The sequence below is a fragment of the Rhodococcus sp. SORGH_AS_0301 genome (genome assembly GCF_030818285.1).
In the GTDB taxonomy this organism is placed as follows: domain Bacteria; phylum Actinomycetota; class Actinomycetes; order Mycobacteriales; family Mycobacteriaceae; genus Rhodococcoides.
In genome coordinates this window covers 685043-792500 of the sequence record NZ_JAUTAC010000002.1, presented here as the reverse complement: position 1 = coordinate 792500, position 107458 = coordinate 685043, and the positions used below count along the sequence as shown (strand labels likewise).

Sequence of the window (107458 nt, the reverse complement as noted above, 5' to 3'; positions counted from 1 at the left end):
AGGCCATTACCCCACCAACAAGCTGATAGGCCGCGGGCCCATCCTGCACCGATAAATCTTTCCACCACACGGCATGCACCGCGCAGTACTATCCGGTATTAGACCCAGTTTCCCGGGCTTATCCCGAAGTGCAGGGCAGATCACCCACGTGTTACTCACCCGTTCGCCACTCGTGTACCCCGAAGGGCCTTACCGTTCGACTTGCATGTGTTAAGCACGCCGCCAGCGTTCGTCCTGAGCCAGGATCAAACTCTCCGTTGAAGACTCTTATCAACCCCCGGCTAGAAACCAGGAAGCCAATGAAAACTAGAGAGCCAAATCCAGCAATAAAACTCACGCCAGCAATAACTCCATTGCTGACAAAAAAGAACCGGTCCCTCCCCGACGGGAAGAAGGAGAAGAACCAGCAAACCACAACAAAATATTGGCACTGACATTCATCGACACACTGTTGAGTTCTCAAAGAACACGCACACACCATCACCACCCACACGAAGCAGGAGGATCCGGGGCAACCGTTCCAGCCTAACCACACCGCAACACCCGAGTCAAACTCCAGGCACCACGTGGATCAGGAAGTTGGACTGTACGCTCAGCCTACACGACGTGCAGACGAACCTTTTCTGTCCGATCGGCCATGCGACTCCGTCCCACCTCGTTCGCCCAGCCCCGTAAGGCCTTCGGTCGGTGTCCGTGTCGCTCTGACTCGAAGAAAGTTACGCCTGTGGACCGCTCCATGCAAATCGGCAGGTGTTCCGCGGTCCACGCGGCGTCGGCCCAGGTCAACGCGTATGTCGGGGCCCGCGCCCGCTCACCCTGGAGCGACAGTCCGACTATGACGCCGCTCACATCGGTGGGGATGCCGCGCCGATCTCGTCCAGATCGGGCGCCGGGACGGGTTCGCCGACCTGCGTCCTCAACGGGAGGACGCCGGCCCACACTCCCCCTGCGACGATGTCCCCCTCGTCGTCGTTCGGTCCGCCCGACCGTGCCTTCACCGACGCCTCGTACAGCGGCAGTGCCACCACGCGAGTCGCGGCCAGCTCCTTGCGAGTGTTGGCCCTGACCACATCGGTCCGGCCGGGGACCAGCTTGTTCACGATGAGATCGAGTGCGACGGCGCGCTCGCCCTCGTCGTCCACGACACGGGGTGTCCCCCGCACCACGGCACTCCGGTAGTTCATCGAGTGATGGAACGCGGAGCGCGCCAGCACCAGACCGTCCAGCACCGTGATGCTCACGCAGACGTCACCGGGAGCGCCCAGGGTCGTCGCGGCCACCGAGCCGTGGAGGTACAACGTCCCTTCGGCATCGGGACCGTCCAAGTCGTAGGCGAACGCAGTCGGAACGACGAGGGGACTTCCCTGCACCACCACTCCGAGGTGACAGAGCTGTGCGGCGTCGAGCACGTCCGTCAGAGCAGCGCGATCCGCCTGGGCGCGAGCTCGGTTGCGTCGCAACGTCGTTCGGGGTGTCGGGGAGAGAGCTGTCGCCGTCGACGAGGTGTCGGGCCGCCGGCCATGGGCATCGTGCATCGTCATGCGAATCAGTGTGCTGAACGAAGTGGTCCGCCGTCACGGTCCACTTCGATACTGTTCGGCTGGACCACTTCGACCAGCGGGAAGGCATCGACGTCATGGCCTCACACGCGTTACCACTCTCCGTGGACCGATCCTCGACGCGTCCACTCCCGTTGCAGATCGCCGACGCACTACGCACCGCCATCGTCGACGGACTTCTGGTCGCCGGCGATCGTCTCCCGTCGACCCGATCGCTGGCCGCAGAGCTGTCGGTCTCCCGCGGCGTCGCCGATCAGGCCTTCGACCAGCTCGCCGCAGAGGGGTGGATCGAGGGCCGCGCCGGATCCGGCACGTTCGTCTCCCCCGACCTGCGGTCCGTCACACCGACCACCGCCGCCGTATCCGACGCGCGTCCACGCGCAGAGGCGGACAGCGCTCCCCCCACGCTCGCGCTTCGACCGGGCATCCCCTGGACACCGCCCTCGGCGACCGCGGCATGGCGGCGGGCGTGGCGCATCGCCGGCACGGAGCCCGCTCCCCCCGGTTACCCCGATCCGGCGGGGCCCGTCCATCTCCGCCGCAGCGTGTGTTCGCTGCTCGGCCGCGCGCGCGGAATGAGCGTCGATTCCGATCGCGTGGTCGTGACGACGGGTGCCACCCATGGGCTGACTCTGGCACTCGCGGCGATGCGCGCGGACCGTCCGGAACCGAGACCTGTTCTGGCGATGGAGGATCCGGGATATCGGACTGCGGCGTCGGCGGCGATGGCGATGGGCTGGGACCTGTACGACGTCCCCGTGGACGCCGGCGGCATGAGGGTCGACACGCTCGCGTCCACGCCCGAGACCACACGCGCCGTGTACGTGACACCGTCTCACCAGTACCCCACCGGCGGAACCCTCGACGTGGGACGTCGTGCCGCTCTCATCGCCCATGCGCAGATCACCGACACCGTCGTCGTGGAGGACGACTACGACTCCGAGTACCGCTACGACGTCGCGCCGCTCCCCGCCTTGGCGCACCTTGATCCGGATCGCGTCGTCTACCTCGGCACCATCGCCAAGACCCTGGGCGCAGGCGTGCGACTCGGGTGGATGGTGCTGCCGTCGTACCTCGTCCGGCCGGTGCTCGACCACCGCCTGGCCACGGGCGACTTCCCGTCGACACCCCTGTGCTCGGCGATGACGTCACTGCTCGACGACGGCGAGTGGGATCGCACGGTGCGAGCGGCGCGGCGGCGCTACCGCGATCGCGATGCGGCAGTACGGGATTCGCTGTCGCCGTTCGGTGAACTCCGTGGCCTGGGCGCGGGTATGCACACGACACTCGTCCTGTCGCCGAGACGAGCGGAGGCGGTCGCCCGCGGCGCAGCACACCGCGGAATCGAGGTACCGACCGTCGCGCTGTCCACTCGATCGCACATCGACGTGGGCGGGTTGGTGATCGGCTACGGCCGACTGACCGACACGGAGCTCCGAACGGCACTCACCGTTCTGGTCGACGAACTCCGACGCCACGGCGACTGACGTGCAGCGACGCGAGCGTCACTGCACGCGTTCGATGTCTCCGCCGAGATCCTGCAGCTGCTCGACGAACCGCGGGTAACCGCGGTCGATGTGATAGACGTCGTGCACCTCGGTGGTGCCGTCGGCCACGAGGCCGGCAAGCACGAGACCAGCGCCGGCGCGGATGTCCGAGGACCAGACCGGTGCACTCGACAGCCGCGACACTCCGCGGACCACCGCGTGGTGGCCGTCCGTTCGCGCGTCGGCACCGAGCCGGATCATCTCCTCGACGAAGCGGAAGCGGGCCTCGAAGACGTTCTCGGTGATCATCGACGTGCCGTTGGCCACCGAGGCGAGGCCGATCGCCATGGGCTGCAGGTCCGTCGGGAACCCGGGGAACGGGAGCGTGGCGAAGTTGACGGCCACCGGTCGTTCCTCCTGCACGACGCGGAATCCGTCCGGGCGCAGGGTGACGGTGCTGCCGGCCGCCTTCAGCTTGTTGAGCACGAGGGTGAGGTGTTTGGGATTGACCCCCGACACCGTGACATCGCCACAGGTCATCGCCGCGGCGATGCCCCACGTCGCGGCCACGATGCGATCACCGATGACGCGGTGTTCGGTGGGCTTCAGGCTGGGGACACCGATGATGGTCAGCGTCGGAGTTCCGGCACCCTCGACGCGAGCACCCATCTTGTTCAGCATCGCGCACAGATCGGCGATGTCCGGCTCGCGGGCAGCGTTGTCGATCACGGTCTCGCCGTCGGCCAGCACCGCCGCCATCAGGATGTTCTCGGTCGCGCCCACGGACGGGAAGGCCAGCCGGATCGTCGCGCCGTGCAGCTTCTCCGCTGTCGCGACCACACACCCGTGCTCGATCTCGCTGTGCGCGCCGAGCAGGCGGAGACCCGACTGGTGCATGTCGAGCGGACGCGAGCCGATGGCGTCGCCGCCGGGCAGTGCCACCACGGCCTTGCGACACCGCGCGACCAGCGGTCCCAGGACGCACACCGACGCACGGAACTGGCGTACCGCCGCGAAGTCGGCGTGATACTTCGGCTCTGCGGGGGTGGTGATGCGCACGGCATCCCCCTCGAGTTCGACGTCGCACCCCAGCCCACGGAGAACGTCGGCCATGAGGGGGACATCGAGAATGTCGGGGCAGTTGGTGAGGGTTGTCGTGCCCTCGGCGAGCAGCGCCGCGGCCATCAACTTCAGCACGCTGTTCTTCGCCCCACCGACCGACACGTCGCCGGAGAGACGACTACCGCCGGTGACCAGGAAACGTTCACTCACGCCGTCAACAGTAGAGGCATCGGTCGTCGATCAGAGCATCGGCCGACTGCCAGTAGGGTTGATCCATGGCGGTTCACCTGACCTCGATCTACACCCGTACCGGCGACGACGGGACGACGGGTCTCAGCGACTTCTCCCGCGTCTCGAAGAACGACCCGAGGGTCGTGGCCTACGCGGAGTGCGACGAACTGAACGCTGCTCTCGGACTGGTGTTGGCGGTCGGATCACCGCCCGAGGGCGTGGCGACGGTGTTGCGCCGGATCCAGAACGATCTGTTCGATGCCGGAGCCGACCTGTCGACTCCGATCCAGGAGAACCCGAAGTACCCACCGCTGCGCGTCACGCCGGAGTACGTCACGCGGCTCGAGACGTGGTGCGACGAGTTCAACGACACTCTCGCGCCGCTGACCTCCTTCGTCCTTCCGGGCGGGACGGCTGCTTCCGCGTTTCTGCACCAGGCGCGCACCGTCGCGCGACGGGCGGAGCGGGCAGCGTGGGCCGCTGTCGAGGCACATCCCGAGACGACGGGGCCGCTGCCGGCGACCTATCTCAACCGACTGTCGGATCTGCTGTTCATTCTCGGGCGGGTCACCAACCCGGACGGCGACGTCCTGTGGAAGCCGGGCGGCGAGCGTTCGCGCGACTGACCACGGGCCCGAGCGAGCGACGTGTCAGGCCGGGCCGCTGCCCGGCATGTTGCGCTGCGACCGGTCGGACGGCCTCGACTCGAGCCACGATGTGAATGCAGTGAACGGGCCACGCTCCATGGCGATCTCGTAGCGGCGGTCCCCCGCGTCGAGTTCGACGATCGCGGTCTCGTCACTCATGATGTCGAACTCGGAGCTCTGCGGACTGCGCCGCTCGCCCTGGATCAGAGTCTGGCGGATCATGCGGCGGTCCGGACCCGGACGCAGACTCGACAGCTTGTAAAACACGAGCACGTTCTCGCCGTAACGGACGATGCCGTGACGCCACCCACTTCCCGCTGCGGCGGGAAGACTGCGCAGGATCACGGCAGTGCCCCCGCGGCGGAGAAGCACCAACCGATACAGAAAAGCCGCGGCGAGCCCTCCGAGCAGCACGACCAGAACGACAAGCACTGTCATCCAGGACGTCATCTCTTCGGAACCCGCCGCGGCTTCTTCTCGTGTACCTAGGCCCGCTCGACCGCGCGGACACGCCCGCGTGCGATCGCGAGCGCCTCCTCGTCGTCGGAGCCCTCGGACAGCACGGACCGCGCAGCCTCGACGTCGATGTCCTCCGCGAACTCGGCGGACTCGGCGAGGATGGTGACGGTCCGGCCGGTGACCGACAGGAAACCACCGTGCACGGCGGCGACGCGCCGTTCACCGTCGCCCGTCGTGATGGCTACGGTGCCGCCCTCGATCAACTGACCGAGAACCGGCTCGTGTCCGGCCATGATGCCGATCTCGCCCTCGGTGGTCTGAGCGCTGACCAGCGTGGCAGTTCCCGACCACAGGCGTTCCTCGACTGCGACCAGTTCGACGTCCATCTCAGCCATCTCGGACTACTTTCCGGAGATCTTCTTGGCTGCGGCCTCGACGTCGTCGAGTCCACCGCAGCTGTTGAAGGCCTGCTCGGGAAGGTGGTCGTACTCGCCCTTGGTGACCTTGTCGAACGCCTCGATGGTGTCGGCCAGCGACACGACCGAACCCTCTTCACCGGTGAACTTCTCGGCGACGATGAAGTTCTGGCCGAGGAACTTCTCCAGACGACGGGCACGGGAGACCGTGACCTTGTCCTCCTCGGACAGCTCGTCCATACCGAGGATGGCGATGATGTCCTGCAACTCCTTGTACTTCTGCAGGATGCGCTTGACCTCGTTGGCGACGCGGAAGTGCTCGTCTCCGACGATCGACGCCTCCAGGATGCGCGAGGTGGACGTCAGCGGATCGACAGCGGGGTAGATGCCCTTCTGCGAGATCGGACGCGACAGCTCGGTGGTGGCATCGAGGTGGGCGAAGGTCGTCGCCGGTGCGGGGTCGGTGTAGTCGTCGGCGGGCACGTAGATCGCCTGCAGAGACGTGATGGAACGACCACGCGTCGAGGTGATGCGCTCCTGGAGCTCACCCATCTCGTCGGCGAGGGTGGGCTGGTAGCCCACGGCGGACGGCATGCGGCCGAGGAGAGTGGAGACCTCGGAGCCTGCCTGCGTGAACCGGAAGATGTTGTCGATGAAGAGCAACACGTCCTGGTTCTGCACGTCGCGGAAGTACTCGGCCATGGTGAGAGCCGAGAGGGCGACGCGCATACGCGTGCCCGGCGGCTCGTCCATCTGACCGAACACCAGGGCGGTGTCCTGCAGAACGCCCATCTCCTCCATCTCGAGGTGGAGGTCGGTGCCCTCACGCGTGCGCTCACCGACGCCGGCGAACACCGACGTGCCGGAGAACTCACGTGCGATACGGGTGATCATCTCCTGGATGAGCACGGTCTTGCCGACGCCTGCGCCGCCGAACAGACCGATCTTTCCGCCCTTGACGTACGGGGTCAGGAGGTCGATGACCTTGATGCCGGTCTCGAGGATCTCGGTCTTGCCCTCGAGCTGATCGAAGGCCGGGGGCTTGCGGTGGATGCCCCACTGCTCGCCGTCACGGCCGAGTCCGGGGCTGTCCAGGCAGTCGCCGAGGGCGTTGAACACGTGGCCCTTGACGACGTCACCGACGGGAACCGAGATCGGCTTGCCGGAGTCGACGACGGGGGTGCCGCGGACGAGGCCGTCGGTGGGCTGCATCGACACGGTGCGCACGAGGTTGTCGCCGAGGTGCTGTGCGACCTCGAGCGTCAGCGTCTTGGCGACGGCCTTCAGCTCGATCTCTGCGTTCAGCGCGTTGAACAGCGCGGGGATGGATCCACGGGGGAACTCGATGTCGACGACGGGACCGATGACGCGCACGACGCGCCCGTTCTCGGACGACTTGGCGCCGGAACCCGTGCTATCGGTTACTGCTGCGGTCATGTTCAGTCTCTTCCTGAGCTCGCGGCAAGCGCGTCGACGCCGCCGACGATCTCGCTGATTTCCTGGGTGATCTGAGCCTGGCGTGCCTGGTTGGCCTGGCGTGACAGGGCATTGACCAGATCGTTGGCATTGTCCGTGGCGGCCTTCATCGCGGTGCGACGAGCGGCCGACTCGGATGCCGCCGCGTCGAGCAGTGCGGCGTAGATGCGGGTGCTCACGTACTTCGGGAGCAGCGCGGACAACAGCGTGTCCGCCTCCGGCTCGAAGTCGTACTGCGCGGTGACCTCCTTCGACGACGGCGAGTCGCTGAGCATGTCTGCACCCAGCTCGATCTCCTCGTCGTCGTAGTCGATCTCCAGAGGAGCCATGCGGCGCACCGTCGGCTTGAGCGACAGCATCGACACGAAGGTGGTGTAGACGATGTGGAGTTCGTCCACACCCTCGACCGTGCCCTCGCCGTTCGGTGCCTCGATCTCCTCGCCGGACCCCGCCATGAACAGCTGGACGAGGTGCTTGGCGGCCTTCGCGGCATCGGTGTACGCCGGCTGCTGCGAGAAGCCCGTCCACGCGCCCTTGACGTCGCGATCACGGAACGTGTAGTACGTCAGGCCCTTTCGGCCCAGAACGTAGATGACCGGCTCCTTGCCCTCGGACTTGAGGAGCTGCTGGAGCTCCTCGGCCTCACGAAGGATGTTGGAGTTGTAGCCACCACACTGACCCGAGTCGCTGGTCACGACGAGCACGGCGGCCCGCTTGGGCTCCGCACGCTCGGTGAGCAGCGGATGGTCCAGCGAACCCGAGGCACTGGCCAACGCCGAGAGCACCTTGGTGATCTCGGTGGCGTACGGCTTCGACGCCTCGACGCGGGCCTGCGCCTTGGTGATGCGCGAGGTCGCGATCAGTTCTTGCGCCTTGGTGATCTTCTTGATCGAGTTGGTCGACCTGATCCGGGAGCGCAGCTCACGAATGCTGGGCATCTGTCACCTCACTCCCTGTTCGACGTGCCACGGGTCCGCTCATCACTTGCTGACAGTCTTGCGAGTGACGGTGACCTTCTCCTGGTCGACGTCGCCCTTGTCGAGCGCGTCGGCCTCTGCCTCGTTGACGATCCGCTCGCCCGAGGACGTCAGGAAGCCCTGCTTGAACTCGTCGGTCGCCTTCGTGATCGCGTCGGCGGCCTCGTCCTTGAGAACCTTGCCGCCGGCGATCGCCTCGTAGGCGCTCGACGCGTTGCGGTGCAGATCCTCGAGGAGCTCGCGGTTGAAGCGACGAACGTCCTCGACCGGGACCGTGTCGTAGTAGCCGGCGTCGACGAGGTAGATCGAGACGATCTGGTCCTCGACGGACACCGGGGTGTACTGGTCCTGCTTGAGCAGCTCGACCCAGCGGGCACCGCGCTCGAGCTGCGCCTTGGACGCGGCGTCGAGGTCGGACGCGAAGGCGGAGAACGCCTCCAGCTCGCGGAACTGAGCCATCTCCAGACGGAGCGAACCGGCAACCTTCTTCAGACCCTTGGTCTGCGCCGCGCCACCGACTCGGGACACCGAGGTACCGACGTTGATGGCGGGACGGACACCCTTGTTGAAGAGGTCCGACTCGAGGAAGACCTGGCCGTCGGTGATGGAGATGACGTTGGTCGGGATGAAGGCCGAGATGTCGTTGGCCTTGGTCTCGATCAGCGGCAGACCCGTCATCGAACCGCCACCGAGCTCGTCGGACAGCTTCGCGCACCGCTCGAGCAGACGGGAGTGCAGGTAGAAGACGTCACCGGGGTACGCCTCGCGGCCCGGCGGGCGACGCAGCAGCAGCGAGATGGTGCGGTATGCCTCGGCCTGCTTGGTCAGGTCGTCGAACACGATGAGGACGTGCTTGCCCTGGTACATCCAGTGCTGGCCGAGGGCCGAACCGGTGTACGGGGCGAGCCACTTGAAGCCGGCCGAGTCGGACGCGGGAGCGGCGACGATGGTCGTGTACTCCATGGCGCCGTGCTCGTCCAGAGCGGACTTGACGCCCGCGATGGTCGAACCCTTCTGGCCGATGGCGACGTAGATGCAGCGCACCTGCTTGTCGGCGTCGCCGGTCTCCCAGTTGGCCTTCTGGTTGATGATGGCGTCGACGCAGACGGCGGTCTTGCCCGTCTTGCGGTCGCCGATGATCAGCTGACGCTGGCCGCGGCCGATGGCCGTCAGGGCATCGATGGCGGTGATGCCGGTCGCGAGGGGCTCCTCGACGGGCTGGCGCTCGAGCACCGATGCCGCCTGGAGCTCCAGGACACGCTGTTCGTTCGACTCGATGTCACCGAGACCGTCGATGGGCTTGCCCAGCGGGTCGATGACGCGTCCGAGGAAGTTGTCGCCGACGGGGACCGAGAGGACCTCGCCGGTGCGCTTGACTTCCTGGCCTTCCTCGATGTGCTCGTAGTCACCGAGGATGACGGCACCGATCTCACGGTCGTCGAGGTTCAGTGCCACGCCGAGGATGCCGCCGGGGAACTCCAGCAGCTCGTTCGACATCGCGGACGGGAGGCCCGTCACGTGAGCGATTCCATCGCTCGTGTCGGACACCAGACCGACCTCTTCACGAGAGGACTCCGGTGCGTAGTTCGCTGTGTAGCTCTCGATCGCGCTACGGATCTCGTCGGAGGAGATCGTCAACTCCGCCATGTTTTCCTGCTCTCACTGTCTGGTGTTTCGTGGCCGGACCGGCTGTGCGGTCGACGTCCGAAACGCGGGGTGGGGCTTGTTACCGAACTGGGCTTGCTACAGAACTCGGGTGCTGCGATGCGTACCGCTCACCGGAGCGACTTCCTCAGGGAGGCGAGACGACCCGCACCACTGCCGTCGATGACCTCGTCGCCGACACGGACCACCAGTCCGCTCAGCAGTTCCCGGTCCACCTCCACGTGGACGGTCACGGACTTGCCGTAGATACCTTCCAGCCTGGACGTGAGCCGAGAGATCTGATCGTCGCTCAGCTCGGTGCTGCTGCGGACGTGAGCGACCTCCTTGTCACGACGAGTGGCCGCGAGTGCGGACAGTTCGCCGAACACGGATGCCGGTGCAGCACCCTTCAGTCGGCCGACGGCCTGGATCGCCAGGGCCTCGGTGATCGCGGTGACCTTGCCGTAGAGCAACGTCGACAGGAGCGATCCCGACGCCTCGGCGGGCTTGCTTCGATCGGACAGCGCCTGCTCGAGGGCAGGATCGCCGGCGATGATGCGGCCGAGACGGAACAGCTCGTCCTCCACGGTGCCCAACTGATCCTGGTCCTGCGCCGCGCGCAGAAGTGCCTCACGGCCCAGGAGTACGAGCGAGTCGGTGAGGTCACGGGCCGACGACCAGTTCTGTGCGACGGCGGCCTGCAGTGCGGCGGTGGCCGCTGCACCGATCTTGCCGTCGAACAGGCGGCCCGCGAGCGCGCGTCGCGCGTCCGGAGCAGCCGACGCGTCCGCGAGTGCGGCGCGCAGTGGACGCTGTCCGTCGAGCACCGACACGACCCCGAAGAGGTCGGATCCGGCGCCGGCGGCAGCCGACGTCGCATCCGACGCCGCATCGAGCTCGGCCGTCAGGACGGTGCGGGCCTCGGCGAGGGCTTCACGACTCGCTGCGTACATGGTGCTCACTTCCCGCTAGCGGAATCTGCGCCGACAGAATCGAGTTCGTCGAGGAAACGATCGATCGTGCCGGCACGCTTGACGTCGTCGGACAGCTGCTCGCCGATGACCTTCTCGGCCAGCTCGACAGCCGTACGGCCCAGATCGGCACGCAGTTCAGTGACGATCTGCTGACGCTGAGCCGCGAGCTGCTGGTGACCGGAGGCCACGATGCGGTCGCTCTCCGCCTGTGCACTGGTCTTCATCTCCGCGAGGATCTGCTGACCCTGGGTGCGTGCGTCTTCACGGATCTTGGCGGCTTCCTGGCGTGCGTCGGCCAACTGGGCGCGGTACTGCTCGAGCGCCTCCTTGGCTTCGGCCTGTGCCTCTTCGGCGCGCTTGATCCCGCCTTCGATCTTCTCGGACCGCTCGGAGAGCACCGTCTGGAATCGCGGGAGCACGAACTTCCAGAAGAAGAACCCGATGACGGCGATGCAGACCGCAGACCAGACGATGTCGTAGGTCGCGGGGAGGAGAGGATTGATGTCCTCTTCCCCCTCCGCTGCTGCGAGGACTGCGAATGTCGACATGGCGATCAGAAAATGAAGCCGGCGACGAGGCCGATCAGCGCGAGGGCCTCGGTGAATGCGATACCGAGGAACATGTTGGTGCGGATCTGGCCGGCGAGCTCGGGCTGACGCGCGATGCCCTCGATGGCCTTACCGACCACGATGCCCACGCCGATGCCGGGGCCGATGGCCGCGAGGCCGTAGCCGATGGCTCCGTAGCCTGCGCCGGTGACTTCCTGTGCTTCCTGCGCGAGGTAGGTGAGGCTCATTGTGATGTGTTCCCTTTCTGTTGCCCACGACCGGTCGGCAGCGGGTCAGGTCTGTCTGGTGGCTGGAGAGTCGGTGGGTGGGTCAGTGCGAGTCGGCGTGCAGGGCGAGGTCGATGTAGACCGCCGTCAGCAGCGCGAACACGTAGGCCTGCAGGAAGATGACCAGCAGCTCGAACAGCGTGAAGCCGAATCCCGCGACGAGCGAGAACAGGCCGAACACCTTCATGCCGGTCGCCGCCTCGAAGAAGAAGAACTGCGTCGCGCTGAAGAACAGCACCAGCATGATGTGGCCGGCGAGCATATTGGCCATGAGTCGCACGGTCAGCGTGAAGGGCCGCAGGATGAACGTCGAGATGAACTCGATGGGGATCAGCAGCAGGTGCAGCGCGATCGGCACGTTCGGAACGACGATGCTGCTCTTCACGTACTTGAAGAACCCGTACTTCTTGATACCGACGTAGTTGAAGACGACGTACGCGAGGGCTGCCAACACGATCGGCATGCCCACTCGGGCATTCGACGAGATGTTGATGAAGGGGATGACACCCGAGAAGTTGAGGAACAGCACCGCGAAGAAGATGGTCGCGATGACGGGCAGGAAGCGCTTGCCCTGCTCCTTGCCGAGAACCTCGTCTGCGATCTGATCCTTGACGAAGCCCAGTGCGAGCTCACCGACGTTCTGGATACCGCGGGGCACGATCTTCGGGCTGCGCATCGCGAGGCTGAAGAACGCGAGAAGAACGACCGTCATGATGATGCGGACCAGCATCAGCCGGTCGAGCTCGAACGGGGTGCCCTCGAACAGGATGGCCGGTGGGAAAAAGTCGGACAGTGACGGCGGATGGAACTCCGCGGCCAAGTTGGTGACGCTCAGCGGTCTCTCCCGTGTTCGGCCGCAGGCGAAGGACACCCGCGGTTCGATCGGACATATGGCATTCGGGCACGATCGAGCTAGGACGATCTACAAGTCGACTCGGGTCGGCTCGAGTAGTCGTCAGCCGCGTCGGACCGTGCTCACGGTCCCGCGTCTGTCGGGTGTCGGCGACTTCGTCGACTCGGTGACGCGACGTCTCGAAACGGACGCTTCGTCGCGGTACACACTCTCACATGGCGTGGACTACGAGAAACAGCTTCGGTGACGTCGATCACCTGCAAAGACGGTTCCGGGCGGCGCGATGTGTCCGTTACGCCCGGTAAGCCCTCGCTCGAAAGGAACTTTATCAACACAACACGCTGAGTTGTGTCGGGGGTCGCTCCGCGGACGACACTACTACAAAATGTCGTACTACTGAACGTCCGAGTCGGGGTCGCCCGCGGGAGAATCGACGTACGGAACACGCTGCCGGAAGATGCCGTACATCTCGGCGCCCAGGACGATGACCAGGGATGCGAGCACCACGATGCCCAGTGTCGGGCGGTTGTAGAAGTCCATCCCCCGCAGCAGTCCCAGCACGATCACCGCGATCAGCATCTTCACGATCCACCCGCCCAGCAGGACGGCCCCGACCGCGGTCGGCGGCAACTTGGCCGAGAACAGGACGGATGCGGCGGTGGCGAGGATGAACAGACCACCGACCGCGGACCCGAGCAGCGCGCCCCACAGACCCTCGAGGCCGGCGACGAGCACCGCGATGATCGCGGCGACCACGGCGAGGCCGAGCAGGGCGATGACGCCGTACCGGACGGCGGCGCGGAGCGGTGCGGTGGAGGACGGGATCGGTGCGGGCGAGAAGGTCACGACACGCAGGTTACCGGCGGCCCGGATCCCGGAACGACGGCACCGCGGTGACCACCAGGGCGAAGACGAGTCCGCCGGCGAGCAGCAGCACCACGAGGCGGCGATCGAACAGGGACGCGCCGACCGCCCCGAACGCGAGCACACCGACCCACAAGTAGATGAGCAGCACCACGCGGCGATGCGAGTGACCGATCTGGAGCAGACGGTGATGCAGGTGCATCTTGTCCGGGCTGAAGGGGCTGCGGCCTGCACGCGTGCGACGCACGATCGCGAGCAGCAGGTCGAGGATCGGGATGAACATGATCGCGCCCACCAGCAGCAACGGGGTCAGCAGACCCAGGAGGTCCCGCGTGCCGTAGGCACTGAGCCCGATACGTCCGGATGCACTGGTCGCGACGGTGGCGAGCATGAGGCCGATGACCATGGAACCCGAGTCGCCCATGAAGATGCGCGCCGGCTGGAAGTTGTGCGGCAGGAACCCCAGGCACGCACCGGCGAGGGCCGCGGCGATCATCGCGGGCGGGTAGGCGCTGACGTCACCGCCCTGCTCGTGGAGCAGTCCGACGGAGAACAGACAGATGGCCACCGCGGCGATCAGGCCGACGCCCGCGGCGAGGCCGTCGAGACCGTCGATGAAGTTCATCGCGTTGATCATGACCACGGCGATGAGCACGGTGACGAGACCCGCCTGCAGCTGGTCCAGGATCAGCGTCGACCCCTCGCCCCACGGCAGATACAGCAGGTACCAGCTGACGCCCATCAGCACCAGGACACCGGCCGCGGTGACCTGACCGGCGAACTTGGTCAGCGCGTCCAGGCCCCACCGGTCGTCGACCACACCCACGGCCATGATGATGAACCCGGAGACCAGGGCCGCCTGGACGTCCGTGGTGAATTCGAACCCTCGGGTGAGGGCCGGCAACTTCTGCGCGAAGAGCAGCGCGACGAGCAGCCCCAGGTAGATGCCGATACCCCCGAGCCGGGGCGTCGGGGTGACGTGGACGTCGCGCTCACGCGGTACGGCCACCGCGCCGAAACGCAGAGCGCCGAGCCGGACGGCTCCGGTGACCAGGAACGTCACCACCGCTGCCGTGAGCATGACGAGAAGAAGCTCGCGGATGGGGACACCGGCGCCTCCGTCCGACTGCGCCAGGAGCGCACTCGCGTGCGCGGGCACGGCCGTCACCACGGTGACTCCCGCGGCGGAGCCGAGTGCGGCATTCGTCAGGCGCTTCCGGCGACGAGCGACTCGGCGGTCACGCCGAGGACCTCGGCGATCTCGCTCGTCGAGACCGCGCCGACGCGGAGAATGCGCGGGGTGTCCCCCGTCAGGTCGACGATCGTCGACGCGAGCGCATGCTCGGCCGGACCGCCGTCGAGATACACGGCCGCGGACCCGCCGAGCTGTACGCGGGCGTCCTCCGCCGTGACGGCGGGCGGGCGGCCGGAGATGTTCGCACTCGAGACGGCCAGGGGGCCCACCTCGCGCAGCAGTTCGAGAGCCACCGGATGCAGCGGCATGCGGAGCATGACGGTGCCGCGGGCGTCGCCGAGGTCCCACGCGAGCGACGGCGCCTGGTGCACGACGAGACTCAGCGCTCCGGGCCAGAACGCGCGGATGAGATCGCGCGCCGCCTGCCGCACTCCCAGCACGAGGCCGTCGATCGTGTGCCAGGACCCGACGAGCACCGGCACCGGCATGTCGCGGCCGCGCCCCTTCGCGCGGAGCAGATCCGTGACGGCGCTGCTGTCGAAGGCGTCCGCGGCCAGCCCGTACACGGTGTCGGTGGGCATCACGACCAGTCGGCCGGACGACAGCGCACGCTTGGCGGCATCGAGACCTGCCGCGCGAGAGGCGGAATCGGAGCAGTCGTAGACGGTGGACACCCGGCCCATCTTGCCACTGCGTGCACGGCACGCCTGCGCAGCGGTGGCGCGATCTCGCGTCCTAGGTGATCCGGCGCTGCCGACGAGCGACGACGAAGCGTGGGCGGTCCGCGAGATCCCGATGCTGGGACACGTCTCCGAACACCGCTCGCCCCTCCAGGAGGGCGACCACCCGGTCTCCGTGGGAGTCGTCGTGCTCGATGCCCACTCCCCCGTCGATCCGCAACCACCGCGCGATGTTCGCGATCATCGGCTCGATGACGGACAGCCCGTCCGGGCCACCGAACAGCGCGACGTGCGGATCGTGGTCGATCACCTCGGGATCGAGCCGCGCACTCGTCGGCACGTAGGGCGGGTTCGCCACGACCAGGTCGACGGTGCCGTCGAGCTCCGTGAGCACCGTCCTCTCGGTCACGTCACCGTGATGCAGATGCACGGGAGTGTCGCCGTCCGACGCCCGCAGGTCGGCGTTGCGCCGCGCCCACGCCAACGCGTGCGGATCCTTCTCCACCGCGTGCACCACGGCGTCCGGGCGCGCGTGGGCGATCGCGAGGGCTAGTGCGCCGCTTCCGGTGCACAGGTCGAGGACGACGGGCGGATGCCGCCCGGCGGACTCGAGGAACGCGAGTGCCCAGGCGAGCAACAGTTCCGTCTCCGGGCGGGGGACGAACACCCCGGGGCCCACCTCGACGTCGATCTCCCCCAGTGACGACGTTCCGATGATGTGCTGCAACGGAATTCGCTTCGCACGCTGCGCGACGGTCGCACGGTAGGCCTCGGCTACCTCGGGCTCCACCAACGGGGTCAGGCCGAGCCGCCCGCGGGGAACCGACAGCAGATGCGCGGCGAGCAACTCGGCGTCGACCCGCGGGCTGGGGACGCCGGCCTCGGTCAGGACGCGGGTTGCCTCGACGATGGCCAGACGTAGCGGGACGCGACTCACCGACACAGCTTCGCACTGCCGGTCGGCCCGGCGATCACGCGGAGGTCATTCCGCCTGGAGCCGCGCCTGTCGGTCGGCCGCGGCGAGCGCGTCGAGGAGCGCGTCCATGTCACCGTCGAGAACGGCGTCCAGGTTGTGCGACTTGAAGCCGATGCGGTGGTCGGTGATGCGGTTCTCAGGGAAGTTGTACGTGCGGATGCGCTCGGACCGGTCGACGGTCCGCACCTGGCTCGCACGCCCGGCCGCCGCCTCCTTGTCGGCCGCTTCCTCGGCCGCCGCCTGCAGCCGCGAGGCGAGCACCTGCATCGCCCTCGCCTTGTTCTGCAGCTGGGAGCGTTCGTTCTGACAGGTGACGACGATGCCCGTGGGCAGATGCGTGATGCGCACCGCGGAGTCCGTGGTGTTGACGCCCTGGCCACCCTTGCCGGACGAGCGGTAGACGTCGATGCGCAGATCGGTCTCGTCGATCTGGACGGCTTCGACCTCGTCCTGCTCCGGGTAGATCAGGACGCCGGCCGCCGACGTGTGCACTCGTCCCTGCGATTCGGTGACGGGAACACGCTGCACCCGATGCACGCCGCCCTCGAACTTGAACCGCGACCACACACCGTCGGCGGTGTCGGTGCGCGCCTTGATGGACAGCGTCGCGTCCTTGTACCCACCCAGATCGGAGACGTTCGCGTCGAGGATCTCGACCCGCCAGCCGTGGCGCTCGGCGTACCGGACGTACATCCGAGCGAGATCGGACGCGAACAGGGCGGACTCCTCGCCGCCCTCACCCGACTTGACCTCCAGCACGACGTCGTCGGCGTCGTGAGGATCACGGGGCGCGAGCAGGTCGGTGAGGGTGGTGTCGAGCTCGGCCACGGTCGCCTCGAGCGCCGGGATCTCCGCGGCGAAGCCGGCGTCGTCGGCAGCGAGCTCGCGGGCCGCCTCGAGATCGTCGCGGGCGGCACTGAGCTTGGAGTACACACTCATGATCGGGGCCAGCTGCGCGAACCGCTTCCCGGCGCGGCGAGCCGCCGCCGGATCGTCGTGCAGCGAGGGATCGGACAGGTCGCGCTCGAGTCCGGCGTGCTCGGCGAGGATGTCGTCGATCGCGGACGGTGTCGCGGAGGCGGCCACGGTGTTCTCCCTGTCGAACCGAAGAATGTCAACGAACAATGGTGCAGAAACGACCGACGCCCGCCCCGAGACGAATCTCGGAACGGGCGTCGGCGGAAGAGCTAGCTGTCGGCGTCGGCCTTCTTGCCTGCGCGCTTGCCGTAGCGAGCCTCGAAGCGAGCCACGCGGCCGCCGGTGTCGAGGATCTTCTGCTTGCCCGTGTAGAACGGGTGGCACTGCGAGCAGACCTCGACGTTGATGCGCTCCGCCGAGTTGGTGCTGCGGGTCTCGAAAGTATGTCCGCAACCACACACGACTGTCGTCGCTGTGTAATCGGGGTGGATTCCTGCCTTCATGGTGTCCCTTTCATGGTCGCCGGGTCGCCTCGACTGTCGAGAGCGTGAACCGGAACCGGACTCGGCCGATCAGTATGCCAGAGCAGCTGTCCGCGCTGGTAATCGTCTCAACATCGGTGCCGGGACGTTTGTTCCGTCGATCCTCGGGGGTCAGTCCTCCGGCGAACCGGGCGCCGTCTTGGAGACCGACATGAGGAACTCGATGTTGTTCTTGCTCTTCTTCAGTCGGTCGATCAGCAGATCGATCGCCTGGTGCGAGTCGAGCCCGGAGAGCACCCGACGCAGCTTGTGCAGCACGGCCGCCTCGTCGGGACTGAGCAGGAGCTCGTCCTTGCGGGTGCCCGACGGATTGACGTCCACCGCCGGGAACACGCGCCGCTCCGCGATCTTGCGATCGAGCTTGAGCTCGGCGTTGCCCGTGCCCTTGAACTCCTCGAAGATCACCGTGTCACCTGTCGAGCCGGTCTCCACCATCGCCGTGGCGATGATGGTGAGCGATCCACCGTTCTCGATGTTGCGCGCGGCACCGAGGAAGCGCTTGGGCGGGTAGAGCGCCGTGGAGTCGACACCACCGGACAGGATGCGACCCGAGGCCGGCGAGCTGTTGTTGTACGCACGGCCCAGACGCGTGATCGAGTCGAGCAGCACCACCACGTCGCGGCCGTCCTCGACCAGACGCTTGGCGCGCTCGATCGCCAGCTCGGCGACCGAGGTGTGGTCGCCCGGCGGGCGATCGAAGGTGGAGGCGATGACCTCACCCTTCACGCTGCGCTGCATGTCGGTCACTTCTTCGGGACGCTCGTCCACGAGCACGACCATCAGGTAGCACTCGGGGTTGTTCGTCGCGATGGCGTTCGCGATCGCCTGCAACACGCTGGTCTTACCCGCCTTGGGCGGGCTCACGATGAGCGCACGCTGCCCCTTGCCGATCGGCATGACCAGATCGATCACGCGCGTCGTCAGGATGTTCTGCGTGGTCTCGAGGCGCAGCCGCTGATTCGGGTACAGCGGCGTGAGCTTGTTGAACTCCGGCCGCTTGCGGTTGCCGTCCGGCGGCGCACCGTTGACCGTGTCGAGACGGACCAGCGGGTTGAACTTCTGCCGGGAGTTGTTCTGCTCCCCCTCGCGGGCCACTCGCACGGCACCGGTCAGTGCGTCACCGCGACGGAGGCCGTTGCGGCGCACCATGTTCATGGAGACGTACACGTCGTTCGGTCCCGCGAGGTAACCCGAGGTCCGGACGAACGCGTAGTTGTCGAGCACGTCGAGGATGCCGGCGACGGGCTGCACGACGTCGTCGTCGCGCAGTTCGGGCTCGCGCTCACGATCACGCTGGTTGCCGCCGCCCTCGGGAGCACCGTCACGATCGCGCCCACGGCGACGCTCGCGGAAACGACGTCCCCGCCTGCCGCGGCCCTCGCCGTCCTCGTCGTCGCGGGGACCGTTGTCACGAGGCCCGTTGTTGCGGTCACCCTGGTTGCGGTCGCCCTGGTTGCGATCGTTTCGGTCGCCCTGGTTGCGATCGTTCCGGTCGCCCTGGTTGCGGTCGCCCTGGTTGCGATCGTTTCGGTCGCCCTGGTTGCGATCGTTCCGGTCGCCCTGGTTGCGATCGTTCCGGTCGCCCTGATTGCGATCGCCCTGGTTGCGATCGTTGCGGTCGCCCTGATTGCGATCGCCCTGGTTGCGGCCCTGGCGCTCGCGGCGCGGCCGGTCCCCGTTCTGACGATCACCCTCGCCCTGGTCGCGGTCGTCGCCACCGTCGGTGCGGGTGGTCTCGGCCGGAGCCGTCGTGGTGGACGCTGCCGCGTCGGTGGACTGGTGCGCGCGGCCGTCCTGCGTCGGCGCAGCGTCGTTCTGCGACTCGGCGGCGGTGTCGGTCGACTCCGCGGCGCCGGCACGGCGGGTCGCTCCGCGACGGTTCCGCGTGCGACGCGGGCCGTCGGGGTTCGCGCCGTCGGACGCTGCACCGTCGGAACCCGAGGTGTCGGCGCTGGGAGTACCGGCGTCGGAGCTGGAGGCGCCTGCGCTCGCACCGTCGGCTCCGGATTCCCGGGGGGCCACGGCGTCGGACACACCGGCGGACGGTGCGTCCGACGTGGCGGCGGGCGCGGACCGGCTCACGCGGGGTGCGCGCGACGGTGCCTCGGTGGCAGCCGCGGACGCGGGCACCTGCTTGGCCTCGATCGCGGACACGAGGTCGCCCTTACGCATCCCGGAGACACCCTTGATGCCGAGTTCGGACGCGAGTCCGCGCAGCTCGGTGAGCACCATCCCGGAGAGTCCGGCACCGCGGCGCGACGTGCGCGGGCGCGTGTCGGACTGGGTCGCCGGAGCAGCGATAGATTCCGTATCGGTCACGGAGGTCCTTTCCTTCCCTCGCGCGCCTGGTGCGCAGATCGAGGGTTCGTTCCGCCGTTCGACTCTCGTGTCGAACTCGGATGCCGCGTACGTTCGCGTCGTGCAGAAGAGCGAAGGCTGTTCCAGGATGCGACTTCCCTGGCGGCCGTGGCGCGCCGATCGACGACGGCGGCACCGCTGGAGCTCGAGGCCGGGAAGTAATGCCCTGGAGAAATCGGCGCGCTGACTGCGCACGATGTACGGACGCGTACCACAATAGCCGTGATGCGAGGTACGGGCAAGAATGTCCGCGTCAGCGCGTCGTGACGCCGTCCGCGATGTCCAGCTCCAGCACCGTCATCCCGTCGTCCCCGGCGCGGTCGGCCAACTCGCGCGCGATGCTCGCCGTTCCGAGCACGAGCACGGTGGGTCCGGCGCCCGAGACCGTCGCGGCGTGCCCGTGTGCGCGCAGGGTCTCGACCCATCGCGACGTCACCGGCAGGGCGGAGGCCCGGTAGGGCTGGTGCAGGCGATCCTCGGTGGACACCATCAACAGATCGGGTCGCGTCGTCAGGGCCACGACCGCGAGCGCGGATCGGCTCGCGTTGAACGCAGCGTCGCGGTGCGGAACGAGGTCGGGCAACAGTCCGCGCGTGTGCGCCGTGGACGACCGTTCGGTCGGGATGAGCACCGTCGCACCGATGTCCGGGTGCACGTCGAGACGGGCGGCCGCATAGGCCCGCGGCCCCTCCGGCGGGCCGGACTCGCGGCTCCAGGACACCACGGCGCCGCCGAGCACGCTGGCCGACGCGTTGTCCGGATGACCCTCGAACTCAGCGGCCAGCTGCACCATCTGCTCGGGCGACAGCGCGAGAGCCGGATCCAGCGACGCCGCGAGGCAGTTGGCCGCGGCGAGCCCACCGACCACTGCCGACGCCGACGAGCCGAGGCCGCGAGAATGAGGAATCCTGTTGTGACACCGTACTTTCAGACCGTCCGCCCATACGCCGACCGACTCGAGACCACGCTCGATCGCTCGCACGACGAGATGCGACGGACCCCACGGAACCTCGCGCGCACCCTCACCGTCGACCTCGATGTCGAGCCCGGACTCCGCCACGGTGACGACGACGTCGTCGAACAGACCCAGGGCGAGCCCCAGTGTGTCGAACCCGGGACCGAGGTTGGCACTGGAGGCAGGCACGCGGGCGTGCGCCACCGTCCCGGTGGTGAGTGTCCTCGTCACGTCGGCCGGCCCGGCCACTATGCCGACTCGGGAGAAGCCGGGTTCACCGACGACCCTGGCGCCACAGTCGATTCCGCCATCGAGATCCCGATCATTCGGACGTTCCCTCGAGTCGGAGAACGCTGGTGACGGCGGTGACGATGTCGAGTTCCTTCAGCGCGTCAACGGTGGCCGCCAGAGCCGAGTCCTTGGCGCGGTGCGTGACGACGACGAGACGGGCATGCTTGCTCGCGCCCTCCTGGCGCACCGTGGAGATGCTGACGTCGTTCTTGGCGAACTCGGCCGCGACGGCGGAGAGCACTCCGGCGCGATCCGCGACCTGCATGTTGACGTGGTACCGCGTGGGGGTGTCCCCCATGGGTGCGACGGGGAGCTTGGCGTACGTCGACTCCCCGGGTCCACGGCCGCCGTAGAACTTGTTGCGCGCCGCCATCACCAGGTCGCCCATGACGGCGGACGCGGTGGGAGCGCCGCCCGCACCCTGGCCGTAGAACATGAGCCGTCCCGCGGCCTCGGCTTCGACCACGACGGCGTTGAAGGCACCCGACACCGAGGCGAGCGGGTGCGACAGCGGTACGAGCGACGGGTAGACGCGGACGGAGATGCGGTCGTTGCCGTCGTCGTCACTCACACGCTCGCACAGCGCGAGAAGCTTGACGGTGCAGTCGAACGCACGCGCGGTGGCGATGTCCGCCGCGGTGATCGAGGAGATCCCTTCGCGGTGTACGTCGGCCGAGGTGACCCGCGTGTGGAACGCGAGCGAGGCCAGGATGGCGGCCTTCGCCGCAGCATCGAAGCCCTCGACGTCGGCCGTCGGATCCGCCTCCGCGTATCCCAGCCGTCCCGCCTCCGCGAGCGTGTCCGCGTAGTCCGCACCCGTCTCGTCCATGGCCGAGAGGATGAAGTTCGTCGTGCCGTTGACGATGCCGATGACACGGTTCACCCGGTCGCCGGCGAGAGACTGCATCAGCGGCCGGACCACCGGAATGGCCCCTGCCACAGCGGCTTCGAAGTACAGGTCGGCGCGGTGGCTCTCGGCGGCGTCGGCCAACTCACCGGTGTACTCGGCGAGGAGTGCCTTGTTGGCCGTGACGACCGACTTGCCGGCGTTGAGCGCGGCGAGGATCAGTTCGCGGGCCGGCTCGATGCCGCCGAGCACCTCGACCACCAGGTCGACATCGTCGCGCGCGACGAGTGCGCGCACGTCGGTGGTCAGCAGGTCGGGGTCGATGCCGCGGTCCTTGCCGATGTCGCGCACCGCGACTCCCCGCAGCACGAGCGGCGCACCGACGCGGGCGGTGAGATCGGTGGCGTGATCGAGCAGGATGCGCACGACCTCGCTGCCGACGTTCCCCATACCGAGGACGGCGACGCCGATCGGCTTGTCCACGGGACTGACGAAGGCCGCGGCCTCCGACGACACTGACGATTCTGGAGCGGTCACCGGTCTACCTCCAAGCTGAGCAGGTCGTCGAACGTTTCGCGGCGGAGTACCAGCCGCGCTTGCCCGTCCCGCACGGCGACGACGGCCGGACGGGGCAGAAGGTTGTACCGGGACGACATCGAGTAGCAGTACGCACCCGTCGCGCCCACGGTGAACAGGTCACCGGGACCGAGATCCTCGGGCTGCCACGTGTCGCGGATGACGATGTCGCCACTCTCGCAGTGCTTTCCGACGATCCGGGCCAGAACGGCCGGAGCCTCCGACGTACGCGACGCGAGGCGGCCGACGTACTCGGCCTGATAGAGCGAGGTCCGGATGTTGTCGCTCATGCCCCCGTCGACGCTGATGTAGCGGCGCGTGTGGGTGCTGTCGACGGTGACGTCCTTGACGGTGCCCACCTCGTACAGCGTCACGGTGCCCGGTCCCGCGATCGCGCGTCCGGGCTCCACTGCCAGTGTCGGAGTAGGGATCCCGGCGGCCGCCGACTCGGACTCGACGATGTGGGCGAGCTTGGCGGCCAGATCCTGCACGGGAGGCGGGTTGTCCCCCGGCACGTAGTGGATGCCCATGCCGCCGCCGAGATCGACCACGGTGATCTGCGAGGTCTTCTCGGTGCCGAACTCGGCCTTGATGTCGCGCAGCAACCCGATCACGCGGTGAGCCGCGAGCTCGAACCCGTCGACCTCGAAGATCTGGGATCCGATGTGCGAGTGCAGGCCGACGAGGCGCAGATTGTCGGTCTCGAACACCCGACTGACGGCCCGGAGCGCGCTGCCGTCGGACAGGCTGAAGCCGAACTTCTGGTCCTCGTGGGCGGTGGCGATGAACTCGTGCGTGTGTGCCTCGACCCCGACGGTGATGCGGATCAGGACGTCCTGCACCGTTCCCGCCGCGGCAGCGACCTCGTCGAGCCGGTCGATCTCGATCATCGAGTCCAGCACGACGTGCTCGACACCGGCGCGCACTCCCGCCTCCAGTTCGGCCCGTGACTTGTTGTTGCCGTGCATCGCGATCCGGTTCGCCGGGAAGCCCGCGTTCAGTGCGATCGCCAGCTCGCCGCCCGAGCACACGTCGAGGGACAGACCCTCGTCCGCGACCCAGCGAGCGATCTCCCCACACAGGAAGGCCTTGGACGCGTAGTGCACCCGCTCGGGGGCACCGAACGCCTCCGCCATCTCGCGGCAGCGCGACCGGAAATCGTCCTCGTCGATGACGAACAGCGGCGTGCCGTACGTGGCGGCGAGTTCCGTCACCGGAACACCGGCCAGCGTCACGACGCCGTCGTCACCACGAGCTGCGTTGCGGGGGAACACCTTCGGATGAAGGTCCGTGAGTGCCGCGCTGTCCGCCGGACGCTCCGGGGTGCCGGGGCCCGACTGCTCGGCGTGCCGCGGCCCGGCGGGATGCGCGCTCACATCTTCTCCGGTGCACTGACACCGAGCATGGCCAGGCCGTTGGCCAGGACCTGCCGGGTGGCGTCGCCCAGGGCGAGCCGCGCTGTGTGGACGGGCATCGGATCCTCGTCTCCTCGGGGAAGTACTCGACACGCTCCGTAGAACCGGTGATAGGCACCCGCCAACTCCTCGAGGTACCGGGCGATCCGGTGGGGTTCGCGCAGCCCCGCCGCACTGGCGACGACGCGGGGGAACTCCCCGACGGTACGGACGAGGTCACCTTCCGCGGCATGGGTCAGCAGCGCGAAGTCGGGATCCGCGGCGGAGACGCCCAGCTCCTCGGCACCGCGGGCGAGAGAACACAACCGGGCGTGGGCGTACTGCACGTAGTACACCGGGTTGTCGTTGCTCCGGCTCGCCCACAGCGCGAGATCGATGTCGATCGACGAGTCGACCGACGACCGCACCATCACGTACCGCGCGGCGTCGATCCCGATGGCCTCCACGAGGTCGTCGAGAGAGATCACCGTGCCCGCACGCTTGCTCATCTTCACGGCGACACCGTCGCGGACGAGGTTGACCATCTGACCGATGAGCACCTCGACGGTCGCCGGATCGTCGCCGAAGGCTGCGGCAGCGGCCTTGAGCCGACCGATGTAGCCGTGGTGGTCCGCGCCGAGCATGTAGATGCACAGGTCGAACCCGCGAGATCGCTTGTCCTGGAAGTACGCGATGTCGCCGGCGATGTACGCGGCGTTGCCGTCGCTCTTGACCACGACGCGATCCTTGTCGTCGCCGTACTCGGTGCTGCGGAGCCACCAGGCCCCGTCCTTCTCGTACAGGTTGCCCGAGGATTTCAGCGTCTCCACAGCGCGCTCGACCGCGCCGGACTCGAAGAGCGAGTTCTCGTGGAAGTACACGTCGAAGTCGGTGCCGAACTCGTGCAGGTCCGACTTGATCTTCGTGAACATCGCGTCGACGCCGAGGGCTCGGAACACCTCCTGCCGCTCGTCGTCGGGCAGACCCATCACGTCCGGTCGCTGCGTGACGACGGCCGCGGCGATCTCGGCGATGTACTCGCCCGCGTAGCCGTCCTCCGGAGCGGGCAGACCCAGCGCCGAGGCGACCAGCGAGCGTGCGAACCGATCGATCTGCGCGCCGTGATCGTTGAAGTAGTACTCGCGGGTGACCGCGGCACCCCGCGAGGTGAGGATGCGTCCCAGGGCGTCGCCCACCGCGGCCCAGCGGGCGCCGCCCAGGTGCACGGGACCCGTGGGGTTCGCCGAGACGAACTCCAGGTTGATCGAGGTCCCGGTGAGCTCGTCGGACCAGCCGTAGCGATCGTTCTCGCGCTGCACGCGCTCCACGATGGCGCCCTGAGCGGACTTCGCGAGCCGGATGTTGAGGAATCCGGGACCGGCCACGTCGACGGCCTCGACAGCGTCGGCACCGGCCAGAGCGTCCGCGAGCCAGATCGCCAGGTCGCGGGGGCTGACGCCCGCCTTCTTGGCCACCTGCATCGCGACGTTGGTCGCGTAGTCGCCGTGCTCGGGATTGCGCGGGCGGTCCACCGTCACCGTCGCGGGCAACACGGCAGGATCGAGTCCGTGCTCGGTGAGCACGGCCGCTGCGGTGGCATGCAGCAGTTCGGCGAGGTCGGCGGGAGTCACGGGGCCTTATCCTATGGTCTCGCTGCACAGCACCCCGACCGCGGTCACCGGTGGGTCCGACGGGAGCGCTTCAGCGAGGGCTCAGACTCCCTCCGTACAGTGGGGCTGCCTCGAGTACGCGGCCACTCATCTCCTCGATCGAAAGAGCGCTCCGACCATGCCAAGCGGTTCCGACAAGAAGTCAGCCAAGGCCATCAAGGCTGCCAGCAAGACCGGCACCCGGAACAAGGGTGGTGTCCCCTCCAGCGTGGGATCGGGCAAGCGGCGCCAGATCCCGTGGCTGACGGTGGCGGCATCCGTCGTGGTCATCGCGCTGATCGGCGCACTGGCCTGGAACCTGGTGCCCAAGTACCAGGACCGCGCCGAGGCGCAGCGCTTCGCTCCCACCGAGGAGAACCAGGACCCGTCGACCGGCATCGACGGCGTGGTCACGCAGGACTATCCCGCTGCGCTGCACGTCACCGGCTCGCAGCGTGTCGCCTACGACCAGTCGCCGCCGTTCGGTGGCCCGCACGACCAGGTGTGGGCCAACTGCATGGGCACGGTCTACCCGGACGGTCTGCGCACCGAGAATGCCGTGCACTCGCTCGAGCACGGCGCCGTCTGGATCGCCTACAACCCGGACGACCTGAGCGAGGACCAGATCTCGACGCTGGCCGCCAAGGTCGAGAACCAGCAGTACATGCTCATGTCCGCCTACCCCGGACTCGACTCCCCGATCTCGCTGCAGTCGTGGGGCCATCAGCTCAAGCTCGACAGTGTCGACGACCCCCGGATCGACCACTTCATCGCCGCACTGCGCCTGAACCGCTACGCCTACCCCGAGGTCGGCGCGAGCTGCTCCACGACGCCGGAGACCTTCGACCAGGACAACCCGCCGCCGTTCGACGGCAGTGCACCGGGCCCCGACGCGGTGCCGATGAGCGGCGAAGGCCTGACCCCCGACGCCTCCGAGACGGGTGCGGGTCAGCTCCCGGGCGGGCTGGGCCTGCCCACCGACGGCCTGCCCACCGACGGCGCGGCAGTGCCCACACCGTGAGCGTGACGACGGAGGAACGGCCCACGGCGCAGCGGAGTCAGCGATCGGCCCTGCTGGTCCTGGGCGCGGTGGCCCTGCTCGTCATCGGGTTCGCCGTCGGCTTCCTCGCGCAGACCCCGTTGCGGGACGATCCGGCACCCACACCGGGCGCCGATTCGGTCGACGTCGGGTTCTCGCAGGACATGACCGTGCACCACAACCAGGCGATCGAGATGGCGACCATCGCGCTCAGTGGCGCCTCCGATCCGCTGGTCAAGAATCTCGCGTACGACATCCTCACGACACAGCAGAACCAGGCCGGCCAGATGCAGGGCTGGCTGGCGCTCTGGGACGCCGCTCCGTTGCCGACGGGCGGCTACATGGGCTGGATGACGGAGGACGGAGGACACTCCATGTCCGGCTCGTCCATGTCGTCCATGTCCGGGTCCGGCTCGTCCACCGGTCCCGTGCAGACCATGCCGGGTATGGCGAGTACGCAGGACATGACGGCGCTGCGCGCCGCCACCGGTCCGGCACTGGACGTGCTGTTCCTCCAGTTGATGCTGCGCCACCACGAAGGTGGTCTGCCGATGATGGAGTACGGCGCGGTGCACGCGGAGACGCCCGCGGTGCGCAATCTCGCGCAGACGATGGTGAACACCCAGACCTCGGAGGCTCAGCTGATGACGCAGACGCTCACCGAGAAGGGTGCTGCTCCGCTCTGATCGCGTGATGCGCTACTGTTGGCACCGCCCGAAACGGCACATCGGAGTTCGCTCCGGTGCGCCCCCGTAGCTCAGGGGATAGAGCGTCCGCCTCCGGAGCGGAAGGCCGCAGGTTCGAATCCTGCCGGGGGCACCCATCACTCGCCCGGTGCGAGCACCGTCAGTCGTTCGCCAGGAGCGCCGTCATCACGGCGTCGGCCGTCAGCCGGGCCGTCGGTTTCCTCGCAGGCGCCAGGTCGTGTCCCGCAGCCTCGATCGTCACGATGGTCACCGCTCCCCCGATCCGCGTCGTGTGCTCGCGCAGTTCGTCGCCGGTGGCGAACGGGTCCCGCGAGCCGTGCACGATCACGGTCGGAGCGGCGATGCCCGGGAAGTGCTCGGTCCGCAGGGTGTCCGGCTTCGTCGGCGGGTGCAGCGGATAGGACAGTGCGAGAAGAGCGTCCGCGATGTCGGGGTCCTCGGCGAGGAGCATCGAGGCCTGACGGCCGCCGTACGAGTGACCCCCGACGATCACCGGTCCCCGCGCATCCAGCGCCCGCACCGCGGCGGCGATACCGGCACGATCCGCGGCGGCGCCCGCTCGGTTCGGAGGGCCCTTGGGCCGAGCCTGACGAAACGGGAGATCGATCCGCGCCGTCAGTACCCCACGGTCCGCGAGCTCGTTGGCGACGGCCACCAGAATCGCTGCGTCGCAGTTGCTTCCCGCACCGTGGGCGAGCACGGCCGTCGCGACGGGTGCGCCGGCAGGTTCGTGGACGACGCCGTGGATCCCGTCGGCTCGCCACTCCCGCACCGTTCCCTCCGTCATGCCGCGACCGTAACGCAGAACGGGCACCGACCACAGTGGTCGATGCCCGTTCTTCTCGTGCGTCCGGTGTCAGGGAACCTGAGTGAGCCCCACCGTCGGGAAGAACGCGCAGGTCTTGCCGTCGTGCGAGACCTGGCCGAAGATCGCCGACAACACGGTGCCCGAGCCCGTGGCGACGGGTGCCAGGCGCACACCGGCATTGGGGAACTTCGAGAGGTTGTTCGTCAGCAGGTCGCGTCCGATGGAACGGAACGGCTCACCCAGTGGCTCGATGATCTCCGCGAGGACGACGTCGGTGAGACCACCCATGTCGGCGAAGCCACCCTTCAGCGTGTTGACGTTGAACCACGCCACCTGCATGCCGGACTTGTTCGCACCGTCGTTCACGATGCCGCCGGGCGCCGGAACGAAGGCGTACAGCGTCTCGCCCGGATCGGCGATCGTGGTGTCGATCCCGGGCAGTGTCGGAATGGTGACACCCGGCACCTTCGGCGTGTACGAGCCGGGAGCCGAACCGGCGACCGCGGGCACGATGCCGAGCGGCGCACCCGGGAGCGCGGAGCAGTTGATCGCGGCCGTCGGGTAGAAGAACGGCGTGAGACCGAAGCCGCCGAGCAGTCCGTTCGCAGCGTCCAGCAGCGCCAGCGGGTTCGTACCGGCGGGCTCCGCGACATCGACCGACGGTGCAGCACCCAGCACGGCGCGCGCCGCCTCGAGGGCGACGTCCCCCGGCTCAGCGGATCCCTCGAGAGTGGCCAGCGCCTGCTGGAACGGGTCCGGAGCGGGTGCCGGATCGGCAGAGGCGACGGCCGGCAGCGCGAGCGCTCCGGCGCAGGCGATGGCCAGGGCGGCCACCGTTCGACGAGGCCGACGGAATGTACGCATGCATGCTCCTGAATGGCTCGGGGTCGACGATCTCGGGATCGAGATGCGCGTGCGGTCCCGTGGGAACCGTGTGGTCCGATTCGATCACGGGTTTCGTCAGGTCACGGTCGTCGAGACTGCATTGATACCAAAGTGTCGCATGATGCAGATGTGACGGATGTGGCGATCGACTCGGTCGTGCGCCGAGTCGATCCACCGTGCGAACGTGGGAAGATCGACCCATGTCGTCAGCGCCGAAGCTTCCGCTGGACCCCATCGCGGAAGCTCACCGTCAGTGGATCCGCCACGGATGGTCGGACGCCGCCGACGGCATGGCCGCGGTCACGTCCATCATGCGCGTCCAACAGATCATGATGGCGCGCGTCGAAGAGGTCCTCAAACCCACGGGGCTGACCTTCGCTCGCTACGAGTTGCTCACCCTGCTCACCTTCACGAAGACCGGCGCCCTGCCGATGGCGAAAGCCAGCGCACGCCTGCAGGTCCATCCCACCTCGGTGACCAACGCCGTCGACAGGTTGGAGAAGGCGGACCTGGTCACGCGGGTACCGCACCCCACGGATCGCCGCACCACACTCGTCGAGATCACCGAGGCGGGACGGCAATTGGCGGTCAAGGCGACGGAAGATCTCAACGACCGCGTGTTCGGGCTCCCCGGAGTCGCGGGTGCGGATCTGGACAGACTGGTGTCCATCCTCGCAGGGGTCCGGCGGCGCGCCGGGGACTTCGACGACGAGGACACGTCCGGCTGGTGACAGCAGAGATCCGGTGCCACTCCCCTCGCTCGGGCGAGGAGCGTCGCACCGGATCTCGGTACGGCCGGATCAGCGGTGGCGGAACACCGGCTGACGCTTCTCGGTGAAGGCGGTCATGCCCTCGGTCTGATCGTCGGTGGCGAACGTCGAGTGGAACAAGCGACGTTCGAACCGAACACCCTCCGCCAGAGTCGATTCGAACGCCCGATTCACGGCTTCCTTCGCCATGACAGCGATGGGCAGCGACTTCGCGGCGATCGTCTCGGCCGTCTCCAGCGCATCGGCGAGCAGATCGGCCGCCGGCACGATCCGCGACACGAGCCCTGCTCGCTCCGCCTCCTCGGCGCCCATCTTGCGGCCGGTCAGACACATCTCCATGGCCTTGGCCTTGCCGACGGCACGGGTCAACCGTTGGGAGCCACCGATTCCGGGGATCACCCCCAGAGCGATCTCCGGTTGGCCGAACTGAGCCGTGTCCGCTGCGATCAAGATGTCGCACATCATGGCCAGCTCGCAACCCCCACCGAGGGCGTAACCCGCCACGGCGGCGATGGTCGGTGTGCGCACTGCGGCGAACGCGTCCCACTCGGAGAAGAAGTCCTGCGTGTAGACCTCCATGTAGGTCTTGGACTGCATCTCCTTGATGTCGGCACCGGCCGCGAACGCCTTCTCGGAACCGGTCACCACGATCGCCCCGATCGCCGGATCACGATCGAACGCCACGGCAGCCTCGACCACCTCGGTCATCAGCTGAGAGTTCAACGCGTTCAGCGCCTTCGGCCGGTTCAGCGTGATGACGCCGACGCGGCCCCTGGTCTCGACCGTGATCGTCTCGAATTGCTGCGTCTCCACTGTCGGCGTCCCGACGTCGCTCACGCGGTACCGCCCGAACGCTCACGGATGTCCTGCACGATGCCGGAGAAGTCCCTGTCGCCGTGCTCGGCGGCGTACGCCTCGTACATCGCCGAGGCCAGCATGCCCAGCTGCGCCTCGACACCGTTGGCGCGCACGGCCTCCGACACGAGACCCAGATCCTTGCGCATCAACGCGGCGGCGAATCCCGGCGTGTAGTCGTTGTTCGCGGGACTCGTCGGCACCGGTCCCGGAACGGGACAGTTGGTGGTCAACGCCCAGCACTGTCCCGATGCCGTGCTGGCGACGTCGAACAGTGCCTGATTGGTCAGCCCCAGCTTCTCCCCGAGCACGAAGGCCTCGCTGACGGCGATCATGGAGACCCCGAGAATCATGTTGTTGCACAGCTTGGCCGCCTGGCCGTTGCCGCTCTGTCCGCAGTGCACGATCTTGCGACCCATGATCTCGAGCAGCGGATTCGCCTCGGCGACGGCAGCGTCGTCGCCCCCGACCATGAACGTCAGCGTGCCCGCGGTGGCTCCACCGACGCCGCCCGACACGGGAGCGTCGACGGCGCGGTGGCCCGCGGCCCGCGCGACGTCGGCCGCCGTACGGGCATCGGCCACGTCGATGGTCGAGGAGTCGATGAACAGCGTGCCGGCGCCGGCAGCGGGGACGACGTCGGCATAGCAGTCGAGGACGTGCTTGCCACTGGGCAACATCGTCACCACCACCGAGGCACCCGCCACGGCATCGGCGGCCGACTCGGCGACCGTGATGCCCTTCTCCCGCGCCTGGTCGAGCGAGGCGGGAACGAGGTCGAAGCCTCGGACGTCGTGGCCGGCCGCGGCGAGGTTGGCCGCCATCGGCCCGCCCATGTGCCCCAGCCCCAGGAAGGCGATCACGGTGCTCACGATTGTGGTCCTTTCGAGACGGAGTCCGCCGCAGCGGACGTCAGACCCAACTCGGCGTCGCCGAGCGGTGCGAAGAAACGATCGACGTCGGAGGTGGTGACGTCATCGAGATGGGCAGGCCGCCAGCGCGGTCGACGATCCTTGTCCACCACCTGCGCGCGTATGCCCTCGACGAGGTCGGGGCTGTCCAGGCAGGCGATGGACACGCGGTACTCGTCGTCGAGGACCTCGTCCAGCGACGAGGCCGCGGCCGCGCGGCGCAGTGAGCGGAGCGTGACCGCCACCGACGTGGGGGACTTCGCCTCGATCGCGTCGGCCGCAGCGACGGCCTCGTCGCGGCCGTCGGCACGTAACCGCGCGACGATGCTCGCCGCGTCGTCGCCCGTGTAGGCCGCGTCGATCCACTCACGCTGCGCCGCCAGAGCCGACTCGGGAACGGGCGAGACGAGCGACAGCGCGGTGTCGACGGTGCCCGTGTGCAGGGCTTCGACGAACGCCGGCAGATCCTCGGTGGGCACGAAGTGGTCGGCGAATCCGGCAGCGACGGCGTCGCCCGCCGTCATGCGCGCGGTGGTCAACGCGAGGTGAGTGCCGATCTCGCCGGGCGTCCGGGCGAGGAGATACGTCCCGCCGACGTCCGGAACGAAGCCGATGCCGACCTCGGGCATCGCGACCTTCGACTTCTCCGTCACTATGCGGACCGTCGCGTGAGCGGAGATACCCACTCCGCCGCCCATCACCGCACCGTCCATCAGAGCGACGATCGGCTTGCCGTACCGGTTGATCCGCGAGTTCATGACGTACTCGTCCCGCCAGAACTTCGCGGTGGCGGACCCCGTCGGCCAGTTCTCGCCCGCCTTCGCCTTCGCGTCGTCGTGGATCGCGACGATGTCGCCACCGGCGCACAGTCCGCGCTCACCGTTGCCGGTGATCAGCACGGCGCGCACCGACGGGTCGTCCTCCCACCGCACGAGAGCCGCGTCGATGTCGCGCACCATCGCGTGGCTGAGCGCGTTGATCGCGCGCGGCCGGTTCAGGGTGACCGTGGCGACCCCGCGGTCGACCGTCAGCAGGACGTCGGAGTTCTCCGCGGCGGTGTCGCTCACGCGGCACCCACCACCGATCGGGCGATGACGATTCGCATGACCTCGTTCGTTCCTTCCAGGATCTGGTGCACTCGGAGATCGCGGACGATCTTCTCCAGACCGTACTCACTGAGATAGCCGTAGCCACCGAGCAACTGGAGCGCGTCGTTGGCCACGGTGAACCCCACGTCGGTGGTGAACTTCTTCGCCATCGCACACAGCTGCACCTTGTCGGGAGCATCGGCGTCGAGAGCACTCGCGGCCCGCAGGAGCAGGACCCGGGCCGCCTCGAGATCTGTCCGCATGTCGGCCAGGCGGAACTGCAGTGCCTGCGCGTCGAGCAGCCGTGATCCGAACGCACGACGGTCGGCGAGGTAGGACACCGCGGCGTCGAACGCCGCCGTCGCGCCGCCCAGCGAGCAGGCCGCGATGTTGATGCGACCGCCGTTGAGACCGTTCATCGCGATGCGGAACCCGTTGCCCTCGCCGCCGAGCAGATTCTCGGCCGGCACCGTGACGTCCTCCAGGATCACCTGGCGGGTGGGCTGCGCGTTCCAGCCCATCTTGGCCTCGTTGGCGCCGAACGACAGTCCCGGCGTGTCCTTCTCGACGACGAACGCGGAGATGCCGGACGGGCCGGGCCCGCCGGTGCGTGCCATGACGACGTAGACGGCGGACTCGCCGGCACCCGAGATGAACTGCTTCACGCCGTTCAGGACGTAGGTGTCCCCGTCGCGCACCGCCTTGGTCGACAGCGCGGCCGCGTCGGATCCGGCGCCCGGTTCGGTGAGGCAGTAGCTGCCCAGGGTCTCCATCGAGCACAGAGCCGGAAGCCACTGTCGCCGTTGATCGTCGGAGCCGTAGGTGTCGATCATCCACGCCACCATGTTGTGAATCGACAGGTACGCGGCGATCGACGGATCACCTGCGGCGAGCTTCTCGAAGATCCGCACGGCGTCGACGCGGCGCAGACCGGAGCCGCCGACGTCCTCGGCGATGTAGATCCCGCCCATACCGAGAGCGGCGGCCTTGCGCAGGACGTCGACCGGGAAGTGCTTGGTCCGGTCCCACTCCACGGCGTTCGGAGCGAGGAACTCCGCGGCGAAATCCGCTGCCGTCTCGCTGATCGCGCGCTCGTCCTCGTCGAGCGCGAAGATGTCCGCCACCGTCAGTCCATCGTCGGGATGACGAAGTGGTTCTGCGCCACAGCTTCCTTGCGGCCGCTGGGCCACCGCTGGGTGACCGTCTTGGTCTTGGTGTAGAACCGCACCGAATCCGGTCCGTGCTGATTGAGGTCGCCGAATCCGGACCGCTTCCAGCCACCGAAGGTGTGGTACGCGATCGGCACCGGAATGGGAACGTTGACGCCGACCATGCCGACATTGACCCGCGCGGTGAAGTCGCGCGCCGTGTCACCGTCGCGCGTGAAGATCGCGACACCGTTGCCGTACTCGTGAGCCGACGGCAGGCGCAGCGCCTCCTCGTAGTCGGCCGCACGCACGATCTGCAGCACCGGTCCGAAGATCTCCTCCTTGTAGATGCGCATGTCCGTCGTCACCTTGTCGAACAGCGTTGCGCCGGTGAAGAACCCGTTCTCGTGGCCGGCAAGGGAGAAGCCTCGGCCGTCGACCACCAGGTCCGCACCCTCGTCGACACCGATCTGCACGTAGTCCGTGACGCGCTGGACGGCCTCGGCCGTGATGAGCGGTCCGAAGTCGCTGCCCGCATCGTCGCTGCGTCCGACGCTGAGCTTCTCGACGCGCTCGACCAGCTTGGCGCGCAGGGCCTCCGCGGTCTCCTCGCCGACGGGCACGGCCACGGAGATGGCCATGCAGCGCTCACCCGCACTGCCGTAGCCGGCACCGATCAGCGCATCGGCCACCTCGTCGAGGTCGGCGTCGGGCATGACGATGGCGTGGTTCTTCGCTCCGCCGAAGCACTGGGCGCGCTTGCCGTGCGCCGCCGCCGTCTCGTAGATGTACTGGGCGATGGGCGTGGAGCCGACGAAGCCCACCGCACTGACGCGCGGGTCGGTCAGGATCGCGTCGACTGCTTCCTTGTCACCGTTGACGACGTTGAAGATTCCGGGAGGGCCACCGGCCTCGAGGAAGAGTTCGGCCAACCGCAGCGGCACGGAGGGGTCCCGCTCGGACGGCTTGAGGATGAACGCGTTGCCGCAGGCGATGGCGGGCGCGGCCTTCCACAGCGGGATCATCGCGGGGAAGTTGAACGGGGTGATGCCGGAGACGACACCGAGAGGCTGACGCATCGAGTACACGTCGATACCCGTTCCGGCACTCGCCGTGAACTCACCCTTGAGCAGATGCGGGATGCCGGTGGCGAACTCGACGACCTCGAGTCCGCGTTGGATGTCGCCCTTGGCATCGGCCACGGTCTTGCCGTGCTCGGACGAGAGCAACTGTGCGAGCGGCTCCATGTTCTCGTTGATCAGGGCCAGGAAGCGCATCAGGACGCGGGCACGCTTCTGCGGATTCTGCAGCGCCCACTCGACCTGCGCCTCCTCGGCGTTCGCCACGGCCGCCTCGACCTCCGCCGTACTGGCGAGCGGAACGCGGGCCTGCACCTCGCCGGTGTTCGGGTCGAAGACGTCGGCGAAACGGCCCGACTCCCCCGCCACGTGCTGTCCACCGATGTAGTGCGTCAGTTCTCGGGTCACGGATCCACCTTCGTCGTCGTTGAGTGAGGTGATCCTATAGTCGGACGTCCACGTATGTCCAGGCTCACGCCCCGCCCATCCGCCGGTAGAGCGCATCGAGCTCCGCCATCGCGGACCGCACCCCGCGCTCGTCGACGTCCGCAGTCCGCAACGCGATGCGCAGCAACGACGCCTCGAGATCGTCCGACGCCGGCGAGAACAGCGGGTCCGGCAGCGCCGGCAGCGTCGTCGCGTCACCGAAGTGATCGTCCGGATCGACCGTCGCCTCCGCGTCCTCGACGAACCCGACCAGGGCATCGAGGTCGACTCCGCGCAGCGCCAGCAGGCGGGTCGGGTCCTCGTCGATCCGCTCCGCGGCGAGATACGTCAGCGCCGCGGCGTGCTTGCAGGGCCACCCGCTGTCGGGACAGGTGCAGTCGAAATCGAGCTGCGACGCACTCGACAGCAGCAGCCGCGGCCCCAGCGCCCGCGGAACCGAGCCGGAGGCGAGCTCGGTCAGCATGCCGGGCGACTCCTGTACGTCGGACATCAGCGCGTCCATGTCGAACGGATCCAGGACAGCGATGCTCACGGACGCCGAGAACGGCTCCACCTGACTGCCCTGGACGTCGCCGTCGATCCGCCCCGGCCGGAGTTCGAGGGAGATCACCTGCCCGCCGCGGGCGTACGTCCGTCCGCGCGAGAGCCGCCCGGCGTCGGCGATCGACTCGATGGTCTCCACGAACTGCTTGCCCCACCACGTGCGACCGAAGGCGCCCCGAGAGGTCTTCGCCGCGATGCCGTCCGGGATCCGCCGCCGGGGGCCGAACTGGTCGAACTGCGCCATCAGTCGCCCACCGCGTCCTCGGAGAGCGTGAGCAGATCGCGCAACTCCCCCGTCGACAACTCGGTGATCCAACTCTCGCCGGAGCCCACCGCGAGATCGGCCAGATCCTTCTTCGTGGTGAGCATGGTGTCGATGCGCTCCTCCACGGTGCCGACGCACAACAACTTGCGCACCTGGACGTCCTTGCGCTGGCCGATGCGGAACGCGCGATCCGTCGCCTGGTTCTCCACCGCCGGATTCCACCACCGGTCCAGGTGCACCACGTGATTGGCGGCCGTCAGGTTGAGGCCGGTGCCACCCGCCTTGAGCGAGAGCACCATGATCGGAGGACCGCCGGCGGACTGGAACTCCTCGACCATCGCGTCCCGTCGACCCTTGCTCACACCACCGTGCAGGAACGGGACGGGAACGCCGAACCGGCGTTCGAGGTACGGCGCCACCATCGATCCGAACGCCGTGAACTGGGTGAACAACAACGCCTTCTCGCCGTCGCCGAGGACCGAGTCGAGGATGTCGTCCACGAGTGCGAGCTTGCCGGAGCGGTGCTTGCCACGACGTAACACCGTCGACCCGTCGTCGAGGAAGTGCGCCGGGTGGTTGCACACCTGCTTGAGCCGGGTCAGCGCGCCGAGCACCGCACCCTTGCGCGCCATGCCCTCGCTCTCGGCGATCTGTCGCATCATCTCGTCGACGACGGCCTGGTACAGGCTCGCCTGCTCGGCGGTGAGGTTCGAGCGCACGGTCATCTCGAACTTGTCGGGCAGGTCCGCGATGACCGTCTTGTCGGTCTTCACCCGCCGCAGAACGAACGGTGACGTGAGAGAGCGCAACCTGGCCACGGCGGTCTCCTCCTTCTCGCGTTCGATCGGGATCGCGAAGCGTGCCCGGAACGTGGCCGGGGTGCCCAGGATGCCGGGGTTGCAGAAGTCGAAGATCGACCGGAGCTCGTCCAACCGGTTCTCCACGGGCGTGCCCGTCAGCGCGATCCGGTGCGCCGCGGGAATCGCCCGCGCCGCGCGGGCCTGCGCCGTGCTGCTGTTCTTGACGTGCTGGGCCTCGTCGAGCACCACCCGTCGCCAGGTCTGCGCCGACAGTTCGCCCACGTCGCGAGCCAACAATGCGTACGTCGTGACCACCAGATCGTGCGAGCGCACCGCAGCCGTCAGGTCGTCCCCCGTCGCGCGATCCGGCCCGTGGTGCACCAGTACGCGCAGGGTCGGCACGAACCTTGCCGCCTCGCGCTGCCAGTTGCCCACCACCGACATGGGCGCGACGAGCAACGTCGGTGTCACCGATCGCTCGTGCGCCAGGAGAACCAGCAGCTGCAGCGTCTTTCCCAACCCCATGTCGTCGGCCAGTACCGCCCCGAGGCCGGCCGAACTCATGAAGGCGAGCCACTCCACACCGCGCTGCTGATACGGCCGCAGCGTCGCGTGCACCGAGTCGGGCACCTCCACCGGTTCCGGCCGGCGGTCCGGGTCGAGCAACTTCTGCGCCCAGCCGGTGGCCTCGATCCGCTCGACGGGAACCGGCGGCGGCTTCTCGGCGGACAACTGCCCCAGCACGTCGGCGAGCGGCAGGGCGCGGTCCCGGTTCTGCTTCTTCACGTACTCGATCGCGCGGCTCAGGGCGGTTCCGTCGGCCTGCACCCAGGTGCCGCGCAGTCGCACCAGGTCGCCCTTCGTCGACGCGAGCCGGGCCATCTCCTCCGGCGTCAGTTCCATGTCGCCGATGGCCAGTTGCCAGTCGTACGAGACGATCTCGTCCAACCCCACCGCCCGGTTCTCCGCGGTGGGCGACGGCGGCGAGTCGACCTTCAGCCGCAACGACGCGTCGAGGCGACTCCACGCCCGCGGAAGCAGCACCCCGACCGACACGGCACGCAGCTTCTCGACCCCGTGCAGCACGAAGTCGGTCACCGCCGCCGTGGGCAGCAGCATGTCGAGCGAGCCGGTGTCCGTCGCCATCGAGCGCAGCGGCTCGTACGCGGCCATCGCCTCGCCGAGCTTCGCCACCGCGACCCGGAACAGTTCCGCGTCCCGCACACCCGGCGCTCCGCCGCCGCGGTGCACCACTACCGGCGTCGGCGCCTCACCGTCCGGACGCAGCAACACCTCGAGCGGCCACAACGGCTCCCCGGTCTCGTCGTCGTCGTCCGGTTCGGTGAGCCGCAGGACCAGCTCGGGCTCGTCGCCGCGCAGGCTCGCCCGCCACTGCTCCAGTGCCGCCTCGGAGCGAGCCGATCCCTCCTCGTACGGCTCCTCCTCGACGAGGGACCACAGGAGCGGATGCTCGACTCCGGGGCGTCCGATGACGCGGCGCACGATCGGATCCGTCACCTCGGCGAGCAGGTCGTCGAGGACGGCGCGCGCACCGCCCTCCGCACTCTGCACCGGCGGCATCGCGGCCGCCAGTTCCGCGCGCCACGCGCGCTGTGGCTCCCCTCCGACCAGTCGCCACCGCAGCCACCACTGCGACTCGAACCGCACCTGCACCGGGACCACCCGCGCAGCACGGACCCACCGCTCCACCCCGGCCACCACGAGGGCGAGATAGCGCAGATCACCGGAGATCGCGGGGTGGCGGGGCGGAACGCGCAACAGCAGTTCCGCTGCGTCCGCCGGCGCCAGCGCGATCGACGGCATCGACACCGCCACGTGTCCGCGCGGCGTCGGCAGGGTGACGTCGGCACGGTGCCGCATCCGTCGGGACATCACCTTGGCTAGGTGAGGCGGGAGCTCCGGCGTGTCGGCCGAGTGACGGTCGCCGCTCGGGGCGTCGTCGTCCTCCCACAACATCAGGCCTCGACCGGGGGTCCAGAGGCCGTGGAGCATGGTGCCATCCAATCACTGCGAGGCCTGTGCAGAACGTCCCGCGTCCTGTCGGACCCACCCGGCATACTCGCTCCTCGTGACCTTCTCCTCGACCCGGCCGACGCGGCGTCTCGCGTCCGCGCTCGTCGCCGCGATGGTCCTGGCCGTCCTCACCGGCTGCTCGACGCTGCTGGGCGCGCCCACTCCCGCACCGGGCAGTCCCCCCGCGACGACGATCGAGTCACTGCTCGCGCAGGTCGCCGTCGTGGACTCCCGGCCCGACGTGCCGGGGTACGAGCGCAGTTGCAAGGCCGGGGACGGATGCGTGTTCGGTCCCGCCTGGACCGACGACTACGACGGTCCGGGCGGACACGACGGCTGCGGCACCCGCGACAACGTGCTGCAGCTCGCGCTCACCGACGTGCAGTTCCGGCCGGGAACCAACGACTGCGTCGTCGTGGCGGGATCGTTGAGCGATCCGTTCACGGGATCGGTGCTGCCGTTCAGCAAGCAGAGCGCGGGCGACGTGCAGATCGACCACACCTACCCGCTGGCGGCGGCGTGGGACATGGGCGCATGGCAGTGGCCGCTCGATCAGCGCATCCGTTTCGCCAACGACATCACGTACAACCTCATGGCCGTCTCGGGTGCGGAGAACCAGTCGAAGAGCGACAAGACCCCCTCGGACTGGATGCCTCCCAACGGCGCGTACCACTGCTACTACGCGGGGCGGTTCCTCACGGTGGCCGTCCGGTACGGGCTTCCCGTCACGGTGGCCGACCGGGACGTGCTGGCCACGGTGTCGAACTCCTGCCCCTGACTCCGTCCGAACCCGAGCCGTCGCCGGAACCGTTACGCTGCCCGTCATGTCGCGTGTGTTCACCAAAGACACCCAGCTCTGCATGTCGTTGTCGGGGCGGCCCAGCAACATCGGGACCCGGTTCCACAACTACCTCTACGACGAGCTGGATCTGAACTTCGTCTACAAGGCGTTCACCACCACCGACCTCCCCGCGGCCGTCGCCGGAATCCGTGCGCTCGGAATCCGCGGCTGCGGAGTGTCCATGCCGTTCAAGGAGGCCTGCATCGAGCACGTCGACGTCATGCACGACTCGGCGTCCGCGATCGACTCGGTGAACACCATCGTCAACGAGGACGGCGTGCTGCACGCCTACAACACGGACTACCAGGCCGTCGCGGACCTCGTCCGGGAGGCCGGTCTCGACCCGTCGTGGTCGGTCGCGGTCACGGGCAGCGGCGGCATGGCCAAGGCCGTCGTCGCCGCGCTGCGGGACACGGGCTTCACCACGGGAACTGTCGTGGCGCGCAACGAGAGAACCGGACCGGCTCTCGCCGAGAAGTACGGCTACGGCTGGTCGGCCACCGCCGACGACGTCTCGGCCGACGTCCTCGTCAACGTGACACCCGTCGGGATGGCCGGCGGTCCGGACTCCGACGCGCTGCCGTTCGCCACCGAGCAGATCGCCGCCGCTCGCGCCGTCGTCGACGTGGTCGCGGTGCCGTCCGAGACACCGCTGATCGTCGCGGCGCGCGCCGCCGGAAAGCCCGTGATCACCGGTGCGCAGGTGGTGGCACTGCAGGCCGCGGAGCAATTCGCGCTGTACACCGGCGTGCGCCTGCGCACCGAGCAGATCCAGCGGGCCTCCGAGTTCAGTCGGCGCTGAGGTCGTTCGACCAGCCGACTACTCACGGAACATTCTGGCGGTGACCTCGAGGGCGGCGCGACGTGGGAGCAACCGCACACCGGCCGACTGCAGCTTGTTGTTCACTCCGGACACCACCGAGGCCGGGGGCCGCTTGGCCGCGAGCGCCGCGAACGTCGTGTCCATGACCTGTTCCGACGTCTGCATCTTCCCGAACGCGGCGTCCTTGCTGCCGAGCACCTCGAAGAACTCGGTCTCGGTGGGACCCGGCGAGACCGCCATGACGGTGACACCGGTCCCGCGAGTCTCGACGGCCAGCGCCTCGGTGAAGCTGAGCACGAACGCCTTGCTCGCCGCGTAGACGGCCATTCCCGGGAGCGGTTGGTACGCCGCCGTGCTCGCGAGCGTGACCAGCACACCCGCGCCGTGCTCGATCATGCCCGGCAGGAACGCACGCGAGAGATCGACGACAGCAGCGATGTTCACGGCGATCTCGTTGCCGAGCGTCACCGGATCCTCCTCGACGAACGGCTGGTGCGTCCCGAATCCCGCATTGTTGATCAGCGAGTGCACCGTGATGCCGCGGTGACCGAGAGTCGCCTTCAGCGCCGATCCCGCACCGGGCACGGCGAGGTCCGCGGCGATCGGGGTGGCGGTGACACCGTGCCGGGAGGAGATCTCCGCCGCCAACTCCTCGAGGCGATCGAGTCGCCGCGCGACGAGCACGACGTCGCACCCGAGGGACGCGAAGCGTCGTGCGAAATCGGCACCCAGGCCCGAGCTCGCGCCGGTGACGAGGACGGTGGATCCGCGGAGACGCGTACGCAGTGTCGACAAGGTCATCCGCTCACTGTAGGGACCGGACGTCCGACGATCAGAAGTGCTGCCATGTGGGTTTCTCCGACAACGCGTACCGGTAGTAGTCACTCGACCCCAGCGCCGACGCCGCGCCCTCGTCGACGACCACGGTCACGTGCGGATGCATCTGGATCACCGACGCCGGACAGGACGCGGCCAGCGGCCCCTCCACCGACGCGGCGAGAGCGTCCGCCTTCCCTTCGCCGAGTGCGACGAGGACCAGATGGCGGGCCTCGAGAATCGTGCCCAGACCCTGGGTCACCACGTGATGCGGTACCTCGTCGGCGGAGTGGAAGAAGCGTGCGTTGTCCTCCCGCGTGCGGCGCGTGAGGGTCTTGACCCGCGTGCGGGAGACGAGCGACGACCCCGGTTCGTTGAAGCCGATGTGGCCGTCGGACCCGATGCCCAACAGTTGCACGTCCACACCGCCCGACGCGGCGATCGCGGCGTCGTAGCGAGCGCACTCGGCCGCGACGTCCGCCGCCTCGCCGTTCGGACCGTCGATGGCATCCGGGTCGATGTCGATCTCCGCAGCGAACTCCGTGGCGATCACCGAACGGTACGACTGCGGATGGGCGGCCGGCAGACCCACGTACTCGTCGAGGAGGAACGCCCGGCAGGACGCGAACGACAACGCCTCCTCGCGATGCCGCCGACCGAGCTCCCGGTACGTGCCCAACGGGGTGGACCCCGTCGCCACGCCCAGCACCGCGGCACCCTGCCGAACCCTGCGTTCGACGATGTCCGCCACGGTGCGGTGCACCGCCGCTGCGTCGTCACGGATGACGATCTCCATCCGGCACACCCACTTCCACTCGTCCGCGCCTCACGACGCTCGTCACGGTCAGATCGGCATCGGTGATCACGATGTCCGCGCGCATCCCGGCCGCCAGGCGCCCCACCGTGTCCTGCAGGCCGAGGAACCGAGCCGGTGTGGTCGCCCCCATGCGCACCGCCGACACCAGGTCGACTCCCGACTCGGCCACCGCCCGTCGCACGATGTCGAGGACTGTCGACGTTCCGCCCGCGATGGCTCCCGGCTCGTCGCCGTACTGCGTCAGGCGCGCCACCCCGTCCGCGACCGTCACGTCGAGCGAGCCCAATCGGTAGGGGCCGTCGCTCATCCCGGCCGCGGCCATGGCGTCGGAGACGAACACGATGCCGTCGGGTCCGACGAGGTCGACCACCATGGCGACCGTCCAGGAATCGAGATGCACACCGTCACCGATGAGTTCGAGCACCATCTCGCCGCGTCCCGCCGCCGCGAGACACGCGGCCACCGGTCCGGGCGCCCGATGATGCAGCGGCGGCATCCCGTTGAACAGATGGGTGGCGCTCACCGGCCCGGTCAGCCGCGCCAGCGCTGCCGTGACCGTGACCGCATCGGCGTCGGTGTGGCCCACGCTCGGACGGATGTCGTTCTCGGCCATCACCCGAGCGAGGGCGTCCAGGTTCGCGGTCTCCGGTGCCAGCGTCATCGACCGCACGGCTCCCCCGCCGGCCGTCACCACGGCCTCGAGGAGACGCGGATCACCCGGAACGATCGCCGCCGGATCCTGTGCACCGCAACGGCTACGGGCGAGGAACGGCCCCTCGAGATGAACGCCCGCGATGTCGCCGCGGCGCCACAGCTCCGCCAGCAGTGTCGTCCTGTCGACGAGCACCTCGCGCGGGGCGGACACGAGGGAGGCGAGCATGGTCGTCGTCCCGCTGCGCACGTGATGCGCGACAGCGGCATCGACGGCGTCGGCCGTGGCATCGGGAAAGCCTGCTCCCCCGCCGCCGTGGCAGTGCACGTCCACCATGCCCGGCAGAATCGTCGAGGACGACGGCGGGACGGCGATGTCCGTCCGCCCGCGGGCCGGGCCCACCCGGACGATCCGATCGTCCTCGAACTCCACCACCCCGTCCTCGAGCACGCCGTCCACCAGGACGACGCGCCCGCGGAGGAGGGTCACGCCGAGCCGCCGCCGGCCGGCTTGTCCGTCGGCGCGGTCGTGGCGTCCGTCGATGCGGTGGTGGCCGCCGGTGCGCCGGTGGTCACCGCCGCGTCGTCGAGGGTCACGTCGTCCTCACGTCCGGGCGTGCGCAGGTTCCACTTCTTGATGACGAAGCTGAACAGCACGTAGTAGATGACGGCGTAGACCAGGCCGATCGGGATGAGAAGCCATGCCTTGGTGGCGATGCCGTAGTTCAGCAGGTAGTCGATACCGCCTGCGGAGAAGAAGAAGCCGTCGTGGATGCCCAGTGCGTTGGTCAACGCCATCGAGGTACCGGTCAGCACCGCGTGCACGATGTAGAGCGGCCAGGCGACGAACATGAACGAGTACTCGAGCGGCTCGGTGATACCGGTGACGAAGGCCGTGAGACCGGTCGAGAGCATGATGCCGCCGACGAGCTTCTTCTGGGACGGCTTCGCGTTGCGGTAGATCGCGAAGGCAGCGGCAGGCAGCGCGAACATCATGATCGGGAAGAAGCCGGTCATGAACACTCCGGCGCTCGGGTCCCCGGCGAAGAAGCGGTTGAGGTCGCCTCGGACGATCTGGCCGCTCGCGTCCGTGTAGTCACCGACGAGGAACCACACGACGGAGTTGAGGATGTGGTGCAGGCCGGTCGGGATGAGCATGCGATTGGCGAAACCGTAGATACCGCTGCCCACGACGGAGTGATCGGCGACGGTGGTGCCCACCCAGTTCAGGGCGCTGTAGAACAGCGGGTACACGAAGGACATCAGGACGCCGACCACGAGACCGGTGATCGCCGTCAGGATCGGGACGAGGCGTCGGCCGCTGAAGAAGCCCAGGTAGTCGGGCAGCTTCTGACGGTAGAAGCGTTGCCAGAGAACGGCGGAGAGCAGACCGATGATGATGCCGGCCAGCACGCCGTAGTCGATGACGGCAGGGTCGCCGTTCGCGTCGACCTCGCCGTCGAGCACCACCGGCGACATGGCCGTGAAGACGCCGTCGACCACCATGTAACCGACCACCGCGGCCAACGCGGTGGAGCCGTCCGACTTCTTCGCCCAGCCGATCGCGATGCCGACTGCGAAGATGAGGGGAAGCCACGTGAAGACCGACTGCCCCGCGGCCGAGATCACCGATGCGGTGGTCTCGAGCGGGGTGAAGCGTCCGAGCAGATCGGGCTGGCCGATGCGGAGCAGGATGCCTGCGGCGGGGAGCACGGCGATGGGCAGCATGAGACTGCGCCCGAATCGCTGCAACCCGGCGAGTGCGCGGGAGTCCTTCTTCTCGGTGGGCGTCTGTGGTGCGGTGTTCCCGGTGGCAGTCGTGCCGGCCATGGCGACCTTCTTCTCGTGTGTGTTGTGGACCGGTTCCATCACGGGTACTGTCCGGTCATAACCAGTTGTAGTTTGACCAGGTGGCAGCCTGATGTCAAACAGAAAGTGTGAGCACGCCCACCTGCATCGCATCGCGCCGGGGGCGGGTCACCGAGCGGAAGGAGCACCGCATGTCCAAGGCGGACGCCATCGTCGCCGGGCTCGGAGGAGCCGGGAACATCGTCGAGATCGAAGCCTGCATCACGCGGCTCCGCACCGAGGTGCGAGACGGAGCACTCGTGAACGAGGCCGCTCTCAAGGCCGCCGGAGCACACGGGGTCTTCCACAAGGGGACGGCCGTGCAGGTCATCGTCGGGCCCGAGGCGGACACCCTCGCCGAGGACATCGACGACATCCTGTGACCGACACCGCCGTGGGCAGCCCGCTCGCGGGCACCGTCATCGCACTGGCCGACGTCCCCGACCCGGTGTTCTCCTCGCAGATGGTCGGCGCCGGCGTGGCTGTCAGACCCGCTTCGACGACCGGAATGGTGGACGTCCACTCGCCCGTGTCCGGTCGCATCCTCAAGCTGCACCCTCATGCCTTCGTGGTTCTGACGGAGGACAAGAAGGGAGTGCTGGTGCACGTCGGTATCGACACCGTGACGATGAAGGGCGAGGGTTTCGAACTCGTCGCAGCAGAGAAGGACTCGGTGTCGGCTGGAGACGTCGTCGTGCGCTACGACCCGGCCGCTGTCGCCGCCGCCGGATTCGACGACGTGTGCCCCGTCGTCGTGATGGACTCCGCCGCGGACTCCTTCGCGACGCCGTCGGTCGGGTCGTCCGTCACTGCCGGCGAGCCGCTCTTCACCCTCTGACGCGCCGGGGTCAGGCCAGCCCGACCAGCTTCTCCGACTCTCTCCACAGCCCGTCGACCACGCCGGGATCGTCTACCTGCCCGTTCGTGCGACCGCGAGCCTTGTGGCGGCTGTAGTAGATCCCGGCGACCTCGGCGTCCGGCTTGTCGACGGCCACCGACACCAACGGCTCGGCGCCCGACTCGGCACTGATCGAGGCCACGTACTTCAGCGGAGTCCGGTAGATCACCCGGAACAGGACGTTGGCGTTGCCGAAGTTGCTGCGCACCGCTCCGGGGTGGACGGCCACCGACGTGATGCCGCGGTCGGACCACCGCTCCGTGGCGCCGCGGGTGAAGCCGATGTTCATCAGCTTGCTGGTGCAGTAGGCGCGGAACTCGGCCGGCGAGGAACGGTCGTAGGCCATGTCCTGCAGATCGATTCGTCCACCGAGGTTGCCCACGGACGACGTGTTGACGATGCGACTGCCCGCCGTACCGCCGAGTCGGTCGAGCAACAGATGGGTGAGCAGGAACGGCGACAGGTGATTGATCTGGACGTTCGGCTCGTGCCCGTCGGCGGTGCGCTTCGACGGATCGAACGTTCCACCCGCGTTGTTCAACAGGACGTCGATGTGATCGACGGAATCCCGCAGCTCGTCCGCGACCCGTCGCACGTCGTCGAACGAGGCGAAGTCGGCCACGAACGCGCGACCACCGATCTCCGAGGCCGCGGCGGCGGTCTTCTCCGGTGAGCGGCCCACGACGAGCACCTCCGCACCGCGTTCCGCCAGGGTGCGCGCGGCGATGCGCCCGATCCCGTCGCTCGCTCCCGTCACGACGATGGTGCGACCGGTGAGCGAACGGGGAGTGGGCACGGAGGAGCCTTTCGATCTGCGGATGGAACGCCTCGACCGAAGTGTACGAGCGAACGGCGTCGGCGACGCTGTCGGCTGTGGACGTCAGCGACGCTGTGGCCGCCGCCCGCCCTGGACCTCCATCGTGAGCTGATACCGATCGCAGCGGTACCAGCTCTCCGTGTGTTCGATCGGCCGGTCACCGCTGAACGACACCCGGTCGAAGTACAGCACCGGCGCCCCACGCTTCGTCCCCAGCAGCGTCGCGGTGTCGTTGTCGGCCGCCGTCGCGCTGACCGTCTGCTCGGCGCGATCGATGGTCTGCCCGTAGTGGGAGGACACCGCGTCGTAGATGGACTTGCTCAGATCGAGTTCGACCAGGCCCGGCAGCACGGCGGCGTCGTACCACCCGTCGTCGACGCTGACGGGCTCTCCGTCCGCCAGCCGCAGCCGCTTGATGTGGTACGCCTTGCCGCCCGCGGCGATGTCCAGCGCACGGATGGTGGCCACCGACGGATCCTCGAGCCGCGCGAAGAGAACGACCGTGGTGGGTTCGAGACCCTGCGCGCGCATCTCCTCCGAGAACGACGCCAGGTGGAGCCTCGACTGGACGGGCCGACTGGCGACGAACGTGCCCTTGCCGCGCACCCGCACCAGGTGGCCCTCGTTGACGAGCTGACCGATGGCCTCGCGCACGGTGATCCGACTGACCCCGTAGTCCTCCATGAGGCGCCGTTCGCTCGGCATCAGATCGCCGGGCTGGAGTTCCTTGGTGCACCGGTGCAGCAGGATCGCGCGGAGCTGCTCGTGCTTGGGTACGGCACTGTCGCGAAGGTGGACGGGCATCACCACGGCGTGTACTCCCGAGAATCGGCGCGACCGGAGCGATCTTGGCGCGAGCGGTACGGACTGGTCCCGTCCAACTTACTACCGTGGCTTCGCCCCGTGCGCCTTTTGCGCACCCTGGGATACGCGAAAGGCGCACGGGGATGGAATCCTCACCCGCATGACCGAGAGCACCGTCCCGTCCGCAGCCGACTGCCCCGTCCTGTGGCCCGTCGCCACCCGCTGGGAGGACAACGACCACTACGGGCACGTCAACAACGTCACGTACTACTCGTACTTCGACACCGCGGTGAACGGGTGGCTCATGCAGAGCACCGGCCTCGACATCCGCACACTTCCGGCCATCGGCGTGGTGGCCGAGACGTCCTGCAGGTTCCTCAGCCAACTGAGCTTTCCCGACGACCTGCAGGTGGGTATCGCCGTCGAGAGGCTCGGCAACACCTCGATCGTGTACGCGCTGAGCATCTTCCGGGTGGACGGCGAAAACCTGACCCCGGCGGCGGCGGGACGGTTCGTTCACGTCTACGTCGACGCCGAGACCCGCCGCCCGACACCGGTCCCCGACGAGATCCGCGCGGTCGTCGAGGCACTCGGACAGTGACAGCCCCCGGCCGGGTGTCCCTCGCCGTGCCGATCGGCGCGGGTGTGGTCACGGCGCTCGTCGGCTTCACCAGTTCGTTCGCCGTGGTCCTCACGGGCCTGCGCTCGGTGGGGGCGAGCGAGTCCCAAGCCGCGTCCGGACTGTTCGCCATGTCTCTCGTCATGGCCTTCGGGATCACCGGTCTGGCACTGCGCTACCGCATCCCGATCACACTGGCCTGGTCCACACCCGGTGCCGCGTTGCTCGCGGGTACCGGAGCGGTGGTCGGCGGATGGCCGGCGGCCGTGGGAGCGTTCGTGACCGTGGGCATCGCGATCGTGCTCACCGGAGTGTGGTCCGGTCTCGGCCGCATCATCGCGGCGATCCCGGTGTCGCTGGCACAGGCGATGCTCGCCGGCGTCATCCTGCCACTGTGTCTCGAACCCGTGCGGGCCCTCGCGGACAATCCCGCGGCGGTCGCCCCCGTCGTCGTCACATGGGTCGTGCTGCTGCGCTTCTCCCCGCGCTGGGCGGTACCGGCGGCCTTCGCCGTCGCCGCCGTGGTCATCGGCATCTCGCTCACGACGGGCGACACCGAGATCGGCGCCCGATCGCTGCTCCCGAGCCTCGACCTCGTCGCACCCACCTGGACGTGGCAGGCGCTGATCGGCATCGCACTGCCGCTCTACATCGTGACGATGGCGTCGCAGAACATCCCGGGAACGGCCGTCATGGCCTCCTTCGGCTACGCGGTACCGTGGCGAGCCTCGATGACCGTCACCGGTGTCGGCACAGCGATCACCGCACCCGCCGGCGTTCACGCCGTCAACCTCGCTGCCATCAGCGCAGCGCTCGCGGCCGCGCCGGACGCGCACCCGGACAAGGATCGTCGGTGGATCGCGGCGGTGGCTGCCGGGGCGTCCTACCTGGCCCTCGCGCTCGCCTCGGCGGCGCTGGCGACCCTCGTCGCCCTCGCGCCGGCCGGCATCGTGGAAACCGTTGCGGGACTGGCGTTGCTGGCAACCCTCGCGGCATCGCTGGCCGCCGCGTTGAGCACCGAGGCGGACCGGGTGCCGGCGGCCATCACGTTCGTGGTCGCCGCCTCGGGTGTGGCGATCGCGGGGATCGGCTCGGCCTTCTGGGCGCTCGTGCTCGGTCTCGTCGTCCGACTGGGCCTCACCCGACCCGCCTGAGGACCGGCGCTCCTCGTGCGCCTTTTGCGTATCCAGGGGTGCGCGAAAGGCGCACGGGGGCGGAGCCCACTCAGAGGATCCCGGCCTCCTCCGCCGTGGCGACGGCGCGGCCGATGATGCCGTCCACCAGATCCGTCGTCGGCGAACCGTCGCGTGCCCGGTTGCGCTCGTCGTCGATGGCCCGGCGCATGACGCCCTCGGCGATGACGGACAGCTTCCACAGCGCGAGGGCGTGCCAGTACCCCACCGCGGAGACGTCGCGGCCGGTGGCGGCGGCATAGAGCTCGACCAGCTCGTTCCTCGTCGGGAAGCCCGGCAACGTGGAGGACATGAACATGCCCGCGTTGTCGTCGTCGGCCTCCGACCAGTAGGCCAGCAGCGCACCGACGTCCGCGAGCGGGTCGCCCAGCGTGCACAGCTCCCAGTCGACCACCGCGACGATCGCATCGTCGACACTTCCCTCACCGGCTCCGCTGGTGATGATGTTGCTCAGATGGAAGTCGCCGTGCACCAACGAGACCTCGGCCTGCTCCGGAGCCGACGCCGCCAGCGCGGTGGCAAGGCGCTCGATGTCCGGAACGTCCCGCGTCTTCGACTGCGCCCACTGCGACGACCATCGCTTCAGTTGCCGTGCGGCATAGGGCTTGTGGCTGGCGAGATCCACCAGGCCGGTGCTCTCCAGATCCACGGCGTGGATCTGGCCGAGCGTGGCGGGCATGGCCTCACCGATCGTCCGACGACGTGCCTGCGACAGTGTCTCCGCGACAGTCGGGCTGTCGACCACCAACCCGTCGACGTGACTCATCAGCACGAGGGGCGCATCGGTGACGGCGGGGTCGTCGGTGAGGGCGATCGTCGTCGGCACGGGCACCGCGGTGTCCTGCAGCGCGGACAGGATGCGGTACTCGCGAGCGACGTCGTGTGCCGACGCCAGCAACGTGCCCAGCGGCGGACGCCGCAGGACCCAGTTGCTGCCCGCGGCGTCGGTCACCGCGAAGGTCAGATTCGACTGCCCGTTACCGATGCGCTCGAAGGTCAGTGGCCCCGAGACCCCGATGTCGAGGCTCTCCATCCACGTCGTGACCGCACCGTCGTCGAGGCCCGGTGTCGTTCCCGTCGTCACTTGTCGATCTTCCGGTAGGGCGCCAGCTCGGTGCGTGCGATGGTCCGCTTGTGCACCTCGTCCGGACCGTCGGCGAGACGCAGGGTCCGCAGGTGGGCGTACATGCTGGCGAGCGGGAAGTCGTCGGAGACACCGCCGCCGCCGTGGACCTGGATGGCGCGGTCGACGATCTTGAGGGCCATCGCGGGCGCGGCGACCTTGATGGCCGCGATCTCCACGCGCGCTTCCTTGTTGCTGAACTCGTCCATCATCCAGGCGGCCTTCAGCGTGAGCAGGCGCGCCATCTCGATGTCGATGCGGGCTTCGGCGATCCAGTCCTGGATGTTGGCCTGCGCCGCGATCGGCTTGCCGAACGCCACGCGGGACGACGCACGGTCACACATGAGTTCCAGTGCGCGCTCGGCCATGCCGATCGCACGCATGCAGTGGTGGATTCGGCCGGGGCCGAGACGTGCCTGGCCGATCATGAAGCCGGCACCCGGTCCGGCGAGCACGTCCTTGCCGGGGACGCGGACGTTCTCGAACAGGACCTCGGCGTGACCCTCGCGGTCCTGGTACCCGAACACGGGCAGTCCGCGCAGGACGGTGACGCCCGGCGCGTCGATCGGCACGACCATCATCGACTGCTGTTCGTACGTCGACGCCTCGGGCGCGGTCTTGCCCATGACGATCAGCACCTTGCAGTTCTGGTGCAGGGCGTTCGAGGTCCACCACTTGCGGCCGTTCAGGATCCAGTCCTCGCCGTCGGCCACCATGGACATCGCGATGTTGGTCGCGTCGGAGCTGGCGACATCGGGCTCCGTCATGGCGAAGGCCGAGCGGATGGTGCCCTCGAGCAACGGGGCGAGCCACTTCTCCTTGTGCTCGTCCGTGCCGAAGCGGGTGAACACCTCCATGTTGCCGGTGTCCGGTGCGGCGCAGTTGCAGGCCTCGGGCGCGATCGCGGGGCTGCGGCCCATGATCTCCGCGAGCGGTGCGTACTCGGCGTTGGTCAGACCGGGGCCGTAGGCGGGATCCGGATGGAAGAGGTTCCAGAGGCCGCGCGACTTCGCGTCGGCCTTGAGCTCCTCGAGGATCGGCGGCTGGAAGTGCGGATCACCGGACTCCAGGATCTGCTGGGCGTAGACCGCCTCCGCCGGATAGACCTTCTCGTCCATGAACGCCAGCAGGCGCTGCTGGTAGTCCTTGCACCGATCCGAGTACGCGAAATCCATGTCAGCGATCCTGTCCTGGCCGTGCGGCCGTCTCGAGAGATGTTCGGTACCGACGCATCCCGGCGATCCACCGGTCGTAGTCGGCACTCTTGTGCGAGTAGAACGTGAGCACCTCGGGGTGCGGGAGAACGAGGAACTTCTCGGTCTCCATCGCCTCGAGGACGATGCGAGCGACGTCCTCCGGTTCGAGGACGGTGCCGGCGCCGGTCACGGCGGAGGCCGCCACCGAGGCACCCTCGGCGTCACTGTCGAAGCCCGAGTTCAGGAGCGCCGTGTTGACGCCCATCGGGCACAGGCAGCTCACCGCGATGCCCCTGTCGCCGTAGGTGACCGACAACCATTCGGCGAAGCCGACGGCGGCGTGCTTGGACACCGAGTAGGTGGCCGATCCGATCTGGGTGAGCAGGCCCGCCGCGGACGCGGTGGACAGGAAGTAGCCGTGCGTTCCGCGCTCGATCCATCGCGGGATCACCACGCGCGCAGCGCGCACATGGGCGAGGACGTTGACCGACAGCGCGGTGTCCCAGGCGGCGTCGGTGCTGTCGAGCCCCATCCCTGCCGTCGTCCCGGCATTGGCGATGTAGATGTCGAGTGGCCCGAACGCCTCCTCGACCCGCTCGATCATCTGGGCGATCACCGCGTCGTCGGCGACGTCGCCGCCGACGGCGATGCACCGCTCCCCCAGTCGCGCGGCGACCGCATCGGCGGCCGCCCCGTCGAGATCGGCGACCAGGACCGAGTTCCCGGCCTCGACCAGTGCAGTGGCGAGGGCGGCGCCGATACCGGCGCCACCTCCCGTGACGATGGCGACCTTGTCTGTGACCCGCATCATTCAGATAGTAGGCATGCGCAGTGGGTGACGGGCTTTCAGGGTCAACGAACTCGAGGTCGACCTCGAGTTCAGAAAGAGGTCCGGTGCCGCTCCTGCTCGACGATCTCGTCGATGTCGCCGAGCCGCTCCATCGAACTGACTGCTCGGCGCGTGCGCATGTTCTTCGCCAGCCGCTCGCGGTGCTTGTGCGTGAACGCCCAGTACCCCGCCGTGAACGGACACGCGTCCTCCCCGACCCGCTTCTTGGGGTCGAACGCGCAGCCCTTGCAGTGGTCGGTCATGCGGTCGATGTACGCGCCGCCGGACGTGTAGGGCTTGGTCGCGATCACTCCCCCGTCGGCGTGCTGACTCATGCCGAAGACGTTGACGGGCATGACCCACTCGTACCCGTCGACGAAGTGCTCGGTGAACCACCGGGTGAGCGCCCGCGGGTCGTACCCCTGTTGCAGCGCATGGTTTCCCAGGATCATCAGGCGCGGGATGTGGTGCACCCACCCGCGATCGTGCACGCCGGCGAGGGCGTCGGACAGACACGCCGCGGTGACCTCCTCCGCGTCGAGGGTCTGGAACCATCCGGGCAGCGGGGTGTCGGCGTCGAGCGCGTTCGTGCGCATGTAGTCCTCGCCCAGATGCCAGTAGAGGTGCCACACGTACTCGCGCCACCCGAGGATCTGGCGTACGAACCCCTCGACGCTCGCCAGCGGTGCCGTCCCGTCCCGGTAGGCCTGCTCGGCGGCGCGCGCCGCGTCCAACGGGTGCAGCACACCGAGGTTGAACGGCACCGACAGCAGCGAGTGCGACATGGTCCAGTCCGCCGCCATCACGGCGTCCTCGTAGGGACCGAACGTGGCGAGACGGGTGGCCACGAAGGTCTTCAGCGCCGACGCCGCCTCAGCTGCGGTGACGGCGAAGAGACGCGGTCCGTCCTCGCCGGACCAGTCCACGTCCATGGCGTCGAGATCCGCGCGCACACCGGCGTCGATGTCGTCCTCCTCCGGCCACCACGGTTCGGGAACACCGAGTGTCGTCCGCTTCTTGGGCGGCTTCTCCCTGTTCTCCGCGTCGAGGTTCCAGGTGCCGCTCACCGGGTTCTCGCCGTCCATCAGGATGTCGAACCGGCGGCGCTGCTCTCGGTAGAAGTTCTCCATCAGGAACGACTTCTTGCCGCCCGCCCACTCGGCGAAGTCCGCACGGGACAGGGCGAACGTCGGAGTCGGCACGATCTCCTCGACCAGACCCTCGTCGGCCAGCCGACGGACGAAGGCCTCCGCACGCCGCGACGTCGGTTCGTGCACGACGACCGGGCGCCCGACGCGGGCGAGGCCCTCGCGGTAGGTGTCGGCTCGGATGTACGTGGCACGGTCGCCGAGTTCGTCCGCGAGGTGCCGCATGCCGCTGAGCAACAGATGCGCCTTCTGCCGATGACCCCGTCGACGGCCCAACGCACGCGCCGACTCGATGATGACGACGTCGCGGTCCACCATCTCCTCGGACGAGTGGACGTGGGGGCCGAGCTGATCGGCGAACACCCAGAGCGGAGCCTCAGAGGACATGCTCTGCTGTTCCCCGTCCCCAGCGGGGCCAACCGGCCGGGAACCGCTACGCGTGACCGTCCGACACCGTCACCCGATGCCCATCCTGCTCGTTCTGTGCGTGTCGGAGGGGCAACCACCGAGCGAGTTGCTCACTCTCGTCCGCATCACTTGCGCAATGCGGTCAGGCGAGCATGCTGTGAGGTGAGCCACACACGGCTCGTCCACACTGTGCGCCCTCCTCTCACGACGAGGTCCGCGCACCGGCGGAGAGGAAGCCCATGACCCGATCGGACACATCACCGCGGGGCGATCGCATCGCGCATCCCGTGCAGCTCGTCCAGCCCGACGGCCGGCGAGTGCACGACCCCGAGCACTGGCGACTCGTCGCCGACGTCGACGCCGCCCACATGCTCGACATGTACCGCGACATGGTGGTCGCTCGCCGCATCGACACCCGAGGCGACCGCGCTGCAGCGCCAGGGTGAGCTGGGACTGTGGGCACCGCTGCTGGGTCAGGAAGCAGCCCAGGTGGGCTCGGCCCACGCCGTCACCGCGGACGACTACATCTTCACGAGCTACCGCGAGCACGCGGTGGCGTACTGCCGAGGCGTGCCGGTGGAGAAGCTCACCGCACTGTGGCGCGGCACCGCGCACTCCGGCTGGGATCCGGACGAGTACAACATCACCAACCCGGCGATCATCGTCGGAGCGCAGGGTCTGCATGCCACCGGCTACGCCATGGCGGCGCGACTCGACGGTGCCGAGATCGCCACGGTCGCCTACTTCGGTGACGGCGCCACGAGCGAGGGCGACATCTCGGAGGCGTTGTCGTTCTCGGTCTCCTTCGGGGCCGGCGTCGTCTTCTTCTGCCAGAACAACCACTGGGCCATCAGCGAGCCCGTCGCGCTGCAGAGTCCGCTGCCGCTCGCCTCCCGCGCCGCCGGCTTCGGCATGCCCGCCCTGCGGGTCGACGGCAACGATGCCCTCGCCGTCCTCGCCGTCACCCGTGCCGCCGCGCACCGCGCCCGCACCGGCGGAGGCCCCACGTTCATCGAAGCCATGACCTACCGCATGGGCCCGCACACCACGTCCGACGATCCGACGCGGTACCGCGCCGACGCCGAGCGCGACGTGTGGGCGGCGCGCGATCCGTTGGACCGCCTCGACAGACTGCTCACCCGCGAGGGCGCCCTGACACCGTCCGTGCGCGAGGACATCGCCGCGACCGCCGACGACGTCGCCGCCCGGCTCCGCTCCGCCACGATCTCCGCCGTCGATCCGGAGTCGTCCACCCTGCTCGACCACGTCTACGCCGAACCCCACGCTGTGGTGGACCGCCAGAAGGAGACACTGCGATGACCACCGGAACCCTCTCCCGCGCCGGCGCGACCACCGCGTCGTCCGATCTCCACGTCAAGGGCACCCTCGGTGGTGCGATCAACGCAGGTCTCCGCGCCTCCCTCGAGGCCGACGACAAGGTCGTGCTGATGGGCCTCGACATCGGCAAGCTCGGCGGTGTGTTCCGCGTGACCGACAGACTGCAGAAGGACTTCGGCGATCAGCGCGTGCTCGACATGCCCCTCGCCGAGTCCGGCATGGTGGGCACCGCGTTCGGCATGGCGCTGCGCGGCTACCGCCCCGTCGTCGAGATCCAGTTCGACGGGTTCGTCTATCCGGCCTTCGACCAGATCGTGTCCCAGGTGGCCAAGATCCGGTACCGCACCGCCGGTCGCATCGGCGCCCCGATGGTCATCCGCATCCCGTTCGGTGGTGGCATCGGAGCCGTCGAACACCATTCGGAATCTCCCGAGGCGTACTTCGCCCACACGGCGGGCCTGCGCGTGGTCAGCCCGAGCACGCCCCACGACGCGTACTGGATGATCCAGCAGGCCGTGCACTCGGAGGACCCCGTCGTCTTCCTCGAGCCCAAGCGTCGGTACTGGGACAAGGGCGAATGGGCCACCGATGCGCCCGATCTGCCGCTGGACGCCGCTCGCGTGTGCCGCACCGGTACCGACGCGACAGTGGTGGCCTACGGGTCGATGGTGCAGACCGCACTGAAGGCAGCCGAGGTGGCGGAGTCCGAGGGCCACAGCCTCGAGGTCATCGATCTCCGGTCCCTCTCACCGCTGGACACCGACACGGTCTGTCGGTCCGTGCGTCGGACCGGGCGCCTCGTCGTCGTGCACGAGGACACGGGCTACCTCGGCATCGCGGCGGAGGTGGCGGCCCAGGTGTCGCAGGAGTGCTTCTACTCGCTGGAGGCACCCGTCCAGCGGGTCACGGGCTTCCACGTTCCGTACCCGCCGGCACGCCTCGAGCGGCACCACCTCCCGGACGTCGATCGAATTCTCACGGGAGTCGACACGGTTCTCGCAGGCTGACGCGCCGCACGGGAATCACTGCGCCGGGTCACAGGAATCTGCCAGCCTCGTGCGCCATCATGGGGACCCGTGAGTACCACGACGACGCAACAGATCGCGCTTCGCGCCCGACGCACCACCCCTCGGTGGTGGGCACTGACAGGAGTGTCCGCGGCGGCACTGGTCGTGCTCTACGCCGTCCTGCCGCTGCTGGGCGTGCGCTACCCACCGGCGTCGGTCGCGCTCGAGGCCCTGTACGCCCCGGCCGACACGGTGCTCGACGTCATCGACGTGACGACCGTGCTGGTGGTGGTCGCCGCGCTGACGGTGGTCGCGGTGGTGCGCAAGTTGCCGTACGGCATCGGCGCGATCCTCATGCTGTGCCTCGGGTCGACCCTGACCGCGGCAGCCGGGTCGGCATGGCTGTCCGATCACATCGCGACGTCGGCACTTCCCGACGGCCGCGTGGTCGCAGCATCCTCAGTGATCGCGTCGGGTGCGCTCGTCGTGCCCGGTCGGCTGCGTCCCGTCGTCCTGGGGCTGGGCTCGGCCCTGGTCGCCGGCGTGGCCCTCGCCGCCGTGGTCACCGCGGGTGCGACAGGCATCGGCATCGTCGGGGCGCTGCTGGTGACCGGGATGTGGTGGGGCGCCGCCGGTGTCGTCATGGCGCACTCCCCCGTCGCCGCTGCCCGCGAGGCGAAGAACCCTCTCGACACCGCGGCCCTGATGCTCCGCCGCCGGTGAGCGGGCGGGGCATCAGGGCCGGGTACACCTAGAGGGCTTTGAGTTCCTCGATGACGGCGTTGACGGATTTCTTCGCGTCGCCGAAGAGCATCGACGTGCGGTCCGCCGTGAACAGCGGATTGTCGATACCGGCGTACCCGGAGCTCATCGACCGCTTGAGCACGATCACCGACCGCGACTCGTCCACGTTCAGAATCGGCATCCCGTGGATCGGCGAACTCGGATCGTTGCGCGCCGCCGGGTTGGTGACGTCGTTCGCGCCGATGACCAGGGTGACATCGGTGCGGGAGAACTCCCCGTTGATGTCGTCCATCTCCTTCATCGCCTCGTACTCCACGTCCGCCTCGGCGAGCAGCACGTTCATGTGACCCGGCATGCGCCCGGCCACCGGATGGATCGCGTACTTCACCTCCACGCCCTTGGACTCGAGGATCGACGCCATGTCCTTGACCGCGTGCTGGGCCTGCGCGACCGCGAGACCGTAGCCAGGGACCACGATCACCTGCGAGGCGTACGCCATCTGGATCGCCGCGTCCGCCGCCGAGGTGGATTTCACCGTGCCGCCGGCATCGTCGGGGCCACCGACCGCGGACGCGCCGCCGCCACCGAAGGACCCGAACACGATCGCCGGGATCGACCGGTTCATTGCCGTCGCCATCAGATTCGTGAGGATGGTGCCGGACGCGCCGACGATCATGCCCGCCACGATCATCGCGGTGTTGTTCAGCGCCAACCCCGCCGCCGCAGCCGACAGACCCGTCAACGCGTTCAGCAGCGAGATCACCACCGGCATGTCCGCGCCGCCGATCGGGAACACCACGAACAGGCCCATCAGCGCCGCCGCGACGAGCACCAGCACGATCCACCACTGCGAGGTGCCCTCACCCGGGGTGGCGCGCAGACCGATGTAGACCGACACCGCCACCGCGAGGAGCAGCAACACGATGTTGGTGAGCTGGAAGATGCGGGCGTTCTTCACGAACGCCTTCTCGACCTTCTTGTTCAGCAGCTCCTGCAGCTTCAGGAACGCCACCAGCGAACCCCAGAACGACACCGACCCGATGACCGCCGCGAACAGTGACCCGATGACGATGTGCACCGTCGGCTCTTCACCGTGCTGGAACGCGGAGAAACCGTCGGTCTCGATGAACTCCGACCAGGCGATCAACGCGACCGTGCCGCCGCCCACGCCGTTGAACAGCGCCACCAGCTGCGGCATCGCCGTCATCTTCGTGCGCTTGGCCGGCGGGACACCCAGCAGGACACCGATCGCCAGACCGGCGGCGATGAGGATCCAGTTGATCGCCGCCGTGTCGCGGACCTCGATCAGAGTCGCCACCACGGCGATGCCCATACCGACAGCGGCGATCCAGTTGCCGCGCACCGCCGTCTTCGGACCGGTCAGACCCATCAGGCCGTAGATGAACATCGCGAACGCGACGATGTAGAGGATGTTGACGAGATTGTTCATCAGGAATCAGCACCCTTCTCGCCGGTTGCCGTCGACACAGCAGCGGGCGCCTTCTTGCCCTTGAACATGCCGAGCATGCGGTCGGTGACCAGGAACCCACCGACGACGTTGAGCGTGCCGAAGATCAACGCGACGAACGCGATGATCCGCACGCCCCACGGCGCGTCCTCGGGCAGCCGGCCCAGCACGATGAGGGCGCCGAGCACGACGATGCCGTGGATGGCGTTGGTACCCGACATCAGCGGCGTGTGCAGCGTGTTCGGCACCTTGGAGATGACAGCGAAACCGACGAACCCGGCCAGGACCAGGATCGCGATGTTCGCGAGCAACGGTGTGTACATCAGGCGTCCGCCTTCACGGTGGTGTCGGCCGTGCGCGTCACGCACGACTTCGCGAGGACCTCGTCGGTGAAATCGGGGGCGAGGGCACCGGCATCGTCGAGCATCAGTTCGATCAGCGCCGAGATGTTCTTGGAGTACAGCTCACTCGCGTGCTCGGGCATCGTCGCCGGCAGATTCAGCGGCGAGGCGATGATGACGTCGTTCTTCACCACCGTGCGACCCGGCTCGGTGAGCTCGCAGTTGCCACCGGTCTCCCCCGCGAGGTCCACCACGACACTGCCCGGTCGCATCCCCGCGGCAGCCGCCGCGGTGACCAACTTCGGCGCCGGACGACCCGGCACCAGAGCGGTGGTGATGACGACGTCGAACGTCGAGATCGCCTTCTCCAGCGCCGCCTGCTGCTGGGCACGCTCGTCCTCGGTGAGCTCACGGGCGTAGCCGCCCTCACCGGCGGCGTCGATCCCCAGATCCAGCCACTGCGCGCCGACCGACCGCACCTGATCGGCGACCTCGGGACGCACGTCGTACCCGGTGGCGCGGCCACCGAGACGCTTCGCCGTCGCCAACGCCTGCAGCCCCGCCACACCCACACCGAGTACCAGCACCGTCGCCGGCTTCACGGTGCCCGCCGCGGTGGTCAGCATCGGGAAGAACCGCGTCGACTCCGACGCCGCGAGCAGCACCGCCTTGTAGCCGGCGACGTTGGCCTGCGAGGACAACGCGTCCATGACCTGCGCGCGAGAAATCCGCGGGATTGCTTCCACCGCGAAGGCCTGCACACCCGCGGCGGTCAACTCCGGAATGATCGTGTCCGCGTTGCGCGGCGCGAGGAAGCCGATGAGCGTCGATCCGCGGCGCAGCTTGCGCACCTCCGCAGACGACGGCGGCGCCACCTTGACCACCACGTCGGCGCTGTACGGATCGCCGATGCTCGCACCGGCGTCGACGTACAGCTGATCGGGGATCAGAGCGCCCAGACCGGCACCCGCCTCCACCACCACGCGCACACCCTTGCCCGTCAGCGCGGCGACCACCTTGGGGACCAGCGCCACCCGGCGCTCCCCCTCGTTCGTCTCACGCACGACGCCGACCAGCGTCCCTGCTTCTCGAGAATCTTCCACCAGCTGTACTTCCTGTGAATGGCGGCACGTCCGCGTCCCGCGGAGCTGCACTGCCGCCGACTGTCGTCGGTTCCGAGAACGACCTCGTCGACGGTGGCTCATGTTCGCCCGCGTGAGAGGTCCTGGAGTCGGCCGGGTGGGCCCACCGCAAGGTAACGCACGACACAGACATACCGAGCGTCGAGGTCGAATGTGAGGCGGAGGTCATAACGGACCGAGTGTGTCGGTGCGACTTGGCACACTCGCTTCATGATCACCGACAGTGCCGACCCCGCATCCGACGTTCCGCAGCCCGTGCTGGAGGCCGTCCGGTCCGCGTCCCGCGTCGCCGTGCTCACCGGGGCCGGGATGTCCGCGCAGTCGGGCGTGCCGACGTTCCGCGACGCGCAGACCGGGCTGTGGGAGCGGTACTCCCCGGAGGAGCTGGCCAGCCCCGACGCGTTCGTCCGCGATCCGGATCTGGTGTGGGCCTGGTACCGCCGACGAGCGCAGCTCGTGGCCGCCTCGAGCCCGAACGCCGGTCATGTGGCCCTCGCGCAGTGGCAGAGGTCCGCACCGCAGCGGACCGTCGAGATCGCCACGCAGAACGTCGACGACCTGCACGAGCGCGCCGGGTCCACCGTGCTGGCCCACGTCCACGGCACACTGACCGCGGTGCGGTGCTCGATCTGCGAGGAGCCTTTCGAGGGACCGGTCGACGACGTCGAGGACGGCGCGGAACGCATCGCGCCGCCTGCGTGCGGTCTCTGCGGGAGTCCGGTCCGCCCCGGTGTCGTGTGGTTCGGCGAGCCGCTCCCGGAAGCGGAGTGGGCAGCGGTCGCGGCGTCCGTCGAGGCCGCCGACGCCGTCCTGGTCGTGGGAACGTCCGGCGTGGTCTACCCCTTCGCGGGGCTTCCCGCTCAGGCTCGCAGCGCGGGCGCCGTCGTCATCGAGATCAACCCGGACGAGACCGCGGTCTCCGACATGGCCCACCACGTCTGGCGGGCGACCGCGGCCGACTCCCTGCCTGCACTCGTCGCCGCCGTCACGGAGCAGCAGCGATGACCGAGTGCGTGTTCTGCGACATCGTCGCCCGCCGCGCCCCCGCGACGATCGTCCACGAGACCGACTCGGTGCTCGCGTTCCTCGACATCCGGCCCGTCACCCGCGGGCACACCCTGGTGGTTCCCAAGGTGCACTCCTCGGGGCTCGAGACACTCGACCCGGTCGTGGGTGGGCAGGTCTTCGCCGCCGGCCAGGCCCTGGCCGGCGCGATGCGCCGCAGCACCCTGGCGGCGGACGGGGTCAACCTCGCCATGAACGACGGACGCGCCGCCTTCCAGACCGTGTTCCACTCGCACCTGCATGTCGTACCTCGCCACCACGGCGATCGCATCCGCTTCGTCGCCGGCATGATCACGCGGCGTCAGAGCGAGCCCGAGGCGACCGCCCGGGCAATTCGGGCCGCACTCGCCTCCTGAGGTCCGATGCAGCCGCTCAGGCGGCGGCGAAGAACCAGGAGACCACGAGAGCACCGGGGTCGATGACGCCGCGCGCCGCGTCGCCGATGTAGCTGGCGCGGCCACGCTGGGCGACGGTGTCCGTCGTGGACTCGGCACCGCGCGTCGCAGCCTCGGCAGCCGCGGCGAGGGCCGCCGAGAGCTCGACCGATCCGGCGTCCCCCAGAGCTCGTGACGCCGGGTCCAGCGCGTCCACCATGGTCTTGTCCCCCGGCTGCGCACCGCCGAGATCGGTGATGGCGGCCAGTCCGTCGGCCACTCCCGCGGCGATGCTCGCGGTGCTCGCCCCGGGACCGTCGAGGGCGACCGAGACCCGGTGGAAGAACGCACCGAAGAGAGCGCCGGACGTTCCGCCCGCATTGCCGAGGAATCCACGAGCCAGGATCTCGAACACCGCTGCGGGCGAGGCACTCTCGTCCACCGCGAAGTCGGCCAGACCGATCTGCATGTTGACTCCGAAGTCGCCGTCACCGGCTCGGCGATCGAGGTCGGTGAGCTCGTCGATCGACGACCGGACACGCTCGACGAACGACGAGACCCAGGTGGTGACGAACGGGTCGGCCGCGCCGCCGGGAAGCTCCGACGCCGCTGCCGCGTCCGTGTCGTCCACGGCGTCGTCGTGCAGGTCCTGCGCCGGCGAGCGGGGCCACGCGGGCGCCTCGGTCGGGGCGTCCCACAAGCCGAGGATCTCGTCGTCGCAGCGGACGGCGGTCAACGACACCCCCGCCATGTCGAACGCCGTCACGAGGCTCCCGACGAGCGTGCGTCGGACGGTGATGCCGCGCCCCTCGAGATACCGCAGCGCGGCACCGAAGACGATGTCGAGTTCGAGCGGATGGGTCGCGCCGAGTCCGTTGACGATGAGCACGACGTCCTCGCCGCCGGACAGTCCCAGCGAATCGGCCACGGGTCCGAGCAGCGCCTCGGCGATCTCGGTGGCGGTGAGCGTCGCGACGCGCGCGGTGCCGCGCTCGCCGTGGATACCGACACCGAGTTCGACCTCGTCGTCGCCGAGCTCGAAGGACGGGGACGACGCGCCCGGAACCGTGCACGGACGGAAGGCCACCGCCATGCTGCGAGCGCCCTCGGCGACCCGCCGCCCCAGCGCGGCGACGGAGGCGAGGTCGTCGCCGCGAGCAGCGGCGGCGCCGCAGATCTTCTCGACGGCCACCGTCGCGGCGGTTCCGCGTCGGCCGGGCCCGTCCTCGCTCTCGGACGCGACGTCGTCGGCCACGAGCACCGTCTCGACCGTGATGCCGTCGGCAGCACACAGATCGGCCGCGATGCGGAAGTTGATGACGTCGCCGGTGTAGTTCTTGACCACGTGGATCACGCCGGCGCCGGCCTCGACGGCCCGCGTCGCCGCCTCGATCTGCAGCGCGTTCGGGCTCGTGAACACAGACCCCGGCACCGCCGCGTCCAACATCCCGGCGCCGACGAAGCCGGAGTGGAGCGGTTCGTGGCCGGAACCACCGCCCGACATCACGGCCACGCGCCCGTCCGTCGTGCGGCCGCGGCGCGTGAAGTATCCGGGCCGTTCGACGAAGCGGAGGTCGGCGCTGCGCCGGGCGGCGGCGCGGCAGGCGTCGACGATGACGCGGGACGGATCATCGATCATCTTGTGCAGCGACATGCACCCGACACTAACCACGTCTGCACACCCGACGCGTGCGTACTGACCTACGCTCCCGCCATGCGCCTGTTCCTCGCGTCCTACCGATTCGGGCTCGCCCGTGACCGGTTCCTCGAACTGACCGGACCACCCGGCCGCATCGCCGTCATCGCCAACGCGGCGGACTCCTGGCCCGACGCCGCGCGCGCGTCCGCGGTCACCAGTGAGTTCACCCTCCTGCGCTCGGCGGGTTTCCTCCCTGTCGAGGTCGACCTTCGCGAGTTGATGCCGAGCACGGCGCACGACGTCCTGTCTGCCTTCCCCGCCGTGTGGGTCCGCGGTGGGAACACCTTCGTGCTCCGGCGCAGGATGGCCTCGTCCGGTGCCGACGAGGCGATCGCTCGACTACTTGCGGAGGATTCCCTCGTGTACGGCGGGTACAGCGCCGGAGCCTGCGTCCTGAGTCCGACGCTGCGGGGCGTGGAGTACGCCGACCCGCCTGGCGAGGTGGAGCCGACCACGGGCGAGGACGTGCTGTGGACCGGCCTGGGAATCATCGACGACGTGCTCGTGCCGCACTGGGCGTCGGACACTCTGGATCCCGACGGAGCGTCGGCCGCGATGGCCACGGCGTGCGACGCGGCGGGAACGCCGTACCGCACGCTCACCGACGACCAGGTCTACGTCGTCGACGGCGGCGATGCCGCGGTGATCTGACTGTCAGCCGCTGTGCGCGATGGGCATCTGGAACGGCGCGAGCCGGTCCATCGCCGACCACGCGAGCCGGCAACGCCGCACGGTCATCTCGTCGGCGTCACGGAGCAACGCATCGAGCAGCAGGCCCGGACGTTCGGACCACTGGGCGGCGAGGGCGTCCATCTCGGCATCGGTGAACAGTCCCGAGCGTCGTAGCGCCGACGTCCACTCGGTCACCTCGCCACGATGAAGCGACTCGAGGGTGTCGTAGTCGACGCCGCCGGAGACGAAGTCGTAGGAGAACAGCGCCGCCGCGCACTCGAACGGGGTGTTCTTCGTCGGTCTGCGCGACGCTGTCGTCGATGGTGCAGATGCCGACCGTGTGATGTCGTGTGACGGTGCCATGAGTGCCTCCTTCTCGCCCCCTCGGTCTCGGCCCACGTGCCGATCTCCGTCATCCGGACGCTAATCCTCCGACGTGCTCTTGTCGGCACCCATCGGGGCACGATCTGGTAACAGAGTTGCTCGTGTGACTGATGTGAACACAGGCCGGATGTCGACCCGGCCACCGTTCGACGCGGTCTCCCACTGTCCCGCACCGTGTCTCGTCATTCCGGCGAGGTCACGGGCGGGGCTGGGGGTAGCGTCGAGACGTAGGACCCGCCGGTCGAGGAAGGTGAGCATCATCGACGATCTCGTGACGTCCCTGACAGACGCGGTCGGAGCCGCCATCGTGGTGACCGATCCGGACATCACCGCCGGCTATCGCCAGGACTGGGCCCGTGATCCGAACGCCGGCACTCCCCTCGCCGTCGTGCGCGCCACCAGCACGGCCGACGTCCGCGCCGTCATGCTGTGGGCCACCGAGCATTCCGTCCCGGTGGTGCCGCGCGGCGCGGGATCCGGTCTGTCCGGTGGTGCGACCGCCGTCGACGGCGGCATCGTGCTGACGACCGAGGCGATGCGCGCCGTCACCGTCGACCCGGTGACGCGGACGGCCGTGGTCCAACCCGGTCTGCTCAACGTCGAGGTCAAGGCCGCTGCGGCCGAACACGGCCTGTGGTACCCACCGGATCCGTCGTCGTTCGAGATGTGTTCGATCGGCGGCAACGCCGCGACGAACGCCGGCGGCCTCTGCTGTGTCAAGTACGGCGTGACCACCGACTACATCCTCGGACTCGAAGTGGTCCTCGCCGACGGCACCGTCGTGAACCTGGGCGGCCCGCGTCTGAAGGACTCGGCCGGCCTGTCGCTGACCAAACTCTTCGTCGGCAGCGAGGGCGTCCTCGGCATCATCACCGAAGTGACGCTGCGACTGATCCCGGCTCAGCCACCCGCGAGCACGGTCGTGGCCACCTTCACCCGCCTGTCCGACGCGACCGACGCCATTCTGGCGATCACCCGCTCGCTGCGGCCCGCCATGCTCGAGTTCATGGACTCCACGTCGATCAACGCCGTGGAGGACGCCATGAAGATGGGCCTCGACCGCACGGCGGCAGCGATGCTCATCGCCCGCTCCGACTCACCCGGCGCGCACCGCACCGAGGAGACCGAGACCATGGCCGCGGCGTGCACGGCCGCCGGCGCCGACGAGGTGTTCGTGACCGACGATCCCGACGAGGGCGAAGCGTTCGCCGCAGCCCGGCGCTTCGCCATCCCCGCCGTCGAACGCACCGGATCCCTCCTGCTCGAGGACGTCGGAGTTCCGCTGCCCGCACTCGCGGACCTGGTGCAGGGAATCGCGAAGATCGCCGATGCCCGCGGCGTCGTCGTCGCCGTCATCGCCCATGCGGGCGACGGGAACACGCACCCGCTGATCGTGTTCGACCCCGAGGACGCGGACATGGAGGAGCGTGCGCACCAGGCATTCGGCGAGATCATGACGCTCGCGATCTCGTTGGGCGGCACCATCACCGGGGAACACGGTGTCGGCCGGCTCAAGAAGGCGTGGTTGCCGGATCAGGTGGGTGAGGACGTCATGGAGCTGACCCGGCGCATCAAGCACGCCCTCGATCCCGCGGGCATTCTGAATCCCGGTGCCGTGCTCTAGTTCCGGGTGTACCCGTCGGCGACCTCGAGCACCTCGTCGAGGATCTCGAGTCCGCGACGGATGTCCTCCTCCGTCGTGACGAGCGGCGGCGCGATCTGCAGCCGATTGCCCGCCACGAACGGCCACAGCCCGCGCTCCTTGGCCGCCTTCGTGACGGCCGCCATGGGAGCTGCGGCGGCGCCGGTGGCGTTGAACGGTGTCAGCGGCTCGCGGGTGCCCTTGTCCGTCACCAGTTCGACGGCCCAGAAGAACCCCATGCCCCGCACGTCACCCACACTCGGATGCGCCTCACCCAGCTTGGTGAGCCCCGGCCCGAGGACGTCCTCCCCCACGGCGCGGACGTGGCCCAAGATGTCGTCGCGCTCGAACACCCGGATCGACGCGATACCGGCGGCGCAGCCGAGCACGTGGCCCGAGTAGGTCAGACCTCCCGGATACGGCGTGTGGTCGTACCGCTGCGCGATCTCCTCGGAGATCACCACTCCGCCGAGCGGGACGTAGCCGGAGTTCACACCCTTCGCGAAGGTGATCAGATCGGGCTCGACGCCCCACGCCTGGCACGCGAACCAGTGCCCGGTCCGGCCGAAGCCCACCATCACCTCGTCGGCGATGTACACGATGCCGTAGCGAGTGCAGAGTTCGCGGACACCGGCCAGATACCCCGGCGGCGGGACCAGTACGCCGTTGGTGCCGACCACCGACTCGAGAATGAGCCCCGCGATGTTCTGCGGTCCCTCCAGCGTGATGACCATCTCGAGGTGGGCCAGCGCCGCGGCCGTCTCCTCCTCGGGGCCGGTCGAATTCCAGGGTGACCGATAGGGATAAGGCCCGAAGAACCGGACGACGTCGACGTTGGTCGGCTCGGTTCCCCACCGGCGCGGCTCTCCCGTCAGACCGATGGCCACACCGGTGCCGCCGTGGTACGACCGGTACGCGGCCAGCATCTTGGTCCTCCCGGTGTGCTGGCGAGCGAACCGCACGGCGTGCTCGACGGCCTCGGCCCCGCCCGTGGTGAAGAAGACGCGGTTCAGGTCACCGGGAGCGCGCTCGGCGACCAGTCGAGCGAGTTCGCTGCGCTTGTCGTTCGCGACCGTCGGGGAGATGGTGGTGAGCACACCGGCCTGCTCGACGATCGCCGCCACGATGTCGGGGTGCTGGTGCCCGATGTTGACGTTGACCAGCTGCGAGGAGAAGTCGAGGTACTTCCTGCCCTGGTCGTCCCAGAAGTAGGACCCGGACGCCCCGGTGATGGTGACCGGGTTCAGCTCCGCCTGCGCGGACCAGGAATAGAAGACATGGTCGGTCATGTACCACCTCCGTTATCGGGCGATTCCGGATTCCGTCGCCACCTCTGACGTCATCATGGCAGGAAGAACCGACTCGCCGTAGGCATCCAGCGTCGCGGTCTTCGCATCGTGTTGGAGGTAGACCGCGAACTGGTCCACACCGAGCGACTCGAGCTGCCGGAGTCGCTGCACGTGCTGCTCGGGCGAGCCCAGGATGCAGAACCGGTCGACGATCTCGTCGGGCACGAAGTCGGCGTGCGTGTTGCCGGCTCTGCCGTGTTGGTTGTAGTCGTACCCCTGGCGGCCGGCGATGTAGTCCGTGAGAGCGGCCGGGACACCGGAGGTCGCTCCGTAGCGGGACACGATGTCCGCGACGTGGTTTCCCACCATGCCGCCGAACCACCGGCACTGATCACGGGCATGCGCGGCGGCGGCCGCGGAACCGTCGGTGACATAGGCGGGGGCGGCGACGCAGATGGTCACGGCATCGGGGTCGCGCCCCGCCTTCTCGGCGGCGTCGCGGACGGTGGCCACGGTCCACTCGACGATGTCGGGATCAGCGAGTTGCAGGATGAACCCGTCGGCGACCTGCCCGGTGAGTTCCAGTGCCCGCGGGCCGTATCCGGCGATCCACACCTCGAGCTCGGACCGCGACGCCCACGGCAGCCGCACGGTGGTCTCGCCGATGCGGGCGGACCGCCCGTTGCCGAGTTCGCGGATGATCTCCACCGACTCGGCGAGCCGCGCGATCGTGGTGGGCTTCCCACCCAGAGTGCGCACCGCGGAGTCGCCGCGGCCGATCCCGCACACGGTGCGGTTGCCGTACATCTCGTTGAGTGTGGCGAACGTCGATGCCGTCACCGTGACGTCCCGCGTCGACGGGTTGGTCACCATCGGTCCGACGACCACCGTGCGGGTGCTCGCGAGGATCTGACTGTGGATGACGTAGGGCTCCTGCCACAGCAGGTGTGAATCGAAGGTCCACACGTGGGAGAAGCCGTGCGTCTCGGCGATGCGAGCGAGTTCGACCACCCGCGAACTGGGTGGGGTGCACTGCAGCACCACTCCGAAGTCCATCCTTCACACCAGATTCTGGGACAGGTCGCGGCGCACGAAACGGCCGTGCCCGGCGCGGCCCAGGTACTCGCCGCGGTCGACGACGACGGTTCCGCGGGAGATCACCGTGTCGACGTGGCCGTCCACGGTCATGCCCTCGTAGGCGGAATAGTCCATTCTCATGTGGTGTGTCTCGACTCCGATGGTGGTGCGGCCGTTCGGGTCGTAGACCACCAGATCCGCGTCGGCACCGGGCGACACGATGCCCTTGCGCGGGTACATCCCGAACATGCGGGCCGGCGTCGTGCAGCACACCTCGACCCACTTCTCGAGCGTGATCTTCCCCGACACCACACCCTGGTACATCAGGTCCATCCGATGTTCGACCGACCCGATTCCGTTGGGCATCTTGGAGAAGTCGCCGATTCCCATCTCCTTCTGGTCCTTCATGCAGAAGGGACAGTGATCGGTGCCGACCGTCGAGACGTCGCCCGTGCGGAGGTACCGCCACAGCTCGTCCTGGTGCCCCTCGGCACGGGACCGGAGCGGGGTCGAGCACACCCACTTCGCACCCTCGAAGCCCGGCGCACCGAGTTGCTCCTCGAGCGAGAGGTACAGATACTGCGGACACGTCTCGGCGAAGACGTTCTGCCCCTTGCCTCGTGCCGTCGCGATCTGCTCGAGCGCCTGTTTCGCCGACACGTGGACCACGTACAGCGGCGCTCCTGTCACGTCGGCCAGCATGATCGCGCGATGCGTTGCTTCTTCCTCGAGCTGCCACGGCCGGGACGTGCCGTGGAAGTACGGCGCCGTGTCACCGCGTGCGATCGACTGCTCGACCAGGACGTCGATGGCGATGCCGTTCTCCGCGTGCATCATCAGCAGCGCGCCGGTCTCGGCGGCAGTCTGCATCGCCCGCAGGATCTTCCCGTCGTCCGAGTAGAAGACGCCGGGATAGGCCATGAACAACTTGAAGCTGGTGACACCTTCGGAGACCAACGCGCTCATGGCCTTCAACGAGTCGCTGTCGACGTCTCCGATGATCTGATGGAAGCCGTAGTCGACGGCGCACGAACCGGCGGCCTTGTCGTGCCACGTGGCGAGGGTGTCCTGCACACGCATCCCGGGGTTCTGGATGGCGAAGTCGACGATGGTGGTGGTTCCGCCCCACGCGGCAGCGCGCGTCCCCGTCTCGAACGAGTCGGAGGCGAAGGTGCCGCCGAACGGCATCTCCATGTGGGTGTGGCCGTCGACCCCTCCGGGGATCACGTACTTCCCGGTCGCGTCGACCACGACGTCGCTCGACGACGCGAGGTCGGCGCCCAGCAGCGTCGAACCCGGTTGCAGCACTGCGACGATCGTCTCACCGTCGATCAGGACGTCCAGGGGCTGCGACCCCGTCGGCGAGACGACGATGCCCCCGTGGACGAACGTGGTCGTCACGGTGTCACCAGGGGACCGTAGGCGTCGGGTCTGCGATCGCGGTAGAAAGCCCACCGATCGCGGACGGTCGCGATGAGCGACAGGTCCAGATCGCGGACGATCACTTCGGCCGCGCTGTCCGAGGCGACGTCGCCGACGAACTTCCCCTCGGGATCGACGAAGTAGCTCGTACCGTAGAAGTCGTTGTCGCCCAACTCCTCGACTCCCACTCGGTTGATTGCGCCGATGTAGTACTCGTTGGCCACGGCCGACGCCGGTTGCTCGAGCTTCCACAGGTAGTTCGACAGGCCTCGCGAGGTGGCGGACGGATTGAACACGATCTCCGCACCGGCCAGTCCGAGTGCGCGCCAGCCCTCCGGGAAATGGCGGTCGTAACAGATGTAGACCCCCACCTTGCCGACGGCGGTGTCGAACACGGGCCAGCCCAGGTTGCCGGGGCGGAAGTAGAACTTCTCCCAGAAGCCGTTCAGGTGCGGAATGTGGTGCTTGCGGTACTTGCCCAGGTACGTGCCGTCCGCGTCCACCACGGCAGCGGTGTTGTACAGAATGCCTGGCTGTCCCTTCTCGTAGACCGGCAGCACCATCACCATGCCGAGTTCCTTCGCGAGAGACTGGAAACGCTCGACGGTGGGTCCGGGAACCGATTCGGCGTAGTCGTAGAAGGACGCGTCCTGCACCTGGCAGAAATAGGGGCCGTAGAACAGTTCCTGAAAACAGATCACCTGCGCGCCCTGCTCGGCTGCCTGGCGGGCGTACTCCTCGTGGGCCTGGATCATCGATTCCTTGTCGCCGGTCCAGGTGGTCTGAACCAGTGCTGCTCGAACGACAGTCATGACATGACACCTCCGCGTCGGCCCCGTACCGGTGATCCTGCACCCGATCGGCCGGGTCGTCCACCGGTGGAATTCAGCCGTTCGCCACCTCGGGAGGCAGGGAGTCGAGCATGTCCACCGACGAGCCGTTCCAGCGATAACGGACCAGCGCCGGTCCGCCGGAGACCTCCGCGGTCGCTTCTCCGTCCCTGAGCCATCGGTACGACACCGTCACCGTGTCGTCCAGCTGCGCATACGGATCGATGTCGGTGAACGCGTACGGACGGGCGGTCGCCGTTCCGAGATACGCGCCGTCGTGGAAGAACAGCACCGTCGTGGGGCTCGAACCGGTCGCACCGTCGGGCACGGCCAGCGCCCATGCCAGCGTGCTGCAGGCATCGCCCTGACCGGCGAGCGTCCACCCGCTGCCGGAGAACGTCGGCAGCGAGGCGATCGCCGCGTCGATCACGTCGTCGTCCAGGCACGGATCCGCAGGGGTCTGCCTGTTGCCGTCCACCACCTCCTGCGGCAGGTCGTCCAGCATCACCACGGACGATCCGTTCCAGGTGTAGCGGACTAACCCGGGTCCGCCGGACTGCTGCGAGGTGGACTCACCCTCCCGGAGCCACCCGTACGACACCGTGACCGTGTCGTCGGTCTGCGAGGCGACGTCGGTGAACGAGTACGGCAACGCGGTGGCGGTACCGAGATAGGTGTCGTCGTGGAAGAACAAGACGGTCCACGGACTCGACCCCGTGCCCCCGTCGAGCGCCGCGAGCGCCCACGACAGCGTCGCGCAGGGATCGCCCTGGCGGACGAGCCGCCAACCACTGCCGAAGAACTGTGGCAGCGATTCGATGCCCGCCGCCACGACGGAGTCCTCCACACACGCGGTCGACGGTTCCGGCGCGGCCGACGACGCGGGTTCCGTACCCGGTGCCGGACCCACCGCTGTCGAGGTCGTGGTGGTGGTCGGAGGAGGTGGCGCCGCGGAGCCCTGGCCGGAGTCGGAGCACCCGCTCGCGAACAGCACGGTGACGGCCAGGGTCGCGAGAAGTGTTCGTCTCATGATCGGTCCATCCGAGCGAACAGACCGATCGTTACGTCGTCGACGAATTCGTCATCGATCCGTGACCCGAAAGAATAGGAAACATCATTGTTGTAGAAAGGGTGACCATATCTAGGTCAGCCTGACCTTGCTGGTGGAGACGCTTTTCGCGTATTACCGTCATCGTCATGACTTCCCTCGAAATGCCCCGCGTCAGTGAGTGCAGTGTCAGCGCCTGTTCGTACAACCACGACGGATGCCACGCATTCGCCATCAATGTCGGAGGCTCGAACGGAACGGCCGATTGCGGCACGTTCATTCCCTTGAGCACCAAGGGCGGTCTCGACACCGTCTCCACCCAGGTCGGTGCGTGCCAGCGCGTCGACTGCTCGTTCAACGACAACCTCGAGTGCAGCGCGGCAGCGGTCCGCATCGGCGCCGGCGAGTCGTCGGACACCGCGAACTGCCTCACCTACAGCAAGGCCTGACGAACCTCAGCTGAAGCCGAGCACCTTCTCGCCCCAGATCTCGCGCAGCTCACGGTCCGGATCCTCGACCAGAGCATCACGCCCGTCGATGACGAGAGTGCGACGACGCTCGTCGTAGGGCGCCCAGTGCTTCGACCCGTCCAGCGCAGCAGGAACCCCGTGCCACGCGAACGCCACCCAGCGTCGCTGAATTCGCCGGGAGACCTGCTGCGCTGCCTTGCGCCCACCCAGCCAGAAGGTCGGGTCCCGGTCGAAGGTCCCGAAATTGCCGAAGACGTACGGCAACTCGGTGGCGTGACCGGCGCCGATACGCGCCGCACGCAGCACGGGTGTCGCGTGATCGAAGCGGTAGACGAACGTCGGCGCTCGTCGGCAATGGGCCTCCGCGATCCACAGGCTCGGCATCCGGAACCCTGCGTCGCGCGCGAGAGGGCCAGCGCGCCCGCACTCTTCGGCAGATCCGGGTACGCGGAGAGGATGTCGGCGATACGAGCCGGTGAGAGATCGGGATGATCGACGGCGATCGCCTCGAACATCGTGCTCACCGTGTCCGAGGTGACGGGCATCAACGGCGACTTCATCAGGCGGAACACCGATGCCTCGTCGTGATTCGACCCGATGATGAGCGGGACGTCGTGCGAGAAGCCCTTCTGGAACGCGGCCACCGGATACCGGGGCACCACGTCACCGTCGACGACGGGTGCGAATCCCAATGTGCCGGGCACCTTCTCGGGAACCTCGTAGACCAGCTTCTCGGCTGCGTCGACCAACCTCTCCACCGGCATCGTCCGCAGCTCCTCGGCACGCTCCGCGGGCAGATCGACGAGTTCGAGGAATCGCTGCGCGACGGTGCGCGCGCGTTCCGGGCCGTACACCGAGGTGGCCGGGGAACTCTGGGCGATCGCCTTGTGGAACAGACCTTCCGCGTGCGGTGACGTCATGAGAGTGGTCACCGACGCGCCACCGGACGACTCACCGAAGACGGTGACGTTGGTCGGGTCGCCGCCGAACGCGGCGATGCAGTCGCGCACCCACGTGAGCGCCGCGATCTGGTCGCGGAGCCCGAGATTGGTCTCGAAGACGCTGCCGTCGGTGTCGAACGACGACAGGTCCAACCACCCCAGCGCTCCCACCCGGTAGTTGACGGTCACCACCACCACCTCACCGAGGCGGGACAGGTTGCGCCCGTTGTAGATCCGTTGCGCAGATGATCCCAGGACGTAGGCGCCGCCGTGGATCCACACCATCACCGGACGGGAGATGCCGTCCGGTGTCGGGGCCCAGACGTTGAGAGTCAGGCAGTCCTCGTCCATCGGGATGGACGAGTCCATGGGAATCGGGCCGTCGCGGCCCTGCGGTGCCATCGCACCGAAGGTCCTGCCGTCGCGGACACCGTCCCACGGCTCCGGTGGGCGTGGTGCGCGGAATCGGTGCTCCGCCACGGGTGGCGCCGCGAACGGGATGCCCTTCCAACTGACCACGTCGCCGTGCCCGTAGCCGCGGATCTCACCGTCGCGCGACGAGACGACATGGCTGCTCTCGGTTGCCCCCACGAGGACCGACGTTACAGGGAGTGCGGGGATCGGACCCCGATGGTCGTCACGCTGTCACCAGTCGACCGAGCGCGAACAGGGCCGCTGGAGAGTAGCCGAGGACGAGCGGTGCCAGACCGTCCACGACCAACCACGTCGACGAGCCCGACCCCGCGCTGTCGACACCGTGTTCCAGGGTGAGCCCGGCACTCGGAGCGCCGATCCACGCGCGCCACGACCACACCCGTGCGGCCTCGTCCACGGAGTGGACCTCGAAGGACACCCGCACGCCGAGGGGCCCGCGCACCGTGCCGGTCGTGCCGGCGGCGAGACGGTCGGTGGACGCGTCGACCCCCATGATCTGCGGTGCCCACGTCGACCAGAGCGACAGGTCCATGTACCGCTCCCACGCGACGTCGGCGGAGGCGTCGCCGGTGCGTCGCAGAGTCTTCTTCATGACCGGCGGGATTCACCGTTCCGGCGCTGCTCAAACTGCCGTCAGGTCGCCGCTCCACAGCGGTCGCGCCGGGCGTAGGGTCCGAACCAAGCGAAACTCCTCCGCCATCGACCGGCGCGGCCGGTGGCCGACATGTAGGTGGACAAGGATGACCACACAGGCATCGGCCAATCACACGGCCAAAGTCATCGGCGTGACCATTGCGGCCGCCGTCGGCGGCTTCCTCTTCGGTTTCGACAGTTCCGTCATCAACGGCGCCGTCGACTCCATCCAGGGCAGATTCGCCCTCGGCGAGTTCCTCACCGGCTTCACCGTCGCGATCGCCCTGCTCGGGTGCGCGGCGGGCGCCTGGTTCGCCGGCGGACTGGCCGACCGGTGGGGACGCAAGAAGGTGATGCTGCTCGGGTCCGCACTCTTCATCATCTCGTCGGTCGGCTCGGGTCTGGCCTTCAGCGTTCCCGACCTGATGCTGTGGCGTGTGCTCGGCGGTCTCGGCATCGGCATCGCGTCGGTGATCGCCCCCGCGTACATCGCGGAGATCTCGCCGGCCCGGATGCGCGGCAGCCTCGCGTCGCTGCAGCAGCTGGCCATCACCATCGGCATCTTCGCCGCACTGCTCTCGGACGCCGTGCTGGCGGATCGTGCGGACGGTGCGTCCAACGACCTGTGGCTCGGCCTCGAGGCCTGGCGATGGATGTTCATCGTCGGCGTGATCCCGGCCGTCGTCTACGGCGTCCTCGCGTTGCTCATCCCCGAGTCGCCGCGTTACCTCGTGGGCAAGCACCTCGACGAGGAGGCCGCGCAGATTCTCGCGAACATCACCGGCGAGAAGCACCCCAACGAGCGCATCCACGAGATCCGCCTGACTCTGCGCAAGGAGCAGCGCTCGTCGTTCGCCGACATCCGCGGTCCGCGCTTCGGTCTGCAGCCGCTGGTGTGGGTCGGCATCATCATGGCCGTCCTGCAGCAGTTCGTCGGTATCAACGCGATCTTCTACTACTCCACCACACTGTGGAAGTCGGTGGGCTTCACCGAGAGTCAGTCCTTCACCACGTCGGTCATCACCTCCGTGATCAACGTGGCCATGACGTTCGTGGCCATTCTCTTCGTCGACCGGGTGGGTCGGCGCAACCTGCTCATGGCCGGCTCCATCGGTATGTTCGTCGGTCTCCTCATGGCGGCGATCGCGTTCTCCCAGCAGATCGGCACCGGCGACGAGGTCTCCCTGCCCGATCCCTGGGGCGTCGTGGCGCTGATCGGAGCGAACCTGTTCGTGATCTTCTTCGCGTCGACGTGGGGACCGATCATGTGGGTCCTGCTCGGCGAGATGTTCCCGAACCGTATGCGCGCCATGGCTCTCGGCATCGGTACGGCCGCGAACTGGGTGGCCAACTTCGTCATCTCGCTGCTGTTCCCGTCGCTCACCGAGATGGTCGGACTCTCCATCGTCTACGGCGGCTTCGCACTCTTCGCCGCCCTGTCGTTCTTCTTCGTGAAGTCCAAGATCCCCGAGACGAAGGGCATGGAACTGGAGGACATGAAGTAGCCGCACGACCGCCGGTGCTATGGTCGGCGAGTTCTGACACGGGGTGCTTCGCGTCGCGAGGCTGAGACCACACCCGAGAACCTGATGCAGGTAATTCTGACGAAGGGATGTCACGGCCATGACGCCGTACGACCATGCGGTCGACGCTGCCTCCACCACGGATGCAGCCGACCTCACACGCTTCACCGACTTCCTCTGGGACCGCACGGCAGGCCTGCGGGCCCGGATCGGCGATCTCGAGTTCCTCACCCGACTCGGCGACGGCACCCTGCCGATCACGTCGTTCCGGACGTACATCGAGCAGGACGGCCTCTACCTCGAGGGATACGCGAAGGCCTTGGCCCTCCTGTCCTCGCGCGCAGTCGATCCGGAGGCCGGAGCGTTCTGGGCCACGTCGGCGGCGACGGCCGCGACGGTCGAGAAGTCGTTGCACACCAGCCTTCTCGCCGACGTCGCACTCGGCGGTCCGTCGGAGAAGCCGGTCGAGCACAGCCAGGCGTGCCTCGGGTACGTCTCGTTCCTCACGGCGACGGCGGCGACCGACACCTACGCCGTCGGCGCCGCGGCCGCGCTCCCCTGTTTCTGGATCTACGCCGAGGTCGGCCGCGGACTCGCGGCCTCGGCCCGCGCCGTGCTCGACGCTGATCCGCACCACCCGTACGCCCGGTGGGTGACGACGTACGACGCCGAGGACTTCCAGACCTCCGCCGCGCGCGCCCGCGAGCTCGTCGACGCGGCTGCCGAGGTGGCCGGCCCGGCCGAACGACAGCGGATGAGTGACGCGTTCGTCGTGGCGATGCGCTACGAACTGCTGTTCTGGGACACCGCCCTGAACACCGTGCCCTGGCCTGCTTCGGGGTCGGACGCATGAGGGCGCGGCACACGAGGGTCGGGCGCGTCGCGGCTCTGCTCACCGTGTCGCTCGTCGCCGCCGCGGGTCTCGCGGGCTGCGCCACGTCCGATGCCTCCGACGCGAACACGATCCGCTTCGCGCTCGACTGGACACCCAACACGAACCACACGGGCCTGTTCGTCGCCCAGCAGGAGGGCTACTTCGCGGACGCCGGGCTGAACGTCGAGATCCTGCCGTACAACTCGACGTCCCCCGACACGCTGATCGACTCCGGCAACGCCGAGTTCGGGATCAGCTTCCACAGCTCCGCCACCTACGCCCGCGCTGCCGGTGCGAAGGTGACCTCGGTGATGGCGCCGCTGCAGCACTGGGCCACCGGCATCGGCGTCCGCGCCGACCGGCAGGACATCCGGAGCCCCCGAGACCTGGACGGGCGGACCTACGCCGGGTTCGGCGATGCGGGCGAGGAGGCCACCCTCCGCAAGGTGATCGAGAACGACGGTGGCACCGGCGATTTCGAGACCGTGGTGCTCGGGACGTCCGCGTACGAGGCGGTCTACTCCGGTACCGCGGACTTCACCGTCTCCTACTTCGCGTGGGAGGGTCTCGAGGCCGAGCGGGCCGGAACCCCGATGACGTACTTCGACTACACCGACTTCGGCTTCCCCGACTCGTACGCGATCGTCGTCGACGGCGGTGACGAGTGGATGGCCGAGCACCCCGAACAGGCGCGACAGTTCGTGCAGGCCTTGCAGAAGGGTTACCAGAAGGCCGCCGACGATCCCGACGCGGGCGCGCGCGATCTGATCGACGCCAACCCGGGAGCATTTCCCGACGAGGACCTGGTCGTCGAGAGTCAGCGCATGCTGGCGGAGGACTACATGCTCGACGAGAACGGCCGCGTCGGGACGCAGACCCTGGAGCGATGGTCCGGGTACTCGAAGTTCCTGTTCGACGCCGGTGTCCTGGCCGGGCCCGACGGCGCACCGCTGACCACCGAGCCCGACTGGTCGACCTACTTCACCGATGAGTACCTCGATCAGGGCTGAGCGCGGCGGACAGGTGGGGCGGTACGCGCCGGCGCTGCTGCTCGCGGCGGGCCTCGTGGCGGCCTGGCAGGTGTACGTGGTCGTCAGCGGCATCTCGCCGCGCGTACTCCCCTCCCCCGCCCGCGTCGTCGATCAGGGCTGGACGAACCGTGCCGTCATCGCGGGTCACGCATCGTCCACCGTTCAGGTCACTCTGCTCGGTTTCGCCGTCTCCCTGACGATCTCGTGGATCATCGCCACGGCCGTGGACTTCTCGCCGTGGCTGCGCCGCGCCGTCGTTCCCCTGCTCGTGGTGTCGCAGACGCTGCCGGTCATCGCCGTCGCTCCCCTGATGATCATCTGGTTCGGATTCGGCATCCTCCCCAAGCTCCTGGTGATCGCGCTGGTGACGTTCTTCCCGATGACCCTCGGCCTGATCGAGGGATTCGCCTCCGCGGACAAGGAGTCCGACGCACTGCTGCGCAGCATGGGAGCGTCACGGCGACAACAGTTCCGGTACGTCCGGCTCCCGTCCGCGCTGCCGCGCTTCTTCACCGCGCTCCGCATCGGGATCACCTACGCCGTCGTCGGTGCCGTCTTCTCCGAGTACGTCGGCGCCACGTCGGGTCTGGGCATCTACATGGCGCAGCAGAAGAACGCGTTCCGCACGGATCTCGTGCTGGCCGCGGTCGTGGTCACGGCGGTGTGCAGCATCGCACTCTTCCTCCTCACGTTCGTGGCCGAGCGGCTTCTCGCGCCGTGGGCGCTCGCGGCGAAGGAAGGGACGCGATGACGGATCCTGTTCTGGAGCTGACCTCGGTGCGCAAGTCCTACCCGGGCACACCGGTACTGGACGGGATCGACCTCGCCGTCGAGGGGGGACAGTTCGTGTCGATCGTCGGCCCGAGCGGCTGCGGCAAGAGCACGCTGTTCACCCTCCTCGCCGGTCTCGACACCGCGGACAGCGGCACCGTGGTGACACCGCGCTGCGCGTACATGCCGCAGAAGGACCTGTTGTTCCCGTGGCGTTCGGTTCTGGCGAACACCGCACTCGGGCTGGAGGTGCAGGGGGTTCCGAAGGCGCAGGCGCGGAGCCGGGCCCGCGACCTGTTCCCGGTCTTCGGCCTCGACGGCTTCGAGGACGCACGCCCCTCGTCGCTGTCCGGCGGGATGCGGCAGCGGGCCGCACTGCTCCGGACCGTCGTGCAGGGACGCGACGTCCTGCTGCTGGACGAGCCGTTCGGCGCTCTCGACTCGCTGACCAGGACGGCCATGCAGGACTGGATGCAGGAGGTGTGGCAGCGGTACCGCTGGACGGTCCTGATGATCACCCACGACATCCGGGAGGCGGTGCAGGTGTCGGACCGGGTCGTCGTGCTGTCGCCGCGGCCCGCGCGGGTGGTCGCCGACGTGAGCATCGATCTGCCGCGGCCGCGACGCGCCGAGACCGCCACCACGCGGGAGTTCGCGACCTACGAACGCGCACTGCTGGACGCCCTCGGAAGCACGGGCCCTCGTCCCGGCGCGGGCGAGTAGGTTCGGTCCATGGCAGACACAGACGACACCCGCGTGGAGCACCATCCCGATCGTCAGCGTTTCGAGATCCTCGTCGGTGAGGAGGTCGCCGGCTACGCCGAGTATCGGCAGACCGATCCGACGGTCCGGGACTTCGACCACACCGTGACGCTTCCCGAGTTCCGCGGCCGCGGACTCGCGGCCGTCCTGGTGCGTCACGCACTCGACGACACACGCGCCGCGGGGCTGAAGATCGTCCCGTCGTGCTCCTACGTGCACCACTTCGTCGAGACGCACGAGGAGTACGCCGATCTGACCGTGTGAGCCGGGACTCGCGACACCGTGTCGGTGGGCCGCGTTACGGTCGCCCCATGAACGACCTGAACAGTGTCGACCTCTCGCCCGAGGCCGCCTGGAGCCGGTTCCGCACCCTGCTCGCCGATCACCTCGACGGGATGCCGGCGGGACACTCTCTGGTGCTCGCGTGCCCGCACGCCGACTCCGATCCGGTTCCGCCGTGCCTGCAGTTCTACGGATGGGACGACGAGACGGTCCGGTGCGAGGTGCTGGCGGACGAGTACCTCGCCGAGCACCGCCGGTGGACGTCCGAGGGGCGCGCACTGCTGGAGCAGTTCGGGTTCGCGCCGCCGCCGTCGCTCCCGCACACCGCTCGCCGCGACGACGAGCCGGTGAACTGGTTCGTCGATCGCCCGCGGCGCTACGCCGACCAACTCGCCGACGCCGCTGTCCGCGTCCTGCACTCGGTGTGGGGTGTCCCGCATCCGTCGTTCCTCGAGCTGGACGGTGACCTGTGCGGCCCCGTGATCGAGGACCGGTTCGGCGCGTCGTCCACGGACCCCGAGGACGCGCCGCCGTCCGACCCTGTCCCGTTCGACCCGCTGCGGCCGGTCCGCACGTCCGGTCCCGAGGCCCGTCTCGAGATCATCGAGCAGACGCTCCTGCACATCCTCGGGTTCGTGCCGCACCCCGACGAGGACGGCGACTACCCGTTCCGTCTCGGGCCGGCCTGGCTCTACCTGTGCCCCACCCCGGAGGCACCGTTCGTACAGATCCTCGCGCCGCTCGCGGCCGGCGTCACCGACGAGGCGCGAGCACTGTCGGTCGTCAACGACGTCAATCGCCGGTGGCCGCACGTCAAGGTGCTGCTGGACGAGGATCGCATCGTCGCCACCATCGACGTCACGGTGGTGCCGTTCGTCCCGCAGCACGTGGCCGACATGCTGGCCGTCATGGAGAAGTTCGCCGGCGAGGCCGCCGAGCATCTCCGGGCCGGGCTCGGGGCGCGGCCCTACCTCGACGCGTTCGGTGAACCGACGCCCGAGTACGACGCGGGTGACGGGACGGACGAGCACGGCGGTCCGGCGATTCCCGAGGCACTGCGCGCGATCGCCGAGGCAGTGTGGGAGCGCGGCGCCGACATCGACGTCGAAGAGGTGCTGAACGCGTGCGGACACGATCGCACGCGCGTCGTCCGCTTCCTGGACGTGGCGCGCGAGTGCGAGCTCTCCGCCCTCGATCGCACGCTCGACGACACCGATCCGCGAGTCGCCGCGTCGGCCGGTCTCGATGCGCGGGTCTGGCGCACCACCTCCGCGCTCCTCACCTCCGCGCACCGGCGTCTGGCCGCCGACCGCGTCGACGGACCGACGCGGTCGTCCGGCTCCCAGCTCGACCTGTTCGGGACCGACCTCGCCGGCGGAACCGGTGACAGCCTCTTCGACTGACGAGAAGGGTGCTGCCGATAGCCTTCGATGTGTGGTGACCACTCCGCGCTACGGCGGCGACAGCCTGTCCGATCTTCTGCCGTCGGTGCTCGGCGCACTCGGCGTCCCCGGTGAGTCCGACACCGTCGGGCTGGGGTTGTCCGGGGTCCGGCGGGTCTGCGTACTGCTGGTCGACGGCCTCGGAGCTCGACAGTTGGCGGCGCACGCCTCGGCAGCGCCGACACTCTCCTCGCTCACCGAGCGGGTCGTCACCGCCACGTTCCCGTCCACCACCGCGACGTCGTTGGCGTCACTGGGCACCGGACGCACGCCCGGTGAGCACGGCATCGTCGGCTACCTCACCGCCGTGCCCGGCTTCGACCGTCCGATGAATCCGCTGCACTGGCGTCTGCACGGTCAGGGACCCCGCGTCGATCTGCTCGCCGAGCTCGTTCCGGAACAGTTCCAACCTCGCGACACCGTGTTCGAGCGCGCCGCGGCGGACGGGGTGTCCGTCACTCGCATCGCGCCGTCCTACCAGCGCGAGTCCGGGCTCACCCGCGCCGTGCTGCGCGGCGGGGACTTCTCCGCGTCGGTGTCCGCGGGCGACCTCGTCGCCGAGACCTCGCGCGCGCTGCGGCGCGGCCGGCGGTCCCTCGTCTACTCGTACTGGTCCGAACTCGACCTCACCGGCCACGTGCGCGGGCCGGACTCCGACGCGTGGCGCCACGAGCTGACTCAGGTCGACACCATCGTCGCCGGCATCCTCGGCGAGTTGCCCTCCGACGCAGCGCTGATCGTCACCGCCGATCACGGGATGGTGCAGATCGGCACCCGCGTGGACATCGACGCGACGCCCGCGCTCACCGCCGACGTCCGGATGATCTGCGGCGAACCCCGCGCGCGCCACGTCTTCGCCGACGCCGGCGCCGCTGCCACGGTGCTCGATGCCTGGCGGGAGACCCTGGGTCCGGACCACCTGGTGGTGGGCCGCGACGATGCGGTCTCCCGGGGCTGGTTCGGGCCGTCCGTGCGCCCCGACGTCGCGGCGTGCATCGGTGACGTCCTGGCTCTGGCTCTCGGCGACGGCGCCCTGATCCGCCGCGGGGCCGAACCGAACCAGTCGGCGCTGCCCGGCCATCACGGCTCCCTGACCGACGTCGAGATGACCGTTCCTCTCCTCGTGGCACGGGGCTGACACGCCGAGAATCAACCTGATTCCAACGCTTCGCGGGGCGCCGCGACGGTCCTACGGTGGGACGAGTGACCCTCGACAACTCTTCTCTCGCCCTGCACTGGTTCCTTCCCACCTACGGCGACAGCAGGTCGATCGTCGGCGGCGGACACGGCACGCGAGTCGGCGCCGCGGGCGGAGATCGTCGCGCGAGCATCGGGTACCTGTCGTCCATCGGCCGCGCGGCCGAGGAGTTCGGCTTCACCGGTGCACTCACCCCGGCCGGCGCGTGGTGCGAGGACGCGTGGCTCACCACGGCGATGCTCGCCCGCGAGACCGAGAAGCTCGCATTCCTCATCGCCTTCCGACCGGGTCTGATCAGCCCGACCCTCGCGGCGCAGATGTCGGCGACGTTCAGCAACCATGCGCCCGGCCGACTCCTGCTCAACGTCGTCACCGGGGGCGAGGCTCACGAGCAGCGTCAGTACGGCGATCACCTGTCCAAGGACGAGCGGTACGCCCGCACGGACGAGTTCCTCACCATCGTCCGCGGCCTCTGGCGCGGCGAGTCGGTGACGCACCAGGGCACGCACATCCAGGTCGAGGACGCGTCGCTGCCGTTCCTCCCCGACCCCACGCCTCCGCTGTACTTCGGCGGCTCCTCTCCCGCTGCGGGCCCGGTGGCGGCGGACCACTCCGACGTCTATCTCACGTGGGGTGAGCCGACCGCGGCCGTGGCGAAGAAGATCGAGTGGATCCGCGGACTCGCGGCCGAGCGCGGACGCACCGTGCGCTTCGGCATCCGCCTGCATGTGATCACCCGCGACACGTCCGAGGAGGCCTGGAAGCAGGCTGGCGCGCTCGTCGAGGCGCTCGGCGAGGACGCCGTCGCGACGGCGCAGTCCAACCTGGCGCGGAGCGAGTCGGTGGGCCAGCGCGCGATGCTCGCCCTGCACGAGGAGAGCCGCAGGACCGGGTCCTGGAAGGACCCGCGCGCACTCGAGATCTCCCCCAACCTGTGGGCCGGTGTCGGCCTGGTGCGCGGCGGAGCCGGAACGGCCCTCGTCGGGAGCCACACCGAGGTGGCCGATCGCATCGCGGAGTACGCGGCCGTCGGCATCGACGAGTTCGTTCTCTCCGGTTATCCACACCTCGAGGAGCTGTACTGGTTCGGCGAGGGTGTCATCCCCCAGCTGCGCAGCCGCGGATTGTTCTCCGGCGGCGCCGCGGCACGCGCCACGGGCCACACCCCGTTCCTCCCCGCCCGATGACCACCGAACCCGGCCCGAAGACCCTGCCGCCAGTGCTCGACGACGACGCTGCGCTGGCCGTCGCCGCCGCGCTCGGGGCGAAGATCGCCCCGTCCGCGATCGAACGTGACCGCGATCGACGGCTGCCCGGCCCGGAACTGGACCTGCTGTCCGCGTCGGGGCTGCTGGGCATCACCGTGCCCGCGGAGTTCGGCGGCAGGCCGGTCTCGGCGCGCACCCTCGCCTCGGTGTTCCTCTCGCTCGCTCGCGGGGACGCCAGCATCGCGCAGATACCGCAGAGCCACATGACCTTCCTCGACGCGCTGCGGCGACAGGGATCGACGGAGCAACAGCGACGCTTCTTCGCCGAGGCCCTCGCCGGTCGCCGCTTCGCCAACGCCCAGAGCGAGCGCGGCACACCCTCCATCGCGGTCGACCGGACCACGGTGACGTCCCGTCCGGACGGCACCTCGTCGCTGAACGGCACCAAGTACTACTCGACGGGCGCGCTCTTCGCACACTGGTTGGTGGTCCGCGGCGTGCAGGCGGGCCCCGGCGAGCAGGGTGATCAGAGCCGGAAGGTGCTGGCCTACATCCCGGCGGACGCACCCGGGGTGCTCGTCGAGGACGACTGGGACGGGCTCGGGCAGCGCACGACGGCCAGCGGCACCGTGACCCTGACGGACGTCGTGGTGCCCACCGACTCCCTCGTGCCGTACTCCGCCCTCTTCGACGACGCGACCACCTACGGGGCGCGCGCTCAGCTGCTGCACGCCGCCATCGATGCCGGCATCGCCCGCGCCGCCGTCGACACCGCTCGCGACGTCGTGGTCGTCGCTCGCCCTCCGGTGGACGCCGACGTGGCGACGGCCGACCGGGATCCGTTGCTGCTGCAGCAGTTCGGCGAGGTGGAGATCGGGGTGCGCGGGGCCGAGGCGCTCGTGCGCGAGGCCGGCGAGGCGATCGACGTGGCCGAGCGCGAGCTCACAACGGACAGCGCCGCGGCGGCCTCCATCGCGACAGCAGCGGCCAAGGTCGCCTCGGCGCGTGCGTCCCTCGACGCCACCACGGCACTGTTCGACGCGGGCGGAACTCGCAGTGCCGCAGCCTCTCTACGGCTGGACAGGCTGTGGCGCGACGCGAGGACCCACACGCTCCACGACCCTGTGCGATGGAAGACTCAGCACGTCGGCCGGTACGCGCTGACCGGGGCGCACCCGCCGCGCCACGGACTGATCTAGTCGCGCACCGGTGTCGCGGCGTAGGGACGGCCGAACTGCGTCCGGACACCGTCGGAGTACAGCACGGAGTCCGGCGGACGGGCGGCCAGGTCCCCCACGCCCGCCGCGGCCATGAGCTGGTCGTCGCAGCGCACCAGGGTCGCCGCGCGCAGCGGCCACCGGCGGTGGGTGTTGGGGACGAAGACGGGTCGGCCCGCGACGGACGTGTGCATCCCCCACCGAGCGGTGAGGAACACCGACAGCGGATCGTCGGACATGTCGGTGTCGCCGGGGGACACGGTGAAGTCCGTCGTCGCACCACGGTGCGGCGGTGCCAGTCGACGAGAGCGGTAGCCGACGACCCGGTTCCGAGGATCACCGTCGTCGACGATGTCGATGTGCGACCAGCGATACCGCACCCCCGCCGCGTTCGTGGCCAGCACCACTGCGGCACGGGTGGCGTCGAGAGAACGGAACACGACCCCTCGGCGACCGTCACCGTCGCGGCTGTAGAGCCGCACGTTGATCTCGCCGAAGGTTCCGAGTCGCGGTACCGGTCGGCCGTACCCCAACCCGGCCCCCACCATCTCGAAGCCGATCAGTCCGACATAGGTGTACCCGTCCATCGTGTCGGGGACGATGCCGCGAGGCAGCAACGGCGCGACGACGTCCGGGGCGACACGCCAGTGCAGGAACACGAGGCGTTCCCACCGCTGGTCCATGATCACGGGGCGCGGCAGAACAGGCGGGCGAGGCCAGAGATCGACGCTCCGGTCACGCACCGAAGAGGTTCTTGGCCTTGAGGATCAGCTCGTAGACACCCCAGGCGAAGGGAACCCCGACCCACAGCCAGGACACCACCACGACGGGCACACGCGCGCCCTGCTCCGTCTCGCTCATACCGTCGCCTCGTTCTTGTCGTTCGTGCCCTCGTCGGTCACAGTGCCCGGCGTCGTCGCCTCCGGGTCCGGCTCCGAGTACTTCGGATCCACGGGCTTGATCAGTTCGTTCGCGATGAAGCCGATGGACAGCAGGACGATCATCGTCACGAACGCGGGAACGTACCGTCCGGTGGTTCCCTCCTCGCCGAGGTCGGCGATCGCGTTGACGATCAGTGGTCCGAGCACGCCCGCGACCGACCAGGCCGTCAACAGTCGTCCGTGGATGGCACCGACCTGATAGGTACCGAACAGGTCACGCAGGTAGGCGGGCGCCGTGGCGAAGCCTGCACCGTAGAACGACAGGATCACCATCGCGCTGACGAGGAACAGGACCTTGTTCGTGTTCGTGAAGAGCGAGATGTACAGGTAGAGAAGCGCGCCCACACCGAGGTAGAGACGATAGATGTTCTTGCGACCCACCAGGTCGGACACCGACGACCACACGAACCGGCCGAGCATGTTCGTCAGCGAGAGGAATGCGACGAAGCCCGCGGCCGCTGCCACCACGGATTCCGGGGCGGTGGGGTCGGGAAAGAAGTCGGTGTAGATGCCCGCGGCGCGCTCGAGGATACCGATGCCGGCGGTGACGTTGAAGCACAACACGATCCACAGCAACCAGAACTGCGGGGTCTTGACGGCGTTCGCCGCGGACACGCGTGCGGTGTGCTGACCCGCCGGGGTCTGCGGTGGCGTCCACCCGGCCGGCTTCCAGTCGTCGGCGGGAACCCGGATCAGCACGACGCCGAGCGCCATGAAGACGGCGTAGCCGAGGCCGAGCGTGAGGAACGTCGTGGCGATCGACGCATCGGTGTTGCCGCCGTACGCGGACAGGAGCTTGGTGGTCAGGGGCGAGGCCACCAGGGCGCCGCCGCCGAATCCCATGATCGCGATACCCGTCGCCATGCCCGGGCGATCGGGGAACCACTTGATCAGCGTGGAGACCGGGGAGATGTACCCGATGCCGAGGCCGATGCCGCCGACGAGTCCGTATCCGACGATCACCAACCAGAACTGGTCGAGGCTCATGCCGAGGGCGGAGATGAGCAGCCCGGAGCAGAAGAAGAGGAGCGACATCGTCATGGCCCACCGCGGACCGTGCGTCTCCACCTTCGTCCCGAGCACGGCTGCGGAGAGGCCGAGCATGACGATGGCCAGCTGGAACGGGATCGCGGTCATCGTCCCGCTCAGTCCCATGGCGGTGTCGGAGGAGATGGCGGCCTTGAACACGCTCCACGCGTAGGCCTGGCCGATCGCGAGATGAATCGCGAGGGCGGCCGGCGGAATGAGCCAACGGCTCCATCCCGGTGGCGCGACGATACGGGCGCGTTCGAGTACTGCTGGCATGGAGGTCGTCCTTCCGGCGCGGGTCACGCGCTCAGAGGTCGACCGCGTACTACCGTACTTTCACCGATCCGACTCGTTCCAAACAGGACGAAGGCACGGGCGCACGTCAGAGCGTGTCCCGCGAGATCTGATCGGACACCGAATGGGTGTTGTCGGCCGAGATCTCCCGCGTACCGGACCGGGAGATGAGATCGTCGATGCGCTGGTCGAGGCCCACGGTGCGCTGCACGGCGTCCAGGCTCCGGTGCTCGATCTCCGCCACCGCGATCTCGTCGACCACGCGTGACAACGCGGCGACCCGGTCGATCACCTGATCCCACACCGGGATGAGATCGGCTCGGCGCACGAGCACCTCGCGTCGACCCTCCTCGTCCACCGTGTCCCCCTGCGCCTCGAAGGCCGCGGTGAGTTCCGCGTCCAACTGGGCGAGTGCGACCACGTCCACTGCGATCTGCACCAGTTCGGTTCCCGGGTCGAGCTGCGCCCGGGCCACCGCGAACAGGTCCGAGCGCCAGATCCGCGAGGAGAGGATCCGGTCGTGGTACATCCCGGCGAGGAACAGCAGGGTGTCGTAGCGATCGGCGAACCGATCCGCGTCCGTGCCCGCGAGGGTGCGGACGACGTCGGCGCCCCGCGCGTGCAGCGTGTCGAGGCGCTCCGCCGCGGCGCCGCCGAGGATCCCTCGGGCTCGCGAGAGTGGACCGGGTCCGACACCGAGCGGAGTCGGCGTGTGCCGCAACGCCTCGAAGAGGGCGGTGCGCTGGTCGACGTCGAGGTGGATGCCCTCGCGCCGCTCCCGGCGGATCGCGCGGACCCCCGACGCGTAGTGACCGGAACTCATCACGAACCGCGTGCGGTACGACCCCAGTCGACGTTCGAGCAGCACGTGCCGTTGCAGCAGAGCCAGGCGCGTGGGCCCGGTGCGCAGTACGGCCGTGCGACCGTCGATCCAGTGCAGCTCCTCCGTGATCAGCCGCAGGGTGCCGAATCCGCCCAGTGCGGGGAACTTCCGGCCGGCGCGCAGGCGCGTGAGCGCGATGCCGCGCGTCTCCTCGTCGAGACGACCCAGTGCGACGAGCAGCGCGGCGCGGTCGGACAGCGGCTCGTGAGCGCGTCCGGACCGGTCCGACTCGATGCGCGTCGACTCGGCGATGGTCCGCACGGTGTCCGCTCGACGGGCACGTATGTCCGCGGGGTCACTCGTCACCGTTCTCCACCTCCCCCACCGATTCTGCAGGTGCCACCAGTGTTCCAGATCGAGTCGGGACACGGTTCTCACGTCCGCGGCCACCCCCGCGCGGCACTACCATCGAAGCGTGACGAACATCGAACGACTACGCCACCTCGCCGGGCTCCACGGCGTCGCCACGTCGTACGAGGGGTGGGACAAGGCCCGCCGCGACGTCGGTGAATCCACCCTCCGCTCGGTCCTGACGGCGCTCGACGTGCCCGTCGACAGCGACGACGACATCGAGACCGCGATCGTCGATCACGACGAGGCACCCTGGCGGCGCACCGTGCCGGCGGTCGTCGTGGTCACGTCCGGCAAGGACCACCACGTTCCCGTCCACGTGCCGCACGGGACGTCCGTGACGGTCACCGTCGAGCTCGAGGACGGCGGCACGCGCGAGGCGGCTCAGCAGGACGTCTGGGTCGACCCCCGCGAGATCGACGGCGCCCTCGTCGGCCGAGCCACGTTCGCCGTCCCGGTCGATCTCCCGCTCGGATGGCACACGCTGCGCGCGGAGGGGGACGACGGTCTCGAGGCGTCGTGCACGCTGGTCGTCACGCCGGCCCGTCTGTCCACCGCCGAGGCACTGTCCGATCGTCAACGATGGGGCGTGCTGGCGCAGCTCTACTCCATCCGGTCCGCACAGTCGTGGGGCATCGGCGATCTGGCCGATCTGGCCGACATGGCGGCGATCCTGGGCGGCGAGCACGGGGCGGACTACGTCCTGGTCAATCCGTTGCACGCCGCGGCGCCGCGGCCACCGATCGAGGCCTCGCCCTATCTGCCGACCACCCGTCGATTCTTCAATCCGCTCTACATCCGCGTCGAGAACATCCGCGAGACAGCGATGCTGCCGCGCGACAGGTATGCCCGCATCCGCGACACCGCGCGCCGACTGCACCGCGCCGACGGTCGCACGGACGATCTGGACAGGGACAAATCTCTGCGCGCGAAACTCCGCGCGCTCGAAGCGATCTTCCTCGTTCCGCGGAGCGCGTCCCGCCAGGCCGCGTTCGACGAGTTCCGCGCCGCGGAGGGCGTGGGCCTGCACAACTTCGCGACGTGGTGCGCACTGACGGAGAAGCTGTCGCCGGACGACACGCGATGGCAGACGAAGGCCGCCGCCCCCGGCACGCCGTGGGTCCAGCGGCAGCAGGCGAAACTCGCGCATCGCATCGAGTTCCACAGCTGGCTCCAGTGGATCTGCGACGAGCAGCTGGCCGAGGCGCAGGCCACCGCGCACCGGGCCGGAATGGCCATCGGTGTCGTGCACGATCTGGCTGTGGGAGTGCAGCTCTCGGGTGCCGACGCCTGGTCCCTGGGTTCCGCACTGGCCGAGGGCGTGACCGTCGGCGCTCCCCCGGACGACTTCAATCAGCAAGGGCAGCAGTGGAACCAGCCACCCTGGCGGCCCGACCGACTGGCCGAACTCGGGTACGCACCGTATCGCGACATGCTGCGCACCGTGCTCAAGCACGCGGGCGGTCTGCGGGTCGACCACATCCTCGGACTGTTCCGGCTCTGGTGGATCCCCACCGATGCCGAGACTCCCGCGGGCGGCACCTATGTCACGTACGACCACGAGGCGCTCATCGGCATCCTCGCGCTCGAGGCGGAACTGGCCGGCGCCGTGGTCATCGGTGAGGATCTCGGCGTCTTCGAACCCGTCGTCCAGGACTACCTGGCCGAGCGGGGCGTGCTGGGCACGTCCATCCTGTGGTTCGAGCGGGACGACGACGGCCCCATCGCTCCGGAGAAGTACCGCGAGCTGTGCCTGACCTCGGTGACCACCCACGACCTGCCGCCCACCGCCGGGTACCTGGCGGGTGAGCACATCGATCTGCGATCGCGGCTCGGCCTCCTCGAGAGAGCCGTCGACGAGGAGCGTGCGCAGGACGAGGAACAGCGTGAGTCCGTGCTGGATCTCGCGCGCGAGCGTGGCCTGCTCGCGGACGGTGCGTCCACCGGGGAGACGGTCGCGGCGCTGTACCGGCTGATCCAGCGCAGCCCGTCCCTGCTCATCGGAGTGGCACTGGTGGACATGGTCGGCGAGCACCGCATCCAGAACCAGCCGGGAACCGACGAGACCCAGTATCGGAACTGGCGCGTTCCCCTCGCCGACGCCACGGGCCGCGCGGTCTCGGTGGAGGACCTGCGGCGCGCGGACCCGTTGGTGCAGTACTGAGACGCCCTCACCCCGCCGACGCGGCGGGGTGAGGGTGGTCGTCAGATCGCGCCGAGCAGGGACTCGTCGTCGCGCTTCTCGCCGCTCTTCAGCATCTCGCGCGCGGTGTCGAGTCCTTCCCACACGTTCCACATCAGCACACCGCGCAGCACGGAGTCGTCGTCGAGGTAGTACACGACACCCTCCTTGCCTGGCGTCTTCCAGTCCTCGACCGTCCTGAGGTCGGTGCTCATCGTGCCCACCGCCTGGTAACCGTTGTCGAACACGTCGGAGTAGAAGTACGGCGTGTACGTGTACGGCTCGGTGGAGCCGGCCATGATCTTGCCGACCGTCTTTCCCATGCTGTTGGCGTTGTCCACGTGCTCGATGCGACGACGGCCCAGGATCGCGTCGGGGTAGTTGGCGACGTCGCCCGCGGCGTAGACGTGCTCGTCCGCCGTGCGCAGGAACTCGTCGACCACGATGCCGTTGTCGACGTCGAGCCCCGACTGCTCCGCGAGGTCGGTGTTCGGCGTCACGCCGAGCCCGAAGACCACCGCGTCGGCATCGATCGTGGAACCGTCGCTGAGGGTCAGCGACACCGCATTGCCCTGCTGCGCACCGGAGTCGACCTTCACACCCGTGCGGACCGTGACGCCGTGGTCCTCGAAGTCCTGCTGGAACACCGACGCGAGGTCCGCGGGGAACATGTGGCCGCCCACCACGTCGTCACTGCTCACCAGGGTGACGGTGACCTTGTTCTGCGCGAGCGCCGCGGCGATCTCGGTGCCGATGTAACCACCGCCCACCACGACGATGCGGGTGCCCTCCGTCGCCAGCGCCCGCAGGCGTCGGTAGTCCGCGAAGGTGCGGAAGTAGACGACCCGCTCGGACGGACGCAGGTCCAGCGTCGTCGGGGTCGCCCCGGTCGCCAGCAACAGCGATCCGTAGTGGTGGGTGTCCCCCTTGTCGGTGGTCACCGTGCGGGCGTCGCGATCGATCGACGTGACCGTCGTCGACAGCACCAGCGTCGCACCCGTCTCCTCGGTGCCCAACGGCACCTCGTCGGTGGTGAACTCCGCGTCGGTCCACAACTTCTTGCTCAGCGCGGGGCGGGTGTAGGGACCGTCGACGTCGGAGCCGACGACGAGGATGGTGCCGTTCTCGTCGTGCTCGCGGATCCCCTTGGCGGCGTTGTCGGCCACCATTCCTCCACCGACGATGACGTAGTCGTACTCGGACACGTTGTACCCCTCTTCATGAGCCGTGCGCGCCGACCGAGTCGGGCCGCGCGTCACCTGCACAGGGAGTAGCCGATGCGGACTCCGCGGAAACCCGACCGTGTCGTACCTGCGTGCTGTGATGAGTTCCGACGCTCGGCCGAGTCACATCCGACGGGCGCATCGTCGTGTCACGTCCGGAAGGGAAGTCTCATGGCCTCACGCAGTTCGGGTGCCACCGCCATCAGCGCGGTCGGCCTCGTCAAACGGTACGGGGGCGTCGACGCACTCGACGGTCTCGATCTCGAGGTGCCCGAGGGCACGGTCATGGCACTGCTCGGGCCCAACGGAGCCGGGAAGACCACCACCATCCGCGTGCTCACCACACTGCTGCGGGCCGACGCCGGCACCGCACGGGTGGCGGGCCTCGACGTCGTCGCCGACGCGGCGGCACTCCGCTCACGCATCGGCGTCTCGGGGCAGTACTCCGCGGTGGACGAGTATCTGACGGGCTTCGAGAACCTCGACATGGTCGGCCGGCTGTACCACCTCGGGAAGAAGCGCAGCCGTGATCGGGCACGTGAACTGCTCGAACGGTTCGACCTCGTCGAGGCGGCCGACCGGCCGGTCAAGGGCTACTCGGGTGGGATGCGCCGACGCCTGGACCTGGCGGGCGCCCTCGTCGCCGATCCACCGGTCCTCTTCCTCGACGAGCCCACCACCGGGCTCGATCCTCGCGCCCGCCTCGAGCTGTGGTCGGTGATCGAGGAACTGGTGCAGGGCGGGACGACCCTGCTCCTCACCACCCAGTACCTCGAGGAAGCGGACCAGCTGGCCGACGAGATCGCGGTGATCGATCGTGGTCGCGTCATCGAGCGCGGCACCGCCGACGAACTGAAGTCGCGAGTGGGCGGAGCCAGGCTGGAGTTCGCCTTCGACACGGACGGCGATCTGACGACGGCGCAGGGCGTCATGGAGCGTTTCGCACCGGGTCAGGTCACCTCCGATGCCGCGTCCCGGCGGCTCACGGTCGGTGCGGACGACGGGACCACCACGTTCGTCGACGCGCTGGTCCTGCTCCGCGAGAACGGCGTCACCCCTGCCGACGCCTCGCTGGGCAAGCCCAGCCTCGACGACGTCTTCCTCACTCTCACCGGCCAGACGTCGACCCGGCCCGACGCGGCCGATCAGCAGCCCAGCGGACAGGAGACGGCCCGATGAACTCACCCACCACGGCGCTGAGCGACGGCGCGACCATCGCCCGACGCAACCTCATCAAGATCAAGCGCGTCCCCGACCTCATCGTCTTCACGCTGCTCTCGCCGATCATGTTCGTCCTGGTCTTCGCGTACATCTTCGGGTCGGCCATCGAGATCCCCGGCATGTCCTACCGCGAGTTCCTCATCGCCGGCATCTTCGCGCAGACCGTCATCTTCGGGTCCACGTGGACCGGCCTCGGGCTCGCGGAGGACATGCAGAAGGGCATCATCGACCGCTTCCGCTCCCTGCCCATGGCTCCGTCCGCGGTGCTCGTCGGACGGACCAGCAGCGACATCGTCATCAACGTCATCAGCCTGGTCGTGATGTCCCTGACCGGTCTGCTGGTCGGCTGGCGCATCCGGTCGTCGTTCTGGGAGGCCGCGGCGGGATTCGGGCTGCTGCTGCTCTTCGCCTACGCACTGTCCTGGGTGATGGCGGTGATCGGACTGTGGATCCGGACGCCCGAGGTGTTCAACAACGCCAGCTTCATCGTCATCTTCCCGCTGACGTTCATCGCCAACACGTTCGTGCAGAGTCAGGATCTGCCCGGGATCCTGCAACCCATCGCCGAGTGGAATCCTGTCTCCGCCATCACGCAGGCGAGCCGGGTGCTGTTCGGGAACACGAACCCGACGATGCCGCCTCCGGACGCGTGGCCACTCCAACACCCGGTGCTCGCGACGGTGGGATGGTCGATCCTCATCCTGATCGTCTTCGTACCGTTCGCCATCCATCGCTACACCAAGGCGGTGAGCCGCTGACGTGCTGAGCCGGGGCGGCCGCACCTCGCGTTCACAGCCTGATCACACGAAGTTCGTGTAGAAATTATCTCCTGTGACGGCAACCAGACCTTCTGCGGAGACTGCAGCGGCCGCCCCGTCCGGCGGGGCGCGCCGACCGCAGGAGATGCTGCGTCGCGCCCGCCGCGCGGACATCGCGGTCCCGACGATCGCCTTCCTCCTGCTCGCCCCGCTCTACAGCGCACTGTCCGTCGTCGGTCAGCACCAGCTGCGCACCTCCGGTTTCGACCTCGGCATCTTCGTGCAGCAGATCGCCTCGTACGCACGCCTCGACGCGCCGACGTCGGATCTGCTGGGCACGGGCTACAACACGCTCGGTGATCACTTCTCTCCGATCACCGCACTGCTCGCGCCCTTCTACCGACTCGCCCCTGTCCCCGAGACCCTGCTGATCGCCCAGGGCGTCCTGTTCGCCGTGGGTGTCGTGCCCCTCTCCCGGTGGGCGTGCCGCAGCCTCGGCACCGTCGCGGGCATCGTGGTGGCCCTCGGCTACGGACTGTCGTGGGGCCTGCAGTCGGCACTGAACTTCGACTTCCACGAGATCGCCTTCGGCGTCCCGATGCTGGCCTTCGCCATGGCAGCGCTCGGCCAGGGGCACTGGCGTGCCGCGGTGGCGTGGACGCTCCCGCTCGTCTTCGTCAAGGAGGACATGGGGCTGACCGTCATCGTGATCGGCGCCCTGATCGCCTGGTGGACCACGGGTCGCACACGGATTCTGGGCCTGGCGACGGCCGCGTGGGGCGCGGCGTGGATCGTGCTGGCCATCACGGTGGTCATACCGCTGCTGAGCGCCGACGACGCCTACGGTCAGGGTTCCAAACTTCCGCCCCTCGGTGAGGGCATCGCCGACACGACACACGGTCTCGTCAGCGGGGACTCGCGTGCCGCGACCGTGCTACTGCTGTTGGCCGTCACCGGCTTCGCAGCACTGCGGTCACCGTTGACGCTGGTGGCAGTACCCACCGTCGCATGGCGGTTCCTCAGCGACAACACCAATTTCTGGAAGCCGATCTTTCATTACAACGCGATCCTGATGCCGATCCTGTTCGCCGCGTTGATCGATGCACTCATTCGCGGTCGGCGCGACATGCACCTGTCACCGCGTGCCCAGAGAGTGGTGCTCGCCGCCGTCGCCGCCGTCGCTCTGGTCGCGCTGCCCTTCCAGCCGCTGGCTCGGCTCGCCGACGCCGACGGGTGGCGCGTCGACCCGCAGGTGACCACCGCGAGAGCCGTGTCGGCATCCATACCGCCAGGGGACCGCGTGTCGGCCTCCAACAACCTGGTCCCGCAGTTCGTGTCCGACCACCCCGTCTCGGTGTTCCCGCAGCGGGAGACCGATTCCACGACACCGGACTGGATCGTCGTGAACATCGGCCGGCCCGCCGGGTGGCCCAAGGACGAGTCGGGCGACAACACGGCGATCAGTGCAGCTCTCGCGGACGGTTACTCGGTCGTCTCCGACGTGAACGGCATCCTCGTACTTCGTCGGTGACGGGTCAGCGCCCGGGAACGGGATTCGTCCAGCCCGGGTCGGGTGCCGCGTGCCGACCTTCTCCGGACGGCTGCACCGACTGCGGCGCGGTGTCGCTCGCCGACGGCGGAGCCGGGTTGCTCGCCGACGGCGGAGCCGGGTTGCTCACCGACGGCGGAGCCGGGTTGCTCACCGACGGCGGAGCCGGGTTGCTCATCGTCGCAGCTCTCGGCGACGGCTGACGGGGCTCGTCGTCGTCACCGGGAGGCGGCGACGGAGGATCGATCGGGTCGCGATCCGGATCGGGGCCGGTGTGCGGCCCATGACCACCGGACTGCACCTGGGGAGTGGCGGGGAGCGGCGCGGGGCCGGGACCCGGTGTCGGGTCGGGGCGCGACGGTGCGGGGTCCGGCTCGGGAACCGGTGCCGGCGCGGCAGGTGCCGTGACGGCCGGCGTCGGCGCGGGAGCCTCCTCGACCTCGACGACGTCGGCGACGTCGTCGACCACCGGAGCCGGGGCCGTCGCGGGGGGCGGCGGTGCCGTGTCGACCGGCGGCGCGACCGGCTCGGGTGCCGTGACCGCCGGGGCGGGCGGCGTGACGCCGGGGATCTCGAACGGAAGCGGCGGAAGCTGGAAGACGAACGGTGCCGGCGCCGGCGCGGTGCCGTTCTGCACGGCTGCGGCCTGGTCCTCTCGCCGCTCTCTCCGCTCGTCGGCTTCCTGCGCCGCGAGGTCGTCGGCTGCCTGCTTCGCTTCCTTCTCCTGGCGTTCGCGTTCCGCGTCCTCTGCCGCGCGCTCCTTCTGCGACAACTCGTCGCGACGCCTGCTCTCGGCGACCTTCTCCGCCGCCGTGTTCGGTTCGTCGTTCACCGATGTCGGGGCAGCGGACGCCGCGGGAGCGACGAGGACGGACGCGCAGGTCACCAGCCCCCAGGCACCCACGGCCATCGCACTCACGGCCAGACCGGATCCCACTGTGCGTCGGCGGCGTACGGGCGCGCGGTGCGTCATCGTGTGTCTCTCTCGAGTCGTGGCGGGAGGAGGGCCGGAAGACGGATCACGGAGCGGGACAGACGCCGGTGCAGTCGATCTTGCGGACGATGGCGAAGCCGTCGTCGTCCTCCCGCACCGTGAACTGCTGGTCGTACCGGAACTCCCGGCCGTCCGGAACCGTGAGTGTCAGGACGGCGTCGAAGACGAGCGGGTCGGAGGTGGACGCCACGTCTATGCGGTGCCGTATCGCCGGGTCCACCGCGTCGATGGATCGCTGCAGATCGGCCACCGTGGCGTACACACCGGCCGTGTCGGACAGATCCCAGAGCGCTGCGGCCGCTGCGGCGTCGCGATCTCGGTAGTACAGATCGTCGTAGCGCACGATCACGGCGGGACCACTCGCGCGGGCCGCATCGATCGGCGGCGGCGCCGCCGACGCGGTCTGATCGGCCGCGTCCGCACCGACACCCGCGGTGGCGACCGGGACCGGTGCGGAATCCGCGGGGGCGCGCTGCATCATGACGGCGGTGCCGAGTCCTCCCGCGACGAGAAGGGCACCGAGGGCGGCGAGGGCGGGAAGTCGCCCGCTGCGACGACTCGGCCGGGTGTCGGCAGAGCGCGCGCGCAGTGTCGCCGTCGTGCTGTCGAAGGAGGGTGTGTGGTCGTCGGCGTGCAGACCCGGGTGCGCGTCGGGAACGATCGGGCGTACCGGCCCGCGCGTCCGCATCACGACGGCGGCGACGTGCGACCAGGCGCGGCGAACGTCCGCATCGGAGTCCGACGTGGACGGCACGTCCAGCACGGTGCGGACGCCCGCATCCCCGAGCACGCGTCGCAGATCCGTGGAGCCGGACCGCGAACCGGCATGTACCGCATCGTGTTTGACGACGACGATGCGATCCGACCAGGTGTCGCGTCCGCTGCCGCGGAGCGAGTCCATCAGTGCCACGACGCGCAGTGCGGCGGCCTCGGAATGGGGAATCGGGACGACGATCGAGTCCGCGTCGTCGATCATCGCGACGAAGTACGGCTCGTCGCTGCGGGCGTGCACGACGACGGTCTGCCGGTGGTGCGTCAGGACGGTCAGAACGGCCTCGATGGCGTGCGGGTCCTGCAGCGACGCATCCGCTCCGAGAGCATCGTGCCCTTCGGGCCGGGTGTCGACGTAGTGGGACAGTGCTCGCGGATCGCACTCGGGTGCCACCAGGGCCTCGACGTCCTCGGCGATCTGCGCGGCGGCACCGTGCCCGGTGGCCTCACCGGCCAGATCCCAGGCGATCACGCCCCCCGGCCGACGCTCGCCGACCGCGGCGGACATCCCGGCCAACGCATCGGTGCCGAGATCCACGCCGAGACCGATGTCGGCGATCACGATGCGGTGTCGGACGGGGAGAGCGCCGGACAGGACCCGCCGATCCTCGCTCTCGGTGGTCCCGGGGTGCGAGCCGAACAACCCGCGGCGGTGCGGTCGCGGTTCGTGTTCGACGCCCGGGGTGAGGAATGTGGACACTAGGCGAGCTCGTCGCAGCTCGGTGCCAAGGTGGACCGGACGACAGGCAGGTGGTGACGACTCCTCATACCCTGTCCCCCGTCCTGTTTTCACCGCCTGTAACGGTCCCCCCGACCGCAGTCGAGGAGAATATAGCGCACACGCACGACGTGCGGACAGTGCTCGGACAACCGACTGCCACGAGACGCCGCGCGCGGGGTGGATCAGGAGTGACCGAAGGGCACCGGCGAGTCGCGACGCAGTCCGCTGGCCCGCAGCACCCGGCGACGGACACCGGCGCGCACCGACTCCTCGCTGCCGATGATGCGCACGGTGCGGCGGGCGCGCGTGATGGCCGTGTACAGCAGTTCCCTCGTCAACAGCGACGACGTCTCGTCCGGGATGACCACCGACACGGTGTCGTACTGGCTTCCCTGACTGCGGTGAATCGTCATGGCGTACACCGTCTGCACGGCCGACAGCCTGCTGGGATGAACGAGGAACGGAGTCGACCCGCGCGCGAACGCGGCGACCACGCCGCCGTGTCCGTCGTCGACGACCACGCCGGTGTCGCCGTTGTAGATACGGTTGTCGTGGTCGTTCGTCGTCACCAGGAGCGGTTGCCCGAGATACCACTGTGCGGCGTCGAGGAAGGTCGAGGTGTCGGCGCCCACGCGGTCCATCGCCCACCGTGCCCAGTGATCCACACCGGAGGGGCCCTCGCGGTGCGCGCACAACAGGCGGTGCCGCTCGAGAGCGGCGAGGGCCGCGGCCGCATCACCGGACGCGGCGGCCGCGGTCACGGCCCGGGCGGTGGAGACCACATCGCGTTCGAGCGATGACACGTCGGACCGCGGACCGAACTCGAGGGCGGGATCGCCCGAGTTCAGCAGGCGCACCACCTCGTCTTCGTCGCCGTCACGCACAGCGACGGCGAGATCGGCGATGACACCGCCGAACCGACGCCCGCGGCTCAGTCGCACGGTGCCCGCGGCGAGTCGGCGCACCTCGCCCGTCGAGAGACTCTTCTCCGACGAGTCCCCCGCCGCCGGGACGGACCCGAGGTCGGCGCCCACCAGGGCGGTGACCACCTCCGGCAACGCCGCCGTCACCGGCCGCGCGACCAGATCGGCCAACACCGCGCCCGCGTCCACCGAGGTCAGCTGGTCGGGATCGCCGACCAGTACGAGCCTGATGTCGGCGCGGACCGCCTCCATGAGTCGGCTCATCAGCGTGGACGACACCATGGACGTCTCGTCGACGACGACCACGTCGTACGGGAGCCTGTTGTGTGCGTCGTGGCGGAACCGACTGCGGCTGCCGGGCTGCCAGCCCAGCAGCCGATGCACCGTCATCGCCGGGATGTCGTCTCGCAGTCCCAGTTCCGGTGCCTGCTCGGCCACTGACTCCTGCAGTCGCGCAGCCGCTTTTCCGGTCGGCGCGGCGAGCCCGATCCGTAGACCGGGTCCGTGCACGGCGGTGAGCAGAGCGAGAATGCGAGCGACCGTGTGCGTCTTGCCCGTTCCGGGGCCGCCCGCGATGACGGTGGTCCACCCGGTCGCCGCGAGTGCCGCCGCGATGCGCTGCCTGTCGGGCACCTCGGTGCTCGGGAAGTAGGTGGCCAGTCCGTGCCGCACCGCCTCCACGTCGACGGCCGGCGCGTCGAGTGCGCGCGCCGCAAGCACGTCCCGGATCACTTTCTCCTGCAGGTAGTACCGCTGCAGGTAGAGCAACGGGCCGTCCGCGGTGTCCACCACGAGCACCGGTCGCAGCGGACCGCTCTCCCCGCCCAGGACGAGTGGGCTCGCCCGGAGGGCGGCCACGACCGCCGCGTCGTCCGGCCACGGCAGAGCGTCCGTGTCGACCCCGTCGTCGGCCGTGACGTCGCGCAGGCGGGTCAGGTCCAGGCACACCGAGCCGACGCGCACCGCGCGCACGGCGAGTGCCACGGCGAACAGCGCCAGTTCGTCCCGTTCCCCGCCGAGTGCGCCGAGTCGGAGGGCGACGTGCACGTCGGCCGCGGTGAGGACGCCGACGTCGTTGAACGCGCGCAGCACTCCCTTGCCGCGCTGCGCGACAGCGCCCGGGTACGCCGCGGTCACGACCGGACTCCTGCGAGCAGATCGGACAGCGCCGTCACGAGATCGGGGGACGGCGCCCAGGAGAAGACCCCGCGCCCGGGCGGAGTGTCCGGGCCGATCATGCCGCGGACGAAGTGGTACTGCACTCCTCCGAGGTGCACGCGGGGGTCGTACCCGGGCCGACGCCACCGGAGATAACGATGCAGCGCAACGGAATAGAGCAGTGCCTGCAGCGGATAGTGCGACTCCATCATCTCGCCGGCCATGTCCTCGACCGTGAAGTCGTCGACGGTGAGGTCGCCACTTCTGATGCGATTGGTCTTGTAGTCCACCACCACGTAGCGGGAATCGTCGGACGACCCGACACGCAGGACCGTGTCGACACTGCCGGTGAGGTAGCCCCGGAGCGTCCGGTCGTCGAGTCGGCGCATCCGCTGCGGATAGGCCGCGAGCACGTCGTCCGAAGCGAGGTGGTCCGCCACGAGGTCGGCGACGGCGTGCACGGTCACGTGCGCCGTCGCGGCGTGGTCACCGCCCAACAACGGGATCTCGAAGTCCATCTCGGCGAGCCTGTTCGACGGGTGGACCTCGGCGAGCGTGCCGGTGCCCGCCGCGCCGAAGTCCAGGGGCGTGCGCAGGACGGCCGTCAGCGCCCGAGAGAGATGATCCGCGTCGATGTCGGCACCGTGTGCCGAGACGGCCTCGACACACCGGCGCTGCACCTCTGCAGGCAGATCGTCGACGGAGGTGTCGACGTACTCGAGAATCTCGTGCACCAGGGTGCCGAACGCGGCTCCCGCGGGCAGACCGTTCATGAGCGAGGGGGCCCCCGCGCCCACACCTGCCGCGAACGGGTCCTCCACCGGTTCGTCGCCGAGTATCGGGTCCTCGGATTCGACGACCTCGACCGGCTGATCGTGCGCGCCCGCGGTCAGCGCAGAGTAGGACGTTCGCCGCCACGCGGTGTCCAGCCTCCGGTCGAAGTGCGCGACGGCCAGTGCGCCGCCGCTTCTCTCGGACGTCCGCGCGGGCCGGGCCACCACCGTCACGTCCTGCACCGCCTCGACGACGATCGCGCTGCCGCAGCGCGACTGCAGGGTCGTCGCCGCGGAGGCATCGTCCTGCAGGCGCACCGTCGACTCCGGTTCCGCGATGCCGGGCACTCTGCCGAAGAGCAGTCGATGCAACGGGGACGCCGCCGTGATCGCCGTCGGTGCCCACCACAGCACCAGACGGCACTGCGCGCGGGTCAGGGCGACGTAGAGGAGGCGCATCTCCTCGCCCGCCGCCTCCTCGTCGTGGCGCTGCTTGCGTTCGCGGTACCCCGGAGTGGAGGACCCACCGACGTCGCGCACACGCGCACCCTCGTCATCGTGGAAGAGCAGGGTGTCCGGATCGAACGATCCGGCGGCACCCCACCCGAACGGGACGTACACGATCGGGAACTCCAACCCCTTCATCGCGTGCACCGTGGCCACCTGCACGGCCTCGGCATCGCTGTCGAGCCGTCGGCTGCGGTCGGCCACAGCGCCGCTCGTGGGGTCCTGGATCCGGTCGGCCAGCCAGCGGGTCAACGAGGTCACCCCGTGTCCGCCCTCGAGCGACTCGCGCTGGACGAGTTGCGCGACGTGCCGCAGGTCCGTCAGATCGCGTTCACCGGATTCGGTTGCCAGCAGACGTTTCTGGAGCTCGGTGGATCCGGTGAGATTCTCGACCATCGCCGCGAAGCCCACCCCCGTGACGAGCGCGGACCACTCGCGGCAGCGCGCACTCAGTGCGGAGGTCGCGGCGTCGCCACCCTCGTCGAGGCTGCGAGCAGACCATCCGAGCAACGGTGTGAGCGCGGCGCGCCGCACGACGTCGGCACGGTGCGGTTGCTCCAGCGCCTGCAGGAGCAGCAGCCAGTGCACCGCGGACTCGGTGGCGAACACCGACGAGCCGCCGTACAGCACGGACGGCACGCCGGCGCGCTCGAGAGCGGACCGCACCTGCTCGGCCTGTCTGCCCGACCGGACGAGCACGGCGATGTCTCCGGGAGCGACAGGCCGCGGCGACGCGCCGTCGACCGTCAGCATCGCGTCGCCGTCGAGAAGCGCGACGATGTCCTGCGCGACGTCGTCGGCGATACGCAGTCGAACCTTCTCGGTGGCCGGGAGGCCCTTGTTGTTCAGCGGACCGGAGCCCGTTCGACCGAACACGCGCAGGCGCACTGGAGGCAGCGGGTCCCGCGTCGTGGCGGCCAGCAGCCGAGGTTCCCGGTGCGATGCCGTCACCGGAGTGACGACGATGTCGGGATGTCCCAGTGCAGCACCCTCGTACAGGTGCGCGAGCGAGCCGATCACGGCCGCGTCGCTCCGCCAGTTGGTGGTGAGTGCCAGATGCCGGTCCGCCACCGCGACCGCGTCGAGGTAGCTGAGCACCTCGGCGCCGCGGAACGCATAGATGGCCTGCTTGGGATCACCGACGAGAACCAGGGTGCAGTGCCCGTGGAACGCCCTCCGCAGGATGGACCACTGCAGCGGGTCGGTGTCCTGGAACTCGTCGACGAGCACCACCGTGAACTTCTCGCGGACACGCGCGCACGCGGCCGAGCCGTGCGTCTCGTCCGACAGCACGCCGTGCAGGAGTTCGAGGAGGTCGTCGAAGTCACGGACCCCGAGCCGCCGCTTCCGGCGCTCGGTCTCCTCCCGCGCCTCGCGGGCCACCGCGACACGCTGACCGGCCGCCGTGTCGTCGGGAGCGTCCGGACTGAGCACGGCCCGCCGGTCCGAGACCGCGGCCCGGGCCACCGTGCGCGCCTGCGCGACGGTCAGTGGCGGCGAACCGACCTCTGCGCTGTAGCGACGCAGATACAGGTCGTCGACCACGTCGTCGACGAGATCGTCCACGGACTCGACGAAGGTCGCGTCCGGTTCCCGCTCGCCCGCGATCCCGAGTCCGTCGAGCATGCGTTGGCAGAAGCTGTGCGTCGTGGCGATCGTCCCGGCGTCGAACTCCGACAGCGCCGTCAGCAGCCGAGTGCGCCGCAGCACCACCTCGTCGTCGTCGACGTCGGCGAGCAGTGCGATCAGCTCGTCACCGCCCGAACGGGCCGCCGACGGATCCGCCAGGGCGGCCGCGACCTCGGCGAAGCGTGCGCGCGTGCGTTCGCGTAGCTCGCGCGTCGCGCCCTTGCTGAACGTCACCAGCAGTACGCCCGCGATGTCGGTGACGCCCTCGGCGACGTAGCGGGCGGCGAGGCCCACGATGGCGTAGGTCTTGCCCGTGCCGGCGCTCGCCTCGAGCACGGTGGTGCCCAGCGGGAGCGGCCCTGTCAGATCGAACGTGCTCATCGCTGCTCCGATCTCTCGGGAGCGCTCATCGCTGCTCCATACCTTCGGGAGCGCTCATCGCTGCTCCATACCTTCGAGAGCGCTCATCGCTGCTCCATGCTCTCGTGGGTGAGCAACGGCTGCCACACTCGTCGCGCGAGCACACCGAAGCGCGTGCCGTCGGCCGACCACGCCGCCTCGTCGGCGGCCGGATGAATCGCTGTCCACTGCCCGAAGTCGACTCCGCTTCCGTGCACCAGAAGTACCGCCGGCTCCGTGACGTCGCCGAACCGATCCGAGAACTGCTGAGCTGCCGCCGTGAGGGCCATCTCCTCGCTGCTTCCCCGAACGACTTTGGCGGCGTACGCCTCCCCGGACTTCAGCGCCAGAGGCAGTGGCTCGCGCAGACCGCGGTCGCGCAGGTCCGCCAGCTCTGCCAGAACCGCGCGGGCGTCCTCGGGTGTCGTGAGGGTCGACCGCGACACGGGCCGTGAGGACCGACCCCGCGCGGTGGTGACCGCCGTCCATCCGTCCGAGCCGCTCTGCGCCGCGACCGCCAGCAGGTGGATCCAGGCCTCCAGTCGCCGCTTCGGGGCCATCCTCGAATAGGACGTGCGCGCCACGGTGGTGCCGTGCACCCCGGGAACGGTGCCCGTGAGCCGCCGCCCCCCGTCCAGATCCACGACGACGTCCACACTCTCCGGCGGCCCGACGTGGATCTCGGCCGCCGCGTCGGCGATGGGCACCACGTCGTTCTCGATCTGCTCGAGCAGGCGCGCACCCTGCGCGAAGGGCGGCAGCGTTCCGCGGCGCCATTCCGCGGCCCGGAAGTCGGCCAGTTCCACACCGGTCAGGAGCGCCGACAGCATGCGCTCTCCGATGTCCCAGGCCGACAGCGCGTCCAGCTCCACGGCGAGGGCGTCGACGACGTCGTCGTCCCGCCCCGACAGACCCACCTTCAGTCGCTGCCGCACGAACGCGGTGACGGGGCTCTGCACGAACGCCACCAGCTCCGCCAACGCCACGTCCGCGGAGTCTCGCGCTGGAAGCGGACCGTCGAGGAACGGCTGCCGCGGCACGAAGGGAGCGCTCGCCGCCACCGCGCCCGCGAGCGCGGCACTGTCGAACCCGGCGGGAGCGCTGCCGTCGAAGATCGACGGATCGAACGGCTGCAGCGGGTGCCGCGTGACCGCGCGGTTGTTCTCGACCCCCGCCGTGGCCGCCACGACCTCGACGACCTCGGACAACGGGATGGCGGGAGGTTCGTGGGCACCCGACACCGGATTCGCCCCGGTGTGGAAGAGAACCAGTTTCTCGCCGGCCGACATGAGGGCGTCGAGCAGCAGCTGACGGTCCTCGCTGCGGATGTCACGCTCGCCGATCAGCGCACCGCGTGCGAGGACGTCGTCGCCGTCGAGGTGGCCGGCGCGCGGGAAGACGTCGTCGTCGAGCCCGAGCAACACCACCACCCGGTGCGGCACCGACCGCATCGGGACCATGGTGCACACCGTCAGTTCTCCGGTGCGGAAGTTCGATCGCGTCGGGCGCCCGGCCAGGCGATCGCGCAACATCGACCGGATGTCGGCGAGCTGCAGGGAGATGTCGTCACCGTGCTCCAGCGCGGCGGACAGCTCCCGCAGCGCATCGACCCGATGTCGGACGTCGGCCGGCCCGACCTCGGTGAGCAGGTCGATCGCTCGGATCAGGCTCGCGCGCCACGTCCGGACCGGATGCTCGCCCCGCATACCGCGCAACACGACAGAGACCCGGTCGACCAGTTCTGCGTACCGACCGGCGAGATCGATGTCGTTCCCGTCGACGTCGTCCACGGGAAGAGCCAGGCCCAGCCAGTCCCCCGTGGTCTCGTCGGCAGCGGCGCCGAGCAGCAGTCGGTCCATGGCCGCGGTGAACGTGTTCTGACGAAAGTCGCCCAGACCGAACAACTCTCGCTGCACAGAGTCGATGCCCCAACGCGCACCGGACACCCGTGTCCACTCGGCGAGCCGTTCGAGATCGTCGTCGGAGAAGCGGAACCGGGTCCGCACAGCCTCGGACGCAGCGAGATCGAGCATCTGCGACGCGGTGACGCGGTCCCCTGCCATCTCGATCATCGCCGCGATCACGTCGAGCACGGGATTGGTGCGCCGGAGCCCCCGATCCGCCAGCCGCACGCGGAGTCCGTGCGCCGGGTGCGCCGAGGGATCGCCCACCGCGCCCTCGTTCCCGAAGGCCGCTCGCACGAGCGGAGCGAAGGTGTCCACGTCCGGGCACATGATCAGGACGTCGCGCGGTTCGAGCGTCGGATCGTCCTGGAAGAGGTGCAGCAAGGTGTCGCGCAGCACGTCGACCTGCCGGGCGGGGCCGTGGCAGGCGTGGATCTGCACGCTGTCGTCCATCCCCGGGACGTCGGGCGCGGCCGGGGCGCGGTCGGCCACGATGTCGTTCTGCATCCGCCTCAGGACCGTCGTCGACGCCTCGACACGCCGCGCGTCGGACCGCTCCGGATCGGGGAGATGGCGGTCCGCATCGGCCGTCGGTTCGAGAAGCGGTTGCAACTCGCGCACGTCGCGGCCGAGGCTCACCAGCAGGGGATGACCCGCCGTCGACACCGGCGGCGCGTCGACACGCCGCACCGACCCGGCGCCCGCACGCCGGGACGTCGCAGCCCACGAGACCGGGCTGGGGTGTGGCAGCCACAGATGGACGTCGCGGTGATAGGCCACCGCCCGCAGCACGCGTCGCTGCAGGGTGGTGAGACGGGTCGCCCCGAACAGGGACAGGCGCGACGGAAGATCGAGCGTCGACCCGTCCTCGGCGAGGGCGTCGCAGACCGGGTCCAGTCTCTCCGCGGGGCCGGGCACCCCGATGCGCTCCCGCACCCGGCGCCACAGCTCCGCCTGCCACAGGAGATCCGGCGCGAGCGGGGCGCCGGCGCCGTCCGTGTCGGCACCGGCCGCCCAGTCGACGATCATCGAGGGCCGTTGTGCGGCATACGAACGGAAGAGCCCGGACACGTGGGACGCGGTGGACCAGCGTCGACCACGGCGGTGATCGTCGGGCGCCGCCGCCGCACCGCCGATGCTCCGGGAGAGAACCGAGCACCAGGGTTCGGTCGAACACTCGTCGATCACGCGTAGGACAGTCCACAGCAACGGGCCCGCGGCCCACGGATCCGAGTCGGCGTCCACGCCCGTCACCACGGCCAGGACGTCGTCGACCAGGCGGCCGGGCGACGGGAAGTCGATGTTCGCCGCGATGCCGTCCGACACTCCTGCCGCCCCCAACGAGAGGGAGAGCCGTTGTCGGAGCCACCGCTCCACGCCCTTCGCCGGGACCGCGACGACGTCTGCGGCGAAGGCGTCCGCGAGGGGCTCGGCGAGCAGCGTCGCGAGACCGGTGGCCAACGTGCTCGCGCGTTCGGCGCGGTGGAGCTCGAGCACGTGGCCCTCCTGGAACGTCGTGGTGTCCCACCGACCGTGAGGTCCGGTGTCGACCCGACCGTAGCGCCCGGCTCCGACAGATCACCGTTGACATCCACTGTGCCGTGGTTCACACTCAACCTGTCAGACAGCCTGACAGCAAGCGAAGGAGAACGCCGTGGCCGCCACCCGTACCGAGCACGACCTGCTGGGAGAGCGCGAGGTGCCCGCCGACGTGCTGTGGGGCATCCACACTCTGCGCGCCACCGAGAACTTCCCCATCACCGGACGACCGATCTCGTCGAACACCAAGCTGATCCGCGCGCTCGCCGCCGTGAAGTACGCGGCCGCGGCGGCCAACATCGAACTGGGTCTTCTCGACGAGGTGCGCGGCGACGCGATCCTGCAGGCCGCCCGCGAGATCCTGGACGGCCGGTGGCACGACCAGTTCGTCGTCGACGTGATCCAGGGCGGCGCCGGCACGTCGACCAACATGAACGCCAACGAGGTCATCGCCAACCGCGCGCTGGTGCTGCTCGGCCACCGTCCCGGCGAGTACGCGCACCTGCACCCCAACGAGCACGTCAACCTCGGCCAGTCGACCAACGACGTCTACCCCACCGCCTGCAACATCGCGACGATCCTCGCGGTGGCCGAACTGTCCGAGTCGATGCGCATCCTGCAGGACGCCTTCCGCGCGAAGGCAGAGGAGTTCCGCTCCATCGTCAAGATGGGCAGGACCCAGTTGCAGGACGCCGTGCCGATGACACTGGGCCAGGAGTTCGGCACGTTCGCCGTCATGATCGACGAGGACCGCGCCCGCCTCGAGGAGGCGTCACTGTTGGTGCACGAGATCAACATCGGCGCCACCGCCATCGGCACCGGACTCAACGCCGCCCCCGGCTACCGCGAGGCAGCGGTCCGGCACCTCCGCGAGATCACCGCACTCCCCCTCGTCAGCGCGACGGATCTCGTCGAGGCCACGCAGGACGTCGGTCAGTTCGTGCATCTCTCGGGAGTACTCAAGCGGTGCGCCGTGAAGCTGTCGAAGGTGTGCAACGACCTCCGCCTCCTCTCCTCGGGACCGCGTGCAGGGTTCGGCGAGATCGACCTGCCCGCAGTACAGGCTGGCTCGTCGATCATGCCCGGCAAGGTCAACCCCGTCATCCCCGAGGTGCTCAACCAGGTGGCCTTCCAGGTCATCGGCCAGGACGTCACCATCACGATGGCGGCCGAGGCAGGTCAGCTGCAGCTCAACGCCTTCGAGCCCATCATCATGGAGTCGCTCACCTCCGGCATGACGCACCTGGGTGCGGCCTGCCGGACGCTCGCGGACAAGTGCGTCGTGGGGATCACCGCGCACGAGGC

General features: G+C 68.9%; 95 protein-coding genes, 1 tRNA gene, 1 rRNA gene, 2 pseudogenes and 1 riboswitch (2 of these 100 cut by a window edge). Of the genes and pseudogenes, 35 read left to right on the top strand and 64 right to left on the bottom strand.

Annotation, left to right across the window (positions count from 1 at the left end):
* Together QE397_RS04335 and QE397_RS04330 are read right to left on the bottom strand one after the other, a co-directional pair.
* Positions 1–261: ribosomal RNA gene (locus QE397_RS04335) — 16S ribosomal RNA — on the bottom strand (it extends 1259 nt beyond the left edge of the window).
* Positions 262–845: 584 nt separating this feature from the next.
* A complete protein-coding gene (locus QE397_RS04330) occupies positions 846–1541 on the bottom strand; it encodes a pyridoxamine 5'-phosphate oxidase family protein (RefSeq protein WP_307091968.1) in 696 nt (231 codons plus the stop codon).
* A 95-nt stretch (positions 1542–1636) separates the two neighbouring features.
* Between QE397_RS04330 and QE397_RS04325 the strand changes: the two genes are divergently transcribed.
* On the top strand, positions 1637–3046 hold the full coding sequence (locus tag QE397_RS04325; protein WP_307091966.1) for a PLP-dependent aminotransferase family protein: 1410 nt from the start codon (positions 1637–1639) through the stop codon (positions 3044–3046).
* Positions 3047–3064: 18 nt separating this feature from the next.
* Here QE397_RS04325 and murA read toward each other — a convergent pair whose 3' ends face one another.
* Positions 3065–4318 (bottom strand): UDP-N-acetylglucosamine 1-carboxyvinyltransferase, encoded by a 1254-nt coding sequence (gene murA, locus QE397_RS04320; RefSeq protein ID WP_027507211.1) that lies wholly within the window; start codon positions 4316–4318, stop codon positions 3065–3067.
* A gap of 65 nt (positions 4319–4383) precedes the next feature.
* Here murA and QE397_RS04315 point away from each other — a divergent pair, with 65 nt between their 5' ends.
* On the top strand, positions 4384–4965 hold the full coding sequence (locus tag QE397_RS04315) for a cob(I)yrinic acid a,c-diamide adenosyltransferase (RefSeq protein WP_027507212.1): 582 nt from the start codon (positions 4384–4386) through the stop codon (positions 4963–4965).
* Positions 4966–4989: 24 nt separating this feature from the next.
* Here QE397_RS04315 and QE397_RS04310 read toward each other — a convergent pair whose 3' ends face one another.
* The 20 genes from QE397_RS04310 to argS all read right to left on the bottom strand — a co-directional run bounded on the left by QE397_RS04310 (position 4990) and on the right by argS (position 25847).
* Positions 4990–5424, bottom strand: coding sequence for a DUF2550 domain-containing protein (locus QE397_RS04310; protein WP_231476479.1), 435 nt, complete (start codon positions 5422–5424; stop codon positions 4990–4992).
* Positions 5425–5471: 47 nt separating this feature from the next.
* Positions 5472–5840 carry a F0F1 ATP synthase subunit epsilon gene (locus QE397_RS04305; protein ID WP_027507214.1) on the bottom strand — a complete coding sequence of 123 codons (369 nt, stop codon included), beginning with the start codon at positions 5838–5840 and terminating at the stop codon, positions 5472–5474.
* A 6-nt stretch (positions 5841–5846) separates the two neighbouring features.
* Complete coding sequence (gene atpD, locus QE397_RS04300; protein WP_027507215.1) at positions 5847–7298, bottom strand: F0F1 ATP synthase subunit beta; 1452 nt, start codon at positions 7296–7298, stop codon at positions 5847–5849.
* Between the two features lie 2 nt (positions 7299–7300).
* A complete protein-coding gene (locus QE397_RS04295) occupies positions 7301–8275 on the bottom strand; it encodes a F0F1 ATP synthase subunit gamma (RefSeq protein WP_027507216.1) in 975 nt (324 codons plus the stop codon).
* Positions 8276–8317: 42 nt separating this feature from the next.
* Positions 8318–9961, bottom strand: a complete 1644-nt coding sequence (gene atpA / locus QE397_RS04290; RefSeq protein ID WP_027507217.1) for a F0F1 ATP synthase subunit alpha — start codon at positions 9959–9961, stop codon at positions 8318–8320.
* A 128-nt stretch (positions 9962–10089) separates the two neighbouring features.
* A complete protein-coding gene (locus tag QE397_RS04285; protein WP_200933823.1) occupies positions 10090–10920 on the bottom strand; it encodes a F0F1 ATP synthase subunit delta in 831 nt (276 codons plus the stop codon).
* Entirely contained in the window at positions 10917–11480 is a 564-nt protein-coding gene (locus QE397_RS04280; protein ID WP_027507219.1) for a F0F1 ATP synthase subunit B, read from the bottom strand. Before QE397_RS04280 ends, QE397_RS04285 begins: the two co-directional genes overlap by 4 nt.
* Before the next feature lie 5 nt (positions 11481–11485).
* Complete coding sequence (locus tag QE397_RS04275) at positions 11486–11728, bottom strand: ATP synthase F0 subunit C (RefSeq protein WP_027507220.1); 243 nt, start codon at positions 11726–11728, stop codon at positions 11486–11488.
* Between the two features lie 82 nt (positions 11729–11810).
* Positions 11811–12536, bottom strand: a complete 726-nt coding sequence (atpB, locus tag QE397_RS04270) for a F0F1 ATP synthase subunit A (protein WP_037187440.1) — start codon at positions 12534–12536, stop codon at positions 11811–11813.
* Positions 12537–13013: 477 nt separating this feature from the next.
* Positions 13014–13475, bottom strand: coding sequence for a hypothetical protein (locus QE397_RS04265; RefSeq protein ID WP_197027871.1), 462 nt, complete (start codon positions 13473–13475; stop codon positions 13014–13016).
* A 1-nt stretch (position 13476) separates the two neighbouring features.
* Positions 13477–14565 carry a glycosyltransferase family 4 protein gene (locus QE397_RS04260; protein ID WP_081821490.1) on the bottom strand — a complete coding sequence of 363 codons (1089 nt, stop codon included), beginning with the start codon at positions 14563–14565 and terminating at the stop codon, positions 13477–13479.
* A gap of 125 nt (positions 14566–14690) precedes the next feature.
* Positions 14691–15353 (bottom strand): L-threonylcarbamoyladenylate synthase, encoded by a 663-nt coding sequence (locus QE397_RS04255; RefSeq protein ID WP_027507224.1) that lies wholly within the window; start codon positions 15351–15353, stop codon positions 14691–14693.
* 61 nt (positions 15354–15414) lie between these two features.
* On the bottom strand, positions 15415–16296 hold the full coding sequence (gene prmC, locus QE397_RS04250; RefSeq protein WP_056448594.1) for a peptide chain release factor N(5)-glutamine methyltransferase: 882 nt from the start codon (positions 16294–16296) through the stop codon (positions 15415–15417).
* 45 nt (positions 16297–16341) lie between these two features.
* The gene (gene prfA, locus QE397_RS04245) at positions 16342–17421 is read right to left on the bottom strand and encodes a peptide chain release factor 1 (protein ID WP_056448490.1); all 1080 of its coding nucleotides are present in this window, start codon (positions 17419–17421) and stop codon (positions 16342–16344) included.
* A gap of 101 nt (positions 17422–17522) precedes the next feature.
* Complete coding sequence (gene rpmE / locus QE397_RS04240; RefSeq protein WP_027507227.1) at positions 17523–17756, bottom strand: 50S ribosomal protein L31; 234 nt, start codon at positions 17754–17756, stop codon at positions 17523–17525.
* Positions 17757–17906: 150 nt separating this feature from the next.
* The gene (gene rho / locus QE397_RS04235; protein WP_307091954.1) at positions 17907–20114 is read right to left on the bottom strand and encodes a transcription termination factor Rho; all 2208 of its coding nucleotides are present in this window, start codon (positions 20112–20114) and stop codon (positions 17907–17909) included.
* Positions 20115–20406: 292 nt separating this feature from the next.
* The gene (gene thrB / locus QE397_RS04230; RefSeq protein WP_307091952.1) at positions 20407–21339 is read right to left on the bottom strand and encodes a homoserine kinase; all 933 of its coding nucleotides are present in this window, start codon (positions 21337–21339) and stop codon (positions 20407–20409) included.
* A gap of 91 nt (positions 21340–21430) precedes the next feature.
* Positions 21431–22783, bottom strand: coding sequence for a homoserine dehydrogenase (locus QE397_RS04225; protein WP_155957165.1), 1353 nt, complete (start codon positions 22781–22783; stop codon positions 21431–21433).
* Complete coding sequence (gene lysA, locus QE397_RS04220) at positions 22780–24198, bottom strand: diaminopimelate decarboxylase (RefSeq protein WP_056448484.1); 1419 nt, start codon at positions 24196–24198, stop codon at positions 22780–22782. Before lysA ends, QE397_RS04225 begins: the two co-directional genes overlap by 4 nt.
* The gene (argS, locus tag QE397_RS04215) at positions 24195–25847 is read right to left on the bottom strand and encodes an arginine--tRNA ligase (RefSeq protein ID WP_307091948.1); all 1653 of its coding nucleotides are present in this window, start codon (positions 25845–25847) and stop codon (positions 24195–24197) included. The genes lysA and argS overlap by 4 nt, the downstream gene beginning before the upstream one ends.
* A 157-nt stretch (positions 25848–26004) precedes the next feature.
* On the opposite strand from argS, the gene QE397_RS04210 reads away from it, so the two are divergent.
* The 3 genes from QE397_RS04210 (at position 26005) to QE397_RS04200 (ending at position 27723) form a co-directional block, all read left to right on the top strand.
* On the top strand, positions 26005–26886 hold the full coding sequence (locus tag QE397_RS04210; protein WP_027507233.1) for a DUF3105 domain-containing protein: 882 nt from the start codon (positions 26005–26007) through the stop codon (positions 26884–26886).
* 2 nt (positions 26887–26888) lie between these two features.
* Positions 26889–27590 carry a DUF305 domain-containing protein gene (locus QE397_RS04205; protein ID WP_307091946.1) on the top strand — a complete coding sequence of 234 codons (702 nt, stop codon included), beginning with the start codon at positions 26889–26891 and terminating at the stop codon, positions 27588–27590.
* A 60-nt stretch (positions 27591–27650) separates the two neighbouring features.
* Positions 27651–27723 (top strand) — tRNA-Arg (locus tag QE397_RS04200).
* Positions 27724–27750: 27 nt separating this feature from the next.
* Here QE397_RS04200 and QE397_RS04195 read toward each other — a convergent pair.
* Positions 27751–28398 (bottom strand): alpha/beta family hydrolase, encoded by a 648-nt coding sequence (locus tag QE397_RS04195; protein WP_222645928.1) that lies wholly within the window; start codon positions 28396–28398, stop codon positions 27751–27753.
* A 69-nt stretch (positions 28399–28467) separates the two neighbouring features.
* Positions 28468–29283, bottom strand: coding sequence for a hypothetical protein (locus tag QE397_RS04190; RefSeq protein ID WP_307091944.1), 816 nt, complete (start codon positions 29281–29283; stop codon positions 28468–28470).
* 221 nt (positions 29284–29504) lie between these two features.
* On the opposite strand from QE397_RS04190, the gene QE397_RS04185 reads away from it, so the two are divergent.
* The gene (locus QE397_RS04185; RefSeq protein ID WP_027507237.1) at positions 29505–30035 is read left to right on the top strand and encodes a MarR family winged helix-turn-helix transcriptional regulator; all 531 of its coding nucleotides are present in this window, start codon (positions 29505–29507) and stop codon (positions 30033–30035) included.
* Between the two features lie 69 nt (positions 30036–30104).
* Here the strand turns inward: QE397_RS04185 and QE397_RS04180 are convergent, their stop codons facing one another.
* The 7 genes from QE397_RS04180 to QE397_RS04150 form a co-directional block, all read right to left on the bottom strand.
* On the bottom strand, positions 30105–30887 hold the full coding sequence (locus tag QE397_RS04180; protein ID WP_027507238.1) for an enoyl-CoA hydratase: 783 nt from the start codon (positions 30885–30887) through the stop codon (positions 30105–30107).
* Positions 30888–30907: 20 nt separating this feature from the next.
* Positions 30908–31801: a 3-hydroxyisobutyrate dehydrogenase gene (mmsB, locus tag QE397_RS04175; RefSeq protein WP_056448476.1), complete on the bottom strand. Its 894-nt coding sequence runs from the start codon at positions 31799–31801 to the stop codon at positions 30908–30910.
* Positions 31798–32907: an enoyl-CoA hydratase/isomerase family protein gene (locus QE397_RS04170; protein ID WP_307091942.1), complete on the bottom strand. Its 1110-nt coding sequence runs from the start codon at positions 32905–32907 to the stop codon at positions 31798–31800. Before QE397_RS04170 ends, mmsB begins: the two co-directional genes overlap by 4 nt.
* Entirely contained in the window at positions 32904–34043 is a 1140-nt protein-coding gene (locus tag QE397_RS04165; RefSeq protein ID WP_027507241.1) for an acyl-CoA dehydrogenase family protein, read from the bottom strand. The genes QE397_RS04170 and QE397_RS04165 overlap by 4 nt, the downstream gene beginning before the upstream one ends.
* An 11-nt stretch (positions 34044–34054) precedes the next feature.
* On the bottom strand, positions 34055–35563 hold the full coding sequence (locus QE397_RS04160) for a CoA-acylating methylmalonate-semialdehyde dehydrogenase (protein WP_027507242.1): 1509 nt from the start codon (positions 35561–35563) through the stop codon (positions 34055–34057).
* Positions 35564–35627: 64 nt separating this feature from the next.
* Positions 35628–36389, bottom strand: coding sequence for an SWIM zinc finger family protein (locus tag QE397_RS04155; protein WP_037187418.1), 762 nt, complete (start codon positions 36387–36389; stop codon positions 35628–35630).
* Complete coding sequence (locus QE397_RS04150; protein ID WP_307091938.1) at positions 36389–39223, bottom strand: DEAD/DEAH box helicase; 2835 nt, start codon at positions 39221–39223, stop codon at positions 36389–36391. The genes QE397_RS04155 and QE397_RS04150 overlap by 1 nt, the downstream gene beginning before the upstream one ends.
* Before the next feature lie 133 nt (positions 39224–39356).
* Here QE397_RS04150 and QE397_RS04145 point away from each other — a divergent pair, with 133 nt between their 5' ends.
* A complete protein-coding gene (locus QE397_RS04145; RefSeq protein WP_307097345.1) occupies positions 39357–40022 on the top strand; it encodes an HNH endonuclease family protein in 666 nt (221 codons plus the stop codon).
* 46 nt (positions 40023–40068) lie between these two features.
* The gene (locus tag QE397_RS04140; RefSeq protein WP_027507246.1) at positions 40069–40887 is read left to right on the top strand and encodes a shikimate 5-dehydrogenase; all 819 of its coding nucleotides are present in this window, start codon (positions 40069–40071) and stop codon (positions 40885–40887) included.
* Positions 40888–40905: 18 nt separating this feature from the next.
* On the opposite strand, the gene QE397_RS04135 is transcribed toward QE397_RS04140, so the two are convergent.
* From QE397_RS04135 to QE397_RS04120, 4 genes are read right to left on the bottom strand one after another with little or no spacing between them, the layout of a single operon-like run.
* Positions 40906–41709, bottom strand: coding sequence for an SDR family oxidoreductase (locus QE397_RS04135; protein WP_307091936.1), 804 nt, complete (start codon positions 41707–41709; stop codon positions 40906–40908).
* Positions 41710–41740: 31 nt separating this feature from the next.
* Positions 41741–42520: a glucosamine-6-phosphate deaminase gene (gene nagB / locus QE397_RS04130; RefSeq protein WP_222632735.1), complete on the bottom strand. Its 780-nt coding sequence runs from the start codon at positions 42518–42520 to the stop codon at positions 41741–41743.
* Positions 42501–43682: an N-acetylglucosamine-6-phosphate deacetylase gene (locus QE397_RS04125; RefSeq protein ID WP_307091934.1), complete on the bottom strand. Its 1182-nt coding sequence runs from the start codon at positions 43680–43682 to the stop codon at positions 42501–42503. The genes nagB and QE397_RS04125 overlap by 20 nt, the downstream gene beginning before the upstream one ends.
* Entirely contained in the window at positions 43679–44920 is a 1242-nt protein-coding gene (locus QE397_RS04120; protein WP_373425274.1) for a PTS transporter subunit EIIC, read from the bottom strand. Before QE397_RS04120 ends, QE397_RS04125 begins: the two co-directional genes overlap by 4 nt.
* A gap of 272 nt (positions 44921–45192) precedes the next feature.
* Here QE397_RS04120 and QE397_RS04115 point away from each other — a divergent pair, with 272 nt between their 5' ends.
* Both QE397_RS04115 and QE397_RS04110 read left to right on the top strand, forming a co-directional pair.
* Positions 45193–45423 (top strand): glucose PTS transporter subunit EIIB, encoded by a 231-nt coding sequence (locus QE397_RS04115; RefSeq protein WP_027507251.1) that lies wholly within the window; start codon positions 45193–45195, stop codon positions 45421–45423.
* The gene (locus tag QE397_RS04110) at positions 45420–45878 is read left to right on the top strand and encodes a PTS glucose transporter subunit IIA (RefSeq protein WP_307091931.1); all 459 of its coding nucleotides are present in this window, start codon (positions 45420–45422) and stop codon (positions 45876–45878) included. The genes QE397_RS04115 and QE397_RS04110 overlap by 4 nt, the downstream gene beginning before the upstream one ends.
* A 10-nt stretch (positions 45879–45888) precedes the next feature.
* Here the strand turns inward: QE397_RS04110 and QE397_RS04105 are convergent, their stop codons facing one another.
* Together QE397_RS04105 and QE397_RS04100 are read right to left on the bottom strand one after the other, a co-directional pair.
* On the bottom strand, positions 45889–46734 hold the full coding sequence (locus QE397_RS04105) for an SDR family NAD(P)-dependent oxidoreductase (protein WP_222651174.1): 846 nt from the start codon (positions 46732–46734) through the stop codon (positions 45889–45891).
* An 84-nt stretch (positions 46735–46818) separates the two neighbouring features.
* Positions 46819–47562: a GntR family transcriptional regulator gene (locus QE397_RS04100; protein ID WP_027507254.1), complete on the bottom strand. Its 744-nt coding sequence runs from the start codon at positions 47560–47562 to the stop codon at positions 46819–46821.
* A 157-nt stretch (positions 47563–47719) separates the two neighbouring features.
* Here QE397_RS04100 and QE397_RS04095 point away from each other — a divergent pair, with 157 nt between their 5' ends.
* Together QE397_RS04095 and QE397_RS04090 are read left to right on the top strand one after the other, a co-directional pair.
* Positions 47720–48160 carry a thioesterase family protein gene (locus QE397_RS04095; RefSeq protein ID WP_027507255.1) on the top strand — a complete coding sequence of 147 codons (441 nt, stop codon included), beginning with the start codon at positions 47720–47722 and terminating at the stop codon, positions 48158–48160.
* Positions 48157–49332, top strand: a complete 1176-nt coding sequence (locus QE397_RS04090; protein ID WP_307091927.1) for a benzoate/H(+) symporter BenE family transporter — start codon at positions 48157–48159, stop codon at positions 49330–49332. Before QE397_RS04095 ends, QE397_RS04090 begins: the two co-directional genes overlap by 4 nt.
* 70 nt (positions 49333–49402) lie before the next feature.
* On the opposite strand, the gene QE397_RS04085 is transcribed toward QE397_RS04090, so the two are convergent.
* From QE397_RS04085 to QE397_RS04070, 4 genes are all read right to left on the bottom strand, one after another.
* The gene (locus QE397_RS04085) at positions 49403–50404 is read right to left on the bottom strand and encodes a phosphotransferase family protein (RefSeq protein WP_307097341.1); all 1002 of its coding nucleotides are present in this window, start codon (positions 50402–50404) and stop codon (positions 49403–49405) included.
* 47 nt (positions 50405–50451) lie between these two features.
* Positions 50452–51669, bottom strand: a complete 1218-nt coding sequence (locus QE397_RS04080) for an acyl-CoA dehydrogenase family protein (RefSeq protein ID WP_027507258.1) — start codon at positions 51667–51669, stop codon at positions 50452–50454.
* Position 51670: 1 nt separating this feature from the next.
* On the bottom strand, positions 51671–52498 hold the full coding sequence (locus QE397_RS04075) for an SDR family oxidoreductase (RefSeq protein WP_056448579.1): 828 nt from the start codon (positions 52496–52498) through the stop codon (positions 51671–51673).
* A gap of 71 nt (positions 52499–52569) precedes the next feature.
* The gene (locus QE397_RS04070; protein WP_307091924.1) at positions 52570–54054 is read right to left on the bottom strand and encodes a cryptochrome/photolyase family protein; all 1485 of its coding nucleotides are present in this window, start codon (positions 54052–54054) and stop codon (positions 52570–52572) included.
* Between the two features lie 260 nt (positions 54055–54314).
* On the opposite strand from QE397_RS04070, the pseudogene pdhA reads away from it, so the two are divergent.
* From pdhA to QE397_RS04055, 3 genes and pseudogenes are all read left to right on the top strand, one after another.
* Positions 54315–55395, top strand: a pseudogene (pdhA, locus tag QE397_RS04065) (pyruvate dehydrogenase (acetyl-transferring) E1 component subunit alpha).
* Entirely contained in the window at positions 55392–56420 is a 1029-nt protein-coding gene (locus QE397_RS04060) for an alpha-ketoacid dehydrogenase subunit beta (RefSeq protein ID WP_082544673.1), read from the top strand. Before pdhA ends, QE397_RS04060 begins: the two are co-directional and overlap by 4 nt.
* A 69-nt stretch (positions 56421–56489) precedes the next feature.
* Entirely contained in the window at positions 56490–57143 is a 654-nt protein-coding gene (locus tag QE397_RS04055; RefSeq protein WP_056448448.1) for a hypothetical protein, read from the top strand.
* Positions 57144–57171: 28 nt separating this feature from the next.
* On the opposite strand, the gene QE397_RS04050 is transcribed toward QE397_RS04055, so the two are convergent.
* Genes QE397_RS04050 through QE397_RS04040 form a run of 3 tightly spaced genes read right to left on the bottom strand, consistent with a single transcriptional unit; the run spans position 57172 to position 60076 of the window.
* Positions 57172–58614 (bottom strand): NAD(P)(+) transhydrogenase (Re/Si-specific) subunit beta, encoded by a 1443-nt coding sequence (locus QE397_RS04050; RefSeq protein ID WP_307091923.1) that lies wholly within the window; start codon positions 58612–58614, stop codon positions 57172–57174.
* Positions 58614–58955: an NAD(P) transhydrogenase subunit alpha gene (locus QE397_RS04045; protein ID WP_056448442.1), complete on the bottom strand. Its 342-nt coding sequence runs from the start codon at positions 58953–58955 to the stop codon at positions 58614–58616. The genes QE397_RS04050 and QE397_RS04045 overlap by 1 nt, the downstream gene beginning before the upstream one ends.
* Complete coding sequence (locus QE397_RS04040) at positions 58955–60076, bottom strand: NAD(P) transhydrogenase subunit alpha (RefSeq protein WP_056448439.1); 1122 nt, start codon at positions 60074–60076, stop codon at positions 58955–58957. The genes QE397_RS04045 and QE397_RS04040 overlap by 1 nt, the downstream gene beginning before the upstream one ends.
* Positions 60077–60325: 249 nt before the next feature.
* Here QE397_RS04040 and QE397_RS04035 point away from each other — a divergent pair, with 249 nt between their 5' ends.
* Positions 60326–61120 carry an NAD-dependent deacylase gene (locus QE397_RS04035; RefSeq protein WP_307091919.1) on the top strand — a complete coding sequence of 265 codons (795 nt, stop codon included), beginning with the start codon at positions 60326–60328 and terminating at the stop codon, positions 61118–61120.
* The gene (locus tag QE397_RS04030) at positions 61117–61536 is read left to right on the top strand and encodes an HIT family protein (protein WP_027504969.1); all 420 of its coding nucleotides are present in this window, start codon (positions 61117–61119) and stop codon (positions 61534–61536) included. The genes QE397_RS04035 and QE397_RS04030 overlap by 4 nt, the downstream gene beginning before the upstream one ends.
* Before the next feature lie 16 nt (positions 61537–61552).
* On the opposite strand, the gene dhaL is transcribed toward QE397_RS04030, so the two are convergent.
* A complete protein-coding gene (gene dhaL, locus QE397_RS04025) occupies positions 61553–63208 on the bottom strand; it encodes a dihydroxyacetone kinase subunit DhaL (protein WP_307091916.1) in 1656 nt (551 codons plus the stop codon).
* 60 nt (positions 63209–63268) lie between these two features.
* Here dhaL and QE397_RS04020 point away from each other — a divergent pair, with 60 nt between their 5' ends.
* A complete protein-coding gene (locus QE397_RS04020) occupies positions 63269–63904 on the top strand; it encodes a Type 1 glutamine amidotransferase-like domain-containing protein (RefSeq protein WP_307091913.1) in 636 nt (211 codons plus the stop codon).
* A gap of 3 nt (positions 63905–63907) precedes the next feature.
* Here the strand turns inward: QE397_RS04020 and QE397_RS04015 are convergent, their stop codons facing one another.
* Complete coding sequence (locus QE397_RS04015) at positions 63908–64288, bottom strand: hypothetical protein (protein ID WP_231476246.1); 381 nt, start codon at positions 64286–64288, stop codon at positions 63908–63910.
* Between the two features lie 271 nt (positions 64289–64559).
* Here QE397_RS04015 and QE397_RS04010 point away from each other — a divergent pair, with 271 nt between their 5' ends.
* Positions 64560–65933 (top strand): FAD-binding oxidoreductase, encoded by a 1374-nt coding sequence (locus tag QE397_RS04010; protein WP_204868670.1) that lies wholly within the window; start codon positions 64560–64562, stop codon positions 65931–65933.
* Here the strand turns inward: QE397_RS04010 and QE397_RS04005 are convergent.
* The 5 genes from QE397_RS04005 to QE397_RS03985 all read right to left on the bottom strand — a co-directional run bounded on the left by QE397_RS04005 (position 65930) and on the right by QE397_RS03985 (position 71599).
* The gene (locus QE397_RS04005; RefSeq protein WP_307091910.1) at positions 65930–67240 is read right to left on the bottom strand and encodes an aspartate aminotransferase family protein; all 1311 of its coding nucleotides are present in this window, start codon (positions 67238–67240) and stop codon (positions 65930–65932) included. The two genes, QE397_RS04010 and QE397_RS04005, sit on opposite strands and share 4 nt — an antisense overlap.
* A 12-nt stretch (positions 67241–67252) precedes the next feature.
* Positions 67253–68296, bottom strand: coding sequence for a TIGR03842 family LLM class F420-dependent oxidoreductase (locus tag QE397_RS04000; RefSeq protein WP_056448430.1), 1044 nt, complete (start codon positions 68294–68296; stop codon positions 67253–67255).
* A gap of 3 nt (positions 68297–68299) precedes the next feature.
* Positions 68300–69718 (bottom strand): dihydropyrimidinase, encoded by a 1419-nt coding sequence (gene hydA / locus QE397_RS03995; protein WP_307091908.1) that lies wholly within the window; start codon positions 69716–69718, stop codon positions 68300–68302.
* The gene (locus tag QE397_RS03990; RefSeq protein WP_307091907.1) at positions 69715–70551 is read right to left on the bottom strand and encodes a nitrilase-related carbon-nitrogen hydrolase; all 837 of its coding nucleotides are present in this window, start codon (positions 70549–70551) and stop codon (positions 69715–69717) included. Before QE397_RS03990 ends, hydA begins: the two co-directional genes overlap by 4 nt.
* Positions 70552–70624: 73 nt before the next feature.
* Positions 70625–71599: an LppP/LprE family lipoprotein gene (locus QE397_RS03985; protein ID WP_307091906.1), complete on the bottom strand. Its 975-nt coding sequence runs from the start codon at positions 71597–71599 to the stop codon at positions 70625–70627.
* 167 nt (positions 71600–71766) lie between these two features.
* On the opposite strand from QE397_RS03985, the gene QE397_RS03980 reads away from it, so the two are divergent.
* A complete protein-coding gene (locus QE397_RS03980) occupies positions 71767–72066 on the top strand; it encodes a DUF1540 domain-containing protein (protein WP_027504961.1) in 300 nt (99 codons plus the stop codon).
* 6 nt (positions 72067–72072) lie between these two features.
* On the opposite strand, the pseudogene QE397_RS03975 reads toward QE397_RS03980, so the two are convergent.
* Positions 72073–73619: pseudogene (locus tag QE397_RS03975) on the bottom strand (carboxylesterase/lipase family protein).
* Positions 73620–73665: 46 nt separating this feature from the next.
* A complete protein-coding gene (locus tag QE397_RS03970; RefSeq protein WP_222632754.1) occupies positions 73666–74055 on the bottom strand; it encodes an SRPBCC family protein in 390 nt (129 codons plus the stop codon).
* A 148-nt stretch (positions 74056–74203) separates the two neighbouring features.
* On the opposite strand from QE397_RS03970, the gene QE397_RS03965 reads away from it, so the two are divergent.
* From QE397_RS03965 to QE397_RS03920, 10 genes are all read left to right on the top strand, one after another.
* A complete protein-coding gene (locus tag QE397_RS03965) occupies positions 74204–75601 on the top strand; it encodes a sugar porter family MFS transporter (RefSeq protein WP_027504958.1) in 1398 nt (465 codons plus the stop codon).
* A gap of 29 nt (positions 75602–75630) precedes the next feature.
* Positions 75631–75726: riboswitch (TPP riboswitch) on the top strand.
* Entirely contained in the window at positions 75720–76472 is a 753-nt protein-coding gene (locus tag QE397_RS03960; RefSeq protein ID WP_307091902.1) for a TenA family protein, read from the top strand. Its footprint overlaps the riboswitch before it by 7 nt.
* On the top strand, positions 76469–77503 hold the full coding sequence (locus QE397_RS03955; protein WP_056448409.1) for an ABC transporter substrate-binding protein: 1035 nt from the start codon (positions 76469–76471) through the stop codon (positions 77501–77503). The genes QE397_RS03960 and QE397_RS03955 overlap by 4 nt, the downstream gene beginning before the upstream one ends.
* Complete coding sequence (locus QE397_RS03950; RefSeq protein ID WP_307091899.1) at positions 77481–78275, top strand: ABC transporter permease; 795 nt, start codon at positions 77481–77483, stop codon at positions 78273–78275. The genes QE397_RS03955 and QE397_RS03950 overlap by 23 nt, the downstream gene beginning before the upstream one ends.
* The gene (locus tag QE397_RS03945; protein WP_222632758.1) at positions 78272–79018 is read left to right on the top strand and encodes an ABC transporter ATP-binding protein; all 747 of its coding nucleotides are present in this window, start codon (positions 78272–78274) and stop codon (positions 79016–79018) included. The genes QE397_RS03950 and QE397_RS03945 overlap by 4 nt, the downstream gene beginning before the upstream one ends.
* 9 nt (positions 79019–79027) lie before the next feature.
* A complete protein-coding gene (locus QE397_RS03940) occupies positions 79028–79321 on the top strand; it encodes a GNAT family N-acetyltransferase (RefSeq protein ID WP_027504953.1) in 294 nt (97 codons plus the stop codon).
* A gap of 47 nt (positions 79322–79368) precedes the next feature.
* Positions 79369–80742 (top strand): hypothetical protein, encoded by a 1374-nt coding sequence (locus QE397_RS03935; protein ID WP_056448399.1) that lies wholly within the window; start codon positions 79369–79371, stop codon positions 80740–80742.
* Between the two features lie 31 nt (positions 80743–80773).
* Positions 80774–81919 (top strand): alkaline phosphatase family protein, encoded by a 1146-nt coding sequence (locus QE397_RS03930; protein WP_307091894.1) that lies wholly within the window; start codon positions 80774–80776, stop codon positions 81917–81919.
* A gap of 65 nt (positions 81920–81984) precedes the next feature.
* Complete coding sequence (locus QE397_RS03925; RefSeq protein WP_307091892.1) at positions 81985–83166, top strand: LLM class flavin-dependent oxidoreductase; 1182 nt, start codon at positions 81985–81987, stop codon at positions 83164–83166.
* Positions 83163–84386 (top strand): SfnB family sulfur acquisition oxidoreductase, encoded by a 1224-nt coding sequence (locus QE397_RS03920; protein WP_307091890.1) that lies wholly within the window; start codon positions 83163–83165, stop codon positions 84384–84386. Before QE397_RS03925 ends, QE397_RS03920 begins: the two co-directional genes overlap by 4 nt.
* Here QE397_RS03920 and QE397_RS03915 read toward each other — a convergent pair.
* The 4 genes from QE397_RS03915 to QE397_RS03900 form a co-directional block, all read right to left on the bottom strand.
* Entirely contained in the window at positions 84383–85087 is a 705-nt protein-coding gene (locus tag QE397_RS03915; protein ID WP_307097339.1) for a YqjF family protein, read from the bottom strand. The genes QE397_RS03920 and QE397_RS03915 overlap by 4 nt on opposite strands.
* A 52-nt stretch (positions 85088–85139) precedes the next feature.
* Positions 85140–85265 (bottom strand): hypothetical protein, encoded by a 126-nt coding sequence (locus QE397_RS03910; RefSeq protein WP_307091888.1) that lies wholly within the window; start codon positions 85263–85265, stop codon positions 85140–85142.
* Positions 85262–86650, bottom strand: coding sequence for an OFA family MFS transporter (locus tag QE397_RS03905; protein WP_307091886.1), 1389 nt, complete (start codon positions 86648–86650; stop codon positions 85262–85264). Before QE397_RS03905 ends, QE397_RS03910 begins: the two co-directional genes overlap by 4 nt.
* 106 nt (positions 86651–86756) lie before the next feature.
* Positions 86757–87857 carry a hypothetical protein gene (locus tag QE397_RS03900; RefSeq protein ID WP_307091884.1) on the bottom strand — a complete coding sequence of 367 codons (1101 nt, stop codon included), beginning with the start codon at positions 87855–87857 and terminating at the stop codon, positions 86757–86759.
* A 109-nt stretch (positions 87858–87966) separates the two neighbouring features.
* On the opposite strand from QE397_RS03900, the gene malQ reads away from it, so the two are divergent.
* The gene (gene malQ / locus QE397_RS03895; RefSeq protein WP_307091882.1) at positions 87967–90066 is read left to right on the top strand and encodes a 4-alpha-glucanotransferase; all 2100 of its coding nucleotides are present in this window, start codon (positions 87967–87969) and stop codon (positions 90064–90066) included.
* 41 nt (positions 90067–90107) lie between these two features.
* Here the strand turns inward: malQ and QE397_RS03890 are convergent, their stop codons facing one another.
* Complete coding sequence (locus QE397_RS03890) at positions 90108–91289, bottom strand: NAD(P)/FAD-dependent oxidoreductase (protein ID WP_307091880.1); 1182 nt, start codon at positions 91287–91289, stop codon at positions 90108–90110.
* Between the two features lie 189 nt (positions 91290–91478).
* On the opposite strand from QE397_RS03890, the gene QE397_RS03885 reads away from it, so the two are divergent.
* The 3 genes from QE397_RS03885 (at position 91479) to QE397_RS03875 (ending at position 94817) form a co-directional block, all read left to right on the top strand.
* Positions 91479–92486: an ATP-binding cassette domain-containing protein gene (locus QE397_RS03885; RefSeq protein ID WP_307091878.1), complete on the top strand. Its 1008-nt coding sequence runs from the start codon at positions 91479–91481 to the stop codon at positions 92484–92486.
* Positions 92483–93286, top strand: a complete 804-nt coding sequence (locus tag QE397_RS03880) for an ABC transporter permease (RefSeq protein WP_027504944.1) — start codon at positions 92483–92485, stop codon at positions 93284–93286. The genes QE397_RS03885 and QE397_RS03880 overlap by 4 nt, the downstream gene beginning before the upstream one ends.
* A gap of 73 nt (positions 93287–93359) precedes the next feature.
* A complete protein-coding gene (locus QE397_RS03875; protein WP_307091875.1) occupies positions 93360–94817 on the top strand; it encodes a DUF2079 domain-containing protein in 1458 nt (485 codons plus the stop codon).
* Positions 94818–94821: 4 nt separating this feature from the next.
* Here the strand turns inward: QE397_RS03875 and QE397_RS03870 are convergent, their stop codons facing one another.
* The 5 genes from QE397_RS03870 to recC all read right to left on the bottom strand — a co-directional run bounded on the left by QE397_RS03870 (position 94822) and on the right by recC (position 106111).
* Complete coding sequence (locus tag QE397_RS03870) at positions 94822–95808, bottom strand: hypothetical protein (protein ID WP_307091873.1); 987 nt, start codon at positions 95806–95808, stop codon at positions 94822–94824.
* Positions 95809–95854: 46 nt separating this feature from the next.
* Entirely contained in the window at positions 95855–97300 is a 1446-nt protein-coding gene (locus QE397_RS03865; protein WP_307091872.1) for a hypothetical protein, read from the bottom strand.
* A gap of 203 nt (positions 97301–97503) precedes the next feature.
* Positions 97504–99381: an exodeoxyribonuclease V subunit alpha gene (gene recD / locus QE397_RS03860; protein ID WP_307091870.1), complete on the bottom strand. Its 1878-nt coding sequence runs from the start codon at positions 99379–99381 to the stop codon at positions 97504–97506.
* Positions 99378–102692 carry a UvrD-helicase domain-containing protein gene (locus QE397_RS03855; RefSeq protein WP_307091868.1) on the bottom strand — a complete coding sequence of 1105 codons (3315 nt, stop codon included), beginning with the start codon at positions 102690–102692 and terminating at the stop codon, positions 99378–99380. The genes recD and QE397_RS03855 overlap by 4 nt, the downstream gene beginning before the upstream one ends.
* 83 nt (positions 102693–102775) lie before the next feature.
* The gene (gene recC, locus QE397_RS03850; protein ID WP_307091866.1) at positions 102776–106111 is read right to left on the bottom strand and encodes an exodeoxyribonuclease V subunit gamma; all 3336 of its coding nucleotides are present in this window, start codon (positions 106109–106111) and stop codon (positions 102776–102778) included.
* A 157-nt stretch (positions 106112–106268) separates the two neighbouring features.
* Between recC and QE397_RS03845 the strand changes: the two genes are divergently transcribed.
* Positions 106269–107458 carry the 5' portion of an aspartate ammonia-lyase gene (locus QE397_RS03845; protein ID WP_056448361.1) on the top strand. The gene runs 208 nt beyond the window's last position, so the window shows 1190 of its 1398 coding nt (coding positions 1–1190); it begins with the start codon at positions 106269–106271; the stop codon falls past the right edge of the window.

What these genes read in the sequence shown, in the direction of transcription:
- QE397_RS04330 (WP_307091968.1), bottom strand. Translation starts at nt 1,541, where the DNA reads ATGACGATGCACGATGCCCATGGCCGGCGGCCCGACACCTCGTCGACG.
- QE397_RS04325 (WP_307091966.1), top strand. Translation starts at nt 1,637, where the DNA reads ATGGCCTCACACGCGTTACCACTCTCCGTGGACCGATCCTCGACGCGT.
- QE397_RS04315 (WP_027507212.1), top strand. Translation starts at nt 4,384, where the DNA reads ATGGCGGTTCACCTGACCTCGATCTACACCCGTACCGGCGACGACGGG.
- QE397_RS04310 (WP_231476479.1), bottom strand. Translation starts at nt 5,424, where the DNA reads ATGACAGTGCTTGTCGTTCTGGTCGTGCTGCTCGGAGGGCTCGCCGCG.
- QE397_RS04305 (WP_027507214.1), bottom strand. Translation starts at nt 5,840, where the DNA reads ATGGCTGAGATGGACGTCGAACTGGTCGCAGTCGAGGAACGCCTGTGG.
- atpD (WP_027507215.1), bottom strand. Translation starts at nt 7,298, where the DNA reads ATGACCGCAGCAGTAACCGATAGCACGGGTTCCGGCGCCAAGTCGTCC.
- QE397_RS04295 (WP_027507216.1), bottom strand. Translation starts at nt 8,275, where the DNA reads ATGCCCAGCATTCGTGAGCTGCGCTCCCGGATCAGGTCGACCAACTCG.
- atpA (WP_027507217.1), bottom strand. Translation starts at nt 9,961, where the DNA reads ATGGCGGAGTTGACGATCTCCTCCGACGAGATCCGTAGCGCGATCGAG.
- QE397_RS04280 (WP_027507219.1), bottom strand. Translation starts at nt 11,480, where the DNA reads ATGTCGACATTCGCAGTCCTCGCAGCAGCGGAGGGGGAAGAGGACATC.
- QE397_RS04275 (WP_027507220.1), bottom strand. Translation starts at nt 11,728, where the DNA reads ATGAGCCTCACCTACCTCGCGCAGGAAGCACAGGAAGTCACCGGCGCA.
- QE397_RS04260 (WP_081821490.1), bottom strand. Translation starts at nt 14,565, where the DNA reads ATGCTCACGGCAGCGGTGGTGACGTTCCTGGTCACCGGAGCCGTCCGG.
- rpmE (WP_027507227.1), bottom strand. Translation starts at nt 17,756, where the DNA reads ATGAAGGCAGGAATCCACCCCGATTACACAGCGACGACAGTCGTGTGT.
- QE397_RS04210 (WP_027507233.1), top strand. Translation starts at nt 26,005, where the DNA reads ATGCCAAGCGGTTCCGACAAGAAGTCAGCCAAGGCCATCAAGGCTGCC.
- QE397_RS04195 (WP_222645928.1), bottom strand. Translation starts at nt 28,398, where the DNA reads ATGACGGAGGGAACGGTGCGGGAGTGGCGAGCCGACGGGATCCACGGC.
- QE397_RS04190 (WP_307091944.1), bottom strand. Translation starts at nt 29,283, where the DNA reads ATGCGTACATTCCGTCGGCCTCGTCGAACGGTGGCCGCCCTGGCCATC.
- QE397_RS04185 (WP_027507237.1), top strand. Translation starts at nt 29,505, where the DNA reads ATGTCGTCAGCGCCGAAGCTTCCGCTGGACCCCATCGCGGAAGCTCAC.
- QE397_RS04155 (WP_037187418.1), bottom strand. Translation starts at nt 36,389, where the DNA reads ATGGCGCAGTTCGACCAGTTCGGCCCCCGGCGGCGGATCCCGGACGGC.
- QE397_RS04150 (WP_307091938.1), bottom strand. Translation starts at nt 39,223, where the DNA reads ATGCTCCACGGCCTCTGGACCCCCGGTCGAGGCCTGATGTTGTGGGAG.
- QE397_RS04145 (WP_307097345.1), top strand. Translation starts at nt 39,357, where the DNA reads ATGGTCCTGGCCGTCCTCACCGGCTGCTCGACGCTGCTGGGCGCGCCC.
- QE397_RS04140 (WP_027507246.1), top strand. Translation starts at nt 40,069, where the DNA reads ATGTCGCGTGTGTTCACCAAAGACACCCAGCTCTGCATGTCGTTGTCG.
- QE397_RS04135 (WP_307091936.1), bottom strand. Translation starts at nt 41,709, where the DNA reads ATGACCTTGTCGACACTGCGTACGCGTCTCCGCGGATCCACCGTCCTC.
- nagB (WP_222632735.1), bottom strand. Translation starts at nt 42,520, where the DNA reads ATGGAGATCGTCATCCGTGACGACGCAGCGGCGGTGCACCGCACCGTG.
- QE397_RS04120 (WP_373425274.1), bottom strand. Translation starts at nt 44,920, where the DNA reads ATGCTGCCCATCGCCGTGCTCCCCGCCGCAGGCATCCTGCTCCGCATC.
- QE397_RS04115 (WP_027507251.1), top strand. Translation starts at nt 45,193, where the DNA reads ATGTCCAAGGCGGACGCCATCGTCGCCGGGCTCGGAGGAGCCGGGAAC.
- QE397_RS04095 (WP_027507255.1), top strand. Translation starts at nt 47,720, where the DNA reads ATGACCGAGAGCACCGTCCCGTCCGCAGCCGACTGCCCCGTCCTGTGG.
- QE397_RS04085 (WP_307097341.1), bottom strand. Translation starts at nt 50,404, where the DNA reads ATGGAGAGCCTCGACATCGGGGTCTCGGGGCCACTGACCTTCGAGCGC.
- QE397_RS04080 (WP_027507258.1), bottom strand. Translation starts at nt 51,669, where the DNA reads ATGGATTTCGCGTACTCGGATCGGTGCAAGGACTACCAGCAGCGCCTG.
- QE397_RS04075 (WP_056448579.1), bottom strand. Translation starts at nt 52,498, where the DNA reads ATGCGGGTCACAGACAAGGTCGCCATCGTCACGGGAGGTGGCGCCGGT.
- QE397_RS04070 (WP_307091924.1), bottom strand. Translation starts at nt 54,054, where the DNA reads ATGTCCTCTGAGGCTCCGCTCTGGGTGTTCGCCGATCAGCTCGGCCCC.
- QE397_RS04060 (WP_082544673.1), top strand. Translation starts at nt 55,392, where the DNA reads ATGACCACCGGAACCCTCTCCCGCGCCGGCGCGACCACCGCGTCGTCC.
- QE397_RS04050 (WP_307091923.1), bottom strand. Translation starts at nt 58,614, where the DNA reads ATGAACAATCTCGTCAACATCCTCTACATCGTCGCGTTCGCGATGTTC.
- QE397_RS04045 (WP_056448442.1), bottom strand. Translation starts at nt 58,955, where the DNA reads ATGTACACACCGTTGCTCGCGAACATCGCGATCCTGGTCCTGGCCGGG.
- QE397_RS04035 (WP_307091919.1), top strand. Translation starts at nt 60,326, where the DNA reads ATGATCACCGACAGTGCCGACCCCGCATCCGACGTTCCGCAGCCCGTG.
- QE397_RS04030 (WP_027504969.1), top strand. Translation starts at nt 61,117, where the DNA reads ATGACCGAGTGCGTGTTCTGCGACATCGTCGCCCGCCGCGCCCCCGCG.
- dhaL (WP_307091916.1), bottom strand. Translation starts at nt 63,208, where the DNA reads ATGTCGCTGCACAAGATGATCGATGATCCGTCCCGCGTCATCGTCGAC.
- QE397_RS04020 (WP_307091913.1), top strand. Translation starts at nt 63,269, where the DNA reads ATGCGCCTGTTCCTCGCGTCCTACCGATTCGGGCTCGCCCGTGACCGG.
- QE397_RS04015 (WP_231476246.1), bottom strand. Translation starts at nt 64,288, where the DNA reads ATGGCACCGTCACACGACATCACACGGTCGGCATCTGCACCATCGACG.
- QE397_RS04005 (WP_307091910.1), bottom strand. Translation starts at nt 67,240, where the DNA reads ATGACCGACCATGTCTTCTATTCCTGGTCCGCGCAGGCGGAGCTGAAC.
- QE397_RS04000 (WP_056448430.1), bottom strand. Translation starts at nt 68,296, where the DNA reads ATGGACTTCGGAGTGGTGCTGCAGTGCACCCCACCCAGTTCGCGGGTG.
- QE397_RS03990 (WP_307091907.1), bottom strand. Translation starts at nt 70,551, where the DNA reads ATGACTGTCGTTCGAGCAGCACTGGTTCAGACCACCTGGACCGGCGAC.
- QE397_RS03985 (WP_307091906.1), bottom strand. Translation starts at nt 71,599, where the DNA reads ATGAGACGAACACTTCTCGCGACCCTGGCCGTCACCGTGCTGTTCGCG.
- QE397_RS03980 (WP_027504961.1), top strand. Translation starts at nt 71,767, where the DNA reads ATGACTTCCCTCGAAATGCCCCGCGTCAGTGAGTGCAGTGTCAGCGCC.
- QE397_RS03970 (WP_222632754.1), bottom strand. Translation starts at nt 74,055, where the DNA reads ATGAAGAAGACTCTGCGACGCACCGGCGACGCCTCCGCCGACGTCGCG.
- QE397_RS03965 (WP_027504958.1), top strand. Translation starts at nt 74,204, where the DNA reads ATGACCACACAGGCATCGGCCAATCACACGGCCAAAGTCATCGGCGTG.
- QE397_RS03960 (WP_307091902.1), top strand. Translation starts at nt 75,720, where the DNA reads ATGACGCCGTACGACCATGCGGTCGACGCTGCCTCCACCACGGATGCA.
- QE397_RS03955 (WP_056448409.1), top strand. Translation starts at nt 76,469, where the DNA reads ATGAGGGCGCGGCACACGAGGGTCGGGCGCGTCGCGGCTCTGCTCACC.
- QE397_RS03950 (WP_307091899.1), top strand. Translation starts at nt 77,481, where the DNA reads ATGAGTACCTCGATCAGGGCTGAGCGCGGCGGACAGGTGGGGCGGTAC.
- QE397_RS03945 (WP_222632758.1), top strand. Translation starts at nt 78,272, where the DNA reads ATGACGGATCCTGTTCTGGAGCTGACCTCGGTGCGCAAGTCCTACCCG.
- QE397_RS03940 (WP_027504953.1), top strand. Translation starts at nt 79,028, where the DNA reads ATGGCAGACACAGACGACACCCGCGTGGAGCACCATCCCGATCGTCAG.
- QE397_RS03935 (WP_056448399.1), top strand. Translation starts at nt 79,369, where the DNA reads ATGAACGACCTGAACAGTGTCGACCTCTCGCCCGAGGCCGCCTGGAGC.
- QE397_RS03920 (WP_307091890.1), top strand. Translation starts at nt 83,163, where the DNA reads ATGACCACCGAACCCGGCCCGAAGACCCTGCCGCCAGTGCTCGACGAC.
- QE397_RS03915 (WP_307097339.1), bottom strand. Translation starts at nt 85,087, where the DNA reads ATGGACCAGCGGTGGGAACGCCTCGTGTTCCTGCACTGGCGTGTCGCC.
- QE397_RS03910 (WP_307091888.1), bottom strand. Translation starts at nt 85,265, where the DNA reads ATGAGCGAGACGGAGCAGGGCGCGCGTGTGCCCGTCGTGGTGGTGTCC.
- QE397_RS03905 (WP_307091886.1), bottom strand. Translation starts at nt 86,650, where the DNA reads ATGCCAGCAGTACTCGAACGCGCCCGTATCGTCGCGCCACCGGGATGG.
- QE397_RS03885 (WP_307091878.1), top strand. Translation starts at nt 91,479, where the DNA reads ATGGCCTCACGCAGTTCGGGTGCCACCGCCATCAGCGCGGTCGGCCTC.
- QE397_RS03880 (WP_027504944.1), top strand. Translation starts at nt 92,483, where the DNA reads ATGAACTCACCCACCACGGCGCTGAGCGACGGCGCGACCATCGCCCGA.
- QE397_RS03870 (WP_307091873.1), bottom strand. Translation starts at nt 95,808, where the DNA reads ATGACGCACCGCGCGCCCGTACGCCGCCGACGCACAGTGGGATCCGGT.
- QE397_RS03855 (WP_307091868.1), bottom strand. Translation starts at nt 102,692, where the DNA reads ATGAGCACGTTCGATCTGACAGGGCCGCTCCCGCTGGGCACCACCGTG.